Origin of the sequence: Streptomyces hygroscopicus subsp. hygroscopicus (assembly GCF_030269125.1) — a bacterium.
Taxonomy (GTDB): Bacteria; Actinomycetota; Actinomycetes; order Streptomycetales; family Streptomycetaceae; genus Streptomyces; species Streptomyces hygroscopicus_C.
The window spans coordinates 227,406-342,241 of sequence record NZ_BSSM01000008.1 but is presented as its reverse complement, the minus strand read 5'-3'; the positions used below and the strand labels follow the sequence as shown (position 1 = coordinate 342,241).

Annotated in this window: 101 protein-coding genes and 4 pseudogenes (2 of these 105 cut by a window edge); 51 read left to right on the top strand and 54 right to left on the bottom strand. The window is 73.3% G+C overall.

Annotated features, from left to right (window positions below; genetic code table 11):
- The 7 genes from modA to QSK45_RS20215 all read right to left on the bottom strand — a co-directional run.
- Positions 1-757: the 5' portion of a molybdate ABC transporter substrate-binding protein gene (gene modA / locus QSK45_RS20245; protein ID WP_285558836.1), read on the bottom strand. It extends 65 nt beyond the left edge of the window; only the first 757 of its 822 coding nucleotides appear in the window; the start codon lies at positions 755-757; its stop codon lies beyond the left edge, outside the window.
- A gap of 582 nt (positions 758-1,339) precedes the next feature.
- The gene (locus QSK45_RS20240; RefSeq protein ID WP_285558834.1) at positions 1,340-1,735 is read right to left on the bottom strand and encodes a TOBE domain-containing protein; all 396 of its coding nucleotides are present in this window, start codon (positions 1,733-1,735) and stop codon (positions 1,340-1,342) included.
- Positions 1,736-1,757: 22 nt separating this feature from the next.
- On the bottom strand, positions 1,758-3,716 hold the full coding sequence (locus tag QSK45_RS20235; RefSeq protein ID WP_285558832.1) for an APC family permease: 1,959 nt from the start codon (positions 3,714-3,716) through the stop codon (positions 1,758-1,760).
- 315 nt (positions 3,717-4,031) lie between these two features.
- Entirely contained in the window at positions 4,032-4,589 is a 558-nt protein-coding gene (locus tag QSK45_RS20230; protein ID WP_285558830.1) for a hypothetical protein, read from the bottom strand.
- 109 nt (positions 4,590-4,698) lie between these two features.
- On the bottom strand, positions 4,699-5,229 hold the full coding sequence (locus tag QSK45_RS20225) for a universal stress protein (protein ID WP_285558829.1): 531 nt from the start codon (positions 5,227-5,229) through the stop codon (positions 4,699-4,701).
- 155 nt (positions 5,230-5,384) lie between these two features.
- On the bottom strand, positions 5,385-5,591 hold the full coding sequence (locus QSK45_RS20220; RefSeq protein WP_285558884.1) for a DUF5999 family protein: 207 nt from the start codon (positions 5,589-5,591) through the stop codon (positions 5,385-5,387).
- Positions 5,592-5,809: 218 nt separating this feature from the next.
- The gene (locus tag QSK45_RS20215; RefSeq protein ID WP_285558827.1) at positions 5,810-6,397 is read right to left on the bottom strand and encodes a hypothetical protein; all 588 of its coding nucleotides are present in this window, start codon (positions 6,395-6,397) and stop codon (positions 5,810-5,812) included.
- Between the two features lie 568 nt (positions 6,398-6,965).
- On the opposite strand from QSK45_RS20215, the gene QSK45_RS20210 reads away from it, so the two are divergent.
- Both QSK45_RS20210 and QSK45_RS20205 read left to right on the top strand, forming a co-directional pair.
- Positions 6,966-8,483, top strand: a complete 1,518-nt coding sequence (locus QSK45_RS20210; protein ID WP_285558826.1) for a glutamate-cysteine ligase family protein — start codon at positions 6,966-6,968, stop codon at positions 8,481-8,483.
- Between the two features lie 422 nt (positions 8,484-8,905).
- Entirely contained in the window at positions 8,906-9,700 is a 795-nt protein-coding gene (locus tag QSK45_RS20205; RefSeq protein WP_285558824.1) for a CPBP family intramembrane glutamic endopeptidase, read from the top strand.
- Positions 9,701-9,776: 76 nt separating this feature from the next.
- On the opposite strand, the gene QSK45_RS20200 is transcribed toward QSK45_RS20205, so the two are convergent.
- Together QSK45_RS20200 and QSK45_RS20195 are read right to left on the bottom strand one after the other, a co-directional pair.
- Positions 9,777-10,589, bottom strand: a complete 813-nt coding sequence (locus QSK45_RS20200; RefSeq protein ID WP_285558822.1) for a PhzF family phenazine biosynthesis protein — start codon at positions 10,587-10,589, stop codon at positions 9,777-9,779.
- Between the two features lie 106 nt (positions 10,590-10,695).
- Positions 10,696-11,112: a DUF6193 family natural product biosynthesis protein gene (locus tag QSK45_RS20195; RefSeq protein ID WP_285558820.1), complete on the bottom strand. Its 417-nt coding sequence runs from the start codon at positions 11,110-11,112 to the stop codon at positions 10,696-10,698.
- Between the two features lie 137 nt (positions 11,113-11,249).
- On the opposite strand from QSK45_RS20195, the gene QSK45_RS20190 reads away from it, so the two are divergent.
- From QSK45_RS20190 to QSK45_RS20175, 4 genes are all read left to right on the top strand, one after another.
- Positions 11,250-11,882 (top strand): PadR family transcriptional regulator, encoded by a 633-nt coding sequence (locus tag QSK45_RS20190; RefSeq protein ID WP_285558818.1) that lies wholly within the window; start codon positions 11,250-11,252, stop codon positions 11,880-11,882.
- Positions 11,883-12,604: 722 nt separating this feature from the next.
- Positions 12,605-13,210 carry a Clp protease N-terminal domain-containing protein gene (locus tag QSK45_RS20185; RefSeq protein WP_285558816.1) on the top strand — a complete coding sequence of 202 codons (606 nt, stop codon included), beginning with the start codon at positions 12,605-12,607 and terminating at the stop codon, positions 13,208-13,210.
- Positions 13,211-13,256: 46 nt separating this feature from the next.
- Positions 13,257-14,258 carry an EamA family transporter gene (locus QSK45_RS20180; protein WP_285558814.1) on the top strand — a complete coding sequence of 334 codons (1,002 nt, stop codon included), beginning with the start codon at positions 13,257-13,259 and terminating at the stop codon, positions 14,256-14,258.
- Positions 14,259-14,449: 191 nt separating this feature from the next.
- Positions 14,450-15,445, top strand: coding sequence for a DMT family transporter (locus QSK45_RS20175; protein ID WP_285558812.1), 996 nt, complete (start codon positions 14,450-14,452; stop codon positions 15,443-15,445).
- Here QSK45_RS20175 and QSK45_RS20170 read toward each other — a convergent pair.
- Positions 15,427-16,107, bottom strand: coding sequence for a pyridoxamine 5'-phosphate oxidase family protein (locus tag QSK45_RS20170; protein WP_285558809.1), 681 nt, complete (start codon positions 16,105-16,107; stop codon positions 15,427-15,429). The two genes, QSK45_RS20175 and QSK45_RS20170, sit on opposite strands and share 19 nt — an antisense overlap.
- A 62-nt stretch (positions 16,108-16,169) precedes the next feature.
- On the opposite strand from QSK45_RS20170, the gene QSK45_RS20165 reads away from it, so the two are divergent.
- Complete coding sequence (locus tag QSK45_RS20165) at positions 16,170-17,501, top strand: aminotransferase class I/II-fold pyridoxal phosphate-dependent enzyme (protein WP_285558807.1); 1,332 nt, start codon at positions 16,170-16,172, stop codon at positions 17,499-17,501.
- Positions 17,502-17,551: 50 nt separating this feature from the next.
- Here QSK45_RS20165 and QSK45_RS20160 read toward each other — a convergent pair.
- Positions 17,552-18,497 (bottom strand): annotated as a pseudogene (locus QSK45_RS20160) (DMT family transporter).
- 74 nt (positions 18,498-18,571) lie between these two features.
- Between QSK45_RS20160 and QSK45_RS20155 the strand changes: the two are divergent.
- Positions 18,572-19,474 carry a LysR family transcriptional regulator gene (locus tag QSK45_RS20155; protein ID WP_285558803.1) on the top strand — a complete coding sequence of 301 codons (903 nt, stop codon included), beginning with the start codon at positions 18,572-18,574 and terminating at the stop codon, positions 19,472-19,474.
- A gap of 43 nt (positions 19,475-19,517) precedes the next feature.
- Here QSK45_RS20155 and QSK45_RS20150 read toward each other — a convergent pair whose 3' ends face one another.
- On the bottom strand, positions 19,518-19,988 hold the full coding sequence (locus QSK45_RS20150; RefSeq protein ID WP_285558801.1) for a pyridoxamine 5'-phosphate oxidase family protein: 471 nt from the start codon (positions 19,986-19,988) through the stop codon (positions 19,518-19,520).
- Between the two features lie 138 nt (positions 19,989-20,126).
- Between QSK45_RS20150 and QSK45_RS20145 the strand changes: the two genes are divergently transcribed.
- The 8 genes from QSK45_RS20145 (at position 20,127) to QSK45_RS20110 (ending at position 26,860) form a co-directional block, all read left to right on the top strand.
- Entirely contained in the window at positions 20,127-20,777 is a 651-nt protein-coding gene (locus QSK45_RS20145; protein WP_285558799.1) for a cysteine hydrolase family protein, read from the top strand.
- Between the two features lie 9 nt (positions 20,778-20,786).
- A complete protein-coding gene (locus QSK45_RS20140) occupies positions 20,787-21,551 on the top strand; it encodes a HipA family kinase (RefSeq protein ID WP_285558797.1) in 765 nt (254 codons plus the stop codon).
- Complete coding sequence (locus QSK45_RS20135) at positions 21,548-21,997, top strand: DUF3037 domain-containing protein (RefSeq protein WP_285558795.1); 450 nt, start codon at positions 21,548-21,550, stop codon at positions 21,995-21,997. Before QSK45_RS20140 ends, QSK45_RS20135 begins: the two co-directional genes overlap by 4 nt.
- Before the next feature lie 149 nt (positions 21,998-22,146).
- Positions 22,147-22,908 (top strand): 3-oxoacyl-ACP reductase FabG, encoded by a 762-nt coding sequence (gene fabG, locus QSK45_RS20130; protein ID WP_285558793.1) that lies wholly within the window; start codon positions 22,147-22,149, stop codon positions 22,906-22,908.
- A 12-nt stretch (positions 22,909-22,920) separates the two neighbouring features.
- Positions 22,921-23,685, top strand: coding sequence for an SDR family oxidoreductase (locus tag QSK45_RS20125; RefSeq protein WP_285558791.1), 765 nt, complete (start codon positions 22,921-22,923; stop codon positions 23,683-23,685).
- A gap of 185 nt (positions 23,686-23,870) precedes the next feature.
- Positions 23,871-25,451 (top strand): ABC transporter substrate-binding protein, encoded by a 1,581-nt coding sequence (locus tag QSK45_RS20120; RefSeq protein ID WP_285558789.1) that lies wholly within the window; start codon positions 23,871-23,873, stop codon positions 25,449-25,451.
- 121 nt (positions 25,452-25,572) lie between these two features.
- Positions 25,573-26,256: a uracil-DNA glycosylase gene (gene ung, locus QSK45_RS20115; RefSeq protein ID WP_285558787.1), complete on the top strand. Its 684-nt coding sequence runs from the start codon at positions 25,573-25,575 to the stop codon at positions 26,254-26,256.
- A 97-nt stretch (positions 26,257-26,353) separates the two neighbouring features.
- A complete protein-coding gene (locus QSK45_RS20110) occupies positions 26,354-26,860 on the top strand; it encodes a hypothetical protein (RefSeq protein WP_285558785.1) in 507 nt (168 codons plus the stop codon).
- A gap of 52 nt (positions 26,861-26,912) precedes the next feature.
- On the opposite strand, the gene QSK45_RS20105 is transcribed toward QSK45_RS20110, so the two are convergent.
- The 3 genes from QSK45_RS20105 to QSK45_RS20095 all read right to left on the bottom strand — a co-directional run bounded on the left by QSK45_RS20105 (position 26,913) and on the right by QSK45_RS20095 (position 28,622).
- Positions 26,913-27,359 (bottom strand): hypothetical protein, encoded by a 447-nt coding sequence (locus QSK45_RS20105; RefSeq protein WP_285558783.1) that lies wholly within the window; start codon positions 27,357-27,359, stop codon positions 26,913-26,915.
- A 115-nt stretch (positions 27,360-27,474) separates the two neighbouring features.
- On the bottom strand, positions 27,475-27,987 hold the full coding sequence (locus tag QSK45_RS20100; protein ID WP_285558781.1) for a DinB family protein: 513 nt from the start codon (positions 27,985-27,987) through the stop codon (positions 27,475-27,477).
- A gap of 44 nt (positions 27,988-28,031) precedes the next feature.
- Positions 28,032-28,622 (bottom strand): TetR/AcrR family transcriptional regulator, encoded by a 591-nt coding sequence (locus QSK45_RS20095; RefSeq protein WP_285558779.1) that lies wholly within the window; start codon positions 28,620-28,622, stop codon positions 28,032-28,034.
- A 77-nt stretch (positions 28,623-28,699) separates the two neighbouring features.
- Here QSK45_RS20095 and QSK45_RS20090 point away from each other — a divergent pair, with 77 nt between their 5' ends.
- Together QSK45_RS20090 and QSK45_RS20085 are read left to right on the top strand one after the other, a co-directional pair.
- Positions 28,700-29,950, top strand: a complete 1,251-nt coding sequence (locus QSK45_RS20090; RefSeq protein WP_285558777.1) for an FAD-dependent monooxygenase — start codon at positions 28,700-28,702, stop codon at positions 29,948-29,950.
- Positions 29,947-30,858 (top strand): Gfo/Idh/MocA family protein, encoded by a 912-nt coding sequence (locus QSK45_RS20085; protein WP_285558775.1) that lies wholly within the window; start codon positions 29,947-29,949, stop codon positions 30,856-30,858. Before QSK45_RS20090 ends, QSK45_RS20085 begins: the two co-directional genes overlap by 4 nt.
- On the opposite strand, the gene lnt is transcribed toward QSK45_RS20085, so the two are convergent.
- Together lnt and QSK45_RS20075 are read right to left on the bottom strand one after the other, a co-directional pair.
- Complete coding sequence (gene lnt, locus QSK45_RS20080; protein WP_285558773.1) at positions 30,776-32,350, bottom strand: apolipoprotein N-acyltransferase; 1,575 nt, start codon at positions 32,348-32,350, stop codon at positions 30,776-30,778. The two genes, QSK45_RS20085 and lnt, sit on opposite strands and share 83 nt — an antisense overlap.
- A 76-nt stretch (positions 32,351-32,426) precedes the next feature.
- Positions 32,427-32,891 carry a nuclear transport factor 2 family protein gene (locus QSK45_RS20075; protein WP_285558771.1) on the bottom strand — a complete coding sequence of 155 codons (465 nt, stop codon included), beginning with the start codon at positions 32,889-32,891 and terminating at the stop codon, positions 32,427-32,429.
- A 109-nt stretch (positions 32,892-33,000) separates the two neighbouring features.
- Here QSK45_RS20075 and QSK45_RS20070 point away from each other — a divergent pair, with 109 nt between their 5' ends.
- Together QSK45_RS20070 and QSK45_RS20065 are read left to right on the top strand one after the other, a co-directional pair.
- Entirely contained in the window at positions 33,001-33,798 is a 798-nt protein-coding gene (locus QSK45_RS20070; protein ID WP_285558769.1) for a hypothetical protein, read from the top strand.
- The gene (locus QSK45_RS20065) at positions 33,791-34,405 is read left to right on the top strand and encodes a hypothetical protein (RefSeq protein WP_285558767.1); all 615 of its coding nucleotides are present in this window, start codon (positions 33,791-33,793) and stop codon (positions 34,403-34,405) included. The genes QSK45_RS20070 and QSK45_RS20065 overlap by 8 nt, the downstream gene beginning before the upstream one ends.
- Before the next feature lie 5 nt (positions 34,406-34,410).
- On the opposite strand, the gene QSK45_RS20060 is transcribed toward QSK45_RS20065, so the two are convergent.
- Positions 34,411-34,590: a hypothetical protein gene (locus tag QSK45_RS20060; protein ID WP_285558765.1), complete on the bottom strand. Its 180-nt coding sequence runs from the start codon at positions 34,588-34,590 to the stop codon at positions 34,411-34,413.
- 220 nt (positions 34,591-34,810) lie between these two features.
- Positions 34,811-35,281, bottom strand: coding sequence for a winged helix-turn-helix transcriptional regulator (locus QSK45_RS20055; protein WP_285558764.1), 471 nt, complete (start codon positions 35,279-35,281; stop codon positions 34,811-34,813).
- A gap of 152 nt (positions 35,282-35,433) precedes the next feature.
- Here QSK45_RS20055 and QSK45_RS20050 point away from each other — a divergent pair, with 152 nt between their 5' ends.
- On the top strand, positions 35,434-36,603 hold the full coding sequence (locus QSK45_RS20050) for a thiolase family protein (RefSeq protein ID WP_285558761.1): 1,170 nt from the start codon (positions 35,434-35,436) through the stop codon (positions 36,601-36,603).
- 93 nt (positions 36,604-36,696) lie between these two features.
- On the opposite strand, the gene QSK45_RS20045 is transcribed toward QSK45_RS20050, so the two are convergent.
- Positions 36,697-37,416 carry a TVP38/TMEM64 family protein gene (locus tag QSK45_RS20045; protein ID WP_285558759.1) on the bottom strand — a complete coding sequence of 240 codons (720 nt, stop codon included), beginning with the start codon at positions 37,414-37,416 and terminating at the stop codon, positions 36,697-36,699.
- A 159-nt stretch (positions 37,417-37,575) separates the two neighbouring features.
- On the opposite strand from QSK45_RS20045, the gene QSK45_RS20040 reads away from it, so the two are divergent.
- The 3 genes from QSK45_RS20040 to QSK45_RS20030 all read left to right on the top strand — a co-directional run bounded on the left by QSK45_RS20040 (position 37,576) and on the right by QSK45_RS20030 (position 42,224).
- Positions 37,576-39,825, top strand: a complete 2,250-nt coding sequence (locus QSK45_RS20040; RefSeq protein ID WP_285558757.1) for a DUF7507 domain-containing protein — start codon at positions 37,576-37,578, stop codon at positions 39,823-39,825.
- A 326-nt stretch (positions 39,826-40,151) separates the two neighbouring features.
- Positions 40,152-41,327 (top strand): elongation factor Tu, encoded by a 1,176-nt coding sequence (tuf, locus tag QSK45_RS20035; RefSeq protein ID WP_285558755.1) that lies wholly within the window; start codon positions 40,152-40,154, stop codon positions 41,325-41,327.
- Between the two features lie 51 nt (positions 41,328-41,378).
- Positions 41,379-42,224 carry a spermidine synthase gene (locus tag QSK45_RS20030; protein ID WP_285558754.1) on the top strand — a complete coding sequence of 282 codons (846 nt, stop codon included), beginning with the start codon at positions 41,379-41,381 and terminating at the stop codon, positions 42,222-42,224.
- Positions 42,225-42,234: 10 nt separating this feature from the next.
- Here the strand turns inward: QSK45_RS20030 and QSK45_RS20025 are convergent, their stop codons facing one another.
- Positions 42,235-42,660 carry an SHOCT domain-containing protein gene (locus QSK45_RS20025; RefSeq protein WP_285558752.1) on the bottom strand — a complete coding sequence of 142 codons (426 nt, stop codon included), beginning with the start codon at positions 42,658-42,660 and terminating at the stop codon, positions 42,235-42,237.
- Positions 42,661-42,811: 151 nt separating this feature from the next.
- Positions 42,812-43,903: a DUF8017 domain-containing protein gene (locus QSK45_RS20020; RefSeq protein WP_285558751.1), complete on the bottom strand. Its 1,092-nt coding sequence runs from the start codon at positions 43,901-43,903 to the stop codon at positions 42,812-42,814.
- 422 nt (positions 43,904-44,325) lie between these two features.
- Between QSK45_RS20020 and QSK45_RS20015 the strand changes: the two genes are divergently transcribed.
- The 7 genes from QSK45_RS20015 (at position 44,326) to QSK45_RS19985 (ending at position 60,952) form a co-directional block, all read left to right on the top strand.
- Positions 44,326-45,480, top strand: a complete 1,155-nt coding sequence (locus QSK45_RS20015; RefSeq protein ID WP_285558750.1) for an endo-1,4-beta-xylanase — start codon at positions 44,326-44,328, stop codon at positions 45,478-45,480.
- Positions 45,481-45,945: 465 nt separating this feature from the next.
- Complete coding sequence (locus QSK45_RS20010) at positions 45,946-52,812, top strand: type I polyketide synthase (RefSeq protein ID WP_285558749.1); 6,867 nt, start codon at positions 45,946-45,948, stop codon at positions 52,810-52,812.
- A 1-nt stretch (position 52,813) separates the two neighbouring features.
- On the top strand, positions 52,814-57,580 hold the full coding sequence (locus QSK45_RS20005) for a type I polyketide synthase (RefSeq protein WP_285558748.1): 4,767 nt from the start codon (positions 52,814-52,816) through the stop codon (positions 57,578-57,580).
- Complete coding sequence (locus tag QSK45_RS20000; RefSeq protein WP_285558745.1) at positions 57,577-57,894, top strand: acyl carrier protein; 318 nt, start codon at positions 57,577-57,579, stop codon at positions 57,892-57,894. The genes QSK45_RS20005 and QSK45_RS20000 overlap by 4 nt, the downstream gene beginning before the upstream one ends.
- 3 nt (positions 57,895-57,897) lie before the next feature.
- Entirely contained in the window at positions 57,898-58,701 is an 804-nt protein-coding gene (locus QSK45_RS19995) for an alpha/beta fold hydrolase (protein WP_285558743.1), read from the top strand.
- Positions 58,698-59,879: a glycosyltransferase gene (locus QSK45_RS19990; RefSeq protein WP_285558741.1), complete on the top strand. Its 1,182-nt coding sequence runs from the start codon at positions 58,698-58,700 to the stop codon at positions 59,877-59,879. The genes QSK45_RS19995 and QSK45_RS19990 overlap by 4 nt, the downstream gene beginning before the upstream one ends.
- Positions 59,876-60,952: a class I SAM-dependent methyltransferase gene (locus QSK45_RS19985; RefSeq protein WP_285558739.1), complete on the top strand. Its 1,077-nt coding sequence runs from the start codon at positions 59,876-59,878 to the stop codon at positions 60,950-60,952. Before QSK45_RS19990 ends, QSK45_RS19985 begins: the two co-directional genes overlap by 4 nt.
- 18 nt (positions 60,953-60,970) lie before the next feature.
- On the opposite strand, the gene QSK45_RS19980 is transcribed toward QSK45_RS19985, so the two are convergent.
- Positions 60,971-61,984, bottom strand: coding sequence for a lysylphosphatidylglycerol synthase transmembrane domain-containing protein (locus QSK45_RS19980; RefSeq protein ID WP_285558737.1), 1,014 nt, complete (start codon positions 61,982-61,984; stop codon positions 60,971-60,973).
- A 232-nt stretch (positions 61,985-62,216) separates the two neighbouring features.
- On the opposite strand from QSK45_RS19980, the gene QSK45_RS19975 reads away from it, so the two are divergent.
- Positions 62,217-62,867: a DedA family protein gene (locus QSK45_RS19975; RefSeq protein ID WP_285558736.1), complete on the top strand. Its 651-nt coding sequence runs from the start codon at positions 62,217-62,219 to the stop codon at positions 62,865-62,867.
- A gap of 105 nt (positions 62,868-62,972) precedes the next feature.
- On the opposite strand, the gene QSK45_RS19970 is transcribed toward QSK45_RS19975, so the two are convergent.
- Positions 62,973-63,500: a gamma carbonic anhydrase family protein gene (locus tag QSK45_RS19970; RefSeq protein WP_285558734.1), complete on the bottom strand. Its 528-nt coding sequence runs from the start codon at positions 63,498-63,500 to the stop codon at positions 62,973-62,975.
- Between the two features lie 109 nt (positions 63,501-63,609).
- Here QSK45_RS19970 and QSK45_RS19965 point away from each other — a divergent pair, with 109 nt between their 5' ends.
- Positions 63,610-64,374, top strand: coding sequence for an acyltransferase (locus tag QSK45_RS19965; RefSeq protein ID WP_285558733.1), 765 nt, complete (start codon positions 63,610-63,612; stop codon positions 64,372-64,374).
- Between the two features lie 121 nt (positions 64,375-64,495).
- Here QSK45_RS19965 and QSK45_RS19960 read toward each other — a convergent pair whose 3' ends face one another.
- Positions 64,496-65,353: an EamA family transporter gene (locus QSK45_RS19960; protein ID WP_285558731.1), complete on the bottom strand. Its 858-nt coding sequence runs from the start codon at positions 65,351-65,353 to the stop codon at positions 64,496-64,498.
- 108 nt (positions 65,354-65,461) lie between these two features.
- Between QSK45_RS19960 and QSK45_RS19955 the strand changes: the two genes are divergently transcribed.
- Positions 65,462-66,037 (top strand): helix-turn-helix domain-containing protein, encoded by a 576-nt coding sequence (locus QSK45_RS19955; RefSeq protein WP_285558729.1) that lies wholly within the window; start codon positions 65,462-65,464, stop codon positions 66,035-66,037.
- A gap of 212 nt (positions 66,038-66,249) precedes the next feature.
- On the opposite strand, the gene QSK45_RS19950 is transcribed toward QSK45_RS19955, so the two are convergent.
- Together QSK45_RS19950 and QSK45_RS19945 are read right to left on the bottom strand one after the other, a co-directional pair.
- A complete protein-coding gene (locus QSK45_RS19950) occupies positions 66,250-67,893 on the bottom strand; it encodes an APC family permease (protein WP_285558727.1) in 1,644 nt (547 codons plus the stop codon).
- Positions 67,894-68,095: 202 nt separating this feature from the next.
- Positions 68,096-68,503, bottom strand: coding sequence for a CoA-binding protein (locus tag QSK45_RS19945; RefSeq protein ID WP_285558725.1), 408 nt, complete (start codon positions 68,501-68,503; stop codon positions 68,096-68,098).
- 146 nt (positions 68,504-68,649) lie between these two features.
- Between QSK45_RS19945 and QSK45_RS19940 the strand changes: the two genes are divergently transcribed.
- Both QSK45_RS19940 and QSK45_RS19935 read left to right on the top strand, forming a co-directional pair.
- A complete protein-coding gene (locus QSK45_RS19940; RefSeq protein ID WP_285558723.1) occupies positions 68,650-69,402 on the top strand; it encodes a hypothetical protein in 753 nt (250 codons plus the stop codon).
- A complete protein-coding gene (locus QSK45_RS19935; protein ID WP_285558721.1) occupies positions 69,399-69,944 on the top strand; it encodes a SixA phosphatase family protein in 546 nt (181 codons plus the stop codon). The genes QSK45_RS19940 and QSK45_RS19935 overlap by 4 nt, the downstream gene beginning before the upstream one ends.
- Before the next feature lie 23 nt (positions 69,945-69,967).
- Here QSK45_RS19935 and QSK45_RS19930 read toward each other — a convergent pair whose 3' ends face one another.
- The 6 genes from QSK45_RS19930 to QSK45_RS19905 all read right to left on the bottom strand — a co-directional run bounded on the left by QSK45_RS19930 (position 69,968) and on the right by QSK45_RS19905 (position 76,563).
- Positions 69,968-70,666, bottom strand: a complete 699-nt coding sequence (locus tag QSK45_RS19930) for an RBBP9/YdeN family alpha/beta hydrolase (protein ID WP_285558720.1) — start codon at positions 70,664-70,666, stop codon at positions 69,968-69,970.
- Positions 70,663-71,994 (bottom strand): MFS transporter, encoded by a 1,332-nt coding sequence (locus QSK45_RS19925; protein ID WP_285558718.1) that lies wholly within the window; start codon positions 71,992-71,994, stop codon positions 70,663-70,665. The genes QSK45_RS19930 and QSK45_RS19925 overlap by 4 nt, the downstream gene beginning before the upstream one ends.
- A 31-nt stretch (positions 71,995-72,025) precedes the next feature.
- Positions 72,026-72,943, bottom strand: a complete 918-nt coding sequence (locus QSK45_RS19920) for a TauD/TfdA dioxygenase family protein (protein ID WP_285558716.1) — start codon at positions 72,941-72,943, stop codon at positions 72,026-72,028.
- 44 nt (positions 72,944-72,987) lie between these two features.
- A complete protein-coding gene (locus QSK45_RS19915; RefSeq protein ID WP_285558714.1) occupies positions 72,988-73,959 on the bottom strand; it encodes a quinone oxidoreductase family protein in 972 nt (323 codons plus the stop codon).
- Between the two features lie 151 nt (positions 73,960-74,110).
- Entirely contained in the window at positions 74,111-75,169 is a 1,059-nt protein-coding gene (locus QSK45_RS19910) for a beta-keto acid cleavage family enzyme (protein ID WP_285558712.1), read from the bottom strand.
- Positions 75,170-75,540: 371 nt separating this feature from the next.
- A complete protein-coding gene (locus tag QSK45_RS19905; protein WP_285558711.1) occupies positions 75,541-76,563 on the bottom strand; it encodes an AraC family transcriptional regulator in 1,023 nt (340 codons plus the stop codon).
- A 338-nt stretch (positions 76,564-76,901) separates the two neighbouring features.
- Between QSK45_RS19905 and QSK45_RS19900 the strand changes: the two genes are divergently transcribed.
- The 4 genes from QSK45_RS19900 (at position 76,902) to QSK45_RS19885 (ending at position 82,447) form a co-directional block, all read left to right on the top strand.
- Entirely contained in the window at positions 76,902-77,528 is a 627-nt protein-coding gene (locus QSK45_RS19900; RefSeq protein ID WP_285558709.1) for a YigZ family protein, read from the top strand.
- Positions 77,529-77,709: 181 nt separating this feature from the next.
- Positions 77,710-78,873 (top strand): exonuclease SbcCD subunit D, encoded by a 1,164-nt coding sequence (locus QSK45_RS19895; protein WP_285558708.1) that lies wholly within the window; start codon positions 77,710-77,712, stop codon positions 78,871-78,873.
- Positions 78,870-81,869 (top strand): AAA family ATPase, encoded by a 3,000-nt coding sequence (locus QSK45_RS19890; protein ID WP_285558706.1) that lies wholly within the window; start codon positions 78,870-78,872, stop codon positions 81,867-81,869. Before QSK45_RS19895 ends, QSK45_RS19890 begins: the two co-directional genes overlap by 4 nt.
- Before the next feature lie 65 nt (positions 81,870-81,934).
- Positions 81,935-82,447 carry an immunity 21 family protein gene (locus tag QSK45_RS19885; RefSeq protein ID WP_285558701.1) on the top strand — a complete coding sequence of 171 codons (513 nt, stop codon included), beginning with the start codon at positions 81,935-81,937 and terminating at the stop codon, positions 82,445-82,447.
- A gap of 19 nt (positions 82,448-82,466) precedes the next feature.
- Here the strand turns inward: QSK45_RS19885 and QSK45_RS19880 are convergent, their stop codons facing one another.
- The 5 genes from QSK45_RS19880 to QSK45_RS19860 form a co-directional block, all read right to left on the bottom strand.
- Positions 82,467-83,708, bottom strand: coding sequence for a cytochrome P450 (locus QSK45_RS19880; protein ID WP_285558699.1), 1,242 nt, complete (start codon positions 83,706-83,708; stop codon positions 82,467-82,469).
- Between the two features lie 48 nt (positions 83,709-83,756).
- On the bottom strand, positions 83,757-85,148 hold the full coding sequence (locus QSK45_RS19875; RefSeq protein WP_285558697.1) for an NAD(P)/FAD-dependent oxidoreductase: 1,392 nt from the start codon (positions 85,146-85,148) through the stop codon (positions 83,757-83,759).
- Positions 85,138-85,374, bottom strand: coding sequence for a ferredoxin (locus QSK45_RS19870; protein ID WP_285558696.1), 237 nt, complete (start codon positions 85,372-85,374; stop codon positions 85,138-85,140). Before QSK45_RS19870 ends, QSK45_RS19875 begins: the two co-directional genes overlap by 11 nt.
- A 151-nt stretch (positions 85,375-85,525) precedes the next feature.
- Entirely contained in the window at positions 85,526-87,214 is a 1,689-nt protein-coding gene (locus tag QSK45_RS19865; protein WP_285558694.1) for a DUF885 domain-containing protein, read from the bottom strand.
- Between the two features lie 53 nt (positions 87,215-87,267).
- On the bottom strand, positions 87,268-87,753 hold the full coding sequence (locus tag QSK45_RS19860) for an Lrp/AsnC family transcriptional regulator (protein ID WP_285558692.1): 486 nt from the start codon (positions 87,751-87,753) through the stop codon (positions 87,268-87,270).
- 60 nt (positions 87,754-87,813) lie between these two features.
- On the opposite strand from QSK45_RS19860, the gene QSK45_RS19855 reads away from it, so the two are divergent.
- Positions 87,814-89,025, top strand: coding sequence for a trans-sulfuration enzyme family protein (locus tag QSK45_RS19855; RefSeq protein ID WP_285558690.1), 1,212 nt, complete (start codon positions 87,814-87,816; stop codon positions 89,023-89,025).
- Between the two features lie 70 nt (positions 89,026-89,095).
- On the opposite strand, the gene QSK45_RS19850 is transcribed toward QSK45_RS19855, so the two are convergent.
- From QSK45_RS19850 to QSK45_RS19835, 4 genes and pseudogenes are all read right to left on the bottom strand, one after another.
- The gene (locus QSK45_RS19850; protein ID WP_285558689.1) at positions 89,096-90,499 is read right to left on the bottom strand and encodes a GNAT family N-acetyltransferase; all 1,404 of its coding nucleotides are present in this window, start codon (positions 90,497-90,499) and stop codon (positions 89,096-89,098) included.
- A gap of 255 nt (positions 90,500-90,754) precedes the next feature.
- Positions 90,755-91,447, bottom strand: a pseudogene (locus QSK45_RS19845) (alkaline phosphatase D family protein); the annotation flags it as partial.
- Between the two features lie 28 nt (positions 91,448-91,475).
- Positions 91,476-92,309 carry an alpha/beta fold hydrolase gene (locus QSK45_RS19840; RefSeq protein WP_285558688.1) on the bottom strand — a complete coding sequence of 278 codons (834 nt, stop codon included), beginning with the start codon at positions 92,307-92,309 and terminating at the stop codon, positions 91,476-91,478.
- 103 nt (positions 92,310-92,412) lie between these two features.
- Positions 92,413-93,066 (bottom strand): NADPH-dependent F420 reductase, encoded by a 654-nt coding sequence (locus tag QSK45_RS19835; RefSeq protein WP_285558687.1) that lies wholly within the window; start codon positions 93,064-93,066, stop codon positions 92,413-92,415.
- Between the two features lie 123 nt (positions 93,067-93,189).
- Here QSK45_RS19835 and QSK45_RS19830 point away from each other — a divergent pair, with 123 nt between their 5' ends.
- The 4 genes and pseudogenes from QSK45_RS19830 to QSK45_RS19815 form a co-directional block, all read left to right on the top strand.
- Complete coding sequence (locus QSK45_RS19830; RefSeq protein WP_285558685.1) at positions 93,190-94,074, top strand: RNA polymerase sigma-70 factor; 885 nt, start codon at positions 93,190-93,192, stop codon at positions 94,072-94,074.
- A 239-nt stretch (positions 94,075-94,313) separates the two neighbouring features.
- Positions 94,314-95,075, top strand: a complete 762-nt coding sequence (locus tag QSK45_RS19825; RefSeq protein ID WP_285558683.1) for a GntR family transcriptional regulator — start codon at positions 94,314-94,316, stop codon at positions 95,073-95,075.
- 146 nt (positions 95,076-95,221) lie between these two features.
- Positions 95,222-96,142, top strand: coding sequence for an alpha/beta fold hydrolase (locus QSK45_RS19820; RefSeq protein ID WP_285558681.1), 921 nt, complete (start codon positions 95,222-95,224; stop codon positions 96,140-96,142).
- A 100-nt stretch (positions 96,143-96,242) separates the two neighbouring features.
- A pseudogene (locus tag QSK45_RS19815) lies at positions 96,243-97,241 on the top strand (extracellular catalytic domain type 1 short-chain-length polyhydroxyalkanoate depolymerase); the annotation flags it as partial.
- Positions 97,242-97,262: 21 nt separating this feature from the next.
- Here QSK45_RS19815 and QSK45_RS19810 read toward each other — a convergent pair.
- From QSK45_RS19810 to QSK45_RS19800, 3 genes are all read right to left on the bottom strand, one after another.
- Complete coding sequence (locus QSK45_RS19810; RefSeq protein WP_285558679.1) at positions 97,263-98,420, bottom strand: ROK family transcriptional regulator; 1,158 nt, start codon at positions 98,418-98,420, stop codon at positions 97,263-97,265.
- 96 nt (positions 98,421-98,516) lie between these two features.
- The gene (locus QSK45_RS19805) at positions 98,517-99,176 is read right to left on the bottom strand and encodes a response regulator transcription factor (RefSeq protein WP_285558677.1); all 660 of its coding nucleotides are present in this window, start codon (positions 99,174-99,176) and stop codon (positions 98,517-98,519) included.
- 87 nt (positions 99,177-99,263) lie between these two features.
- Positions 99,264-100,418 carry a sensor histidine kinase gene (locus QSK45_RS19800; RefSeq protein WP_285558676.1) on the bottom strand — a complete coding sequence of 385 codons (1,155 nt, stop codon included), beginning with the start codon at positions 100,416-100,418 and terminating at the stop codon, positions 99,264-99,266.
- A gap of 107 nt (positions 100,419-100,525) precedes the next feature.
- On the opposite strand from QSK45_RS19800, the gene QSK45_RS19795 reads away from it, so the two are divergent.
- Together QSK45_RS19795 and QSK45_RS19790 are read left to right on the top strand one after the other, a co-directional pair.
- Complete coding sequence (locus QSK45_RS19795) at positions 100,526-101,446, top strand: ABC transporter ATP-binding protein (RefSeq protein ID WP_285558675.1); 921 nt, start codon at positions 100,526-100,528, stop codon at positions 101,444-101,446.
- Between the two features lie 2 nt (positions 101,447-101,448).
- Entirely contained in the window at positions 101,449-102,165 is a 717-nt protein-coding gene (locus tag QSK45_RS19790) for an ABC transporter permease (protein WP_285558673.1), read from the top strand.
- A gap of 1 nt (position 102,166) precedes the next feature.
- Here QSK45_RS19790 and mug read toward each other — a convergent pair whose 3' ends face one another.
- The 8 genes from mug to QSK45_RS19750 form a co-directional block, all read right to left on the bottom strand.
- Complete coding sequence (mug, locus tag QSK45_RS19785; RefSeq protein ID WP_285558671.1) at positions 102,167-102,655, bottom strand: G/U mismatch-specific DNA glycosylase; 489 nt, start codon at positions 102,653-102,655, stop codon at positions 102,167-102,169.
- A gap of 56 nt (positions 102,656-102,711) precedes the next feature.
- A complete protein-coding gene (gene purB, locus QSK45_RS19780; protein WP_285558669.1) occupies positions 102,712-104,154 on the bottom strand; it encodes an adenylosuccinate lyase in 1,443 nt (480 codons plus the stop codon).
- 200 nt (positions 104,155-104,354) lie between these two features.
- The gene (locus QSK45_RS19775) at positions 104,355-105,413 is read right to left on the bottom strand and encodes a LacI family DNA-binding transcriptional regulator (protein ID WP_285558667.1); all 1,059 of its coding nucleotides are present in this window, start codon (positions 105,411-105,413) and stop codon (positions 104,355-104,357) included.
- Between the two features lie 200 nt (positions 105,414-105,613).
- Positions 105,614-107,149: a glycoside hydrolase family 43 protein gene (locus QSK45_RS19770; RefSeq protein WP_285558648.1), complete on the bottom strand. Its 1,536-nt coding sequence runs from the start codon at positions 107,147-107,149 to the stop codon at positions 105,614-105,616.
- Between the two features lie 97 nt (positions 107,150-107,246).
- A complete protein-coding gene (arfA, locus tag QSK45_RS19765) occupies positions 107,247-108,746 on the bottom strand; it encodes an arabinosylfuranosidase ArfA (RefSeq protein WP_285558646.1) in 1,500 nt (499 codons plus the stop codon).
- A gap of 132 nt (positions 108,747-108,878) precedes the next feature.
- A complete protein-coding gene (locus QSK45_RS19760) occupies positions 108,879-109,772 on the bottom strand; it encodes a carbohydrate ABC transporter permease (RefSeq protein WP_285558645.1) in 894 nt (297 codons plus the stop codon).
- Positions 109,772-110,794, bottom strand: a complete 1,023-nt coding sequence (locus QSK45_RS19755; protein WP_285558643.1) for a carbohydrate ABC transporter permease — start codon at positions 110,792-110,794, stop codon at positions 109,772-109,774. Before QSK45_RS19755 ends, QSK45_RS19760 begins: the two co-directional genes overlap by 1 nt.
- An 11-nt stretch (positions 110,795-110,805) precedes the next feature.
- Complete coding sequence (locus QSK45_RS19750; protein ID WP_285558642.1) at positions 110,806-112,101, bottom strand: ABC transporter substrate-binding protein; 1,296 nt, start codon at positions 112,099-112,101, stop codon at positions 110,806-110,808.
- A 429-nt stretch (positions 112,102-112,530) separates the two neighbouring features.
- On the opposite strand from QSK45_RS19750, the pseudogene QSK45_RS38565 reads away from it, so the two are divergent.
- The 4 genes and pseudogenes from QSK45_RS38565 to QSK45_RS19735 all read left to right on the top strand — a co-directional run.
- Positions 112,531-112,788: pseudogene (locus QSK45_RS38565) on the top strand (CocE/NonD family hydrolase C-terminal non-catalytic domain-containing protein); the annotation flags it as partial.
- A 154-nt stretch (positions 112,789-112,942) separates the two neighbouring features.
- A complete protein-coding gene (locus QSK45_RS19745) occupies positions 112,943-113,146 on the top strand; it encodes a hypothetical protein (protein ID WP_285558641.1) in 204 nt (67 codons plus the stop codon).
- 216 nt (positions 113,147-113,362) lie between these two features.
- Entirely contained in the window at positions 113,363-113,815 is a 453-nt protein-coding gene (locus tag QSK45_RS19740) for a hypothetical protein (protein WP_285558640.1), read from the top strand.
- Positions 113,816-113,869: 54 nt separating this feature from the next.
- Entirely contained in the window at positions 113,870-113,998 is a 129-nt protein-coding gene (locus tag QSK45_RS19735) for a hypothetical protein (protein WP_285558639.1), read from the top strand.
- A 179-nt stretch (positions 113,999-114,177) separates the two neighbouring features.
- Here QSK45_RS19735 and QSK45_RS19730 read toward each other — a convergent pair whose 3' ends face one another.
- Positions 114,178-114,836, bottom strand: the 3' portion of a protein-coding gene (locus tag QSK45_RS19730; RefSeq protein WP_285558638.1) for an SGNH/GDSL hydrolase family protein. 190 nt of this gene lie beyond the right edge of the window; 659 of the gene's 849 nt are visible here — the last part of the coding sequence; its start codon lies off the right edge, out of view — the gene reads right to left on this strand; its stop codon occupies positions 114,178-114,180.

Below are 114,836 nucleotides of genomic sequence, written 5' to 3'. Positions count from 1 at the left end.
TGAACGCCTTGGCGGTCTCGGCGTTGCGGGCGTTCTTCAGCAGGGCGATCGGGTAGTCGTTGACGGCCTCGGCGGACTCGGGGAACTCCACGCCCTCCACCTTGTCACCCGCCGCGCGCACATCGGTCCTGTACACCACCGCGGCGTCGGCCTCCTTCAGCTCCACCTTGGTCAGGGCACTCTTGACGTCCTGCTCGTAGGAGACCGGGGTCAGCCGGAGGTGGCCGGCGTCGAGGGCCTTTCGGGCGGCGGCGCCGCAGGGCACGGTCCTGTCGCACAGGACGACCTTCAGACCGGGCTTGGTGAGGTCCTTCAGGGAGGCGACCTTGTGGGGATTGCCGGGCAGGGTGGCGATCTCCAGCTGGTTGCGGACGAAGGTGACCGGGGTACCGGCCACGTCCTCGGCGTCCGTCACGGTCGCCATGGTCCTGGGGCTGGCGGCGGCGAAGACATCGGCCGGGGCACCGCCGGTGATGCTCGCGGCGAGGGTGTCGCTGCCGCCGAAGCCGAAGCTGATCCTGGTGCCCGGGTGCTGCCGCTCGAACTCCTTGCCCAGGGCGGTGAAGCTCTCCTGGAGCGAGGCGGCGGCGAACACGGTGACCGTGCCGGACGGCTTGGCGGACCCGGATGCCGAGCCGGCCGAGGCGTCCTTCGAGGAGGCGGGCGACGAGGAGCAGGCGCTGAGGGCCAGCAGCGCGGTGGCTCCCGCGCCGGCCACGCGCAGCATCCGCCGGGTCCGGCGCACGGAAGGGGTCATCACGGTTCTGCTCCTCGGTTGTGCGGAACGACTGTCGCGCCCTGGCACACGGCCGTACGAACCTGCCGTGCCGCGATGATACTGCCGCATCTGCAAGGTGGAAGCACCTGGTTTCATCGCATGAGCGGCGATCTTGCGCGTCAAGGCTCGCAGATGCGTTTGTGCGGCGCGAGGCCGGCGGTCGCGCTGAGAGCCTGCGCGGGGTGCCGGGTAGGGTCGGGTCGGGGGTGAAGCGCCGCGCCCAGGCTCTCGCCGTCTGGGTCCGACCGCCCCGGTGCCGGGGCCGGCGTGGCAGGTCCGGCACGGTCGGCCGGGAAGGCCGTACGGGGGCGCGACCGGCGTCGTGCGGCACCCTCGCTTCACGGGGCCGTGGCCGCACGACGTGCCCGCCGCCGCGGGACCCGGCTTCGACCCGGTAGGCCGCGACGCGGCTCTGGTCTCGGCCCGCAGGACCGCCGCGGGGCGCGTCGCAGCAGCCGGATCACGGCGATCCGGGTGGACGTGGACGCCGGTGCCGCGCACCGGGGCCGGCGGTTGCGCGGGACGGGGGAGGCGGGGCCAGGGCGGCGGGCGTGAGCCGGGTCAGACGCGGTCGATATGGACGTTCGTCGACTTCACCCGGGCCGTCGCCGCCACGCCGACCTCCAGGCCCAGTTCCTCGACCGCCTCGCGGGTCAGCAGGGAGACCAGCCGGTGCGGACCCGCCTGGATCTCCACCTGGGCGGCGACGTCGCCGAGCTTGATCGCGGTGACGATGCCGGGGAAGGCGTTGCGCACGGAGGTGTACGAGGACTCCTCCTCGCCGCTGCCGCCCTTGGCCAGCTCCACGGAGAAGGCGGCGAGGTCCCGGCCGTCGATGAGCCGCCGGCCCGCCTCGTCGCGATGGGTGGCCACCCGGCCCGCGTCGGCCCAGCGGCGGGCGGTGTCCGGGCTGACGCCGAGCAGCCGCGCCGCCTGGCCGATCGTGTAGGACTGCATGCCGAGAACGATAGGGCGCGGCTCAGCCCGTGTGCACACGCGGCCTGCGGGCCCGGTTCGGTTCCGCCTCGCGCAGTACCTCGCGGGTGACCGGGGCGACCTCGCCCTGGCCGAAGAGGAAGAAGCGGAGGAAGTTGGCGAACGGGCTGCCCTCGGTCCACTCGAAGTAGATGTGCGGGGTGCAGCCGGTGACGTCCCGCACGTGCAGCAGCAGGGCGGCCAGGGCGTTCGGGATGGAGGCGGACTCCAGCGTCAGCACCCGGTAGCGATCGTGCAGGACCTCGCCGCGCACGGTCAGGCCCGCCTCGAACTCCGACGGGTCGGTGACCGTGACCTCGACGAAGACGAAGTCCTCCTGCTCCGGCATCTCGTTGTCGGCGCGGATCTGCTCGATCTTGTCGCGGTACTCGGCCTTGTCGCGGTGGCCGGGCTCGTTGGCGATGAACCGCATCTTGCGGCTGGCCATGTCCCGGATGAAACGTTCCGCCAGCGGGTCGAGCGTCACGCTGGTCACGCGCAGCTCGAAGGCGCGGGCCAGCCGGGACAGCAGCGAGACCAGGATGATGCCGACGATGAAACAGGCACCGATCTTCACACCGTCGGGACGCTCGATGACGTTGACGACGGTGGTGTAGAGGAACACCACCGAGATGACGGCGAAGCCGATCGTCCAGCCGCGCTGTCCCGCCTTGCGGGCGGCGATGGTCACGGCGATCGCCGCGGAGCTGATCAGCACCAGCACGCCGGTGGCGTAGGCGCCGCCCTGCTTGTCGACGTTGGCGTCGAAGATCCAGGTCACCAGGAAGGCGACCAGCGTGAAGACGATGACCATCGGGCGCACCGCGCGCGCCCAGTGGGGTGCCATGCCGTACCGGGGCAGATAGCGCGGCATCAGGTTGAGCAGGCCCGCCATGGCGGACGCGCCGGCGAACCACAGGATCGCGATGGTCGAGACGTCGTAGACCGTGCCGAAGGCGCCGCCGAGGTACTGGTGCGCGAGGAAGGCGAGGGCGCGGCCGTTGGCGGAGCCGCCCGGCTGGAACTCCTTCTCCGGGATCAGCAGCGTGGTGATGAAGCTACTGGTGATCAGGAAGCAGCTCATGATGACGGCGGCGGTCGTCAGCAGCTTCTTGGCGTCCCTGATCCGGCCGGTGGGGTGCTCCTCGGTGTCGCCCGGGTCGCCCTTGACGTGCGGCATGACGGCGACGCCGGTCTCGAACCCGGACAGGCCGAGGGCGAGTTTCGGGAAGACGATCAGGGCCACGCCGATCATCACGAACACGTTCCCGTGCTGCACGGTCAGCGCGTTGGTCCAGTCGGTGACCACGTGCTCGGCGGTGAGCACGTGCCACAGGCCGACGATCACGACGACCAGGTTGAGCGTGAGATAGACGCCCACCAGGGCGACCGCGACCCCGATCGCCTCCAGGAAGCCCTTGAGGAACACCGCGCCGAGCAGCGCCACGAGCAGCAGCGTGATCAGCATCTGCTTGCCCTGGAGGGCGCTCGTCAGATGCGGGTTCTCCACCAGGTGGGTGGAGGCGTCGGCGGCGGACAGGGTGATGGTGATCAGGAAGTCGGTGGCCGCGAACCCGAGCAGGGTCAGCACGAACAGCTTGCCCTTCCAGAAGGACAGCAGCCGCTCCAGCATCGCGATGGAGCCCTCGCCGTGCGGGCTCTCCTCGGCCACGCGCCGGTAGACCGGCAGCGCGCCCGCCAGGGTGACGAGCACCAGCACGATGGTCGCGATGGGGGAGACCAGGCCGGCCGCGAGCGCGGCGATGCCCGGCTGGTAGCCGAGGGTGGAGAAGTAGTCGACACCGGTCAGGCACATCACCCGCCACCAGCGCTGGCCCTTGTGCGGAGGCTCGGGCTGGGCGTGCGGTCCGGTGTGGCCACCGCTCTTGCCCATGTCGGACAGGCCCTCCAGCATCCAGGCGCGCAGGCGGCCGGTACTGGGAGGGCGTTCGGTCGTGGCCATCGGTGTGCTCCTGATGTGGGGCTCAGCTCTTTTCGGCCATCACACGGACGGCGGCACCAGCGTATGCAGAGCGTGACGCCTGGGCCTCCGGATCCGGGGCGGGGAGGCGTCAATCTTGCGTTAAGAATGGCGCGGTGCCGTCAAGGCCGCATCAAGAAGCCGAGGCCGGAGGGGATCACCGGGAGCTGGGCCGGACGAGTGGCCGGGGGCACCTCCGAGGGACCAGCGGACACCGAGTGTCATCGCTCCTCGCGCGGGTGCGCGGTGAGGCGAGTCGCCCGCGTCCACCGGGAGCCGAGGTCGTCCCTCGCACGCTCACTCCAGGCCGGACGCCCGGAACACCGCGAGGGCCGTCTCGCGGTCGAGGCGGCGGGCCAGCTCGGCGAGAGCGGTGGTGCCGCAGCGCAGGGTGCCGCCCGCCAGGGCCGCACGGACGCCCTCGTCCAGCCGGCGCCACAGGACGGGGTTGCGGGCCAGTACCTCCGGGTCGATCTCCACCCGGTTCCCCAGCAGGTCGCACAGCACCAGGCGCCGGGCGACGCCGTCCAGCGGGCGGACCGCGACGAGCAGACCGGTGTGGACCCTGCGGGTGCGCAGCAGGCGCCTGCTGGCCAGCCAGCCGTCACCGGCGGACACCCTGGCCGGGTACAGGACGAGGAAGAGGAGCAGGGCCAGGGCGCACCACAGCAGGCCCCGCCACCAGGTGAGGGAGCCGGCCGCCCCGTCGACGCACAGCAGCAGCGCGAACAGCGCGGCGGCGCAGCGCACGGCGGTGCGCACCTCGCCGGCCCACTCGCCGTCGTGCGCGACGGCCCCGGCGGGTGGCGGATGCGGGCCCGTCACCCGGGGCCGTGTGTCGTCGCCGTGCTCCATGGCATCGACGGTAGACAGCCGCGGGCGGGGCGGCACGACGCCTTGACGGAGCCCTGACGGCGCGGCCCGCCTTCTTGACGCAACTCCTACGCGCCGCACCCGAAGGGGTTCACAGCCCCCGGGTGTCCATGGGCAGATGCCAGGCGTTGCGGCGGTGGACGGTGAGCAGCTGGGACTCCAGCGGGGAGGGCGGTACGGCGAGGACCGGGCAGCAGGCGTGGCCGAGGCAGTGCCGGCAGACCCGGCCGGAGAAGGCGCGCTGGAGGCCGCGCCGGCCCGCGCCCACCACCAGCAGATCGTTCTCCCGGTCCGCGACCGCCACCAGCGCCCGGCCCGGGGTGCCGCGGACGACCAGGGCGTGCATCGGCACGCCGGGCCCCCGCTCGCCGAAGACCTCCTCCAGGACAGCGACCAGCCGGCCCCCGGCCAGCCGCTGCCACTCCTCGGCGGGCACGGCCGCCGCGGGCGAGCGGCGCCCGGCCGGATCACCGCCCGGCGGCTCCCAGGCCAGCACCGGCCACAGCTCGGCCCCCAGCCGGCGGGCGAGCGCGCCGGCCCACCGCAGGGCCGCGACGCTGCCCAGGGAGCCGCTCACCCCCACCACCACACGTGCGACCACCGAGGCGTCGTAACCGGACATGACTCACCGTTCCTCACCGGTGTCCCGCGCCGTCTCCCTCCATCCCACCTCCGTGGCGGGGATACGACCAGCCGGAGACGCGTCGGGGCCGGTCGCGCACCGGGTGGGTGCGGCCGGCCCCTCGGGTCCTCGCCGTCCTCGCGGCGCCGCCGCGGTCAGGCGGCGGTCATCACCTCGTCCGCGCCGAGCGGGCGGTGCGGGGCGATGACGCGGCCGTCGGGCAGCAGCTCACCGGTGTCCTCGAAGAGCAGGACGCCGTTGCACAGCAGGCTCCATCCCTGTTCCGGGTGGTGCGCCACCAGGCGGGCGGACTCCCGGTCGGCGGACTCGGCTGGCGGGCACGGTGGCTGGTGCTGGCACATGGGTGGGATCTCTCGCTCTGTGGTGGTCATGGCATCCCCCGTCATGCAGTCGGTCGGAACCCAGTGTTGCCCCACGGGCGGTGTTCCGCAGGGATTTCGAGGCACCGCTCCCCACAGGTTGAGGACGCGTCACCCGGGCGGACGGTTCAGCCCAACTACCCTGTCAATTCGGGTGGTTCGACCTGGCCGGAGCGGACTAGTCCGTCGGTGGCCCGGGGTCAGGCCGCAGGTGACTCGAGCAGCGGCAGCCGGGTGGCGCGCAGGGTCAGTACCGGGAGCAGATCGGCGACCGGGTGCGGCAGATGCGCCGCGATGCCGGGCGGTGCCGGGGCGAGCGGCACCAGCAGATCGGTGGCGGCCGGATGCCCCTCCGCGCCGTCGGCGGTGGTGTCGCCGTGCAGCCACAGGGTGAGCATGTAGAGGCCCGGCACCGACAACAGCCGCGGCTGGTAAGGCTGTTGCAGCGACTCCGCCTGCTTCAGGGCCAGCTCGGTGGAGGCGACGTAGGGGCCCTCGAAGAAGTGCGAGAAGGCCCAGCCGTCGGGGGTGAGCATGGTCTCCGCCGCGGCCACCGCCCGGTCGCCGCAGCGGATCAGGAACCGCCAGCCGGCGAGCCTGGTGGCGGACAGCCCCTGCGGAGAGATCCGGTCCAACACATGGACCGGCAAAGGGAGTTCGGGTGTAGCGGGGCCCTGCGCGGCGCGCAGGGAGGGGGTGCGGGCCTCACGGACCGCGGTGGGCGAGCCCAGGGCGGCGAGGACGGAGCGCAGGGCGGGCGCGGGGGCAGGGGGAATGTGAAGCGGCATGGTGGGTCGCCTCTCGTTCGACAGGCGCGGGGCGCGAGGGAGGTGGGGCGGACGGCGCTGTCTGCTCACGGAAGGCCGGAGAGGTGAGGGCCGGGTCGGTGAAGAACGAGGGTGCGGCTCGCTCCGCCGCCCGTCAACCGGAGCGGCAGGAATGCGGCAGGACCAGGACCGAGGGCGCCACCCTTCCGCCTTGTGGACGAAGTTTATACGACGTGTGTTCAGGCGGTGTTTCATCTATCCCATTGCGGGGAGCGCCACAAGGCGGAAACAGGTCGCCGATTCGCGGAATTCCTCCCGGTTTCCGGGTGGTCACGCGGCGTTGACCTCGTCCTACACTCCGCGCGCGGACGGCCGAAAGTCATCGGCGTTTTTCACGACGCGTTCGGGGCACCCGAAGGTGCGCCCGCGGCATGCCCCGTGAATGTGCCGCCGGGAACATTCCGACAGCGTAGCGGGCGCTCGGGTGGCGCGGGACGTTATCGATCGCTTTCACTGGGCATTACTCCACCTGACCCGGGAGGCCCGGCGGCCGGAACGTCGGCCCGCCCATCCGAGGAGGGACACTTCGATGGGGGAGAAGGTCGTGGCAGGGCAGTTCGACCTGTCCGATCGACAGCGCTACCGCGAAAAGCTCCAGAAGTGTCTTACGGGGCTGGAGCGGCTGCTGGTCGAGAAGCGATTCGACCGCCCCAGGAACCTCATGGGCGTCGAGATCGAATTGAATCTCGCCGGTCCCGACGGCATGCCCAAAATGTTGAACGGCCAAGTGCTCGAACGCATCGCCAGCCGGGACTTCCAAACCGAACTCGCCATGTTCAATCTGGAGGTGAACATAGCCCCGCACCGGCTGGGCGGCCGGGTATTCGACCGGCTCGCCGAGGAGCTGCGGACCTCGCTCGCCTACGCGGACCGCAAGGCCGGTGAGGTCGAGGCGGGCATCGTGATGACCGGCATCCTGCCCACGCTCGACCGGGACCACCTGGTCTCCTCCAACCTCTCCGAGGTCGACCGCTACACGCTGCTCAACGACCAGATCGTGGCCGCGCGCGGGGAGGACTTCCGGCTCGACATCGAGGGCGTCGAGCACCTCGTCTGCACCGCCAAGTCCATCGTCCCGGAGGCCGCGTGCACCTCCGTGCAGCTGCATCTCCAGGTCACACCGGGGCGGTTCGCGGACGTGTGGAACGCGGCGCAGGTGGCGAGCGCGGCGCAGATCGCCGTGGGCGCGAACTCACCGTTCCTGTTCGGTCACGAGCTGTGGCGCGAATCGCGGCCGCCGCTGTTCCTCCAGTCCACCGACACCCGGCCGCCCGAACTCCAGGCCCAGGGCGTACGGCCGCGGACCTGGTTCGGCGAGCGGTGGGTCTCCTCGGCGTACGAGCTGTTCGAGGAGAACCTGCGCTACTTCCCGGCCCTGCTGCCGATCTGCGACGACGAGGAGCCGCTGGAGGTCATCGAGGCCGGCGGCACCCCGAAGCTCGCCGAACTCGTGCTGCACAACGGCACCATCTACCGCTGGAACCGGCCGGTGTACGGCATCGCGGACGGCATGCCGCACCTGCGGGTGGAGAACCGGGTGCTGCCGGCCGGACCGACCATCACCGACGTCATCGCCAACGCGGCCTTCTACTACGGCCTGGTGCGCGCCCTCGCCGAGGAGTCCCGGCCGGTGTGGGCCCGGCTGCCGTTCGCCGCGGCCGAGGCCAACTTCGACGCGGCGTGCCGGTACGGCATCGACGCGCGCTTCGTATGGCCCCGGCGGGGGCGGTACGGCGGCACGGGCGAGGTCGACGCGGTCACCCTGGTCCGCGACGAGTTGCTGCCGCTGGCCTCGGCGGGACTCGACGCGTGGGGCGTGGAGGCGGCCGATCGCGACCTCTACCTCGGCGTCGTCGAGGAGCGCTGCCGGCGGCGGGTCAACGGCGCGTCCTGGCAGGCCGCCACCTTCCACCGCATCCTTGAACAGGGCCTCTCCCGCGAGGCCGCGCTCGCCGCGACGACGCGGCGGTACGCCGAGCTGATGCATGTGGGGGAGCCGGTGCACATGTGGCCGGTGGGGCTGCCGGAGCCGGTGCCGATGGGGTGAGGCGGGGGAGCGTCCGGCGGGGGTGAGGCGGGGAGCGTCCGGCGGGGCCGGGGGTTCATCGGCCGCCGCCGTGCGGCTTGGCTGCGGATCGACGGTGGGTACCGGTGGCAGGGGTGGGCGTGTCGCGGCCGTGGTGACCCCGCTGGGTCGCGGCCCGGTGCCGGGTGGGGGCCGGTGGGTGCGGTCCGATCGCGCGCGGGGCGCTCCAGGTGCGGTGCGGTGGCGCGGGGCGTCCGGTGCCGCCGCTCCCGCGCGGTGTCGAGGGAGCCTCCCCGCGGCGTCGAGGGGAGACCTCCCCGTGTCGCCGCGGTCTCGTCGCGGCCCGGTGTCGGCCGCGGCGGCCCGGTGCGCGGTTCTTCCTGAGGCTTCTGCGATCCTTGCGGGCGACGTGGGACGTGGCTCGTGAGGCGTGGGAGGCAGGGGTGAAGGTGGAGGCGACCGGGCTGGGGGACGGACTGGAGCAGCCGACGCGGCGGGTCCTGCGGGACGAGACGATCCTCGTGCTCGCGCTGTCGTTGGGCGCGAGCGGGGTCTCCGCGCTGATCAGTTTCATCGGGTCGGTCACCAAGCCGGGCGGGCTGAAGGACCAGGCGGCCACGCTCAACGCCTCCGCGGCGCCGGGGCGGCCCTGGCTCGACCTCGCCTGGCAGTTGTTCGGCATCGCCACCGCCCTGGTACCCGTCGCCCTGGTCGCCCACTTCCTGCTCCGGGAGGGCAGGAGCCTGCGCACCCTGGGTTTCGACCGCACCCGGCCCTGGCCCGACCTCGGGCGGGGCGCGGCGATCGCGGCGGTGATCGGCAGTACCGGGATCGCCTTCTACCTGGCCGCTCGGGGCCTCGGCTTCAACCTCACCGTGGTGCCCGAGGCCCTGCCGGCCGTGTGGTGGAAGTACCCGGTGCTGATCCTCTCCGCCGTGCAGAACGCGGTCCTCGAAGAGGTCATCGTCGTCGGCTATCTGCTGCGCAGGCTCGGCCAGTTGGGCTGGGCCCCGGGGGCCGCGCTGGTGGCGAGCGCGGTCCTGCGCGGCTCGTACCACCTCTACCAGGGCATCGGCGGCTTCCTCGGCAACATGGTCATGGGCGTGGTCTTCGTCTGGCTGTACCGTCGCTGGGGGCGGGTCGGACCGCTGGTCGTCGCCCACTCGCTGCTCGACATCGGCGCGTTCGTCGGTTACGCGCTCCTCGCGGGCAGGGTGGGCTGGCTGCCGACGGCATGAGGGCGGCGGCCCACGCGTGCGGATCGCCCCCGGGGAGAGGTGGGCCGGTCAGGCGTGCGGCCCACCCCCGGAACGGTCAGGCGTGCAGTTCGCCCTCGATGACGGTGACCGCCCGGCCGGTGAGCAGCGTGCGTGCGCCGCGCAGCCCGGTGCGCACCAGGCCGGTGCGGCGGGAGGCCTGCAGGCCGGTGAGGTCGTCGCGGCCGAGGCGCGCGGACCAGTGCGGGGCGAGCGCGGTGTGGGCGCTGCCGGTGACGGGGTCCTCGTCGATGCCGACGTTCGGGAAGAAGCAGCGGGAGAGGTAGTCGTAGCCCCGTGACGGGTCGTCCGCGCGGGCGGTGGCGATGATCCCGCGCGTGGAGTACGCGGCGAGCGCCTTGTGGTCCGGGGCGAGCCCGCGGACGGTCTTCTCGTCCGCCAGCTCCACCAGCAGATCGCCGACGTTCTCCCCGGTGTCGAGGGCGGCGACCGGCTCCGCGCCCAGCGCCTCGGCGACGCCGTCCGGTACCTCGACGGGGGTGAGCGGCGCGGTGGGGAAGTCGAGGGTGATCGCACCGTCCTCGGCCGGTGTGGCGACCAGCACCCCGCTACGGGTCTCGAACCGGACGGGGCCCTCGTGGGCGCCGGTCGTGTGGAGCACGTGCGCCGTGGCCAGCGTGGCGTGCCCGCACATCGCCACCTCGGTGACCGGCGTGAACCAGCGCAGCGCCCAGTCCGCGTCACCGCCCCGGGGCAGCCGGTGCGCGAACGCCGTCTCGGCGTGCTGCACCTCCATGGCGACGTTCTGCATCCACTCGTCGGCGGGAAAGCCCTCGTCCAGGAGCAGCACCCCCGCGGGGTTCCCCGCGAAGGGCCGATCGGCGAAGGCGTCCACGATTCGAATCCGCATGCCGTGAAGCTAGCGGCTCTGCCGCCCCCTCGACCAAGGCCAATTCCCGACCGCCGGCCCGCTTCCGGGCTCGCGGCGCACGTCCCGCGGCACCGGGTGGCAGGGATCAGTCCGCGTGGTGGCCGGGGCCCGGGAAACCGGCGGTCGCGGTCGCGGCTTCGTGGGCCGCGAGTTCGTCGGGGGTCCCGACGAAAGCGGGTCCGGAGTTCGGCGGGAGGCGCTCGACGACCATCGCGACGGCCTCCCGCGCCGTCGCGGCCGGACCCACGGTCTCGCCGCGCAGCGGGCCGGAGACCCAGTAGGTTCCACCCGTCGCGGGCTGGATGTAGGGAATGTCCCAGGTCCACCGCCACTCCGTGCAGCGGCTGAAGTGCAGCTCTCCCATTCCCGTCCAGGGGAACAGTCGGCGTAGGCGCGGTTCGGCGTAGGCGGCTTCGAGCAGCTCGGGACGGACCCGCCCGTCGTCGCGGACCCGCTGCCAACCTGCTTCGACCAGGGCTCGGCCCGATGGTGTCGCGTCCATGGCGATCATCATCCCTGAACCGCGCTCCAGCCATCGGAAGGGGCTTGGCAGTCGATTGGTTCCGATATATCGTTGAAGCATCGCGAACGATACGCGATACAGGCGTGACACATCAGCGATGGAATGGAGTGATCGCCATGCGTGCGCACGGGTACGAGCACGGCGGGCACCGGCACGAGGGCTTCGGTCGGCGCGGCATGGGCGGCTTCGAGGCGCGGCGGGCCGCGTTCGGACCGTTCGGGCCCGGTGGACCGGGGGGTCCGGGTGGGCCGGGGTTCGGGCCCGGGTTCGGTCCCTGGGGGCATCGAGGACGGGGCGGTCCCAGGGGGCGGGCGCGGCGCGGGGACGTGCGGGCGTCGATCCTGGCCCTGCTGAAGGAACGGCCCATGCACGGCTACGAGATGATCCAGGAGATCGCCGAGCGCAGCGGCGGCGCGTGGAAGCCCAGCCCCGGCTCGGTGTACCCCACCCTCCAGATGCTGGAGGACGAGGGTCTGATCGTCAGCGAGAGCGAGGGCGGCAAGAAGCTGTTCTCCCTCACCGACAGCGGCCGCGGCGCGGCCGAGGAGGGTCCGGAGGCGCCCTGGGAGGAGGCCTCGCGCGGGGTCGACTGGGAGGCGCTGAGCGAGATCCGGCAGGCCGGGTTCGGGCTGATGGAGGCCTTCGGGCAGGTCTGGAAGACCGGCACCAAGGAGCAGCGCGAGAAGGCGCTGACCGTCATCAACGAAGCCCGCAGGAAGCTGTACCTCATCCTCGCCGACGAGGACTGAGCGTCGTACAGGTCATGCACGTCGTACGGTCGTACGGGCGCCCCGCGCGGCGAACGCGCGGGGCGCTTCCCGTGCCCGTCCCGGCTGACCAGGCCGCCCGGCCCGCGCGGCGACTGGTCCAGGGCCGTCGCCGCCGGGTCCGTCGGCCGGCCCGCCGTCGGCGTCGCCGCCGCGCCGGTGAACTCGCCGCCGGCGCGCACCGGCGTGGCGTCCCCGTCCGGGGTGAGCGGGTGGCGGGTGGGGAGGGCCACCGCCACGGACACTTGCCGCGGATCACGGGAAGTCGCGCGGCGTCCGGTTCCCCGATCGTCCGGTCGGCCTCCGCCGGGAACCCCGTCGACAGGGGCGCGAACGTTCCACGCCGATGAACCGTCGGGGACGCGCGCGGTGTCTCGTCCCGCGTGCCGGATCGCCGCCGCGTCGAACAGGTCCGGCGCCCGCGGCGACGCGCTCCGGTCATGGCGGTGCCCCGCCCGCCGGAGGAGGTCCGCGAGCGGCGCGTACCCGGCACGCGTCCTCCCTGCCGTCGACCGCCGGCGGCGTTGCGTGCCGGCACCCGCGCCTGCCCCCGTGCCCGGCGCACGCGCGCCCCCTCGTCGCGGATCGGCCGAGATCTCCTCCCCAAGGATGAGATCGGCCGCGGCGATGTCCACTCTGTGTGGGACGCGCAAATGGTTCCGCTCGGGGATGACTTGGCATGTTGTGGCTGATGGGGTGGGGTTGTGCAATCCCGTACCGCCTGTCCGACCGCCTCCGCGCCCGAGGGGCCGCGCCCGCACGCCGCGGGGCTCGGCGCCGAGCTCGCGACGGTGGTCGCCGGTGCCCGCCGCAGGGCCGTGCGGGACGGGGACCGGCACGTCGACACCGCCCATCTGCTGCACTCGCTCCTCGAACAGGACCCCGAGGTGCGCTCCGCCGTGGGGGGTCCGCACCGACTCGCCCGGCTCCTCGGCTATCTGGTGCAGCGCAGCATCGGGTACGGCCTGCGGTGGCAGGACAGCGTGGAGGACTCGGGCGCGATCGCCGTCGTACCCCGTCCGGTCACCGATGACGCGGGGGACTGGTCCCCGGCCGCGGCGGCCGCCCTGCACCGCGCCCGGGAACGGGCACGGCGCCGGGGCGGGCGCGGGGCCGAAGGGCCCGACCTGCTCGCCGCGCTCGTCGCCGACCCGGGCTCCCGGGCCGTCGAGGTCCTCGAACGCGCGGGCGTCGACGCGCGCGAGCTGTCCGCCCGGGTCGCGGCCGGTTCCGGGGACTTCCCGGGGGATGCGACCCGCTGGGAAGCGGGACCTCACGCCCCTGGAGCGGGCCCGGCGTCCACCTCCTGAGACAGGTGTCAACGAGGATGACGCTCCTGTCGTCGCCTGTCATCATGTGCCGGTGCATACGTCTGAGAGCAGTGCCGCCGGCGGCAGAGGCGTCGGGCTCGGTCTCGCGCTCGTCTCCGCGCTGGCCTTCGGCGGGTCCGGGGTCGCCGCCAAGCCGCTGATCGAGTCGGGACTCGACCCGCTGCACGTGGTCTGGCTGCGGGTGGCCGGCGCCGCCCTGGTCATGCTGCCGCTCGCCTGGCGCCACCGCGCCCTGCCGCGGCGCCGCCCCGCGCTGCTCCTCGGGTTCGGGCTGTTCGCCGTCGTCGGCGTCCAGGCGTGCTACTTCGCCGCCCTCTCGCGCATTCCCGTGGGCGTGGCGCTGCTCGTGGAGTACCTGGCACCCGCACTGGTGCTCGGCTGGGTACGGTTCGTGCAGCGGCGGCCGGTCACCCGTGCCGCGGTGTTCGGCGTCGTCCTCGCGGCCGGTGGGCTCGCCTGTGTGGTGGAGGTCTGGTCGGGGCTGGGCTTCGACGCGCTGGGCCTGGCGTTCGCGCTCGCCGCCGCCTGCTGCCAGGTCGGCTACTTCATCCTGTCCGACCCGGGCGGCGAAGCGGGCGGGAAGCCGCCGGACCCGCTCGGCGTCATCGCCCACGGCCTGCTCGTGGGCGCCGCCGTGCTCACCGTCGTCGCCCGCCCCTGGGAGATGCGCTGGGACGCGCTCACTGGTCCCGCGCGCATGAACCACACCGCCGTACCCGCTCTCGCGCTGCTCGCCTGGATCGTGCTCGTCGCCACGGTCGTCGCCTACGTCACCGGCGTGCTGTCGGTACGACGGCTGTCCCCCCAGGTCGCCGGGGTGGTGGCCTGTCTGGAGGCGGTGATCGCGACCGTGCTGGCCTGGGTGCTGCTCGGGGAGCACCTGTCCGCGCCGCAGGTCTTCGGCGGCGTCGTCGTCCTGGTCGGCGCGTTCACGGCCCAGTCCGCCACGCCCGCCCCGGCGCCGGTGGCACCGGTGGCCGCCGGCGGCCCGGAAAGAGAGTTGTCCGGGCGGCGCACCCGCGCCTAAAGTGCTGGTCATGCCGTCCACGCTCGTTCTTCCGCCCCCGGCCGCCTGAGGCGGGCCTCCGGGACACCCGCTCGGTGCGATGAGCGCCGGGCCGGACGGTGCTGCCCGCAGACGAAGTCCGCGCGACCCGATCGAACGGGTCGCCCTCGAACTTCCGCACCCCCGGGGTGCGTTCCTGCGGAGAGATTTCCTTGTCGAACACGAACATTTCCACCGGCCTGCCCGTACGGCGCGGCCTGCTCTACCTCGTCGTCACCGGTGCCGCCTGGGGCACCGCCGGCGCCGCCGCCTCGCTGGTCTACCGGACCAGCGACATGGGCTCCTTCGGCCTCTCCTTCTGGCGCTGCGCGCTGGGGCTCCTGCTGCTGCTCGCCGGACGCGGACTGCGCCCGCGAACCCGTCCCGTCACGGCCGAACCGCTGTCCCGGCGGGTGCTGAAGGCCGTCGCCACCGGCCTCGGCCTCGCGGTGTTCCAGACGGCCTACTTCGCGGCCGTGGCGGCCACCGGACTCGCCGTGGCCACGGTCGTCACCCTCGGCGCGGGCCCCGTCCTCATCGCGCTCGGCGCCCGGCTCCTGCTCGGCGAACGGCTCGGCACCGGCGGCGCGCTGTCGGTGGCCGGGGCCCTCGCCGGGCTCGCCGTGCTGACCTTCGGCGACTCGGCCGCGACCGTCCGCCCCGCGGGCGTGCTGCTCGCGCTGCTGTCGGCCGCGGGCTACGGTGCCATGACCCTGCTGACCCGCTGGTGGGGCCGGGACGGCGGGGCCGACGCCTCCGACACCACCGTGTGGGCCTTCGCGGTGACCACGGTGTGCCTGCTGCCGTTCGCCCTGCACGAGGGGCTGCTCCCGCACACCGGCCACCCGGCCCGGCTGCTGTGGCTCCTGTGCTACATCGCCGCCGTGCCCACGGCGCTCGCGTACGCCCTGTACTTCGCGGGCGCTGCCGTCGTACGGTCCGCCACGGTCTCCGTGATCATGCTCCTGGAGCCGGTGACCGCGGCCGTGCTCGCCGTCCTGCTGCTCGGTGAACGACTCACGGTCACCACGGTGGCCGGGACCCTGCTGATGCTCACGGCGGTCGCGGGCCTGACCGCCGGCGAGGCGGCGCAGCGCGGGGGGAGCCGCCCGGCGCACGCCCCGGTCGACGCGGAGCTGCCCGCGGAGACCTACCCCTCGGCGAGGTAGTCCGGCACCTCGATCCCGGACGCCAGGTCGGCGTTCGGGATCGGGGCGTCGTACCCCTTGCGGAGCGGGACGACGCCCGCCCAGTGGGGGAGGGCGAGGTCCTCGGGCTCGTCGTCGGCGCCGCCGGTGCGGATCTTCGCGGAGACCTCGTCCAGGTCGAGGCGGATCACCGCGGTGGCGGCCAGCTCCTTCTTGTTCGCGGGCCGGGAGTCGGCGGCCCGGCCCGGCACGACGTGGTCCACCAGAGCGTCCAGCGCGAGGCGCCGCTCCTCGGGATCGGTGACCTCGTGCGCGACGCCGTGCACCACGACCGAGCGGTAGTTGATCGTGTGGTGGAAGGCGGAGCGGGCCAGCACCAGACCGTCGACGTGGGTCACGGTCAGGCACACCGGCAGGCCCGGATCGGCCGCGCCGGTCATCCGGAGCGGACGCGAACCCGTCGAGCCGTGGACGTAGAGCCGCTCGCCCACCCGGCCGTACAGGGTGGGCAGCACCACGGGCGCGCCGTCGCGGACGAAGCCCAGGTGGCAGACGTACCCCTCGTCCAATATCGCGTGCACGACGTCCTTGTCGTACGACGCCTGGTCCGCGTCGCGCGTGGGCACGGTGCGGTCGGTCGGGGTGTAGGCGGTGGACTGGGTTTCCGCGGAAGTGCCCGGCATGACGGTCCCTCCAAGGCGAAGCCGTGTAACGCCCGCCTTTGTACTAGTGCATAATGTGTTTTGTGCTAGGAGAGTATCGGATCGAGGGGCGGGGCGCAGCAGAGATCGCGGCCGACGTCGAACGCGCCGTCGGCACCGGAAAGCTGACGCCGGGCCAACCGCTGCCCCCCATGCGGGAGTTGGCGGCCCGGCTGGGAGTGAATCCGAACACCGTGGCGGCCGCCTATCGCACCCTGCGCGAGCGCGGGGTGATCGAGACCGCCGGGCGGCGCGGCAGCCGGGTACGGCCCAAGCCCGTCACCACCGGACGCGACCAGTTGCGGGTGGAGGTGCCGCCGGGCGCCCGGGACCTGTCCACCGGCAACCCGGACCCGGCCCTGCTGCCCCGTCTCGCCCCGGCCCTGGCCGCCGCGGCCGAGGAGGGGGACCGCCGTCCCGTCCTGTACGGCGACGACCCCGTCGACCCGGATCTGGTCCGCGTCGCCCGTGCCGAACTCGACGCCGACGGCGTCCCGGAGGGCTCCCTCACCGTCACCTCGGGCTCCCTCGACGCCATCGAGCGCGTCCTCGCCGCCCATCTCCGGCCCGGGGACGCCGTCGCCGTGGAGGACCCCGGCTGGGGCAGCGTCCTCGATCTGATGCCGGCGCTCGGCCTGCGCGCCGTACCGGTGGCCGTGGACGACGACGGCCCGTCCCCGGAGGGCCTCGCCCGCGCCCTGGCCGCCGGGGCCCGCGCGCTGATCGTCACCGTCCGCGCCCAGAACCCGACCGGCGCCGCGGTGACCGCCTCCCGCGCGCGGGCCCTGCGCGCGGTGCTGCGGGAGCATCCGAACGCCCTGCTGATCGAGGACGACCACGGTCACGGGATCGTGGACCTTCCCCCGCACCCCCTCGCGGGTGCCACCCGGCACTGGGCCTTCCTGCGCTCCGCCGCCAAGACCTACGGTCCCGACCTGCGCCTCGCCGTGCTCGCCGGCGACCCGGTGACCGTCGACCGGGTCCGCGGCCGCCTGCGCCTCGGCCCCGGCTGGGTCAGCCTCCTGCTCCAGCGCGCGGTGGCCCATCTGTGGGCCGGGGGCGCGGTGGACCGGGCGGCGGTGGCGGAGTCGTACCGCTCCCGGCGGCAGCCCCTGATCGACGCCCTCGCCGTCCGCGGCGTCCGGGCCCAGGGGCGCAGCGGCATGAACCTCTGGATCCCGGTCCCCGACGAGACCACCGCGGTGGCCCGTCTCCTCCAGTCCGGCTGGGGCGTCGCCCCGGGCGCCCGCTTCCGCCTGACCAGCCCCCCGGCCATCCGTGTCACGGTGTCCCCGCTGGCCCCCGCGGACATCGAGCCGGTGGCGGAGGCGATCGCGACGGCGGTACGGCCGTCACCGTCGCGCGTCTACGGGTAGCCGCACCGAAGGCGGCCGGCGCACGCGCGCGCACCCGGCGCTCCGCCCGATCAGGCGCCCCTCTTCCCCCGTACCTGCGTGAGCGCCGCCCCCCGCGAGCACGATCACCGCCCCCACCGGCGTGTTCCAGCGCAGCGACTCCCCGAGGATCACGACGCCCGCCGCGGTCGCGATCACCGGAATGAAGTACGTGACCATCTGCGCCGTCGTGGGCCCGACTTCGGCGACCAGTCCGTACTGGAGGAGCACGGCGAGTCCCGTCCCGAGCGCCCCCAGCGCGGCGACCGCCAGCAGCGGAACAAGGGCGAAGTGCTTCGGCATGCCGGTGAACAGCGGTGTGACGAAGGCCAGTTGGACCGTCGCCAGCAGCAGCTGTCCGCCCGTCATCGACAGATGAGAGTTCCCCGTCCCCGCCAGCGTCCGCCTGACGTAGATCCAGCCCACCGGATAGCTCAGCGAGGCGAGCAGCGCCATCGCCGTGCCCGTGGCGTCGAGGCCGTGGAAGCCCTGCCACGCGCCGAGCACCGTCAGCACCCCGAGGAAGCCGAGCCCGAGCCCGGCCACCCGCACCCGCGTGGGCCGGTCCTCGGAGAGCGCGACGACGGACAGCACCATGCCCCACAGCGGCGACGTGGCGTTGCAGATGCCGGCCAGTGTGGAGGGGATGGTCAGCTCGGAGTAGGCGAAGAGGGAGAACGGCAGGGCGTTCAGGAAGAACGCGGCGACCGCCATGTGCGCCCACAGCCGCCCCCCGCGCGGCAGCCGCTCCCGCTTGACGGCCATCGCCGCCATCAGCACCGCCGTACCGAACACCAGTCGGCCCAGGGTGACCTGGAACGGCGCGTACCCGCTCGTCCCCACCTTGATCAGCAGAAAGCTGAAACCCCAGATCAGGGAGAGGGCGCCGAAGCGCAGCCGCCAGTCGAGACGGGGGCGGGGAGAGGAAGGGCCCGGGGTGGTGGGGGAGTGCGTACGGGATGTGGTGACCGTGCTCATGACGTCCACCATGCTGGACCAGAACTCTTAGCACAATCGAGAAATCACACGGGGTATCTCGTAGGATCTCTTATATGTTGAACCTGGAGCGCCTGCGTACTCTGGACGCCCTGGCCCGGCACGGCTCGGTCAGCGCCGCCGCCGACGCGCTGCACGTCACCACGTCCGCGGTCTCCCAGCAGCTGGGCAAGCTGGAACGCGAGATCGGCCAGCAACTGCTCGCCAAGAACGGCCGCGGCGTACGGCTCACGGACGCCGGCCGGCTGCTCTCGGAGCACGCGTCGCGCATCCTGTCGCAGGTCGAGCTGGCCGAGTCGGACCTGGAGGCGCACCGGGGACAGGTCGTCGGCGAGCTGCGGCTGTCGGCGTTCCCGACCGCCGCCCGGGGGCTGTTCCCCGTGGCGCTGCGGGCGCTGCGCGCCGAGCACCCGGGACTGCGGGTGCGCTCCAGCGAGCTGGAACCGGAGCAGGGCATCGCCTCCGTGGTGCGCGGCGACCTCGATCTCGCGGTGGTCCTGGACTGGTACAACAAGCCGATGCCGGTGCCCGACGGACTGGTCAAGGCGCCGCTCCTGGACGACCCGGCCGAGGTCGCGATGCCCGCCGGACACCGGCTCGCCGGCCGCGACGAGGTGGACCTCGCGGAGTTCGCCGAGGACGAGTGGATCACCTGGGGCGAGGGCGAGTTCTGCCACGAGTGGCTGATGTTCACCCTGCGCTCCAAGGGCGTCGAACCGATCGTCGGCCATCGCGCGGGCGAGACCCACACCCAGCTCCAGCTGGTGGCCGCCGGTCTGGGCGTGTGCATCGCCCCGCTGCTGGGCCGCCACCCGGTGCCCGACGGAGTGGTCCTCGTCCCCCTCACCCAGCGCGTGCGCCGGCACGTCTACGTCATCTGGCGCGCCGACGCCGACCGCCGTCCCTCCATCCGCGCCGCGGTCGAGGCCCTGCGCGCGGCGGCGCAGAAGGTCGGCTGACCCGCCCGGAGGCCGGACGCGCCGACGGGGCGTCCCGGCGGCCTCAGGGCGAACCGAGTTTGCGGAAGTCCCAGGACACGATCCGCTCCGGGACGAGCCGCGCCCAGGCATGCCGGCCGTCGTGCGGCATCTCGTCGATACCGAAGTACTTGCGGGCGAACAGCGGCTCCACCGGGACGAGTTCGGGGCACGGCCCACCCGTGCGGGGCACCTCGCCGACGAACTCCACCCGGCCCGCCAGTTCGGCCCCGCGCAACTCGCCGTACTCCTCGCCGGAGTCGACCACGACCGCCGCCCGGGGATCACGGCCGAGCTGGGCCCAACGGCGGCTGCGCACCACCGAGTACAGCCACAGCGCGCCGCCGTCCCAGGCGAACCAGAGCGCGCTCACGTGCGGGGCGCCGCCGGCCGAGACGGTCGCCACCCGGCACGTGCGCTGTGCGGCCAGGAACGCGTCCAGCTCGCCGGGCGTCATCATGATCCTGCGGCCCCGGCGCTGCGGTGCGACGGACATGCGGCCCCCTCGTCGTCGTACGGGAAAACCCTTCCCCGCCGATCCTCTGACATCGCGTCAGGGAAGGGAACGGGTCGTCTTCCCTCTCCCGCGGGCGGCCGCTACTCTCACCGCCCCGGACCCGGCGAAAGGCGCGTGATGGCGGCGTACCAGCGAGTGGGCGACCTCCTCGACCCGGCGAGCACCGTGCTGCTGACCGTGGAGTGCCAGCGGGGCGTGGTCGGCCCGGACGCCGCCCTGCCCGAACTCGCCCGCGCCGCCCGCTCCTCGGGGGCCCTCGGCAACGTCGCCCGGCTGGTCGCCGCCGCGCACCGGGGCGGCGTGCAGGTGATCCACGCGGTGGCCGAACGCCGCCCGGACGGCCGGGGCGCCAGCCGCAACGCCCGGCTGTTCCGCGCCGCCGAACGACTCCCCGTGCGGCAGCTGTCCGGCAGCACCGCGGTCCGGATCGCGCCCCCGGTCGAGGTCGCCGAGGAGGATCTCGTCGTACGACGGCTGCACGGGCTGTCGCCGCTCGGCGCCACCGGCATGGACGCCCTGCTGCGCAACCTCGGCTGCCGCACCCTGGTCGTCACCGGGGTCTCGGCCAACGTGGCGATCCCCAACACGGTGTTCGACGCGGTCAACCTCGGCTACACCGCGGTCGTCCCGGCCGACGCCATCGCCGGGGTGCCCGCCGCCTACACCGCCGCGGTGATCCGGCACACCCTCTCCCTCGTCGCCACCATCACCACCACCGACGAGATGCTCGGCCTCCTCGCGCCCCCGCGCCGCGGCCGTCCACAGTAACCTGGGGCGATGCTCAAGGAAGTCACCGCGACCCGCTTCATCACGCCCCTGCGTGAGGGCGGCTCGCTGCCGGGGCTCGTCGAGGCCGACGACTTCGGGACCTACGTCATGAAGTTCACCGGAGCCGGGCAGGGCCGCAAGACCCTGGTCGCCGAGGTGGTGTGCGGCGAACTCGCCCGGCGCCTCGGCTTCCGGACGCCCCGCCTGGTCACCGTCGAACTGGACGCCGTGCTGGGGCTCGGCGAGCCGGAGCAGCAGGTGCAGGAACTGCTGCGGGCCAGCGGCGGCACCAACCTCGGCATGGACTTCCTCTCCGGCGCCCTCGGCTACGACCCGCTCGCCTTCGAGGTGAGCCCCGAGGAGGCCGGGCGGATCGTCTGGTTCGACGCGCTGATCAACAACGTGGACCGCTCCTGGCGCAACCCCAACCTCCTGGTGCACCGCGGCGAGCTGTGGCTCATCGACCACGGCGCCACGATGATCTGGCACCACAACTGGCCCTCCGCCGAGGCCTCCGCGGCCCGCCCCTACGACGCCGGCGACCACGCCCTCGCCTGCTTCGCCCCCGACCTCGCCGCGGCCGCGGCCGACCTCGCGCCCCGCGTCACCGAGGACCTGCTCGCCGAGGTCACCGCCGAGATCCCGGACGCCTGGCTCGCCGGCGAACCCGGCTTCGACACCCCGGACGAACTGCGCCGGGCCTACGCGCGCCCGCTGCTCGCCCGCGCCGCCGTCATCGCCGGGCGCGTCACCGGCATCCAGGAGGACAAGTGAGCGAGACCCACATCCACATGGCCGGCCATGTGACCGAGCGCCACATCACCCGGGCCGGTCAGGGCGGCGACCGGGACGTCTTCGAGTACGCGCTGATCAGGGTCGTGCCCCGGATCGAGCGCGGCGAGTGCGTCAACGCGGGCGTGGCCGTCTACTGCCGCGCCCAGGGCTACGTCGGCGCCCGCACCCATCTGGACGAGGCGCGGCTGCGCGCCCTGGACCCGGAGGCCGACGTGGCCGGGATCCGGGCCGCTCTCGGCGCGATCGAGCGGCACTGCGCGGGTGGCGCGGCGGCCGGGCAGGCGGCCGGGGACGACGCCGGGCGCCGCTTCCGCTGGCTGATCGCGCCCCGCTCCACCGTCGTCCAGCCGGGTCCCGTGCACACCGGTCTGACCACCGACCCGGCCGCCGAGACGGAGCGGTTGCTGGACCTCCTGGTGAGGTAATGGATCACAACGTCGGGATGTGCCGTTGACACCGGGTGCCAGGGCTTCTAGCGTCGGGTGAGCCGAAGATACTAAGCGGTCGCTCACCGCACCGGAAGGCCCTCCCGAAGGGTCGTACGGGTTCTCTCAAGGGCGAGGAGAAACAGTCAATGTCCACCACTGAACAGCGGGTCGCGGTCGTCACCGGCGCCGCGCGCGGCATCGGTGCCGCCACCGCCGTGCGGCTGGCCGCCGAGGGCCGCGCGGTCGCCGTGATCGACCTGGACGAGGCCGCCTGCAAGGACACCGTCGACAAGATCACCGCGGCGGGCGGCAAGGCCATCGCGGTCGGCGCCGACGTCTCCGACGAGGCGCAGGTCGAGGCGGCCGTCGCCCGGATCGTCGCGGAGCTGGGCGCGCCGACGATCCTCGTCAACAACGCGGGCGTGCTGCGCGACAACCTGCTGTTCAAGATGAGCGTCTCCGACTGGGACACCGTCCTGAACGTGCACCTGCGCGGCTCCTTCCTGATGACCAAGGCCGTGCAGAAGCACATGGTCGACGCCGGCTTCGGCCGTGTCGTCAACCTGTCCTCCTCCTCGGCGCTCGGCAACCGCGGCCAGGCCAACTACTCGGCCGCCAAGGCGGGGCTCCAGGGCTTCACCAAGACCCTCGCCATCGAGCTGGGCAAGTTCGGCATCACCGCGAACGCCGTCGCCCCCGGTTTCATCGCCACCGAGATGACCAAGGCCACCGCCGACCGCGTCGGCATGGGCTTCGACGACTTCAAGAAGGCCGCCGCGAGCGCGATCCCGGTGCAGCGCGTCGGTGAGCCCGAGGACATCGCCAACGCCATCGCCTTCTTCACCGGCGAGGCGGCCGGATTCGTCTCCGGCCAGGTGCTGTACGTCGCCGGCGGACCGCTCGACTAGGGGATACGGGACATGACTTCCGCAGAACTTCCGCCGCTGTCGGGCGAGGTCGCCCTCGTCACCGGGGCCAGCCGCGGCATCGGCTACGGCGTCGCCGAGGCCCTCGTGGCACGCGGCGACCGGGTGTGCATCACCGGCCGCAACGAGGACGCGCTCAAGGAGGCCGTCGAGAAGCTCGGCGCCGAGCGGGTCATCGGCGTGGCCGGCAAGGCGCACGACCTCGACCACCAGAGCGAGGCCGTCGAGCGCACCATGGAGGCCTTCGGCCGCCTCGACCACCTGGTCAACAACGCGGGTACCAACCCGGTCTTCGGGCCCATCGCGGACCTGGACCTGGACGTCGCCCGCAAGGTCTTCGAGACCAACGTGATCTCGGCGCTCGGTTTCGCCCAGAAGACCTGGCACGCCTGGCAGAAGGACAACGGCGGCACGATCGTCAACATCGCCTCGATCGCGGGTCTCGCGCCCTCGCCGTTCATCGGCGCCTACGGCGTCAGCAAGGCCGCGATGATCAACCTGACCCAGCAGCTGGCGCACGAGTTCGCGCCCCGGGTGCGGGTCAACGCGATCGCCCCGGCCGTGGTCAAGACGAAGTTCGCCCAGGCCCTGTACGAGGGCCGTGAGGAGGAGGCGGCCGCCTCCTACCCGCTGGGCCGGCTCGGCGTGCCGTCCGACATCGGCGGCGCCGCGGCCTTCCTCACCTCCGGGCAGTCCGCCTGGGTCACCGGCCAGACCCTCGTCGTGGACGGTGGACTCTTCCTCAACGCCGGGGTGTGAAACCACCTCCCGGGCGCCGGATTCCGGACGGACCGGCGCCCGGGGCACCGCACAGCGGACGCCCGGCCGAATGACAACGTGGTCATGTTCTTTGCGATCAACCAGCCCCGATCCGGGGGAGGTTGGCCGTCTGACGCTGCGGTAAGGTCTGCCGACCTTGGTAGGCGGATCGAGGAGCGTGCGCGTTGTACAACCGGAACCGATTCCTGCGGAGAGTCGCGGCGATCGCGTCCGTGTCGCTGGTGGCGAGCGGCTGCGGCCTGCTGTCCGACGGAGGCCCGGCCGACGAGGGCCCGATCGTGGTCGGCACCACCAGCGCGCCCAGCACCCTGGATCCGGCCGGCGCCTGGGACGGGTCCTGGGAGCTGTACCGGAACATCTTCCAGACGCTCCTCGCCTACCCGAACGGCGCGACGGCCCCCCAGCCCGACGCGGCCGAGCACTGCTCCTTCGCCGACTCCTCCAGCCGCACCTACCGCTGCACCCTGCGCGCGGGCCTGAAGTTCGCCGACGGCGACCCGCTGAACGCCGAGGCCGTCAAGTACTCGGTCGACCGCATCCGCGCCGTCAACGCCCCCGGCGGCCCCGCCGGACTGCTCGGCAGCCTCGAAAGCGTGGACACCTCGGGCGACCGCGAGGTCGTCTTCCACCTCGGCAAGTCCGACGCCACCTTCCCCTTCGTGCTGGCCACCCCGGCCCTGTCGATCGTCGACCCGAAGGACTACCCGGCCCGCGCCCTGCGCAAGGACTCCGGCGCCGACGGCTCGGGGCCGTACAAGCTCCAGTCCTACCAGGAGGACCGGCAGGCCGTCCTCACCAGCAACGGCAACTACCACGGCTTCGCCCAGCGGCAGAACGACGCGGTGACCATCCGCTACTTCCAGGACTCCGCCGGGATGGTCAAGGCGCTGCGCGACAAGCAGATCGACGTCACCTACCGCGGTCTCGCCGCCGACGACATCCTCGCCCTCCAGCAGCAGGGAAACTCCGACCTCCAGCTCGTGGACGGCGCCGGCACGGACATCAGCTACCTGGTGTTCGACCCGAAGGACCCCTGGGCCGGGCGGCCCGCCGTGCGCAAGGCCGTCGCCCAGCTCCTGGACCGGGGCGCGATCGCGCACAAGGTCTACAAGGACACCGTCGACCCGCTGTACTCGATGGTCCCCAAGGGCCTCGTGGGCCACACCACCGCCTTCTTCGACGACTACGGGGACCCGAGCGACGCCAAGGCCCGGACGATCCTCCGGGACGCGGGCATCGACCAGAAGGTGCCGCTCACCCTCTGGTACACCACCGACCGCTACGGCTCCGAGACCGCCCTGATGTTCCAGGAGCTGAAGCGGCAGCTGGAGGGCTCCGGGCTGTTCACCGTCACCCTCAAGAGCCGTCCCTGGAAGACCTACGTCGTCGGCTACCAGAAGGGGGAGTACCCGGTGTTCGGCCGCGGCTGGTCCCCGGACTTCCCCGACGCGGACAACTTCATCGCCCCCTTCACCGGCGAGCAGAACGCGCTCGGCACGCCGTACCCGGCGAAGGAGATCACCGACCGGCTGCTGCCGCACTCGCGCGCGCAGAGCGACCGCGCCCAGACGGTCAAGGACATGGAGCAGGCCCAGCGCATCATCGCGAGCGACGTACAGCTGCTCCCGCTGTGGCAGGGCCGGCAGTACGTGGCGGCCAGCGACGACATATCCGGCGGAGAGCAGGCCCTCGACCCCTCCACGATCATGATGATGTGGACGCTGCACCGTAAGACCAGCTGGTGAGCGGCGGGACGCGGACCCCCGGGCGGACCCTTCGGGCGCCCGTTGTCAGTGGTCGCCTGTAGGTTCTGCATCCTGGAAGTGACCGCACGCGGTAATTGATCGACATCGTGAGGACGTTGACGTGACCGACATCGCCATGCTGCCCGAGTCCTGGCGCGGGGTTCTGGGCGACGAACTTCAGCAGCCCTACTTCAAGGAGCTGACCGAGTTCGTCGAGGAGGAGCGGGCGAAGGGCCCCGTCTACCCGCCGCGCGACGAGGTCTTCGCGGCGCTGGACGCCACGCCGTACGACAAGGTCAAGGTCCTCGTCCTCGGACAGGACCCGTACCACGGCGAGGGCCAGGGCCACGGTCTGTGCTTCTCGGTCCGTCCCGGCGTGAAGACCCCGCCCTCGCTGCGCAACATCTACAAGGAGATGCAGGCGGAACTGGGCCTCCCGATCCCGGACAACGGCTATCTGATGCCCTGGGCCCGCCAGGGTGTGCTGCTGCTCAACGCGGTCCTCACCGTCCGGGGCGGCGAGGCCAACTCGCACAAGAACAAGGGCTGGGAGAAGTTCACCGACGCCGTGATCCGCGCGGTGGACGCCCGCCCCGACCCGGCGGTGTTCGTGCTGTGGGGCAACTACGCGCAGAAGAAGCTCCCGCTGATCGACGAGGAGCGGCACGTGGTGGTCAAGGGCGCGCACCCCTCCCCGCTGTCCGCGAAGAAGTTCTTCGGCTCGCGTCCCTTCACCCAGATCAACGAGGCGATCGCCCGCCAGGGCCACGAGGCGGTCGACTGGCGCATCCCCGACCTGGGCTGACGGCGGCGCGCGACGGCGTCGGCGCCGCCTGACCGGGAATCCCGGCGGCGCCGGTTAGCGTCGGGGGCACGACAGCGGACGATCGCCGGAGGACGCGGTGGCGGAGCGACGGGAACAGACGGCCCGGGACGAGGTGCTGACGCGGATCGGCCAGGTCGTGATGCTGCACCACGGCGGCGACCGCGAGGAGGCCCGCAGCCGCTTCCTCGACCTGTGGGCGGAGATCGGCGAGGACGGCGACCCGCTGCACCGCTGCACCCTCGCGCACTACCTCGCCGACACCCAGGACGACCCCGCCGACGAACTCGCCTGGGACCTGAGGGCGTTGGCGGCGGCGCGGGAGCTGCCCGAGGGACATCCCCGGAGCGTGCCGGGATTCTTCCCCTCGCTCCACCTCAACCTGGCCGCGGACTACGCGAAGCTGGGCCGTACCGAGGCCGCCCGCACCCAGCTCGGCCACGCCCGCGCCGCCGCGGACGTCCTTCCGGACGACGGCTACGGCGCGGGCGTCCGGGCCGCGATCGGGCGCCTGGAGCTGCGGCTTGGGCAGGACGGTCCGCCGGGCGGCGGGGCCTGGGGGCCGCCGAGGCAGCGGCCCAGCTGAGGGGCGGCGTGCGGGCGGGACCGGCTGCGGGAGGCGCCGGTCACCGGCCGGTTCAGCGCCGCCCGTACGTCCGCTCGCAGATCTCCGACTCCGGGCTGTTGCCGCGCCAGCCGCCGTACTCGCGGCCCAGGTCGCACACGTTCGCGGGCACCTGCCGGGAGGTGCCCGGCGGTGGCTGCGCGGGGCGGTGCGCGGGGGGCCGGGCGCGCGGGGGAGCGGGCGGGCGCGCGGCGGGCGGGGCGGCCGGGCTCCCGTGCGGGGCGGCCTTGGCGGCGGGCGCCGGGTCGCCGGACGGGCCGACCATCTCCAGCGCCTCCCGGGCCGGTGCCTGCACCACCCGCGGGGACGCGCTGCCGTCCGCGCGGGGTGCCGCGGGGCGGGAGGGCGCGGCACTCGGGGGCGGTCCCGGTGCCGCCGTGTGCCGTACCGTCACGCACCCCGCGAGGGCCGAGGCGGCGACGGTGACCAGAAGCGCCGCGCTGATCGTCGTTCGATGCACCCGCGCAACGATGCTGGTTCGGCGCCCGGTTGGCATCGAGGAGTCGGGCCCGGTGCCGCCGCCCGGGTGAACTCCCGCACCGAACGAGGGGTTTCCGGGCGCCGGGGATGACGCCTCAGACGCCGACCGCGCCGTCGATCCGCTCCCGGAGCAGATCGGCGTGACCGTTGTGCCGGGCGTACTCCTCGATCATGTGGGTGTAGATCCAGCGGAGGCTGAACGCCTCACCGCTCGACCGGCTGGTGCGCCGGGAGAGGACGTCGAGCGACCGCCCCGCGGCATCGCGCCGGGCCGCGGCCACCTCGGCCTGCCAGGTGGCGTACGCCTCCTGCCAGGTGTCCGCCTCGGTGACGTGGAAGTCGCCGTCCGCGTCGTCCTCGGAGCAGTACAGGACGCCCTGGTCCTCGCCGAGCAGCACCTCGTGGAACCAGAACCGCTCCACCTCGGCCATGTGCCGCACCAGCCCCATCAGGGTCAGCCCGGACGGCGGCACCGACGCGGTGCGCAGCTGTTCGTCGGTCAGGCCCTCGCACTTCGCGATCAGGGTCCCGCGGTGGTAGTCCAGCCAGCCCTCCAGCATCTCGCGTTCGCCTGCGTTCAGGGCGGGTTCGTCGCGTTCGCTCGTCATGCCGCCCATCCTCGCCCGCCGGGTGCCGACGGTTCCAGGGGATTTCAGCGCCCCAGCATGCCCGCCAGCAACTCCCGTACATCTGCCTGGATCTCGGCGAGTTCCGGCACCTCCGTGCTGAACGACCCCGCCGCGCACGTGAACATCAGACCGTCCGCCCAGGCGACCAGCGACAGCACGTGCCGGTCCGGGTCGGGGGAGCCGGCGGCCCGGAGCATCGCGCCCAGTCGCTCCTTGAAGACGGCGCCGGCGCGGTCGTAGTAGGCGCGCAGTTCGGGGCGGCGGGTGGCCTCCAGGGCGAGTTCGTAGCGGGCGATCAGCAGGGCGCGGCCCTGGGTCAGGGAACGGTGCACCGCGCGGGCGAGTCCGTCGGCCAGCGGGTCGAGGCCGTCGGCCGGGTCGGGCAGTTCGGCCGGGGCGAGGATCCGGGCCTCGCGCTCGGCGTGCCGTCGTACCGCGAGTTCCAGCAGTGCCTGCCGGGTGCGGGCCACGTTCGAGGTCGAGCCCGGCGGGAGCCCGGCCGCCTCGTCCACGGCCCGGTGGGTCAGTCCGCGCATCCCGCGCTCGGCGAGCAGGGCGAGGGCGGTGTCGGCGACGAGGTCGGCGCGGGAGGGACCGGTGGTGCGTACGGACATGGGGAGACCCTATCCACCGCACTACGGGTGTAGTAGCGTGGACGTGTACTACAGTTGTAGTGAGGAAGGGGAGAGTCATGGCGGGATCGGCGCGCGCGGTCGTCATCGGCGGCGGGATCGGAGGGCTGGCGGCTGCCGCGGCCCTCCACGGGCGCGGCTGGGAGGTGACCGTGCTGGAGCGGGCCGGCTCCCTGGCCCCGGTCGGCGCCGGCATCTCACTCGCCCCCAACGCGCTGCGCGCCCTGGACGTCCTCGGCATCGGCGACGAGATCCGCGCCCTGGCCGCCTGGCAGGGCGACGGCGGACTGCGCACCCCCGCCGGGCGCTGGCTGTCGCGCAGCAGCGCCGAGGCCGTGACCGCGCGCTTCGGCGACCCTGTGGTGCTGCTGCCCCGGGCCACCCTGGTCGACCGCCTCGCCGCGCTGCTCCCACCCGGCGGCATCCGCACCGGGACCACGGCGACCGTCGCCGACCCGGGTGACCGCACACGGCCCGCGCGTGTGCGCACCGGCCCCACCACGCCCGCCGGTCCCGGTGACCCGGCCGCCCCCTCCACCGGCCACGAAGAGCTGGAGGCCGAACTGGTCGTCGGAGCGGACGGCATCAACTCCCGTGTCCGGGCCGCCCTGTTCCCCGGCCACCCGGGGCCGGTGTACTCCGGGTTCACCACCTGGCGGCTCCTGATCCCCGTGCCCGGTGCCGAGTTCGCGTCGCACGAGACCTGGGGCCGCGGCCACCTGTGGGGCACGCACCCGCTCAAGGACGGCCGGGTCTACGCCTACGCGGCGGCCGTCACCCCGGCGGGCGGCCGTGCCCCCGACGACGAGCTGGCCGAACTGCTGCGCCGGTACGGGAGCTGGCACCACCCCGTGCCCGCCGTGCTCGCCGCCGCCCGTCCCGAGGACGTCCTGCGGCACGACGTCCGCCACATCGCCACCCCGCTGCCCGCCTACCACTCGGGCCGGGTCGCCCTCCTCGGCGACGCCGCCCACGCCATGCCGCCCACCCTCGGACAGGGCGGCAACCAGGCCCTTGAGGACGCGGTCGTGCTCGCGCACCACGCCTGCGCGCCCGCCGGCGACCTCGCCGCCTACACCGCCGCCCGGCTCCCGCGTACGACGGCCATCGCCCGCCAGGCCGTCAGGACCGCGCGCGTCAACCTGGCGAGCGGCCGCGCCGCCGTCGCCGTGCGCGACACCGCGATGGCCGCCCTGTCCACGTTCGACCCCGCCCTCTTCCTGCGCGGCTTCGACGGCATCGCCGGCTGGCGGCCCCCGTATGCTGCCGGGGAGGTACACGCGGGCGAGCGCCAGGGGAGAGACACGTGAAGGTCGGTTGCATCGGACTCGGGGACATCGCGCAGAAGGCGTACCTGCCGGTGCTGGGCGCGCTGCCCGGGATCGACCTCCATCTGCACACCCGCACCCCCGCCACCCTCGTCCGGGTCGCCGACGGCCTGCACCTGCCACCCGGGCGGCGGCACGGGGACCTGGACGCGCTGCTCGCCGCCGGGCTCGACGCGGCCTTCGTGCACGCGCCCACGGCCGCCCACCCCGAGATCGTCACCCGGCTGCTGGAGGCGGGGGTGCCGACCTACGTGGACAAGCCGCTCGCCTTCGAACTCGGCGACTCCGAGCGACTGGTGGCGCTGGCCGAGGAGCGCGGCGTCTCCCTGTTCGTCGGCTTCAACCGGCGCTACGCACCCGGGTACGCGCAGTGCCTGGAGCACCCGCGCGAGCTGATCCTGCTCCAGAAGAACCGCGTCGGGCTGCCCGAGGAGCCCCGCTCGATGATCCTGGACGACTTCGTCCACGTGGTCGACACGCTGCGCTTCCTCGCGCCGGGCCCGATCGACGACGTCACGGTCCGCGCCCGCGTCCAGGACGGGCTGCTGCACCATGTGGTGCTCCAGCTCGGCGGCGACGGCTTCACCGCGCTCGGCGTGATGAACCGGCTCAGCGGCTCCGCCGAGGAGATACTCGAGGTCTCCGGGCAGGACACCAAGCGCCAGGTGCTCAACCTCGCCGAGGTGATCGACCACAAGGGCCAGCCGACCGTGCGCCGGCGCGGCGACTGGGTGCCGGTGGCCCGTCAGCGCGGCATCGAGCAGGCGGTGCACGCCTTCCTGGACGCGGTGCGCGCCGGGCAGGTGCTCAGCGCCCGGGACGCGCTGGCGACCCATGAGCTGTGCGAGCGGGTGGTGCGAGCGGTTCAGGACCACCCCGGCGCGGCCTGAGCACCCGTACCCCCTCGCCGGCGCACAGCGCGGCCAGCACCAGCAGCGCGACCTGCGCCGGCCAGTCGCCGTAGCGCACGTACGGGGTGCTGCCGTGCGCGAGCGGGACGTCGTACACCTGTGCGGTGCTGGCGCCGGTGCCCAGCCAGGGTCCGAGCCGCTGCCCGCTCGGGCCGTACACGGCGGAGACGCCGGTGAGGGTCGCGTGCACCATCGGGCGGCCGGTCTCGGCGGCGCGCAGCGCGGCCAGCGAGGCGTGCTGCCCAGGGGCCCAGCTGTGCTGGAAGGTCGAGGTGGAGGACTGCCCGAGCAGCACGTCCGCGCCGTCCTCGGCGAGGTGCCGGCTCATGTCGGGGAACGCGGTCTCGAAGCAGATCAGCGGGCCGATCCGCAGCCCGTGCCCCACGTTCATCACGACCTGCTCGGTGCCGCGCCTGCGGTCCTCCCCGGCCGCCTTGCCCACCGAGGTGGCCCAGCCGAGCAGGGAGCGGGCGGGTATGTACTCGCCGAAGGGGACGAGGCGCATCTTGTCGTACCGGTCACCGGTCGGGCCGTCGGGACCGACGAGCACCGAACTCTTGTAGATCCCGGGCCGGTCGGAGCGGCGGGCGTCCACGTCGACCAGCACATCGGCGCCGGTCGCGCGGGACAGCGCGGCGATCCGCCGGGCCAGGTCGGGCCGGTCGGCGAGGTCGTAGCCGACGCTGGACTCGCCCCACACCACCAGGTCGACGTCCTGCCCGACGAGCCGCCGGGTCAGCCGCTCCTCCCGGTCGAAACGCAGCCGCGCGCTGTCCCGCCCGGCCACGACGCCCGGCTGTACGACGGCGATCCGCGTCCTCCCGTCGATCTGCGGCCGGGGCGCCCAGGTCCACGCGGCCGTGGTCGCGGCGGCGGTGGCGACCACCGTGGCCACCGCCGGCATCCGCGCCCCGCGCACCGAGACCAGCACGGCCGCCGCCACGTTCACGGCCACCACCAGGAAGCTCAGCAGCCAGACCCCGCCGACCGAGGCCAGCCGCAGCGCCGGTGCCACCTGCCACTGGCTGGCGCCCAGGATGCCCCAGGGCCCGCCGAGTCCCTGCCAGGAGCGGACCAGCTCCACCAGCAGCCAGCCCGAGGGCAGCACCAGGAGCGCGACGGCGCACCGGCCGGGGGAGGGGGCGCCGCCCAGATAGCGGCGCACCAGCCATCCCCAGGGCATCCAGAGCAGGCCGAGCAGCGCGCCGATCAGGAAGATGAACACGTGCAGGCTCGGCAGCAGCCAGTGGTGCACGGCGACCAGGTAGCCGAAGCCGCCGCACCAGCCGTCGTACGCCGCCCGCCGGCCGGTGGGCGCGGAGCGGGCCAGCAGCAGCCAGGGGACCAGGGCGACGTAGGCGAACCACCACAGCGACGGCGCCGGGAAGGCCAGCACGGGCAGGGCGCCCGCGAGGGCGACGACGGCGGAGCGCCGCCAGGGGGAGGCCAGCCAGCGGTCGATCGTCGTCATGCGGAGCCTCCCTACACCCCAGGGCTCCAGTGTGCGCGCCGCAAGCGATCTACGACAGGGGGCCTTCGGCCCCTGGTCACCGGTGCGGGGTCGTCCGCCGCCACTTCTCGGTGACCACCACCTCGCCGATCCGCCAGCCCTCCGGCGTGCGCAGCAGCCCGAAGTCGTACCGCCCGCCGCTCTCCAGGTCCGGCGCGGCCGGGCCGCCCCCGTCCGTGAGGCGCATCGGATTGACGTAGTCGGCCCGCACCCGCGCGGTGTCCCCGGTGTCGTGCTCCAGCACCCCGAAGCGCACCCGCCGGTTGACGATCAGGTGCTGGCGCACGGCGAACCGCCCCAGGTTCTCGGCGAGCCACCCGGCGATCTCCCCCGCCCCGCCCTCGATCCCTCCGGACGAACGGTAATCGGCCCTGCCCCCGGGCGTGAACAGGCTCCGGTACGCCGCCCAGTCGCCGTCGTCCACCGTCACCGCGTACGCGGTGACCAGTTCGTCCACGGCCAGCCGGTCCAGCACGGTCGCGAGTTCCGCACGCTGCGTCATCGCCTCAGTCTTGGCCACGGCGGGAACGGAGCCAAGAGGCGTGCGGGGGAATTCGGTGGTTCGGGGGAGCGGGGGACCTGTACGGCACCCCTCGCTATGCTCTGGCACCGTGTCCGATCTCCCAGACCTTCACAGCGCGACCATAGACGCGATCGTAAGTAACGCCGGCCGCGCGACGCTGCCTTTCCAGCGGCTGCACCGGGAGGATCGGCACGCGACCGCCTTCTGGTTCAACGAGCTGGTGGGGACCACCGCCGAGGGCGAGGTCATCCGGCAGTACCTCGTGACCGCCAGTGAGCCGGCGAGGGTCGAGAACGCCGAGTTCACGCTGCGGCCGGAGCTGTGCGCTCCCGCGATGAGCGCCGGGAAACTGCTGATGACCGACTTCGCCGAGGGGTGGATCCACCTCGACGGCCTGGGCGTGGCGGTCATGTCCACCGCCGGGCTGCACGCGCACGGCGCGCGCAAGGGGTGGCGCTGGACGACCGACGAGATCACCGACGGCATCGCGGCCGGGGAGGAGGACGTGGCCGGCCTCGGCGCGGAGCCGGTCGCGGCCTATGTGCTGGGCCACGACGTGGGGGCCGGTGACGGCGCCCGGGAGCAGGCTGTCGTGGTCGGCGGGGTCACGCGCACCGCCGACGGCGACGTCCGCTGGGTCGGGGATCTGCCGCGGGGGTGTGTCGGCGCGCCCGTCTTCGTCAGCGCCCCCGTCGGCGGGAACAGCTTCAAGCTGGTCTGTGCGGGGGTGGTGCTGCCCGGCGACGACCACCACCCGATCGCCACCTTCGACCGCATCCGCACCGCCCTGCGCGCCCTCGCCCCGGACACGGCGTCGGCTCGCGGGGCGGCCGGACCGGACACCCGCCCACGGGAACCGAAGCGGCGCTGGTGGCGGCGTGGCTGACACCGAGCCGGAGCCTTCGCCGTACCAGCGGGCCCTGCGGCAACGGCTCCTCGCCGCCCCGGTGGTACCGGCGCCCCAGCCCTGGCAGCGCGTCGCGTACGCCCCGGTCGGCGGACTTCTCGGGATCGGCTTCGCCCCGCACCCCGCGACCGGCCGGGACCTGGTGATGGTGGTCTCGGGCGACGGCCACGGCCTGTTCGACGGGGTCACGGGAGAGAAGATCGCCCGGGACCGCGACCCCGACCCCGAGGACAGCACCCCCGACGCGGACCCCGACCTGTCGTGTCCCGGACTGGGACCGGTCGCCGGCAGCAGGGTGCGTATCGCCGGGCTCTTCGGCGGCGGTCTCCACACCACCACCGGGGACGGCTGGGGACTGGACGTCGTGGTCCCGGCCTGGCCGCACGAGCGCGTCCTGCTGTCCGACGGCGGCGGGTTCCCCTACTCCGGTCCGCACGGCGAGCGTTGGTGGCACGTCTTCCACTGCGCCTACTCCGAGTTCCGCGCCGCCGGCTTCTCCCCCTCCGGGCAGACCCTCGCCGTCGCGACGAGCAGCGATCTGTCCCTGTGGACACGCGCGACGGGCCGCAGCGGCGCGGGGAGCTGACCGGGTCAGGCCGCCTCGATGATCTCCTCGCGGATCGCCTCGGCCCACTCCACGACCAGGAGTTCGTACTCCGCGCGTTCCTGGGCGGAGAGGGAGCCGCCCGTGCGCAGCCACAGGGCGCGGATCTGCTCGTTCACCTCGGCGGCAGACCGTGTGGAACCAGGGGGCGGGACATGGGGGGACATGCGGAACAGCCTAGGGGCATGGGCTGACACTGCGCTACCGCGCGGCTACGCAGAACGTATGCCGTTGGTCACCGGTGCGCTCGGGTGTGACCCGCGGTCGGCCCAGTTCAGGTGGCATATGCCCGGCTGAGTTGACGCCGGGCGGCGGCGGGGAGATGGCCGAAACGGGGGCGGCGGGGCGCCGGGAGCCCGGGTGGACCACCTTGTCGCGCACGGGTGTTCAGGTGGACACGGGGCCCTTGACCGTCCAGCCCGGGGTCTGCGGGTGGGCGGTCAGGTCGTCGTGGTGGACGGGGGCGCCGCAGGCGCGGCAGGTGACGACCGGGACGAGGTCGTGGCCGCAGCTGTGCTCCATGGTCATGGGCAGGTCGGTGTTGTCGCGCAGATGGCGGTCGCCCCACTCCTTGAGGGCCATCAGGACCGGCTCCAGCTCCAGGCCCGCCGCGGTCGGCCGGTAGTCGAAGCGCCGGGGGTGCTCGCTGTAGGCGCGCTTGGTGAGGACCCCGGCGTCCACGAGCCGGCGCAGCCGGGTGGCGAGGATGTCGCGCGGGGCGCCGATGTTGCGCACCAGCTGGTCGAACCGGCCGTTGCCCAGGCACACCTCCCGCAGCACGAGCAGGGAGTACTTCTCGCCCACCACCGCGAGGGTGTCGGCGATGGAGCAGGGGCGCGGGTCCTTCGGTGCGGCCATGGCGCCCAGTTTAGTTGAGGGTTTGGTTTTCCAACCCTGGCGAGCGACGTGGGTTTGATTTTCCAACTCACGGAGCTATGGTGAGTCCGGGTTTCCTACCCACCGGTAACCATGCTCGTGAACGAGCCCGCTCCGCCGCAGGAGGCCGCACCATGCGAGACGCAGTGATCGTCGAGGCCGTACGCACCCCGATCGGCAAGGGCAAGCCCACCGGCGCCCTCGCGGACGTCCACCCCGTCCAGCTGCTCGCCCACACGCTGAAGACCCTGGTCGAGCGCTCAGGCGTCGACCCGGCGCTGATCGACGACGTCATCGGCGGCACCGTCGACCAGGTCGGCGAGCAGGCCATGAACACCACCCGGTACGCCGTGCTCGCCGCGGGCCTGCCCGAGACGGTCCCGGCCACCACGGTCGACCGCCAGTGCGGCTCCTCCCAGCAGGCCGTGCACTTCGCCGCCCAGGGCGTCATCGCCGGCGCCTACGACATGGTCGTCGCCTGCGGTGTCGAGTCGATGAGCCGCGTGCCGATGTGGTCCAACGTGCCCGCGGGCAAGGACCCCTTCGGGCCCGGCGTCGCCGCGCGCTACCCCGAGGGTCTGCTCCCGCAGGGCATCAGCGCCGAACTCATCTCCGCCAAGTGGTCGCTGACCCGCGCGGAGATGGACGCCTTCGCGGTCTCCTCGCACCGCAAGGCCGCCGCGGCCTGGGAGGCCGGGCTCTTCGACGCCGAGACCGCGCCCCTGGAAGGCGTCACCCGCGACGAGTGCGTACGACCCGACAGCACCCCGGAGATCCTCGCCGGACTCCGGCCCGCCTACCACGACCCGCACTTCGCCGAGCGCTTCCCCCAGATCGAGTGGAACATCACCGCGGGCAACACCAGCCCGCTCAACGACGGTGCCTCCGCCGTCCTGATCACCTCCAGCGAGACCGCCGCCCGGCTCGGCCTGCGCCCGCTCGCCCGGCTGCACAGCTTCGCCGTCACCGGCTCCGACCCGCTGCTGATGCTCACCGGGGTCATCCCGGCGACCGAGAAGGTGCTGAGCCGCGCGGGCCTCTCCCTCGCCGACATCGACCTGTTCGAGGTCAACGAGGCGTTCGCCAGCGTGGTCCTCGCCTGGCAGCAGGAGACCGGCGCCGACCTGGACAAGGTCAACGTGAAGGGCGGCGCCATCGCCATCGGCCACCCGCTCGGCGCCAGCGGCACACGGCTGACCACCACCCTGGTGCACGCGATGCGCGAACGGGGCGCCCGCTACGGCCTCCAGACGATGTGCGAGGCGGGCGGCCTCGCCAACGCGATGATCCTGGAAGCCGTCTGACCGCTGGTGAGATACCGGCCGACCGCCGCCGGGGGACCGTCCGGCCCCGAGGCGCCGGCCGGCTGGGGCGCCGTCACCGGCCGCGTCCCCTCGTCACCTTCCGCGCAGCCGGTGCCGGTGCCGCCACGCCACCACCGTGCCCGCCAGCGCCGGGGCGCCGATACAGGCCATCGCCAAGAGGAACACGGGGGACGTCGGCGCCGAGGCGCGGGCGCCGGCGACCGCGTAGGCGGCGGTGTTCGGGACCGAACCGAGCGCCGTCGCCAGCAGGAACGGCAGCCAGCCCATCCGAGAGACGGCCGCGCAGTAGTTCGCCGCCCAGAACGGCACCCCCGGGAAGAGCCGCGCCGCCAGCATGGACCGGAACCCGTGCCGGCTCAGCTGCCCGTCCGCGGCCCGCAACCACCGCCCGCGCAGCAACGGGCGCAGCGCGTCCTGCCCCAGCAGCCGCCCGAGCCCGAAGGCCACGCCCGCCCCCAGCACCGTTCCCGCCAGCGCGGTACCGAGCCCCAACCGGGAGCCGAACAGCGCGCCCGCCGCGAGGTTCAGCAGCGGCCGCGGCACGAACGCCACGGTGCACAGCCCGTATCCCGCACCGAACACCAGCGCCGCCACCAGCCCGCCCGCCTGCGGCGGCCAGCCCCGGGTCAGCAGCCGCTGCGGTTCGAACAGCAGCACCAGCGCGCCCGCGCCCACCAGCAGCACCAGCAGCAGGGACAACCGCGCCCACGGGGACAGCAGCGCTCGGGCGCAGCGAGCCGCGAACCCCGCCCGGGGCACGGGCGGCGCGGGGACGGTGGTGGCATCGAGCACGTGACCCCCTGGAAGACATCGACGGCCGCCGCCGATGATAGAGGGCTCCCCGGACGGGCCGTCGCAGGCACCGGATCGGTGCGGCTGACCGGGTAGTCGACCGGGGCACGCGGCTTGCCTGCAAGTGCCTACGGAGCGTGACTGCTACCAATGCTGTGCATGAAGCGAAAACAACGCTCATCGCCGCTCGGCGGCCACGCACGGACCTCCCGGGTCGCCGCGGCGGCACTGACCCTCGCCTTCGGCGTCGGTGGCTCGCTGGCGCTGGACACCGGCGAACTCGCCCACGCGCAGCCGCGCCAGGGCGGATCGACCCTGCTCGACGAGACGTTCACGCAGGCGACGGCCCCGGAGTTCACGGGTGTCGGTTCGGCGTGCCTCACCGGTGCGCCCCAGGTCGGCGCCCTGCCGGGGCCGGGCGACCATCCGCTCGGCGGCTGTACGGCGGGCACCGGCCCGGTGCCGCCCGACAACGCCGCCCCGCACGGCTACCTCCGGCTGACGGACTCCTCGACCGACCAGGCCGGCGCCGTCCTCTACAACCACGCGCTGCCCGCCAACGAGGGCCTCGACGTCACCTTCGACCAGTGGCAGTACGGCACCACCACCGGCCAGATCGCCCCGGCCGACGGCATCTCGTTCTTCCTGGTCAACGGCGACACGCAGCTGACCCACCCCGGCGCCTTCGGCGGCAGCCTCGGCTATGCGCAGAAGCTGCCCGACGACGACCCGAACGCCGCGTTCCAGCCCGGTGTGGACCGCGGCTACCTGGGCGTCGGGCTCGACGTCCTCGGGAACTACTTCGGCGACTGGGAACACCGCGGCAACGGCTGCCCGCCCGGCCGGCGCTCGCCCGCGGGCACGTCCTTCCGCGTACCCGCGCCCGGTCCCAACATGGTCACGCTGCGCGGTCCCGGTGACGGCATCGAGGGCTACTGCTTCCTCACCGCCACGACGAGCAACTTCTCGACCACCGGACCCTGGCCCTCGACCCTTCCGGGACAGCTCCAGGGTCCCACCACCGAGGTGTCGAGCGACCCCGTCCAGGCCGAACGGGACCTGGAGCCGTCGCGCCGCCGGGTGCACGTGGTGATCACCCCGGCGCCCGACCCGCAGGTCACCGTGTCCATCGACTTCAACGACGGCAACGGTTTCCGGCAGGTGCTCCAGACGGCCGCCCCGACCCCCGTGCCGCCCACCTACAAGTTCGGGTTCGCGGGCTCCACCGGTCTGTTCACGGACACCCACCTCATCCGCAACGTGGTCGTCCGCAGCGAGCGGCCGCTCCCCGAGCTGAACCTGGTGAAGCAGGTCCGGCAGCCGCTGCCCGGCGACCTGACGGTCGGTTCGCAGGTGCCGTACGACTTCGTGGTCACCAACTCGGGCGGGACGACCATCAACGGCCTGGCCGTCGACGACCCGAAGGTCGGCCCGGTCTCGTGCCCCGTGACCAGCCTCGCGCCCGGTCAGACGGTCACGTGTACGGCGACGTACACGGTGACGGCCGCGGACGCGGCGCACGGCTCGATCGACAACACCGCCACCGCCACCGGCACGTCCGACGGGGAGACGGTCACCTCGCCGCCCTCCTCGGAGAGCGTGCCGGTCGAGCGGGTGCCGGGCGTCGAGGTCGAGAAGCAGGTGGAGACGCCCGGCCCGTACTCCGTCGGGCAGACGGTCACCTACCACTACACCGTCCGCAATACCGGCGGTGTCGAGCTGACCGATGTCGCGGTGCACGACGACCACGTGCGGGACGTCACCTGCGAGTCGACCACCCTCGCCCCGGCGCGGGAGACCGGTGACAGCACCACCTGCACCGGCACCTACACCATCACCGAGGCGGACGGCACGGCCGGTTCCGTGACCAACACCGCCACGGCGACCGGTACCGCGAACGGACGGACCGTCACCTCGCCGGAGACCTATCAGACCCTCCCCGTCGGGCAGCCGCACCTCACCCTGCGCAAGCGGGTGGTCTCCAGCGGTCCGTACCAGGTCGGGTCCACGGTCCGGTACGAGTACACCGTCACCAACACCGGCACCACCCAGCTGCACGCCGTGCACGTCGCGGACGACCGCGTCGCCACGGTGACCTGCGACGCGACCACACTCGCGCCCGGGGCGAGCACCACCTGCCACGGCTCGTACCAGATCACCCAGGCCGACGTCGACGTCTGCCCGCAGACCGGTACCCGCGGTGGCGGCGGTGACGACGGCACCGTCGAGTGCCGGATCACCAACGTGGCACAGGCCGCCGGCACCGACCCGCAGGGCCGGGAGATCGCCGGCGAGCCCGCCTCGGCCACCGTCATCGTCACCGTCACGCCGTGCCCCCCGAAGCCGGAGTACGGCAAGCCGGGGCACGACCAGGGCTGCGAGAAGCGGAAGCGCCGCGGCAGCGTCTGAGTCACCCCGCACCGCGCCGGCGCCGCCCCAGCCAGGGGCGGCGCCGGCCGTCTGTGCGCACCCCCCGCCCCGGAAGCGGCGGAAAACCATTCGACGCCGGACATCCCGTCGGGGATGATCGACGTCATGTTCCGGTACGCCTTCCACCTCGCAGCATCCGCGGTCGCGGATGTGCCGAAGGCTGCCGTTCCCACGCTCGCGGCCGCTGTCGACGGCGCCCGAAGCTGACCCTCCCCGGATCGTCCGGCGGACCCCGCAGGGGGAGGGTCGGCCACTCCTGGGGGTCCTCAACTTCCTTACGACCGCGAAGGCTTCGAGGTACAGCCATGTCCAAAACGGCATACGTGCGCACCAAGCCGCACCTGAACATCGGCACCATGGGTCACGTCGACCACGGCAAGACCACCCTGACCGCCGCCATCACCAAGGTCCTCGCCGAGCGCGGCACCGGCACCTTCGTGCCCTTCGACCGCATCGACCGCGCCCCCGAGGAGGCCGCGCGCGGCATCACCATCAACATCGCGCACGTCGAGTACGAGACCGACACCCGTCACTACGCCCACGTCGACATGCCCGGCCATGCCGACTACGTCAAGAACATGGTCACCGGCGCCGCGCAGCTCGACGGGGCGATCCTCGTCGTCTCCGCGCTCGACGGGATCATGCCGCAGACCGCCGAGCACGTCCTGCTCGCCCGCCAGGTCGGGGTCGACCACATCGTCGTCGCCCTCAACAAGGCGGACGGCGCGGGCGACGAGGAACTGGTCGACCTGGTCGAGCTGGAGGTCCGCGACCTGCTCACCGCGCAGGGCTACCCGGGCGACGCGGTGCCCGTCGTACGGGTCTCCGGGCTGAGGGCCCTCGCGGGCGACCCGCGCTGGACGGCGTCGATCGAGGCGCTGCTCGACGCGGTGGACACGTACGTGCCGATGCCCGAGCGGTATCTGGACGCGCCGTTCCTGATGCCGGTGGAGAACGTCCTCACGATCACCGGGCGCGGCACGGTCGTCACCGGTGCCGTGGAGCGCGGCACGCTGCGGCTCGGCGACCGGGTGGCGGTGCTCGGCGCGGACGGCGTCGAGACCGTCGTCACCGGCCTGGAGACCTTCGGCAAGCCCATGGACGAGGCGCAGGCCGGGGACAACGTGGCCGTGCTGCTGCGGGGGGTGCCCCGGGACGCGGTGCGGCGCGGGCATGTCGTGGCGGCGCCGGGGAGCGTGGTGCCGGCACGGCGGTTCACGGCGCGGGTGTACGTGCTGTCCGGGCGCGAGGGGGGCCGTACCACGCCCCTCACCACGGGGTACCGGCCGCAGTTCTACATCCGGACCGCGGACGTGGTCGGGGACGTCGACCTCGGCGCGGCGGCCGTCGTCCGGCCCGGCGAGACGGCGGAGATGACCGTCGAGCTGGGGCGGGAGGTGCCGCTGGAGCCGGGGCTCGGGTTCGCCGTCCGGGAGGGCGGCAGGACGGTCGGCGCGGGTACGGTCACCGCCGTGCTGTGAGCCCGCCACGGCGACCGCACCCCTCGGGGTGCGGTCGCCGACAATGGACGGGTGAACGAATCGATACCCGTCTTCCGCGCCACCGACCACGGTGAGGCCAGGCTCATGCCCGATGTCGACCGGGAGCGGGCCTGGCTGCTGACGGTGGACGGGGCGCCGCAGTCGTACGTCGATCTGGACGAGCCGACGTACCTGGAGTTCGAGTACGCGCGCCGCCTCGGGCACGCGCTGGACACGGTGGCCCCCGAGGGGCGGGCGCTGGACGTGCTGCACCTGGGCGGGGGAGCGCTGACCCTGCCCCGGTACGTCGCGGCGACCCGGCCCGGTTCGCGGCAGGACGTCGTGGAGGCGGACCGGGGGCTGCTGGAGCTGGTCGCCGAGTACCTGCCGCTGCCCGAGGGCGCGGGCGTCACGGTGCACGCCGCCGACGCCCGCGCCTGGCTGGAGGCCGCGCCGGACGACAGCGCCGACGTCCTGATCGCGGACGTCTTCGGCGGCTCCCGGGTCCCGGCCCACCTGACCACCCTCGCCTACGCCCGCGAGGCCGAGCGGGTGCTGCGGCCCGGCGGGACCTATCTCGCCAACCTCGCGGACGCGGCGCCGTTCGCCTTCCTGCGCTCCCAACTGGCCACGTTCGCCGCGGTCTTCGAGGAACTGGCGCTGATCGCCGAGCCGGGGGTGCTGCGCGGGCGGCGGTTCGGCAACGCGGTGCTCATCGCCTCGCACCGGCCGCCGGACGTCGCCGTGCTGGCCCGCCGGGTGGCGGCGGACGCCTTCCCCGCACGGGTCGAACACGGCCTGGCCGTACGGGAGTTCATCGGCAATGCGCGGCCGGTCGAGGACGCGGACGCGGTGCCGTCGCCGGTGCCCCCGGGCGGGTCCTTCGGCATCGGATGACGCCGGGGGTTCAGGAACCGGGACGGTGGCCGCTGAGGACGAGTTCCTTGGCGCGGGCGAACTCCTCCTCGGAGATGGTGCCCTGCCCGCGCATCTCCGAGAGCCTGGCCAGTTCGTCGGTGCTGCTGTGCCCGCCCGCCGTCTCACGGACGTACGCGTCGAACTCCCGCTTGCGCCGCTGCGCCTGCTCCACCTCCCGCCGGCCCATCCCGGCGCCGCGGGCGATCAGGTAGACCAGGACGCCGAGGTACGGCAGCACGACCACGAAGGCCAGCCAGCCGGCCTTGGCCCAGCCGCCGAGGCCGTCGTCGCGGAAGATGTCGAAGACGACCCTGAAGAGCAGGAAGAACCACAGGATCCACAGCGCGAACCACAGCATCGTGAGGAAGGCGCCGAGCACCGGATAGTCGTACGCCAGATACAGCCGTGTGCCCATCTGCCTCGTCCCTCCGTCCTGGGCCGCCCCGGGGGCCGGACCCTCGCTGCTGCCAGCTTGGGCGCGGCGGGGCCCCGGGCGCCTCACCCGGCACGGGTGAGCGGGTGAGGCCGCCGGGGACGACGGACGGCGACGCGGGGGTCGCGCCGGGTCAGTTCGAGGTCGGGGTGCCGTGCAGCCGGACCGAGCCGAGGATCTTCATGATCGTGGCCTGCGGGACCTCGCCCTGGACACCCTTGGCGCCGTAGAAGTTGAACGACACGTAGTCGTGCGCCGAGTTCTGGAAGCCGAAGGTCAGCGCCTTGCCGTCGCTCGCGCACTTGCCCTTCTGCGGGGTGCCGCTGGAGCGCGCCCACGCGTAGCTGCCCTTGATGCCGGACGTCGTGGTGAAGGGCGTGGCCTTCTTGTCGAAGGTGATGCTCTTCTTGTCGGGCTGGGTGTAGCCGCCGTAGACCCACCAGGCCGGGGTGTTGACGGCGATCTGGTCGGTGTTCTTGGCGCCGCTGGCACCCTTGGAGCCCACGACCGCGAGCGGGGTGTCGTCGGTGCGCCCGTCCTTGTCGTCGTCGGACGTGCACCACTTGGGCTGGTCCTCCGCGGTGCCCGACATCACGATCAGGGGCTTGCCGTCGGTGGACTTCCGGTCCTCGAAGCCGACCTCCATGTCGGGCGCCTGCGCCTGCCAGTCCGAGGGCACGTCGTACGCGATGCCCCACTTGGGGTTCACCACGACCTTCCAGCCCGGCACGGTCGGCTTCTCGCTCTCCGCGGCGCGCGGGTTGTCGGTCGAGGCGGGGGAGGACGACGCCCCGGTCGGCGAGGGGCTGGTGCCGCCGCCGTGCCCGCCGTCCGCCTTGTCGTCCTTGGAACCGCCGAGGACCAGCGCGCCGGTCACACAGGCGGCGACCACGACGGCCGCGGCCGCGACGATCGCGACCAGCTTCGTGCGGTTGCCGCCGCCGTTCCCGCCGCCCTGCGGGGGCGGCTGTATCGGCACCGTGGGCGGCTGCCCGCCCCACGGGGGCTGCTGCGGCCCGTAGGGACCGGCGGCCCCCGGGTACTGCCCCGCCCCCGGCTGACCCTGCTGCGGGTACTGCCCCGCTCCCGGCTGCTGACCCTGCTGCGGGTACTGCTGGTACCCGGGCTGCTGGTACGGATTCGGCTGCTGCTGGTAACCCGGCTGCTGGTACGGGTTCTGCTGCGGGTTCTGCGCGCCCCCGGGCGGCTGCTGATCTGGCCACATGGCCGACAACCCTAGTGCGGCGGCGGCACGGTTCGGTCACGGGATCTCGTCAGCGCCGTAGCGAAGCCGCGCGGTGCGCGGGGAGGCGTGCTGTTCGGCGGCTCCTGCTCGTTGTGGCGGCGGGTGGGCCGGGACCGACCACGAGAAGCCGGCCGCGGGGGCCGGTACCGACCACGAGAAGCCGGCCGCGGGGGCCGGGACCGGACACGGCGGCCCTGGGACCGGAGCCCTTGGCCGTTCCGGCGGGCGCACGACGCCGGGCGCGAGGCTCGAAAGTTTCGCCCTCCCGTGTGGGTCCGAGCCCGATGTGGATCAGCGGATGCAGCCCCATTGACTCCGTGAGAGCGCGAGGTCTAGCTTGCCACCTCCGATCGGACGTTGCCCCGAAACTTTCGAGGCCCACTCACTCCCGGGAGCCTGCCGTGAAGCAGCTTCGACGCAGATCCACGCTCGTCGCCACCGGTGCCGCCGCCGCTCTCCTGCTCATCCCCGCCGCCGTCGCGTTCGCCAACGGGAGCGGCGGCTCGGACACCTCCCTGCGGGCGCTGGGCTCGAAGCAGGGACTGCGCATCGGCACCGCGGTCGACGCGGCCCGGCTGGGCGGCGACAAGGGATACACCGACATCGTCGCGGGCCAGTTCTCCACGGTCACGGCCGAGAACGCCATGAAGTGGGAGAGTGTGGAGCCCAGCCGCGGGGTCTACGACTGGACGGCGGCGGACCAGCTGGTCCGGTTCGCCCGGCAGCACGGGCAGGCGGTCCGCGGCCACACCCTCATGTGGCACAACCAGCTGCCGAGCTGGCTGACCACCGGGGTCGCGAACGGCTCCATCAGCGACGCGCAGCTGCGCGACATCCTCCACCGGCACGTCACCGACGAGGTCACGCACTTCAAGGGCAAGGTGTGGCAGTGGGACGTGGTCAACGAGGTCTTCGCCAACTCGTGGGAGACCCCGCAGGCCGACGGCCTGAACGCCGACGACTTCTGGATCAAGCACCTCGGCTCGGGCATCGTCGGCGACGTGTTCCGCTGGGCGCACAAGGCGGACCCGAAGGCCCTGCTGATGTACAACGACTACAACATCACCGGCGAGGACGGGACCAACGTCAAGTTCCAGGCCGTCTACGACTTCGTCAGGAACCTGCGCGAGCAGGGCGTTCCGATCGACGGCATCGGCGAGCAGGGCCACCTCGACACCCAGTACGGCTTCGACGCCCAGCGCTACCAGGCCGATCTCCAGGCCTTCGGCGACCTGGGCCTCAAGGTCGCCGTCACCGAGGCCGACGTGCGCACCTTCGTCGACAACCCGACCGACCAGGTGCCCACCGACTCGCTCGCCCAGTACGCGCAGCCCTACGAGTTCTCCGAGCTGCTCAAGGGCTGCGAGCTGGTCAAGCAGTGCGTCTCCTTCACGGTCTGGGGCGTCTACGACGGCGACTCCTGGATCCCGGGCACGTTCGGCGGTGAGGGCTACGGCCTGCTCTACGACGTGAACCTGAAGCCGAAGACGGCGTACTCCACGCTCCAGCAGGACCTGCGGCTCGCGGCCGACGCCCCGCGCCACACCAACGGCTGAACCCCGTCCGGGAGGAGAGGGCCCCCGTCGTGGGGCCCTTCTTCCTTTCCCGGTCCTGAGCCCTGTCCGTCCCCTGGCGTTTTCTGGTCTTCTGGCGCTTTCCGACCGGCACGGATCCTCGCCAGGGGCCGGAGGTCACGCGGAATTTACAGACACGGTCCCGCTGACACGGCGGGTTGCGGCCGGGTGAGTGAACGGTGAAGCGGGTGCCTGCTTTGTCAGGCTCATGGCGATGTGGTGCGCGGGCTCCGGTGGGCGCGGGCTCGCGCCGATGACCCGGAAGCACCGTTTTCCCGGCGCTTGCGGGGAATTCGGCGGCCTGGCCGGATCACGGCCACGGCGGGGGCGAAGGGGCCGTCGTTGTTGACCCGTGAGTAGCCCCTCGCTAGTTTCCGGTGCCCTCGCACCAGAGAGTTCCGCCGCACAACCCCCCACCGTGCTTTTCGCCGATTGTGTCGGAGTCTCATGACCTCCCCTGTGCGCTCTCCTGATCTGATCCTTTGCCTCACCCCGTTCGGAGAACCCGACGCGGGTCTCGCCGCGGCCGCCACCGGCGCCGGCGGGCTCGGCGTCCTCGATCTCGGCAACGGCGACCGACGATGCCGGGAGGAGCTGTCCCGGCTGAGACGAACCGCACCGGGCCCTTACGGCGTCCGGGTCTCCGCGCGTTGCGCCCTCACCCCGGCCGACCTGTCCGGCGGCCCCGACCTCGTCGTCCTCGCGCCGGACCCGACGGGCCCGGACCCGGTCTGGAACATCACCGAACTGGCCCGGGAACACCGGGTGCTGGCCGAGGTCACCGATCTCGCGCGGGCCCGAGCCGCCGTCCGGGCCGGTGCCCGGGGACTGGTAGCCCGGGGCGCGGAGAGCGGCGGCCGTACCGGTGCGCTGAGCACCTTCGTGCTGCTCCAGCAGCTGCTCGCCGACGAGGAGCTGGCCGGCTTCCCCGTCTGGGCGTGCGGTGGCGTCGGGCCGCATACGGCGGCCGCCGCCGTCGCGGGCGGCGCCGCCGGGGTCGTCCTCGACAGCCAGCTCGCCCTGCTGCCCGAGTCCCGGCTCCCGGAGGCGGTCCGCGCGGTGCTGCGAACCCTGGACGGCGCGGAGACGGCGGTCGTCGGCGGACACCGGGTACTGCGCCGCCGCGGCCCCGACGCGCCCCCGCCCCCCGCCGACGACCCCGTGGCGGTCGCCGCCCTCCTCGGCGCCCGCGACCCGGCCCGGCAGCTGCTTCCCCTCGGCCAGGACGGCTTCCTCGCCGCCCGGTTCGCCGAGCGGTGGGGCGATGTGCGGGGCGTGGTGCGGGGGATGACGGCGCGGATGCGGTCGGTGCTCGACGGCCGTCCCACGGGCGCCCCCGAACCGGGTCCCGGACAGGCGTTGCGGCCGGGTTCGGCGATGAGCCGGGCCCTCGGGACGCGGCTGCCGGTGGCGCAGGGGCCGATGACGCGGGTCAGCGACCAGGCCGGATTCGCCGCCGCCGTCGCCGCGGAAGGGGCGCTGCCCTTCCTCGCGCTGGCACTGGCCGACGGCGCGCGGACCCGGGCGATGCTGACCGAGGCAGGGGCCGTGCTGGACGGGCGGCCCTGGGGTGTGGGCGTGCTCGGCTTCGCGCCCGAGGAGATCAGGAACGCCCAACTGGAGGCCGTACGGCGATCACGGCCCACGCACGCGATCATCGCGGGCGGGCGGCCCGCCCAGGCGGAGGCGCTGGAGCGGGCCGGGATCCGCACCTTCCTGCACGCGCCGTCGCCGGGGCTGCTGCGGCAGTTCCTGGAGGCGGGTGCGCGCAGGTTCGTCTTCGAGGGCTCGGAGTGCGGCGGGCATGTCGGGCCCCGGGCGTCCTTCCCGCTGTGGGAGGCCCAGCTCGCCGTCGTCGAGGACTTCCTGGCCGACGCCGAGCCCGGCACGGCGGCCGGGGTGGAGGTGTTCTTCGCGGGCGGCGTCCACGACGAGCGGTCCGCCGCGATGGTCGCCGCGCTGGCCGCGCCGCTCACCGCGCGGGGCGCCGCGATCGGCGTCCTCATGGGCACCGCCTACCTGTTCACCGAGGAGGCCGTCACCCACGGCGCCATCCAGCCGCTCTTCCAGGAGCAGGTCCGCGCCGCCACCGCCACCACCCTGCTGGAGACCGCGCCCGGCCATGCCACCCGGTGCGTGCCCAGCCCGTTCACCGACCACTACCGGGAACGCGAAGCGGCGCTGCGCGCCGACGGTCTGCCCGACCGTGAGGTGTGGGAGACGCTGGAGCGGCTCAACGTGGGGCGGCTGCGGATCGCCAGCAAGGGCGTGGAACGCCCACCCGAGGGCGGGTTGCGGGCGGTCGGTGAGCAACGGCAGCTCACCGACGGGATGTTCATGGCGGGCGACGTCGCCGTCCTGCGGTCGGCGACGACCACGATGGCGGACCTGCACCGCGCGGTGACCGACGGCGCGGCCGACTTCCTCGCCGCCCGCACCCGAACCCGCGCGGAAGAGGCCGGTCCGACGCCGCCGCCCGCACCCCTCGACATCGCGATCGTCGGCATGGCCTGCGTGTTCCCGCAGGCGCCCGACCTCGCCGCCTTCTGGGCGAACATCGTCGCCGGGCGCGACGCCGTGACCGAGGTGCCGACCGACCGCTGGGACCCGCGGGTGCACCACGCGCAGGGGCACACCGCCTCGAAATGGGGCGGCTTCCTGCCGCCCGTCCCCTTCGACCCGCTGGGCTACGGCATCCCGCCCGCCTCCCTCGGCAGCATCGAGCCCGTTCAGCTGCTGTCCCTCGAAGTGGCCCGCCGTGCCCTGGAGGACGCCGGATACGGGGAGCGGGGACGGGAGTTCGACCGTTCGCGCACCGCCGTGGTCTTCGGGGCGGAGGCGGGCAGCGACCTGTCCAACGCGGTGACCCTGCGGGCCGTGCTCCCGTCGTACTACGGCAGGGTCCCCGAGGGGCTCGACGGCCAACTGCCCCGGCTGACCGAGGATTCCTTCCCCGGCATGCTCGCCAACGTCATCTCGGGACGGATCGCCAACCGCCTCGACCTCGGCGGCGCCAACTTCACCGTGGACGCCGCCTGCGCCTCCTCCCTGGCCGCGCTCGACGTGGCCTGCAAGGAACTCGTCTCCGGCACCAGCGACGTGGTGCTGTGCGGCGGCGCCGACCTGCACAACGGCATCAACGACTACGTCCTGTTCTCCTCCGTCCACGCCCTCTCCCCGACCGGGCGTTCCCGTGCCTTCGACGCCGGGGCCGACGGCATCGCGCTCGGCGAGGGCGTGGCCTGCGTGGTGCTCAAGCGGCTCGCGGACGCCGAGCGCGACGGAGACCGGATCTACGGCGTGGTCAAGGGCCTCGGATCCGCCAGCGACGGCCGCTCCCTCGGCCTGACCGCGCCCCGGCCCGAGGGCCAGCGGGCCGCGCTGGAGCGGGCGTACCGCAACGCCGGTGTCTCGCCCGCGCAGGTGGGCCTGGTGGAGGCGCACGGCACCGGCACCGTCGTCGGCGACCGCACCGAACTCGGCATCCTCGACGAGGTGTTCGCCGAGGCGGGCGCCCGCACCGGCGGCTGCGCGCTCGGCTCGGTGAAGTCCCAGATCGGGCACACCAAGTGCGCCGCCGGACTCGCCGGACTGATCAAGGCGACCCTCGCGCTCCACACCGGTGTCACCCCGCCCACCCTGCACCTGGAGCGTCCCAACCCGGCCTGGTCGCAGGACGACAGCCCCTTCGTCTTCCACACCGGTGCCCGGCCCTGGGTGCAGCCGGCGGGCGAACGCTTCGCCGGAGTCAGCGCGTTCGGCTTCGGCGGCACCAACTTCCACGCCGTGCTGGCCGCACACGGGGACGCCGTGCCCCCGCGGCAGACCATGGACGAGTGGCCCGCCGAACTGTTCCTGTTCCGGGCCCGGGACGAGGCGGCCGCGCACCGGCAGGCCGGGGAACTGCTGCGAGCCGCCGAGGCGGAGGGCCGGCCCTGGCGGCTGCGCGACCTCGCCCTCGCCGCCGCCCGTCGCGCCGACACGTCGCGCGAACCGGTGCGACTGGCCTTCGTGGCCCGGGACGTGGAACAGCTGGCCGAGCGGCTGCGGGGCATCCTCGCCGGGGAGCGGCGGGAAGCGGGCACCGGGGTCCACGCCGCCGACCCGGTGGGCGGCAAGGTCGCCTTCCTCTTCCCCGGACAGGGCAGCCAGCGTACCGGCATGCTCGCCGACCTCCTCGTCGCGCTGCCCGAGTTGCGCGACCACCTGCACCCGGACCACGCCGATGTCGTCTATCCGCCGGCGGCCTTCGACGACACCGCCCGCGAACGCCGCCGGGCCGCGCTGACCGACACCCGGGCCGCCCAGCCCGCGCTCGGCGCCACCGGCCTGGCCGCCCACGCGTTCCTCGGCGCCGCGGGCGTGCAGCCGGACCTGGCCGCCGGACACAGCTACGGCGAACTGGTCGCCCTCGCCGCGGCCGGTGCCCTCGACCCGGAGAGCCTGCCCCGGCTCAGCGCCGAGCGGGCCGCCGCGATCCTGGCGGCGGCGGGCGACGAACCGGGCTCCATGGCCGCCGTGGGCGCGGCGGCCGAGGACGTCCGATCGGCGCTGCGCGATGCCGGGGTACCCGAGTCGGTCGTCGTGGCCAACCTCAACTCCCCTCGGCAAACCGTGATTTCGGGACCCACGGCCGATGTCGGCACCGCCGTACGCCGGCTGCGCGCGGCCGGTCTCGGCGCGAAGCGGATCCCCGTGGCCTGTGCCTTCCACAGCCCGGTCGTGGGCGGGGCGGGGGAGCGGTTCGCCGAGACCCTCGCGGCCGAGCCGGTGCGGACACCCGAGTTCCCCGTCTGGGCCAACCGCACCGCCGCGCCGTACCCGCCGGACCCCGAGGGGGTGCGTGCCGAACTCGCCGCCCAGATCGGGGCGCCGGTCGCCTTCGCCGCGCAGATCGAGGCGATGTACGAGGCAGGCGCGCGGATCTTCGTCGAGGCCGGCCCCGGTACGGTCCTCACCCGGCTCGTCGGGCAGATCCTCGGCGACCGCCCGCACCGCACGATCGCCCCCGAGCCCGAGCCGGAGGGCGGACTGCCCGGCTGGCTCGACGCCCTCGCCCGGCTCGCCGCCGCGGGCGCCCCGGTGCGCGCCGCCTGGCTCTTCCAGGGCCGTGACGCCGTCGACGCGCTGCGCGCCCCGGCCCCCGCCCGACCCGGCTGGACGGTCGACGGACACCTCGTCCGCACCGCCGACGGAGCCCTGCTCGCCGGTGCCCTCGCACCGGCCCGACGCGTCGTGGAGACGACTGTGACCACCGACCAGCCCAACGGCGCACCCGCCGACCGGGACGCGCTGATCACCGAATTCCTGCGCAGCGGGCGCGAGATGATCGCCGCGCAGCGGGATGTGCTGCTCACGTACTTCGGGGGGACGGGGACGCCGGTGGCGCCGCCGGCTCCGGTCGCCGCGGTGGCGGTCGCACCCCAGGAGCCGTCCGCCGAGCCGGCCCCGGTGGCCGCGGCGGTCGTTCCCGTGGCCCCGGAGGAAGCGGTCACCGCGTCCGCTGACGACGTGGGACGGGTCGTGCTGGAGATCATCAGCGAACGCACCGGCTATCCCGTCGACATGATCGAGCCCGACCTCGATCTGGAGGCGGACCTGAGCATCGACTCGATCAAGCGGGCCGAGATCGCGGGCGAGCTGGCCAAGCGGCTGGGCATCGCCGGGGGCGCGGAGCTGCTGGACGACGCCGAGCTGGAGGAGCTGACCAAGGCGCGTACGGCGGCGGCGGTGACGGCGTGGCTGGGGGCGCGGGTCGGCACCGGTGCGGGCCCCGCCCACCTCGGGGAAGAGGTCCCGGAGCCGGACGCGGCGCCCCTCGGGGTGGCACCCCGGCGGTTCGAGGTGCGGGCGCTGCCGCTGCCCGACGCCGAGCCGGAGCCCGCCGCCCTCGCCGGGGAGCGGTACTTCCTGCTGGGTGACGGCGCAGGAGCGGCGGCGGAGGTGGCGGCGCGGCTCGATGCGCGGGGCGCGGAGGTCGTCCTGCTCGACCAGGGGCACGTCCTCGGGGCGGCCGACGGCGCCGTGGACGGGGTGGTCTACCTGGGCGCGCTGCCCGGCCCGGACCTGCCGGTGCTGCCGGACGCCTTCCCGGTGCTCAAGGCGGCGCTGACGCGCGGTGTCCGCCGGCTGCTGGCCGTGCGTGCCGCGGAGGGTGCCGCGGCGGCGCGGGCGGCCGGGCTGGACGGGCTGTTCCGTACCGTCGGCCGGGAGTTCCCCGACGTCGTGGCGCGGGTCGTCGCCGTCGGGGACACAGGCCCGGCGGCGGTGGCCGAGGCGGTGCTCGCGGAGTTGTGCGCACCGGCCCACGAGACGGCGGTTCCGGCCCCGCTCCCCGTCGTCCTGCGCTCCGCCGACGGAACCCGTCGGCGCCCGGAGCTGCTCCCCGCGCCACTCGGCGCCCTCGGCAGCACCGGGGCCGGTCCCGCCGGCACCGGGGCCGCCGAGGCCGCGGCGCTCGGGCTCGACCGGGACTCCGTCGTGCTGCTGGTCGGCGGCGCACGGGGCATCACCGCCCGGTTCGCGGCGACACTGGCCGGGGCCTGCGGATGCCGGATCGAACTCCTCGGCCGCACCCCCGCGCTCACCGCTCCCGAATCCCCGCGGACCGCCGCCGCCCGCACCCCCGTCGAACTGCGCGCGGCGCTCGCGGCCGGTCCCGAGGCGCCGACGCCCGCCGAGATCAACCGGGCGGCCGAACTCCTGCTCGCCCAACGGGAGATCACGGCGACGCTCGACGAACTCACCGCGCTCGGGAGCACGGCCCGCTACCGCTCGGTGGACTTCCGGGACCGCGACGCGGTGCTCCAGGCGGTCAAGGAGACCCACGCCGAACACGGCCGCCTCGACGGGGTCGTGTTCGCGGCCGGGGTGATCGAGGACCGGCTGATCGCCGAGAAGTCCCCCGACTCCTTCCAGCGGGTCTACGGCACCAAGACGGCCGGCGCCGCCGCCCTGTTCGCCGCGTTGGACGAGCTGCCCTCGGCGCCCGCGTTCACCGTGCTGTTCGGCAGCATCGCCGCCGTCCTCGGCAACCGCGGCCAGTGCGACTACGCCGCCGCCAACGACGCCCTCGAAGCGCTCGGCGCCGAGTGGGCCGCCCGCGGCGGACACCGCGCGCTCACCGTGCACTGGGGACCCTGGGCGCCCTCCGGCAGCCACACCGGCATGGTGGGCGCGGAACTCGGCCGCGAGTACGCCCGCCGAGGCGTGCAGATGATCGACCCGGAGGAGGGCACCGCGGCCCTGCTCGGGGAACTGGCCTGGGGCGACCCCGCGACCCGTGCCGTCGTCTACACCGCGTCGGGCTGGTGACATGACGAACCGTCAACTCCCCGTCGCCATCGTCGGGATGTCGGTGCTGATGCCGGGCGCGCGCGGACTCGACGCCTACTGGCGCAATCTGCGGGACGGTGTCGACGCGATCGGCGAGGTGCCCGCGGGCCGCTGGGACGCCGACTACTACCGCCCGGGGGTGTCGGCCGCCGGACCCGCCGCGCCCGACCAGGTCTACTGCCGGCGCGGCGGCTTCGTGGACGGCCTGGCCGAGGTGGAGGTCACGCGGTACGGGATCATGCCCGCGGCCGTCCCGGGCACCGAGCCCGACCAGCTGATCGCCCTCGACGTGGCCGCCGCCGCGCTCGCCGACGCGGGCGGCGAGCGTGGGCTCCCGGCACGGGACCGGATCGGCGTGGTGCTGGGCCGGGGCGGCTACCTCACCCCCGGCCTGGCCCGGCTGGACCAGCGTGTGCGTACGGCGCACCAACTCGTCCGGACCCTCGGCGAGCTGGTACCCGACCTGGCACCGGCCCAACTCGACCGGGTCCGGGCGGCGTTCACCGAGCGGCTGGGCCCGGACCGCCCCGAGTCCGCGATCGGCCTCGTGCCCAACCTCGCCGCCTCCCGCATCGCCAACCGGCTCGACCTGCGCGGCCCCGCCTACACCGTCGACGCGGCCTGCGCCTCCTCGCTGGTCGCCGTCGACCAGGCGGTCGCCGAACTCGTCTCCGGGCGCTGTGACCTGATGCTCGCCGGGGGAGTGCACCACTGCCACGACATCACCCTCTGGAGCGTCTTCTCCCAGCTGCGCGCGCTGTCCCCGACCGAGCGCATCCGGCCCTTCCACCGGGACGCCGACGGCCTCCTCATCGGGGAGGGCACGGGGGTCGTCGTGCTGAAACGACTCACGGACGCCGAGCGCGACGGGGACCGCGTCTACGCCGTGATCCGTGGCACGGGCGTCGCCGGCGACGGTCGTACCGCGGGCCTCGTCAGCCCCGACCCGGGCGGGCAGACCCGAGCCGTGCGCCAGGCCTGGCGGGCCGCCGGGCTCGACCCCGCCGCGCCCCGCTCCCTCGGCCTTCTGGAAGCCCACGGCACGGCGACCCCGGCGGGCGACGGCGCCGAACTCACCACGCTGGCGACGGTGTTCGGGCCCGGATCGGATCTCGCGGACGAGGAGCGCCCGGTGCTCGGCTCCGTGAAGTCCATGATCGGCCACACGATGCCGGCCGCCGGGGTGGCGGGGCTGGTCAAGGCCGCCCTCGCCCTCCATCACGCCACCCTCCTGCCCACCCTGCACTGCGACGACCCCCATCCCCGTCTCCGAGCCACCCGCTTCCGCACCCTGTCCGAAGCCCGGCCCTGGGACCCCGATCCCGGTCGGCCGACCCGCCGGGCCGCCGTCAACGCCTTCGGCTTCGGCGGGATCAACGCGCACGTGGTGCTGGAGGAGGCACCGGCCGCACGGCGCACCGCGGCCCCCGGGCACCCGCCCGCCCCCGCCCCGGTCGCCCACGTCACCGAGCCGGAGCCCGTCCTCCTTCTCGCGGCCGACTCCGTCGATCGCCTCGCCGCCCTCCTGGACGCCGATGACCCGGACGTCCTGGCCGCCGGGCTCGACCCGGCCCGGACACATTCCGGGGCGGGGCGGGTACGGCTCGGGATCGTGGCGCCGGACGCCAAACGGCTCGCGCTCGCGCGCCGGGCCGTCGCGAAGGGACGGCCCTGGCAGGGGCGCAGCGATGTCTGGCTGCGGCCGACCCCGCTGCTGGGCGGGCCCGGGGACCGGCTGGCGTTCGTCTTCCCCGGTCTGGAGGGCGAGTTCACGCCGCCGCGCACCGACGACGTCGCGGCCCGCTTCGGACTGCCGCCACTGCGCGGCACGCGGGGGGAAACCCGGGTCGAGGACGTCGGACGGCACGGCCTCGACGTCGTCGGTGTGGGCCGGCTGCTGGACCGGGCGCTGCGCGCGATGGGCGTCGTGCCCGACGCGGTCGCCGGGCACAGCGTCGGCGAGTGGACGGCGATGGCGGCTGCCGGGATCTATTCACCCGACCAGGTCGACGCCTTCATGGCGGAGTTCGACCCGGACGCGCTCACCGTCCCCGGGCTCGTCTTCGCCGCGCTCGGCACCTCCGCCGCGCAGGTGCGGACGGCCCTCGCCGACGCCTGGGCGGGCTCCGGGATCGTGCTCTCCCACGACAACGCGCCTCGCCAGTCGATGGTGTGCGGGCCGGACGCGGCGGTCGGAGAGCTCGTGCGGTCCTTCCGCGCGCAGGGCGTGATCTGCCAGGTGCTGCCCTTCCGCTCCGGCTTCCACACGCCGATGCTCGAACCGTACCTCGCCCCCATCGAGGAGGCCGCCGACCGCCTCCGGCTCCATCGGCCGGCCGTGCCGGTGTGGTCCGGTACGACCGCCGCACCGTTCCCTCAGGCCGAGGCGGCCGTGCGTGCCCTGTTCGTACGGCACCTGCTGGAACCGGTCCGCTTCCGCGAACTGACCGAGGCCCTGTACGCCGCCGGACACCGCGTCTTCGTCCAACCCGGTCCGGGCCGCCTCACCTCGCTGATCGACGACACGCTGGGGGACCGCGACCATCTCGCGGTCCCCGCGTGCTCGCCCCACCAGGGCGGACTGCCACAACTGCGTCGCGTGGCGACGGCGCTGTGGACAGCGGGAGCGACGGTGACACCGGCCCTGCCGCGGCGCACCGCGGGGGCCACGCGCGACGGGTCCGCCCCCGCGATCCCCGGCATCCTGGTGAACCCCGCGGGGGCCGGCCGCCCGCCCGTTCGGCTCGACCTCGGCGGCGCGCTGGTGTCGCTGGACGGCGGCGTACGGGAGCAACTGCGCGGGGAGTTGCGGCGCGGCGGGCCCTCGGCGACCCGCCCCGCGGCCCCGGGCGCGCCCGTCCTCGACGATCTCGCCGCCCGGTTCCCGGTCGCCGCCGAGCTGTCCGCCCTGTTGCGGGACACCGCGGACACGGCGGCCGAGGTGATGGCGGCGGCGCGGGGGCGCACCCCGGCCGCGCACCGCCGGACGCCCCTCACGACGACGCCCGCGGCGGGGACCGCGCCGACCGCCTCCGCGCGCCTGGCACCCGGGACCGCGCCGACCGCCTCCGAGCCCGCGCCCGCGACCCCGACGGCCGCCCCCGTCCTGGCGGCACCCGCGGTCCCCGTACCCGCCGCACCGCGAACCCCGGCCCCGGTGACCCCGTCCGCCACGACCACCACCCTCCACGTCTCCCCCCACTCCATGCCCCACCTCCTCGACCACTGCTTCTTCCCCCAGCGCCCCGGCTGGCCCGACGTCGAGGACCGCTGGCCCGTCGTGCCCGCCACCACGATCGTGCGGCACATGATGGACGCGGCGGAGGCGGCCGCGCCCGGGATGCGGGCGGTGGCCGTGCACGGGGCCCGGTTCGACCGCTGGCTCACCGCCGTGCCCGCCGTGGACGTACCGATCACGGTCACCCCCGACCCCGGACGTCCGCACCACCTGACCGTCGCCTTCGGCCCCACCGCCCGCGCCGTGCTCGAACTCGCCCCCCACCACCCGGCGCCACCCCCGCCGGGCCCCCGCCCGGACGCCCCCGAGCGCCGCCCCGAGCACACCGCGTCCCAGATCTACGACGAGCGCTGGATGTTCCACGGCCCCGGGTTCCAGGGCCTGACCGAGCTGTCCGCGATCGGCGAGCGGCACGTGCGCGGGGTGATCACCGCGCCCGCCGCCCCCGGCGCCCTGCTGGACAACGTGGGCCAGCTGCTCGGCTACTGGATCATGGCGACCCGCACCCGGCGGACCGTCGTCTTCCCCGTGCAGATGCGGCGGATGACGTTCTACGGGCCGCATCCGGCCCCCGGCACCGAGGTCGACTGCCTGGTGCGGATCACCTCCCTCTCCGACACCCTCCTGGAGGCGGACGCCGAACTCGCCGTCGGCGGCCGGGTGTGGGCCGTCCTCGACGGCTGGCAGGACCGCCGCTTCGACAACGACCCGACGACCCGCCCCGTCGAACGCTTCCCCGAGCGCCACACCCTCTCCGCCGTCCGGCCCGGCGGCTGGACGCTGCTGCACGAGCGCTGGCCCGACCTCGCCTCGCGCGAGCTGATCATGCGCAACGCGCTGGGCGGTACGGAGCGTTCGGAGTACGCCGCCCACCCGCCCCGCGGCCGCCGTCAGTGGCTGCTCGGCCGGATCGCCGTCAAGGACGCGGTACGGCGGTGGCTCTGGGAGCACGGCGAGGGGCCCGTCTTCCCGGCCGAGATCCGGGTGCGCAACGACGCGAGCGGCCGCCCCCGCGTCACCGGCGTGCACGGGCGGACCCTGCCCCCGCTGGACGTCTCGCTCGCCCACCGGGCCGAGGCGGGCGTGGCGATCGTACGGCCGCACGGCCCGCGCCCCGGGCCCGGCATCGACATCGAAGAGGTCACCGAGCGCGATCCGGCGACCCTGGCGACGGCGCTCGCTCCGGACGAACTCCGGCTCCTGCGAACGCGGTCCGGCTCGCGGGCGGAGTGGTTCGCCCGCTTCTGGGCGGCCAAGGAGGCCGTCGCCAAGGCCGAGGGCACCGGATTCGGCGGACGGCCGAGGGACTTCAGAATCCTGGAGGCCGCCCCCGACGGCACCCGGCTCCTGGTCCGCGGCCGCCTCGCCCCCGCCTACCCCGTCCACTGCGCCCCCGTGGCCAACCCGCCCGCCCTGACGCCCCGCGCCTACGTGGTGGCCTGGACCACCGGGCCCGCCACCGCCGACGCCGCATCCCACGATCCCGCAGTCGAGGAGATCCCCCGATGAACCCCCCAGCGATCCCCACCCAGCCGGCCCCCGACGCCGTCCTCGCCGACATCACCGGCATGCTCCGCGAGGTCCTGGCGGAGTACGGCGACGACGACACGGCCATCGGCATGTCCACCACCTTCAACCGCGACCTGGAACTGGAGAGCATCGACCTGGTCACCCTGGCCGGGATGCTGGAGGAGCGGTACGGCGGGCGGGTCAACCTCGCCGAGTTCCTGGCCGGGATGGATTTCGAGGAGATCATCGAACTGACCGTCGGCAGGCTCGTGGAGTACGTGGTGTGGAGCCTGCGAAGCGCGCAGGCGGGCTGAGCCATGGCGATGGTCGACGCCGGCGGCATCCGGCTGCACGTCCAGCGCATGGCCCCCGCCGGGGGCGGCACTCCCGGCGGCACGGTCGTGCTGGTGCACGGGCTGCTCACCGACAGCCTGGCCAGCTACTACTTCACCGTCGCCCCCGCCTTCGCCGCGGCCGGTCTGGACGTGGTCATGTACGACCTGCGCGGCCACGGCCGCAGCGAACGCCCGCCCCTGGGCTACACGTTGGAACACAACATCGACGACCTCACCGCGCTCCTCGACCGCCTCGGCGTCACCGGCCCGGTGCATCTGGTCGGCAACTCCTACGGCGGGACCATCGCGTTCGGCTACGCGGTGCGCCGTCCGGAGCGCGTCGCCACCCTCACCCTCGTGGAGTCCGAACCCGCGACCCCCGCGTGGGCGCGCAAACTCGGCGGCATCCTGCACCGCGTCGTGACCCAACTCGCCTGCAACGAGCGGGACGCCATCGCCTGGATCACCGCCCACCGGGGCCACAACACCGCCCGCCTCGCCAAGGGCGCGGCCCGGCTCGCCCGGGAGACCAGCCTCGGCCGGGACATCCCGGCCAGCCGGGTGCACACCGAGGCCGAGATCGCCGCCGTGCGCTGCCCGGTCCTCGGGATCTACGGCGGGGACTCCGACCTCGCGGACCTGGTGCCGCTGCACGAGGCCCGGCTGCCGGACTTCCGGTCGGTGGTGCTGCCGGGACACGAGCACTCGGTGCTGGTCGAGGCGCCCGGCGCGGTCGGCGGGCACGTCCTGGACCTGATCCGGGCCGGGGCGGGCGTGGTCCGGTGAGCGGCTTCCTCTTCGTCGTGCCGCCGTTGACCGGGCACATCAACCCGGCCGTCGGGGTGGCCGCCCACCTCGCCGCGCGCGGCCACCGGGTGGCCTGGACCTGCGCCGACCCGGGGCTGGTGCGGCGGCTCGCGGGCCCCGACGCCCCGGTGTTCGGCTGCGCGGGCCCGGTGCCGGGCGCCGACGGCGCCGTACGGCCCCCGGACCTGCGCGGTGCCGAAGCGCTGAAGTTCCTGTGGGAGTGGTACCTGCTGCCGCTCGCCGACGCGATGGCACCCGGAGTGCGGGCCGCCGTCGAGGAGTTCGGCCCGGACGTGGTCGTCGCCGACCAGCAGGCCTTCGCCGGCGCCCTGGTGGCCGAACGACTCGGCCTGCCCTGGGCTACCTCAGCGACCACCACGGCCGAATTCGGCGGTGCCTACGACGGGTTGCCCAAGGTCGCCGACTGGCTGCGGCAGCGGCTGGCCGAGCTGCGCGGCCGCGTCGGCGACCCCTCCGGCACCGCCGACCCGCGCTCCTCGCCCCACCTCCTGCTGGTCTTCAGCAGCCCCGAACTCGTCGGCCCCAGGGCCCCGTCGGCCCCGCACATCCATTACGTCGGCCCCTCCCTCGCGGGCCGGCCCGGACACCCCGGCTTCCCCTGGGAGTGGCTGGATCCGGGCCGGGCGAAGGTCCTGGTCACCCTGGGCACCGCCAACGCCGACGCCGGGGCCCGCTTCCTCGCCGTCTGCCACGACGCGCTGCGCGAACGCGCCGACCGGGTGCAGGCGGTGCTCGCCGACCCCGGCGGTGTGCTCCCCGCCGAGGAGGGCGACAAGGACGTGCTGATCCTGCCCTCCGTGCCCCAACTCGCCCTGCTGGAACGGCTGGACGCGGTGGTCTGCCACGCGGGCCACAACACCGTGTGCGAGGCGCTGTGGCACGGCGTCCCGCTCGTCGTCGCCCCCATCCGCGATGACCAGCCCGTGATCGCCGCGCAGGTCGTGGACGCGGGGGCCGGGCTCCGGGTGAAGTTCGGCCGGGTCGGCGCCGACCGGCTCGGCACGGCCCTCGACACCGTGCTGCACGACCCCGCCCACCGGGCCGCCGCCGCCCGCGTCCGCGCCGCCTTCCGCGCGGCCGGCGGCGCACCCGCGGCCGCCACCCACCTGGAACGACTGGCAAGGGAGAGCCGATGACCGAGCCCCGTGAGAAGAAGGCGAAGGCCGAGCGCGTCGCCGCCCTGCGCCCCGCCTACCGGGCCGACCTCGCCGCCGGTACCGAGCGCTTCCTCGCCCCCCGCCGCACCACCTGCCCCTGGTGCGGCTCCGGCCGGCTGGACCACCGGCTGCGCACCACCGACCTGCTCCAGCACAAGCCCGGCCGCTTCACCCTCGACCGCTGCGCCGACTGCGGCCACGTCTTCCAGAACCCCCGACTGACCGAAGCGGGCCTGGAGTTCTACTACCGGGACTTCTACGACGGCCTCGGCGAACAGCGGATGAGCGGTACCTTCGGCGGCCGCGGCGCCATGTACGAGGGCCGCGCCCGGTCGATCCTGCCGTACGACCCCGCCCCGAAGAGCTGGCTGGACGTCGGCACCGGGCACGGGCACTTCTGCGCGAGCGCCCGCACCGTGCTGCCCGGCACCTCCTTCGACGGGCTCGACTTCACCGACGGCGTCGAACTCGCCGCCCGGGAGGGGCGCGTCGAGCACGCCCACCGGGGCGCCTTCCCGGACCTCGCCCCCGAACTCGCCGCACGCTACGACGTGGTGAGCATGTTCCACTACCTGGAGCACAGCACCGACCCCGACCGCGAACTCCGCGCCGCCCACGAGGCCGTACGCCCCGGCGGCCACCTCCTTGTCGAGGTGCCCGACCCGGACAGCCGCTACGCCCGCCTCCTCGGCCGCTGGTGGCTGCCCTGGCTCCAGCCGCAGCACCTGCACCTCATGCCGGTCGGCAATCTGCGCCGCCGGCTCACCGAACACGGCTTCACGGTCCTCGCCGAACAGCACGCCGAACCGCACGACCCGGTCGATCTGCTCGCCGCCGTCTGGCTGGCCCTGGACCACACGGCACCGCGCGAGGACGCGCCCTGGCTGCCCGAGCCGCCCGGCGCCCCGCGCCGCGCCCTGCGCGCCGCCCTTCTGCTCGCCGGGGTCCCCGCCCTGCTCACGGCCACCCTCCTCGACCGGCTCGCGCTGCGCCCCCTCGCCCACCGCCTCCGCCTGGCCAACGCCTACCGCCTGGTGGCCCGCCGGGAATGAGGCACCCCCCGGAACGCGTCACAGCACCTTGGCCCGGATCAGCGCCGACAGCACCAGCGCGCCCGGCAGCAGCGGCAGCCAGTCCGTCACCACCCGGTGGCCGATCACGGTCGCCGTCGCGGGGGCGGGCTCCGCGCCGAAGGCGACCAGCGTCCACACCAGCGCCGCGTCCACCGCGATCCCGCCGGGCACCGGGGCGCCACCCATCGCCGTGCCGGCCGCCAGGAACGCCAGCGCCACCTCCGGCCAGGGCAGTTCGAGCCCGAGCGCGGCCCCGACACAGCCGAGCGAGCCCGCCTGCACCAGGGGCATCGCCACCGCCCCGCCCCACAGCGCCAGGGCCCGGCACGGCAGCGCGTGCACCACCCGGGCGTCGGCGAGCGCGGTGCGCACCAGTGCGGTCACCGGCCGCCGCAACGGCCGTACGGCGGTCAGCAGTACTCCCACCCCGGTGACCACGCCGCCCGCGACCGCCGCGGCCGGCACCAGCTCCGTCCCGTCCGGCAGCAGACCGCCCAGGCGCCGCCAGGCCGGCGAGACCGTGAGGAGGACCAGCAGGACGAGCGTCTTCGCGGCGGCTTTGACCAGCGAGTACAGGCCGATCGAGGCGGTCGCCCGGTCCAGCGGCACCCCGCGCGCCCGCAGGAAGCGCACCGTGACGGCGTGCGCGCCGAGCCCGCCGGGCAGCGCGTGGTTCGCGGCGCCCGCGGCGACCTGCGACGCCAGCAGCAGCCCCGCCGGCAGCCGGTCGGGCAGCGCGCCCTGCCGGACGCAGGAGGCCGCCACCCAGGTCAGACACGTACAGCCGAACCCGGCCAGCAGCCACCGGGGATCGGCCGCGACGAGCCGCCGCGCCCCCTCGTACAGCACGGGGCGGTCGGCGACGGCCCAGCAGCCCGCGAACAGCAGCGGGGCCAGACAGAGGGCCAGCCGCAGGGACCGGCCGGACGGCGACGGCGACGGGACCGGCCGGGACGGGGCCTCGGGCACGGGACTGCCGGGGGGTGGGGCGAGGGGGGACGGTGCGGACACGGGACGTCGTCCTTCCGCGGCGGGACCCTGGGAGGCGGTGCGGGCGAACCGGGGGGAGCCTTCCCCCGCCGAGTGACGCCGGGATGGCGGACAACCCAATGTCCAAAGGCGCGTCGGTGCCGCCGGGAAGGCGTACGCCGAGCGGCCGTTCGCCGCCGACCGGGTAGCCTTCTTTGGGGAGCGCTTTACCCGGTGCTCCCGGGCAAGGTCAGTGACAGGGGAGGACTCCGCGGTGCACGTCCAGGAATGGCTCGACTCGGTGCCGGCGGTCGCCGTCTACGCCGTGGTGGCCCTGGTGATCGGCGTCGAAAGCCTCGGCATTCCGCTGCCGGGCGAGATCGTCCTCGTCTCGGCGGCGCTCATGTCCTCCCAGCACTCCCACATCAACCCGCTGATCCTCGGCGCCTGCGCGACCGCGGGCGCGGTCATCGGCGACTCCATCGGCTACGCCATCGGCCGCAAGGGCGGGCGCCCGCTGCTGGCCTGGCTGGGCAGGAAGTTCCCCCGGCACTTCGGCGAGGCCCATGTGGCCACCGCCGAGCGCTCCTTCCAGAAGTGGGGCATGTGGGCCGTCTTCTTCGGTCGCTTCATCGCCCTCCTGCGCATCTTCGCCGGCCCCCTCGCCGGCGTGCTCCACATGCCCTACTGGAAGTTCCTGATCGCCAACGTCCTGGGCGGCGTCTGCTGGGCCGGCGGCACTACCGCCGCCGTCTACTACGTGGGCGTCGTCGCCGAGGGCTGGCTGAAGAAGTTCTCCTACGTGGGCCTGGCCGCCGCGGTCGTCCTGGGCCTGGCCACCATGCTGATCGTGAAGCGCAGGACGAAGAAGGCCCAGCAGGAGCTGTCCCGGCGAGAGGTGGAACCCGTCGGCGCGGGCGAGTGACCCGCCCCTCGGGGGCGGTTCCCCGTCCCGCGCGGGTGAGCGGCCCGCCCCCGAGGGGCGGGGAACCGCGCGAACGACGGCCCCCGCCCGCACCCGCGGAACGACCTACTCGTGCACCTCGCGATGCGCCTGGGCCAAATCGGCGTACAGCGTGCCGTTGAGGGTGACCCCCTCCTTCTCCTCCGCCGAGAGCTCACGCCGCACCTTCGCCGGCACCCCCGCCACCAGGGACCCCGGCGGCACCACCATCCCCTGCGGCACCAGCGCCTGGGCAGCCACCAACGACCCCGCCCCGATCACGGCCCCGTTGAGCACGGTCGCCCCCATCCCGATCAGGCAGTCGTCCTCGACCGTCGCCCCGTGCACCACCGCGTTGTGCCCGATGGACACCCGCTCCCCGATGCTCACCGGGAAATTGGGGTCCGCGTGCAGGGTCACGTTGTCCTGCACGTTCGCCCGCGCCCCCACGGTGATCGTCTCGACGTCACCGCGCACCACCGCGCCGTACCAGACACTCGCCCCCGCGTGCAGCGTCACGTCCCCGATCACCGAAGCCGTCGGGGCCACGAACGCCTCCGCGTCGACCCGCGGCTCCTTCCCGCCGATGCCCACGATCAGTGCCCGCTGCGTCATCACCGTCTCCTCGCGTCCGTCGGTACCCCGCACGGTACGACAGGGGGTGGGGCAAAGATCACAGCGGTCCGGACTCTCGCGGGAGGCAACCCGTGAGTAACGTGAGCCCGTGCCGAAGCGCAAGAACACGTTCTCATCATGGCGCCGTGGCCTCGCCCAGCGTGCCGTCCACCGGGCCTGGGCCTGGGTCCAGCGGACCGGCTCCGTCACGGCGGAGCACCCGGGACGCCTCCGCTTCGGCGCCATCGGCGAGGCCACCCGGCTCGCCTTCCCGCTCGGCACGGTCTTCGGCGAGCCCTGGATCCGGCTCGGCTCCCACTGCATCATCGCCGAACAGGTCACCCTGACCGCCGGTCTGATGCCCGACCTGGACCTCGGTCCCGACCCGATCCTGCGCATCGGTGACGGCGTGGTGCTCGGCCGCGGCAGCCACGTCATCGCGGACACCACGGTGACCATCGGCCGTGACTGCTACTTCGGCCCGTACGTCTACGTCACCTCGACCAACCACTCCTACGACGACCCGCACGAGCCCATCGGCCGGCAGTGGCCCCGGATGGAGCCCGTGGAGATCGGCCCCGGCTGCTGGATCGGTACCGGGGCGGTGATCCTGCCGGGCGCGCGGATCGGCCGGAACGTCGTGGTCGCGGCCGGTGCCGTGGTGCGCGGCACGGTGCCCGACCACGCCGTGGTGGCCGGCGCGCCCGCCAAGGTCGTACGGCGCTGGACCCCCGAGGACGGCTGGCAGCCGCCGCTGCGCACCCCGGCCCCGGTGCCGATCCCGGACGGGACGACCCCGGCACAACTGCGGGCCCTGGCCGACCTGGACGAGTCCGCGGTGGCCCGGCTCGCCGAACTGGAGACCGAGGGCTGAGGCCCGGGACGGAGACCGGGAGCGGAAACTCGCCCCCGATGCCCGATGCCCGATGCCCGATGCCCGATGCCCGATGCCCGATGCCCGATGTCGGGTGCGGGTGGCGGGTGGCCGGCGGCCCTCAGCCGGTCGCCAGCAGTACCGTGCCGAGCAGGGCGAGGCCCGCGCCCGCCGCTTGGACGGCGCGCAGCCGTTCGCTGAGGAAACCGCGGGCGGCCAGCGCGGTCACCACCGGATAGAGCGAGGCGAGGACGGCGGCCACGGTGACCGGGCCGTACTGGGCGGCGACGGCGTACGTGCCGTTCGCCGCCACATCGGCCAGGCCGACGAAGGCCAGCGCGGGCAGTGAGCGGTAGGGGAAGCCGTCCTGCGGCAGCGCGGTGCCACCGCGCCGCAGGGAGACGGCGAGCACGGCCCCGCCCACCGCGACATTGGTCAGCCGCTGCACGAACAGCGAGAGGTACAGGCCGGTGATCGTCGTGGACGCCTCGGCGATCAGGGCGAACACCGTGCCGAAGCCGAGCGCCGCGACCAGCGTCAGCAGGACCGTGCGCCGCTCCACCGGCGCGCCCCGCAGCTGGGGCCCACCCGCGAGCACGACCCCGCCGACCGCGACCGCGATGCCCGCGAGCTGGAGCAGCCCCGGGCGCTCGCCCAGGAACAGGCCCACGCCGACCGGCACCACGACGCTGAGGGTGGCGAGCGGCGAGACGACGCCCATCGGGCCGGACGCGAGGGCCTTGTAGAAGGCGAGCAGGGCGATCGGGCCGACCAGGCCGGCGGCGAACGCGAACCACAGCCGGGGCTCGGCCTCGCCCAGGGCGCCCGTGGCGACGACGATCGCGCCCAGCACGGCCGCCGCGATGGACTGCGAGACGACGACCACGGTCAGCGCGGGCGTACGGCGTGTCAGCAGTCCGCCGCCGAAGTCGGCCAGCCCCCACAACAGGCTGGTGGTCAGGGCGAAGAAGGCCGTCACGATGCCTCGCAGTACAGTTTCTTGAACGAACGGGTGCGCTCCACCGTAGTTCAGTAAGTTGAACTACGTCATCCACGTCAGTGAACCATCTCGGATATCGGACGGAACGTGTCGGACCTCGAATTGCTGACCCAGTCCCTGGCGCGCAACGTAAGGCACTGGCGCTCGGTGCGCGGTTTCACCCTGGACGTGCTCGCCGCCCGCGCCGGTGTCAGCCGGGGCATGCTGATCCAGATCGAGCAGGCCCGCACCAACCCGAGCATCGGCACCATCGTCAAGATCGGCGACGCGCTCGGCATCAGCGTCACCACCCTGCTCGACTACGAGCGCGGCCCCCGGGTCCGCATCGTCCCGGCCGAACGGGCGGTACGGCTGTGGCACACCGAGGCCGGCAGCTACAACCGGCTGCTCGCGGGCACGGAGGCCCCCGGCCCGCTGGAGATCTGGGACTGGGTGCTGATGCCCGGGGACGAGAGTCCGGGGGAGCCGCACCCGGCCGGCACCGTGGAACTGGTCCATGTCACGGCGGGCGAGCTGACCCTCGTCGTCGACGGCGAGGAGCACCGCGTCCCGACCGGCGCCAGCGCCACCTTCGAGGCGAACGTCCCGCACGTCTACGCCAACCGCGGTGACGTTCCGATGGAGATGATGATGGCCGTCTCCGTGCCGCCGCCCGTGCAGTGAGACGTCCAGGCGTGTGGCCCCCGCGCCTTGTCGGCGTGCGGCCACGCGCGCACCCGTCGGAGACTTCGAGACGACGCCGGCCCCGGACTGCCTGGACGAACTGACCGCCCCGGTGCGGGTGATCCTCGCCGAGAGCGAGCACGGCCCCGCATGACGACGGTGCCCCGCCGGCCGTGGAACGGCCGGCGGGGCACCGGGGGCGGAGCGGTGGCTCAGTGCGCGGGCGCGTCGGTGACGACGACCTCGTCGATGCTGCGCTCGATCGCCTCCGTCTTGGAGGCGGTGGCCTTCGCCCAGTAGTAGACGCCGAGCGAGAAGGCCGCGATGACCAGGATGTCCCAGTACAGCGGGATGTTGCCCTGGCTGCCGTCACCGAAGCCGCCCTGCCAGGAGATCAGGCCGATGCCCAGCAGGTAGGCGGGCAGCCACTGCGCGGCCTTGAAGTCCATCCGGGGCGCGTCCGGCTTGCCCTTGAGGTTGGCCCACACGGCGTAGGAGCCCATCAGCAGGTAGCCGAGCAGGATGGCGAAGGCCAGCCGCCACAGGGTGTTCCAGCCGCTCCAGTAGATGATCAGGTTGGCGACCACGAAGGACAGCGGCGAGATGACCTTGCCGGCGGGCAGCCGGTAGGGGCGCTCGAAGTGCGGCAGACGGTCGCTGAAGGCGCCGTAGGCCAGCGGGGCACCCGCGTACATCAGCACGCTCGCCGAGGTGATGAAGCCGACCAGCTCCTGCCAGCTCGGGAACGGCAGGAAGCAGAGGATGCCGGTGACGAAGGTCACGATGAGACCGATCCACGGCACACCGCGCTTGTCGGTCTTGGTGAGCGCCTTCGGGGCGTAGCCGTTCTTGGCCAGGCCGTAGGAGACGCGGGAGGTGGCGGTGGTGTAGATCAGGCCGGTGCCGCCGGGGGAGATGATCGCGTCGACGTAGAGCACCCAGCCCAGCCAGCCGAGGCCCACCAGGGTCGCGAGACCCGCCCAGGGGCCGCTGATGCCGGCGTACGCCAGCTTGGCCCAGCCGTGCGCGAAGGAGGCGTGCGGCAGCGCGGCGATGAAGACGATCTGGAGCAGGATGTAGATGCCGGCGCCGATGGCGACCGAGCCGAGGGTGGCGCGGGGCAGGTCGCGCTGCGGGTTGCGGCTCTCGCCGGCCAGCTGGATCGCCTGCTCGAAGCCCAGCAGCGCGAAGATGATGCCGCTGGAGCTGACGGCGCCCAGCACGCCCTTGGCGCCGAAGGGGGCGAAGCCCTCCGAGGTGAAGTTGCCGACGTGGAAGTTGCCCACCGCGATGATGAAGATGGCCGCGAGCGGGATGGCGATCTTCCACCAGGTGGCGGCGCTGTTGGTGTGCGCCAGGGCGCGCACGCCGAAGAAGTTGACGCCGACGAAGACGGCCATGAGGACGATTGCAGTAACGATTCCGCTGGTGGTCAGCGTCTGGTCGGCGTTCTGCAGGCCCTGGGCGAACTTCCAGTGACCGGCGTAGCCGATCATCGCCTCGACCTCGATGGGGGCCACCGTGGCGGCCTGGAGCCAGGAGAACCAGCCGAAGGACATGCCGGCCAGGCCGCCGAAGGCGTAGTGCGGGTAGCGCGCCGTGCCGCCGGCCACCGGGAACATGCCGCCCAGCTCGGCGTGCACCAGCGCCAGAAGGACGATGGCCACCGTGCCGATCACCCACGAGATGATCGCCGCGGGGCCGGCCACGACGACGGCCTTCTCGGCGCCGTAGAGCCAACCGGAGCCGATGATGGAGCCCACGGAGGCCCACATCAGGCCGATGAGTCCGACGTCGCGGCGCAGACCCCCGGTGTCGCTCGTGGCTACCGGTGCAGCCTGGTCGACTTTCGTCATGTCAAGTGGCCTCTCAGATCGTAAACGCAGCTTTAACGAAGAAGGAGGCCACAGGCTAGGAACGGTTTCCCTGTCGGCAAAAGAGTGCTTACCAAATCTTGACTCAGGATCTTGTCCTTCTTGGGGACAGGGTTTGCACAGCTCAGCCGCCACGCGCGAATGTCAATATTCACCCGCTTATTGTGATGAAGAAGTTCTGACACTAGGTCAAGCGAGGAATTTCGATCGCCGGGCATCGATTCATGACCATGTCAAGTCCGGCCTCGCGAGTGCGATTGCAAGCGGCCTCGTCGACGACGCCGAGCTGGAACCAGACCGCCTTCGCGCCCTTCGCCACCGCCTCGTCGGCCACCGCGCCCGCCGACGAACTGTTGACGAAGACGTCCACCACGTCGACGTCGAACGGGATCTCCGCGAGGGAGGCGTAGCCCGGCTCGCCGTGCACCGTCTCGGCCTTCGGGTGCACCGGAACGATCCGCTTGCCGAACCGCTGGAGCACCTGCGCCACGCGGTACGCGGGACGGGCGGAATTGCCGGACAGGCCGACCACCGCCCAGGTATCGCCCCGTTCGGTCAGAATCCTGCGAATCGCCGCCTCTTCGTCGTACACGTCCGCCTCCTGTGGGGTGTGTGCTGCTTTCCGATGCCCTCAACAGGCCCCCGAAAGCGCTGATTCCCGCCCCTTCACCCGCCACGGTGCCCGAAATCGGCGCGCGGTGCCTGCGCGCGGGCGTCCGCGCGCCTACGCTCGGGCCCGTGCTGCGCATCCTCGACGCCCGAACCGGTGAGCCCGTCGCCGCCGCGCCCGCCCGGCGCGGCCTGACCCGTATCGAGGCCCGCGCGGGCGGCCTCGACCTCACGTCCCTGCGGGTGCTCCTGACCGCCGATGTCCTCGCCCGCGCCCTGGAACTGACCGGCGCCCAGTCCTGGACGACCGCGCCCCGCCAGCCGGCCGAACTGCGCACCGCGGCGAACGCCCTCGCCGTGCGCCCCTTCGAGGAGGCTCACGGGCCGGGCGCGGGGGCGGCGCAGGTGGTGCGGGTGGTGGCAGGGCAGGACGGGGAGGACGGGGAGGCCGGGGGAGAGGGCCCGGTGATCGCGGTCGCCCCGGTCGTGTGGACGGGGCCGGGATCCGGCGAGCACTCGCCGGCCGCGTCCTCTCTCCTCGCCGACCCCACCGCCCTCCGTCTCGCCCTCCTGTCCATCCCCTACGGGCGGAGCGCGACGCTGGACGAGGGGACGATGACACAGGCCGCCGAGCGGCTCGCCGGGTGGCGGCGGGACGTGGCCCGGTGGGCGCGGCAGCCCTCGCGGCCCGTGCCGGAGGCGGTGCGGGCGAGGCTCGCCGAGGCGTGGGACGAGGATCTCGACGTGCCGGGGGTGCTGCGGGTGCTGGAAGCCGTCGCGGCCGATCCCGGCGTCGCCGACGGCGCCCGGTTCGAGACGTTCGCCTACGCCGACCGGCTGCTCGCCCTCGAACTCGCCCGGGACCTCGGGACCCTCGCGTGAGCAGGCGCGCGGGCACCGGTCCGCTGCGCCGCCTCGTGGTGCTCAGACACGCGAAGTCCGCCCGCCCCGAGGGCGTGCCCGACTCCCGCCGGCCCCTCGCACCTCGCGGCCTGCGCGACGCCCCGGCGGCCGGCCGCGCCCTCGCCGAGGCCGACCTGCTGCCCGACCTCGCCCTGTGCTCCACCGCCGTACGCGCCCGGCAGACCTGGCAGCTCGCCTCCGGCGAATGGGGCACCCCGCCCCCGGTGCGCTACGAACCCCGCTTGTACGGGGCCGACGTACCCACCCTGCTGGACGTCGTACGGGAGACACCGCCCGAGGTGGAGACCCTCCTCCTCGTCGGGCACAACCCGGGCCTGGAGGACCTGATCCTGGCACTGGCCGGGGACGGCCTGGACGACACCCTGGAGCGGCTGCGCACCAAGTTCCCCACCTCCGCCGTCGCCGTCCTCGCCTGGCACGGCACCGGCTGGCCCGCCCTCGCCCCGGGCGTCGCCCTGCTGACGTCGTTCACCGTGCCCAGGGGCGGGACCGGCACCTAGACGTGCTCTCCCGGGCCGGCGGATCACGCGCTCGGACGCTCCTGCGGCGGGCTTGGCACGAGGGCCGACCCGGCCGGTGCCGGCCGGGCGCGGCCTGTGTCGATCCGGGAGAGGGGGCGGGGAACCGGCGCCGTGTCCCGGGCGGGCGTGTGGGGCGAGGTTCGGCCGAGGTCGCGGACGAACTCCTCGGCTCGCGGCCATTCGCCGTACCCCGAGGCGGGGTTGAGGTGCCCGACCCGGCCCAGATTCTCGAGGCGGCTGCCCCACGCGGCGGCGAGTGCGGCTACGCGGTCGAAGTCGGCGAGGGGGTCGTTCGTGCTCGCCGCGACGATGCTCGGGAAGGGCAACGGTGTCCGCGGTGCGGGCTTCCAGCCGTTCTCGGCCAGCGTCTCGAGGGTGGGGTAGCCCTCCGGGAGCGGAGTCTCGAAGTCGGGCGGCGCGGCCAGCAGGGCACCCCCGACCGGACGCCGGTGGCGTCGCGCCCAGTGCACGGTGGTCATCACCCCGGCGCTGTGGGCGACCGGTACGACCGGCCCGGAGACGTCCGACAGCACCTGGTCCAGGGCGCTGACCTGGGCATCGCAGCTGAGTCGGTCGTTGGTCAGCGGTGGAACGGTACGGGCGTCGGCGATGTTGTCGGCGAGGATGGTCTGCCAGTGGCCCGGCACGTGGTCGCGCAGTCCGGGAACGATCACGACCGTCGGTGGTACGGAGCGGTTCATGGCTGCGGCTCCAGGTTCTTGAGCGGCACGTCCGGGAGCGGGCCCAGGCGACGCAGATCCTTTTCGTAGGAACGCCTGCCGACGGTGAACACGGCACCGGCCGCGAGCGCGGCGAGCGGGACCAGCCGCAGTGCTCCGAGCAGGCCGTGGCGGTCCGCGAGCATGCCCGTCACGGCGGGCCCGGGGGCGAGCCCGAGCAGGCTGTTGGCCAGGGTGAGCGTGGCCATGGCCGTCGCGGCGACGGACGCGGGCGTCAGGTTCGCCACCATGGCCGCCGCGGGTCCGGCCGTCGCATTGCACAGGAGGGCCCCAGCGCCGATCAGAACGAGTTGCGGCACGCCGGCCGGCAGCAGGAATCCGGTCATGAGGAACACGAGCGATCCGAGGCTGCACGTGATCGCGACGGTCCACTTTCGGGCCGCGCTCCTACGGCTGAGGCGATCGGAGACCACCCCGCCGACGATCATGCCGACACCGGTGATCAGTGCGAACGCCCCGGCAGCCACTCCCGCCCCGGCAGGGGCCATGGAGTAGTAGCGACTGAAGAAACTGGGTGTCCAGGCCATCAGGGCCATCGCGACGAACATCTGAAGTCCACTGCCGACGTAGGCGCAGACCACGGAGACCGAGGAGAACAGCCCCGGCAGCAGGCTCCGGACGGCCGTGCGACGATCCGGTGTTTTGCCCAGGGCCCCCGGGGACGGAGCGAGCCTCCTCTCCCTGACCACGAGGGCATAGATCGCGGCCAGCGCCAGCCCGAAGATCCCCATGATGCCGAAAGCCCAGCGCCAGCCCAGCTGCTGGGCCGCCACACCGCTGATCGACACGCCCAGCACCGATCCGAAGGCACCTCCTCCGATGAACGCCCCGGAGAGAGTGGCCCGCAGGGTGACCGGGAAGACGCTGAGGACCACCGCGATGCCGACGCTCCCGTAGGCCGCCTCACCGACACCGACCATGAACCGGCCCAGGAACATCTCGCCGTAGTCCGCGGACACCGCGCAGCCCAAGGTCGCCAGACTCCACACCACCGCGGCGATCACCAGACTTCTGACCCGGCCCCAGCGGTCCGCCAGGAGCGACAAGGGGAAGGTGAGCACACCCACCATCAGCGCCACGATGCCGCTGAGGGAACCCAGCTGGGCGTCGGACAACAGCCACTCCGCCTTCAGCAGCGGGAAAACGGCATTGAGGACCTGCCGTGACATGTAGTCGGACAGCAGAAGCCCGAAACTCAGCGCGAACACCAGCCAGGCGTACCCGCGGGGTACGGCCGGCTCGGCAGGAGACGTCTCCGGCACGTTCCCGCCGGTGGTGCGTAGTCCCATCGGCCTCACCTTTCTCGACTCCGGTGGGGGCTCAGAAGGTCCGGTCACCGACGATTCCGGCGCGTTCCATCTTGCGTACGGCGGGCCAGTAGTCCTGGACGGCGTAGTGCTGCGTGGAGCGGTTGTCCCAGATGGCCACGCTGTTCTTCTGCCAGCGCCAGCGCACCTGGTACTCGGGGACGGCTGCTTGACTGGTCAGGTAGTTGAGGAGGTTGGCGGCGCCGGGCGCGTGGTCCTGGCCGAATCGCACGTTCTCCGGCCTGTGGTGGTTGACGAAGTGAGTGGTGAAGGAGTTCACGAAGAGGATCTGCTCGCCGGTCTCGGGGTGGGTGCGCACCACGGGGTGCTCCGCGTCCTCGTACCGAGCCTTCAGCTGGTGCCGCTGCTCCATCGGCATGACGGCACCGAAGCTCGCCTCGATGCTGTGCCGTGCGCGCAGACCCGCGATCTGCGCCTTGATGTGCTCGGGCAGCCTGCGGTACGCCTCGACCATGTTGATCCAGATCGTGTCACCGCCCACCTCGGGCGTCTCCACGCAGCGCAGTACGGCGCCCATGGGCGGGCACTCGCGCCAGGTGCCGTCGCAGTGGAGCGCGTTCTCGTAGTGCTCGGGCTTGCTGTCGAGGTCCTTGTAGATGCGGACCAAGCCCGGGTGGTCCGGGTCGCTGCCGAGCACCGGGTGGTCCTCCAGCGAGCCGAAGCGTGAGGCGAAGGCGACGTGCTCGGCCCGGGTGATGTCCTGGTCCCGCAGGAAGAGGACCTTGTACTGCAACAGCAGCCGCTTGACCTCGGCGAACAGATCGGCGTCGCGTGCGGCGTCGCCGAGATTCACACCGGACAGTTCGGCACCGATGGTGCAGGTCAGCGGCTCGACATTGATCGAGGCACGGAGGACGTCCGGGCGCACCAGGGCAGGCGTGTCTTCCCTCGGATGGGCGGTCTGGGGCATGGTACTCACTCCTGGGTGGACGTGTGGTGCGGGTCACGGTGGGCTCAGAGGACGAAGACCGAGGATCCGGTGGTCCGTCCTGCCTCCAGATCGCGGTGTGCCTGCTCCGCGTCCTTGAGCGCGTAACGCTGATTGATCTCGATCCTGATGCGTCCGGACGCGACGTGCCCGAACAGCTCACCGGCCAGGGCGTCCCGTTCCGCCGGTTCGGCGATGTAGTCGGCGAGCGCGGGCCGGGTCACGAACAGCGAGCCGTGAACGGCTAGTTGCATGGCGTCGAGCGGCGGCACTCCGGACGCGGTGCCGAAGCACACCAGCAGGCCGCGGCGCTGCAGCGAGGCCATCGAGCCGGCGACGGTGTCCTTGCCCACGCTGTCGAAGACGACCGGGACACCCTTCCCGTCGGTCAGCTCGCGCACCCGCGCGGCGACGTCTTCGCGCCGGTAGTGAATGATGTGCTCGCAACCGTGGGCGCGGGCGATCCCGGCCTTCTCCTCGCTGGAGACCGTGCCGATCACGGTGATGCCGAGCAGCTTCGCCCATTGGGCGAGGATGAGGCCGACGCCGCCCGCGGCCGCGTGGAGCAGCACGGTGTCGCCGGACCTCAGCGGGTGGATCCGGCGCAGCAGATAGGCTGAGGTGAGGCCGCGCATGGTCATCGCCGCGGCGGCCTCGCAACCGATCTCCCCCGGCAGCCCGATCAGCGAATCGGCGGGCATGACCCGTTCCGTGCTGTAGGCACCCAGAGGGCTGCCGGTGTAGGTCACGCGGTCGCCCTCGACCACATGCGTGACGCCCTCGCCCACCGCCTCGATCACACCCGAGGCCTCGACCCCGAGCCCCGCGGGCAGCGCGGCCGGGTACAGGCCGGTGCGGAAATAGGTGTCGGCGAAGTTGAGCCCGACGGCGACGTGCCGGATCCGTACCTCGCCCGGCCCCGGGTGACCGACATCGACCTCTTCCCACCGCATGACGTCGGGGCCACCGGTCTCATGGAAGCGGATGGCGTGTGCCATGACGTGCTCCGTTCGCTCGTGTGCGTGTGCGTGTGCGTGTGCGTGTGCGTGTGCGTGTGCCTGTGCGTGTGTGGGGTGGCGGTCGCGGAACGGCCACGATCGCGCGGGGAGGGTGCTGTCCACGTCCCGCGACCGCCGATGGTGGGCCGCATCAGCCCTTGACGTCGCGCAGCATGAAGCCGCGCCTGCCGGGACGGCGGTTGGGTACCATGCCGAGCCGAGCCAGGGTCTCGTCGGCGTCCGCGTACCATTCGCCGATCTTGTAGATCTCCTTCGCCTCCTGCCCGGTGGCGACCTCACGGCCGAGCGTGTCTGCGATCCGGACCATCTGCTCGACCTGCTGCACCGAGGACATCCGCTCGCCCTTGAGCCGCCACAGGTTGTCCTCGTTGCCCACCCGGACATGCGCGCCCAGGGCGATGCCCATCGCGTTCATCGGCGCCACGGCGCGCATCGAGGCCTCGATGGTGAGCACGGCGCCGTCCGGGACACGACGGACGAACTCGATCAGGTCAGCCGGGTGCCGGCCGGCGAACCCGCCGCCGATGGCGACGTAGTTGAGCACCAGCGGGCCGCTGTAGACACCCTTGCGGATCAGCCGCTCCACGGTCTCCAACTGCGCCATGTTGGCGAGTTGGAAGTGCGGCTGGATGTCATGAGCGCGAAGTCGCTCCAGGTGCTCCAGGTAGAAGTCCGGTCCCGCCTCGACGACCATGTCCCGGTAGGCCTGGTGGTACGCCGGCTTGGCGAGGGACGTGCCCTCGACGTCCTCGTCGTCGAAGAGCTCGACGATGTTCATCTGGTTGGTGTTGATCGCGATCGTCACCTGGTCCGGCCGGGGAGAGATCTCGGCCAGCATGTGGCGGGTGTCGTAGCTGAGCCACTTGGCGTCGGCGCCCTCGTCCTCGGGGGCGAAGGAGATCGACCCGCCGATCTGCAGGACCATGTCCGGCACGGCTTCGCGCAGCCGGCCCATCAGCTCGTTGAACATGGACATGCGCTTGGAACCGTGACCGTCCAGTTCGCGCACATGGATGTGGAGAACGGCGGCTCCGGCGTTGTGGCAGTCGACCGCCGCCTGCACGTGCTCGTCCATGGTGAGCGGCAGGTCGTCGGCGTCACCGGGCAGCCACTCCGGCCCGTAGGGCGCGGCCTGGATGACCAGCTTCTCCTGGTTCTCCGGATACAGGGAGTCGTCGAAGAAATGCACGATCCATCTCCTTCGGGAAGGGGTCTTCACTCCGCGCGCGCATCGCTGCGGGCGGTGCGGATGGGGGCGGCGAGGGGCGGAGTGAGACTGCGGACGGGATTCCGGGGCACGAGGGCAGCCGGAGATGATCAACGGGTCCTGGGAGGGCTTCGGCCGGGAGCGGGGTCCCCGCTCTCGCGCTCATTCGGCCGGTGGTCTCCCTTTCGGTGAGGCAAAGCTAGGGCGGAGTCACGCCCGGCGCTTTACCTGAGGTGACACCCGACTTATCACTTGGGGACCCGCCCCTCGCCGTCCGGCGGCCCCGGTCCCGGACCCGCGTCGTACAGGCGTCAGCCGTTGGGGATGCGGCGACGGCGAGTGGCTGCTGACCGTCATTCCCCGGGGAAGGGCGGCTGCTCGGCCCTCCGAAGGCGCCACTGCCGGGGGCTGCAACCGAAACGCTCGCCGAACCAGCGGGAGAAGGCGCTCGGTGCGGAGAAACCGAGCAGTCCGGAGATCTCCGTCAGGGAGCGGCCCGGGTTGGCCACAAGCTGCTCCGCGATCTGGACGCGCGTCGCGCTGAGCAGGGAGGAGAACGTCTCGCCCGAGGCCGCCAGGCGCCGGTGGACGGTTCGCCGGTCGACTCCGAGGCTGTCCGCGATCTGTTCGATCGAACAGCGTCCGGTGGGCAGCAGGACTTCGATCAGGTCACGCACGCGGTCCAGTTCGGTCGCGCCCCTCGAGACGGCGATGGACTCGAAGTACTGCCGCGCGTACGTCCGCAACAGGGGGTCGGACATCGGATTGGGAGTGCTGAGATCGTCGGCGTAGAGGACGATCCCGTTGAACTCCCGGTCGAACTCCACGACGGGGCCGAAGACGCGTCGGTGGGTTCCGGTGTCCACCGGAGCGCTGTGGGTGAAGAACACGGACACCGGCTGCCACCGCGCACCGAGGAAAGTGCGGAAGAACTGGTGGAAGGCGCCCACAGCCAGCTCTATGGACTGACGGGCCGCCAGGACTTCCCCCGGCGCGAGGCCGAGCTTGAGGGTGGCCAGGCCGTTCGCCTCGGAGAGGCGGCTGCGGAGCATCTCGTTGTACATGTACTCGTGCCGGACGAGGAGATCGAGCGCGCTGCGTACGTCGGGCTCCTCGCGGATGACCAAGCTGATGGGGCCGAGGTTGGAGAAACGGCGGCGCTCGGCGAGGAGCAGGCCGAAGTCCTCGCGGCGCGAGGCCGCCGCCGAGAGTTCGAGCAGTTGGGTCACAGCCACGCCGGATATCCATCTGTCCTGGACTGCGAGACCGACGGGGTCCAGGCCCACGCGCTTCATCAGCGCCCGGGGGTCGGTGCCGAGAGACTTGCTGACCTCGACGTAGCTGTTCAGCGCGGCGTTGCGGACAAGGGGCTTCATGGGCGCACTCCAGGCTCTGTCCCCAATGGGTAAGTAAGACGTCACGCCAGGTCAAGCGGTGAGGGAGGTCGTGACCTAGCGTTGCAGCACTGTGACTGGGTTCGGCGCCTGGATCCTGGTGTCCCCGCCGACCGGACACCCGACGGAGGACACCATGGCAAATCGCGTGACCGTTGACCAGCCCCGACGGAGCGGTGGCGACCGGGCCCGGCCGGCGTGGTGAAGCGCGTCGCCGCCGGGTCTTCCGGCGTGAGATCGTCGTCGCGCGAGACCCGGCGCCGGCCGGGGGCGCAGAACCCGGGGCGGGGCGGCCGCGCGTTTCCGCATAGGCTGGCGGGATGCAGGACGAGTACCGCACAGTGGCCCGCGCGGGCGTGCACGAGACCGAGATCAACCGTTCCCGCTTCCTGTGCGCCCTCGCCCCGGCCGCGACCGAGCAGGAGGCGCAGGACTTCATCGCGGCCGTCCGCAAGGAGCACGCCGACGCCACCCACAACTGCTGGGCCTACGTCATCGGCGCCGACGCCCGCGTGCAGAAGGCCAGTGACGACGGCGAACCGGGCGGCACGGCCGGCGTCCCCATGCTCCAGATGCTGCTGCGCCGCGACATGCGGTACGTCGTCGCCGTCGTCACCCGCTACTACGGCGGCGTCAAGCTCGGCGCCGGCGGACTCATCCGGGCCTACGGCGGCGCCGTCGGAGAGGCTCTGGACGCCGTCGGCTCCCGCACCCGGCGCCGCTTCCGGCTGGCCACGGTCACCGTCGACCACCAGCGCGCGGGCAAGCTCCAGAACGATCTGCGCGCCACCGGCCGCGAGGTCCGCGACGTCGGCTACGGCGAGGCCGTCACCATCGAGATCGGCCTGCCGGACGCCGACGTGGACGCCTTCCGGGGGTGGCTCGCGGACGTGACGGCGGGCACGGCGACGTTCGAGCTGGGCGGCGAGGCGTACGGGGACGCCTGAGCGGACGCGGTGAGAACGAAGGCGTGACGAGCGGAAGCGCGGGGAACAGAGGCACAAGGAGCGGACGCGCAAGAGCAGAAGTGACGAAACGGGCATAAGTCACTTATGGCGCGTCGGGTATGGCGGGTGGTACGGCAGTGACCAACCGTGTTGTCGGACCCTGCCGTTAGTCTCGGGAGTCATGAGACTCCTGCACACGTCCGACTGGCATCTCGGCAGGGCCTTCCACCGGGTGAGCATGCTCGGGGCCCAGGCCGGGTTCATCGGTCACCTCGTCGCCACCGTGCGCGAGCGCGAGGTGGACGCGGTGGTCGTGTCGGGCGACGTGTACGACCGTGCGGTGCCCCCGCTGGCCGCCGTCGAGCTGTTCGACGACGCCCTGCACCGCCTCGCCGAACTGGGCGTGCCCACGGTGATGATCTCGGGCAACCACGACTCGGCCCGTCGCCTCGGCGTCGGCGCCGGGCTCATCGACCGCGCCGGCATCCATCTGCGCACCGAGCCGGCCGCCGTCGCCACCCCGGTGGTGCTCGCAGACGCCCACGGGGACGTCGCCTTCTACGGCCTGCCGTACCTCGAACCCGCCCTGGTGAGGGACGAGTTCAAGGTGGACAAGGCCGGGCACGAGGCCGTTCTCGCCGCCGCCATGGACCGGGTCCGCGCCGACCTGGCCACCCGCCCGGAGGGCACCCGGTGCGTCGTCCTCGCCCATGCCTTCGTCACCGGCGGTCAGCCCAGCGACAGCGAGCGGGACATCACCGTCGGCGGGGTGGCCGCCGTACCGGCCGGAGTCTTCGACGGCGCCGACTACGTGGCCCTCGGGCACCTCCACGGCTGCCAGACCCTGACCGAGCGCGTGCGCTACTCCGGCTCCCCGCTCGCCTACTCCTTCTCCGAGGCCGACCACCGCAAGAGCATGTGGCTCATCGACCTCGCCGCCGACGGCGCCGTCACCGCCGAGCGCCTCGACTGCCCGGTGCCCCGGCCGCTGGCCCGCATCCGCGGCACCCTGGAGGAGCTGCTCGCCGACCCGGACCTCGACCGCCACGCGGACGCCTGGGTCGAGGCCACCCTCACCGACGCCGTCCGCCCGCCCGAACCGATGGCCCGGCTCACCGAGCGCTTCCCGCACACGCTGAGCCTGGTCTTCGCCCCCGAGCGCGCTCCGGACGATTCCCGGGTCTCCTACGCCCGGCGCCTGGCGGGCCGCAGCGACCAGCAGATCGCCCAGGACTTCGTCGCCCACGTCCGGGGCGCCGGACCCGACGAGCGGGAGGCGGCCGTGCTGCGCGAGGCGTTCGACGCCGTCCGCGCCGACGCCGTCGCGCGGGAGGTGGCCAAGTGAGGCTCCACCGGCTCGACATCACCGCCTTCGGACCCTTCGGCACCACCCAGAGCGTCGACTTCGACGCCCTGTCCGCCGCCGGGCTCTTCCTGCTGCACGGCCCCACCGGCGCGGGCAAGACCTCCGTCCTGGACGCCGTCTGCTACGCGTTGTACGGCTCCGTGCCCGGCGCCCGCCAGAGCGGCGCGGGCCAGGGCATGAACCTGCGCAGCGACCACGCGGAGCCCCGTACCCGCACCGAGATCCGTCTCGAACTCACCATCGCCCAACGCCGGTTGGAGGTCACCCGGCAGCCGCCCTGGGAGCGGCCCAAGCTGCGCGGCAAGGGCACCACCGTCGACAAGGCCCAGACCTGGCTGCGCGAGTACGACGCGACGGCGGGCGCCTGGCGGGACCTCAGCCGCTCCCACCAGGAGATCGGCGTCGAGTTCGAGCAGCTGCTCGGTATGAGCCGCGAGCAGTTCTGCCAGGTCGTGCTGCTGCCCCAGGGCGACTTCGCCCGCTTCCTGCGCGCCGACGCCGAGGCCCGCGGCCGGCTGCTGGGCCGCCTCTTCGACACCCAGCGCTTCGCCGACGTGGAGAAGCGCCTCGCCGAGCGGCGCCGGGCCGCCGAGACCCGGGTGCGCGAGGGCGACGCGGCCCTGCTCGCCGACGCCCACCGCATGCAGCAGGAGGCCGGCGGCGCCATGGAGCTGCCCGAGCTGGCGCCGGGCGACCCGGGCCTGGCGGAGACCGTGCTCGGCGCCGCCGCCGTCGCCCGCAGCACCGCCCGCGAACGCCTCGCCGTCGCCCACAGCCGCCTCACCGCCGCCGAGTCCGTCCACGCCGTCGCCCGCCGAGCCCTCGACGGCGTACGCGAACTCACCCGGTTGCAGAGCCGCTTCGCCGAGGCGCGCCGTCGCGCCGAACGCCTCCGGGAGCGGGCCGACGAGCACCACGCCGACCGGGAGCGCATGGAGCGCTCCCGCAGGGCGGAGGCGGTCGCCCCCGCGCTGGCGTTGCGGGAGGAGGCCGAGCGGGAGCACCGCGGGGCCGACGCCGCCGAGGCCCGCGCCCGCGGCGCCCTGCCCACACCCCTCGCCGACGCCGACGCGAGCGGGCTCGCCGCCGCCGCGCGCCGCGCCGCCGAGGAGCTGGGCGGGCTGGACGCCGCCCGGCGTGCCGAGCACCGCCTGGCCGGACTCACCTCGCAACGGGCCGATCTGGACCGGCAGGAGCGCGCCGACGAGGACGTGCTGCGCGAGGCCGAAGCCTGGCTGGAGGGCTGGGACGAGACCCGCACGGCCCTCCAGGCGCGGATCGACGCCGCCCACGAGGCCGCCACCCGCGCCGAACAGCTCGACGTCCAGCGCGAGCCGATGCGAAGGCGCCTGGCGGCGGCCCGCACCCGCGACGCGCTCACCGCCGACCTGGAGGCGGCCGGACAGCAGGCGCGGGACGCCGAGCAGCGCGCCCTCGACGCCCGCGCCCACTGGCTCGACCTCAAGGAACAGCGGCTGGACGGCATCGCCGCCGAACTCGCCGCCCGTCTCACCGCCGGCGAACCCTGCGCCGTCTGCGGCGCCACCGAACACCCCGCGCCCGCCCGCAAGGTCGCCGGTCACGTGGACCGCGCCGCCGAGGAGCGGGCCCACGCCGCCTCCCAGGAGGCCGACCGGCACCGCGCCGAGGCCGAGCGGCACCTGGCCGCCGTCCGCGCGGACCTCGCCGCCGCCACCGCCGAGGCCGGCGACACCTCCACCGGCCGACTGGTCGCCGAAGCCGACGCGCTGGAGCGGGAGTACGCCCACTCCCGCCGGGCCGCCTCCGCCCTGCACGCCGCCCACGAGGAGTTGCGGGGCGCCGAGCAGGAGCGCGAACGGCGCCTCGCCGACCGGCAGCAGGCCGCGGTACGGGCCGCCTCCAGGCTCACCCGGCGCGAGGCCCTGGAACGCGAACAGGCCCAGCTGGAGGCGGAGTTGGCCCAGGCGCGCGGCGGCGCCGACAGCGTGGCCGCGCGCGCCGCCCAGCTGGAGCGGCGGGCCGCGCTGCTCACCGGGGCCGCCGAAGCCGTACGCGCCGCCGAGGACACCGCACAGCGCCTCAAGGCCGCCGACGCCCGCCTCGCCGACGCCGCCTACCGCGCCGGCTTCGCCACCCCGCAGGAGGCGGCCGCCGCCCTGCTCACCGACGCGGCCCACCGCGAGCTGCAACACCGACTGGACGCCCGGCAGTCGGAGGAGGCCGCCGTGCGGGCCGTGCTGGCCGAGGCCGACACGGCGGCCGCCGCCCAGCTCCCGCCCGCCGACCCGGCCGCCGCCGAACGGGCCGCGGCCGAGGCCGAGCGCCGGCTGCGCGAGGCCGCCTCCGCCCGCGACGCCGCCGCCCGCTGCTGCGCCGAACTGGACCGCCTCTCCGCCCGCGCCACCGAGGCGGTGCGCGGGCTCGCCCCGCTGCGCGCGGAGTACGACCGGGTCGCCCGGCTCGCCGCCCTCACCGCGGGCACCTCCGCCGACAACGAGCGCAAGATGCGCCTGGAGTCGTACGTGCTCGCCGCCCGCCTGGAACAGGTCGCCGCCGCCGCGACCGCCCGCCTCCAGCGCATGTCCTCAGGCCGTTACACCCTCGTGCACTCCGACGACCGCAGCGGACGCGGCCGCAGCGGGCTCGGGCTGCACGTCGTGGACGCCTGGACCGGCCGCGAGCGGGACACCGCCACCCTCTCGGGCGGTGAGACCTTCTTCGCCTCCCTGGCGCTCGCCCTCGGTCTCGCCGACGTCGTCACCGACGAGGCGGGCGGGGTGCGCCTGGACACCCTCTTCATCGACGAGGGCTTCGGCAGCCTGGACGACCAGACCCTGGACGAGGTCCTCGACGTCCTCGACGGCCTGCGCGAACGCGACCGCAGCGTCGGCATCGTCAGCCACGTCGCCGACCTGCGCCGCCGCGTCCACGCCCAACTGGAGGTCGTCAAGGGCCGATCCGGCTCCACGCTGCGGCAACGGGGCACCGGCTGACCTCCGTCGGCGCCGGTGCCGGGCGGGTTCTGCCGCCGTTTCGCGGACGTGTAGGTTCTTCGCCCATGGCTCGGTTTGAAGATCGCGGAGTGCTGGAGTGGGTGGAGTCGGGCGGCGGCCCCCTGATCGCCGTTCCGGAGGTGGTCCTGCCGTTCTGGGCGGGCGCCGACAGCGAGGAACTCGACACGGACTACGACCGGGCCTGCGAGGTCCCGGGATACGCCGGGCTGCTCCCGGTCGGCGACAGCGCGGCCCTCGTCCTCGGTGACGAACCGGCCGCCACCACCTATCTGCCCGAGCACGGCACCTTCGTACGCTGGTCCGCCGCGGACTCCGAGCGCGAACTGCTGGCCGGTGTCCCCGCCGCGCTGGAGGGCGCGGTGTGGGAGCAGGAGCTGCGCTGGGAGGTGCCGGGGCCCGTGGTGCTGTTCGACTCGGCCTGGCCGGGCGGTGAGGCGGACCGGCAGGAGCACCTGCGCGTGCCGCTCCCCGCGGGGTCGTACAGCGTGCACGCCGCCTACGCCCAGCCCGGCCCGGAGACCTGGGTGGGGCTGGTACGGCTCAGCAGGCTCGCCTAGCCGGCCGTTCACGCGCGGGTCAGGGCCGTACGCCGTCGAAGGCGATCTCCAGGTGCCGGGGGCCGCGCAGCACCGCGTTCTCCCGGTACGGCGGCGGGTCCTGCACCAGGCGCGGGTTCTCCAGCCGCCGGGCCAGCTCGGTCAGCGCGATCTGCGTCTCCAGGCGGGCCAGCGGCGCGCCGAAGCAGATGTGGATGCCGCTGCCGAAGCCGAGGTGCTGGATGTCCTCGCGGTCCGGGTCGAACCGCTCGGGGTCCGTGAACCGCTCCGGGTCCCGGTTGCCCGCGGCCAGTACCAGCCAGATCCGCGAGCCCTTCGGGATCGTCACGCCGCGCACCTCGATGTCGGTGATGCAGGTGCGCTGCGGCACCAGTTGCACCGGCGGTTCGTAGCGCAGCAGTTCCTCCACGAGCCGGGGCGCGAGGTGCGGGTCGTGGCGCAGCCGCTCCAGCACGTCCGGGTGGCGCAGCAGCGTGAGCATGCCGTTGGTGATCAGGTTGACGGTCGTCTCGTGGCCCGCGATGAGCAGCAGGACGGACGTGCTGAGCACCTCCATCATCGTCATGGCGCCGTCCGGGCCACCGCCGCGCACCAGGTCGGACAGCAGATCGTCGCGGGGCTCCCCGGCGCGCTCCTCGACCAGCCCGGCCAGGTACATGCCGAGCTGCATCCGGGCCTCCCGCGCCGCCTTGACGAAGTCCTCGTCCGCGTCCCGCCGGGTGCTCGGGTCGAGGCTCGCGACCAGGGGATCGACCCAGGCGCGAAAGCGCGGCTCGTCCTCCCGGGGCACCCCGAGGAGCCGGCAGATCACCGTCACCGGGAAGGGATACGCGAACTGGTCGACCAGGTCGATCCGCCGCGCCTCCCCGATGCCGTCGATCAGCCCGGTGACGATCTCCCGCAGCTCGCCCCGCATGCCGTCGATCCGGTGCGGCCGGTGCGGGGGTCCGAAGGCGCTGTTGGCGATGCGCCGCAGCCGGTCGTGCTCGGGCGGGTCGAGGCGCAGGAACGACGGCGGAAGCCCGCCCGTCTCCTCCGACTGGAGCAGCACGTCCTCCCCGGCGGCCGCCAGGTTGGCCGCGTCGGAGCTGATCCGCGGGTCGTGCAGCAACGCCTCGATGTCCCAGTAGGAGCTGATGACGTAGGGGCCGCCGTCCTCCTCGTGCAGCACCGGTGTCCTGCGGAGTTCCTGGTACACCGGGTACGGGTCGGCGCGGTTGGCGAAGTCGGTGATCCGGCGCACGAGCGAGTCTTGCGTCATGACGGGTCCTTGGGGCGTGTCCGGGGGTGGGGCAGTCGGTGCGGGGGCTCAGTGGCGGGCGGGGTGGAAGACGAGCTGGGTGTCGGACGGCGAGTAGCCGCCGAGGGTCACCATCGGGCCGTGGGTCGGCAGGGACGGGTCGGGGAAGTCGGCCGGCACCGGGCGCCGGTGCTCGGGGCGCCGGTCCAGCGTCGGGTACTCCACCGGGAACGGCGCCCCCCGCTCGATCGCCCGCTGGTAGAACTCCAGCCACCGCGTGTTGTCGAAACTCACCGCGGCCACCACCCGGCCCTTGTGGCCGTAGACCCCGACGAACCGGCGCTCCGCCGTCGAGCCCTGCGTGATCATCAGCTCCTCGCCCATCGGGGGCACTCCGACGGACTTGATGTTCACTCCGAACTGCGAGGACCAGAACGCCGGCATCCACAGGTGCGGGCGCCGGTCGGCGCCGCCGCAGATCATGTTGTGCGCGGCCGTCTCCGCCTGCGCCACCGCGTTGCCCCAGTGTTCGAGGGACAGGAACTGGTATTCGAACAAGGCGTGCGGGGAGCGCGCCACATCGCCCGCCACGAACACGTCGTCGGTGACGATGCCCCGGAAGTCGAAGGCCCGGCAGCCCGCGTCACAGGCGATGCCCCGGGGCCCCGCGCCGAGCCCCGAACCGGCCAGCCACTCGGTGTTGCGCAGCGAACCCAGCGAGACCACGACCACGTCCGCCTCGACCACGCTCTCGTCGGACAGATGGACCGCCCGCACCCGTCCGGCCGGATCGCCCTCCAGCGCGGTCACCGTCACCCGGGTGCGCAGATCGACACCTTGCTCGCGCATCAGCTCCGCGGCGACCGCGCCGACCACCCCGCCGAGCGCGCCCACCAGCGGCGCGCCCGCCCGCTCCGCCACCGTGACCTCGATGCCCTGCTCCCGGCACGCGGAGGCGACCTCGCAGCCCGCGAACCCGGCACCGATCACGAACACCCGGCGCGGCCCCGAACGCAGCCGCTGGTGCAGCCCGGCCGCGTCGTCCCGGGTGCGCAGCAGGAAGACGCCGTCCAGCCCCGCCTCCGACTCCTTCGGCCAGGGCCGGGCACGCACCCCGGTGGCGATGAGCAACCGGTCGTACTCCACCTCGTCCCCGTCGGCCAGCCGCACCCGCCTGGCCGTCAGGTCCAGCCCGGTGGCCGCCACGCCGAGCCGCCATTTCGCGTCGATCTCCCGGCGCCGGGGCAGCTCGGTGCGATGCGGGGCCGCCCGGCCCAGCAGGACCGCCTTGGACAGCGGCGGGCGGTCGTACGGCTCGTAGGGCTCGTCGCCGATCAGGGTCAGCTCCCCGGCGAAGCCCTCGGCGCGCAGCGTCTCGGCCGCCCGCAGCCCGGCCAGCGAGGCCCCCACGATCGCGATCCGGCCCTCGCGCCGGAGCCGGTCCATGTGGTCAGCGGCCATCGGGGACCTCCGGGCCCCGGGAGGCCCCGTCCGGGTCCACCCCGTCGGCCGTGATCGCCTGCACCGGGCAGGCGGCCACGGCCCGCGCCAGCCGCTCGCGCTGCTCGTGGTCGGGCTGCGGGTCGTAGACCAGCGACTCCTCGCCGTGCATGGCGAAGACGTCCGGCGCGAGGAACGCGCACTGCGCGTACCCCTGACACTTGTTGAGATCGACGACGAGCCTCATCGACGCCCTTCCGGTGGCCAGGTCCGCGGCGCGCCACGCGGCTGGCGCGGCGGGCCCGGACAGCGGTCGTCCCCCGTTCGCCAGCATGGGAGCCGAGCCGGGGGACCCGCGCGCCGGGCACGCCGATCGAGTGAGGCCCAGGACCCGGTGGTCAGAGCCGGGACAGCTCGTCCACCAGGTCGTCCAGGCCCAGGGAGCCCTGGGAGAGGGCCGCCATGTGCCAGGACTTCAGATCGAACGACGCGCCGTGCCGCTCCCGCGCCCGCTCCCGGCCCAGCAGCCAGGCCCGCTCGCCCAGCTTGTAGCCGATGGCCTGGCCCGGGATGGTCAGGTAGCGGGTCAGCTCGCTCTCCACGAAGTCCGCGGGACGGCTGGTGTGCGCGCCGAAGAACTCCTGCGCCAGCTCCGGCGTCCAGCGCCCACCGGGGTGGAACGGGGAGTCCGCCGGGATCTCCAGCTCCAGGTGCATGCCGATGTCCACGATCACCCGGGTCGCGCGCATCATCTGCGCGTCCAGGTAGCCGAGGCGCTCCTCCGGGTCGGCGAGGTAACCCAGCTCGTCCATCAGCCGCTCCGCGTACAGCGCCCACCCCTCGGCGTTGGCACTGACGATGCCGACCGTCGCCTGGTAACGGGAGAGGTTCTCGGCCACGTGCGCCCACTGCGCGAGCTGGAGGTGGTGGCCGGGGACGCCCTCGTGGTACCAGGTGGAGACCAGGTCGTAGACCGGGAAGCGGTCCAGGCCCATGGTGGGCAGCCAGGTGCGGCCGGGCCGGGAGAAGTCCTCCGAGGGGCCCGTGTAGTACGGGGCCGCCGCGCCGCCGGGCGGGGCGATGCGCGACTCCACCCGCCGGACCCGCTCGGCGAGTTCGAAGTGCGTGCCGTCCAGGTCCGAGATCGCCCGGTCCATCAGGCCCTGCAGCCAGTCGCGGACCTCGTCGACGCCGATGTGCCGGCCGTGCTCGTCCAGGTGCGCCAGCGCCACCCAGGGGGTCTCGGCGCCGGGCAGGATCTTCTCGGCCTCGCGCTTCATCTCGCCGAGGATGCGGTGGAACTCCGACCAGCCGTACGCGTACGCCTCGTCCAGGTCCAGGTCGGTGCCGTTGAAGTAGCGCGCCCAGCGCGCGTACCGCTCCCGGCCCACGACGTTCGGGGCGCCCTCGACGGCCGGCGCGTACACCGCCCGGAGCCAGTCGCGCAGTTCGGTCAGGGCGGCGGTGGCACCGCGGGCCGCCTCGTCCAGCTCGGTGCGCAGCGTGTCGGGGCCGGCGGCGGCGAACTCCTCGTACCAGCCACGGCCCTCGCCGTCCGTGTCGATCCACTCGGTGAGCTGCCCGATGAAGGTCTCGGTCGGTCGCGGCGCCGCGAACAGCTTGCGGTCCAGGCCCAGTTGGAGCGACTCGCGGTAACCGGCGAGCGCGCCCGGCACCGCGCGCAGCCGCTCGGCGATCGCCGCCCAGTCCTCCTCGGTCTCCGCCGGCATCACCGTGAAGATGTCCCGCACCGAGTGGCCGGGGGTGTGCATGTTGCCGACCGCGCGCAGGTGTTCGTCCGCCTCGTGCACGGCCAGTTCGGCGGTCAGCCGCTCCCGCAGCAGCCGCCCGCAGCGCCGCTCCGCGTCGCTGTCCGCGCCGGGCCGGCGCTCCGCCTCGTCCAGCTTCGCGAGGGTGGTCCGGGACAGCTCCGCGAGCGCCTCCTGACCCGCGGGCGAGTAGTCGGGCAGCGTACGCGAACTCTCCTGCACACCGAGGTAGGTGCCGGTCACCGGGTCGAGGGCGATGAGATCGTCGACGTACGCGTCGGCGACCTGGCGGGGCAGCGGGGTGTTGATCTCAGACATGCCGCCCATCCTCGTACGAGAGGGATCGCCGCGTCACCCGTGCGAGCGGGGATTCAGCTGTCGGCGTGCCGGGGCGGCAGCAGCGGCCCGCACTCCCACTGCTGGAAGATCAACCGGGTCTCCACGCGGGCGACTTCGCGGTGGGCCGTGAACTCGTCCAGGACCAGCCGCTGAAGATCGGCCATGTCCGCGACGGCCACATGCACCAGGTAGTCGTCCGGCCCGGTCAGATGGAACACCGAACGGGCCTCCGGCAGCGCCCGCACCCGCTCCACGAACGGCCCCACCAGCTCCCTGCGGTGCGGCCTGACCTGAACCGACAGCAGCGCTTGCAACCCGCGCCCGAGCTTGGCCGGATCCAGCCGCAGCCGATGGCCGAGGATCACGCCGCAGCGGCGCAGCCGGGTCACCCGGTCCAGACAGGTCGACGGCGCCACACCGACCTGGGCGGCGAGGTCGCGGTAGGTGATCCGGGCGTCGTTCTGCAGCAGCCGCAGCAGCTGGAGATCCACCGGATCAAGTACGACGGATTCGGACATTGGCCGAACATAGCACGGGGTCCTGCCCTCGGATACCGGTCGTTGTTCACCCTTCCCGTCATGGACACAGCGACCACGGGTGCCTACGACGACGTACGCCCCGCACCGAGAGCCCTCGACACCGAGGCCGTGCACGCCGGCCGCGACGATCTCGCCCGCCAGGGGCTGCACGCCGCGCCGATCGACCTGTCCACCACGTATCCCTCCTACGACAGCCGGGGCGAGGCCGCGCGCATCGACGCCTTCGCCGCCGACGGGGCCGACCCGGTGGGACCGCCGGTCTACGGCCGGCTCGGCAACCCGACCGTCGCCCGCTTCGAGACCGCCCTGGCCCGGCTGGAGGGCACGGAGTCCGCGGTCGCGTTCGCCAGCGGGATGGCGGCCCTCAGCGCGGTGCTGCTCGCGCGGTCCGCCATGGGTCTGCGCCACGTCGTCGCGGTACGGCCGCTGTACGGATGCAGCGACCACCTGCTGACCGCCGGGCTCCTCGGCACGGAGGTGACCTGGACCGACCCGGCCGGCGTCACCGACGCGCTGCGCCCGGACACCGGCCTGGTGATGGTCGAGTCCCCGGCCAACCCGACCCTCGCCGAGCTGGACCTACGGGCCATCGCGCACGCGTGCGGTTCGGTGCCGCTGCTGGCCGACAACACCTTCGCCACGCCGGTGCTCCAGCGGCCGGCCGAGCAGGGGGCGCGGCTGGTGCTGCACAGCGCCACGAAGTATCTCGGCGGGCACGGGGACGTGCTGGCCGGGGTCGTGGCCTGCGACGAGGAGACCGCCGGCCGGCTCCGCCAGATCCGCTTCGCCACGGGCGGCGTCCTGTACCCGCTGGCCGGCTACCTCCTCCTGCGCGGCCTGTCCACCCTGCCGGTCCGTGTCCGGGCGGCCTCCGCGAGTGCCGCGGAACTGGCCCGCCGCCTCGCCGCCGACCCGCGCGTGTCCCGCGTCCACTACCCGCGCATCGGCGGCGCGATGATCGCCTTCGAGGTCCAGGGCGATCCGCACGAGCTGATCTCCCGGGTCCGTCTGGTCACCCCCGCGGTGAGCCTGGGCAGCGTCGACACGCTGATCCAGCACCCCGCGTCCATCAGCCATCGCATCGTGGACGCGGACGACCGCCGGGGCGCGGGGGTCAGCGACAAGCTGCTGCGGTTGTCGGTGGGGCTGGAGGACGTGGACGACCTCTGGGCCGACCTGGACCACGCCCTCGGGGAGCCGGCCCGGGTGCCGGCGGGAGTGACGGAGGCGGTGGCGGAGGCGGTGGGCTGACGGGCCCCCGACTCCACCGGTGGGGTCCCGCTGCCGTCAGCGGCATCCCACCGGCGCCCCCGGATGACCCTCAGTCCCGGTGAGCCGCGTCGTACCGCGGGAGGGAGGACGCCTCCGCGGCCAGCCGCGCCGTGATCACCACCGTGCCCTCCTCCACCTGGTAGTCCAGCGGCAGCCCGAGGCCCCGCATCGTCGCGACCATCCCCGTGTTGGAGGCCTGCGTGACGGCGTACACGCTGTCGCAGTGGGCCTCCCGGGCCAGCCCCACCAGCCGCCGCAGCAACTCCGCGCCGACGCCCCGCCGCTGCCAGTCGTCCTCGATCAGCAGCGCGACCTCCGTCTCGTCGCCGTCCCACAGCAGATGCCCGAGGCCGACGATCCGCCCGGAGGACGTCTGTGCGGCGAGGGTCCGCCCGAAGCGGGGACTGAGGAGGTGGTTGAGATAGCGGTCGGCGTCGCCGACGGGACCGTGGTAACGCAGCGACAGCGTGCGGGCCGAGCACCGCTCGTGCATCGCCTTCGCCGCCGCCAGCTCACCGGTGTCGATCCGCCGTACGGCGATGTCGTCGCCCTCGGGCAGCGTCAGCACGTCCTGCCCCTCCGGGATCCGCGGCCCGAGCCGCGCGTCCAGCTCCACCAGCGCGCGGGCCCGCGCGAACTCGGTGGGCGTGAACGGCAGATACGGCCGCTCCACACTGAGCACGCCGCCCTCCGGCGCCCGCAACCGCATGACCGTGTCCTCCAACACTCCTTCGGCCGGCACCGATTCCTGCTCGCGGCCCCGTCCGGGCAGCGAGCGGATCGTGCACCGGCCGAGCAACTGCCTCAGGGCCAGCGGAAGTTCCGCCGCGTCCAACGCCGTACGGGTGGCCAGGCCCAGCACCCGGGTCGGCGCGTCGACCAGGTCGTGGGCGTCCGCCCGCTCGATGTACGTGGACGCACCCCCCGCCGCCGCCACCGCACGCGTCAGTTCCGCCGCGCCCAGCGTCTCGGGCGCCCGCAGCAGGAACTCGTCCACGGTGCCGTCGGCCAGCGGATGCGTCTGGAGGCTGAGGATGTCCACCCGGCGCTCGGCCAGCGCCGTGCAGAGCGCGGCCAGTGAGCCGGGCTCGTCCTTCACGGTCGTCCGCATCCGCCACAGCGTGCTGGTCCCGGCCATCCCGGCGGCGCCGTCGTGCTGCCCGGCGGGCCCGGCCGACCGCGTCTCGGCGGCCTGCCGGGCACCGGTATCACCGGCCGTGGCCGCCGGCGGTGCGTGGCCGTGGCGCCGCGCCCACCAGGTATGGAAGCCCGCCGTGGCGGCGAGCGCGAGCGCGGAGGCCACCAGCAGGGCGGGGCCGTCGGGGCCGTGCCCGATCAGGTTCGCCACCCCGTCGGCCACGGCGACGGCCGTGAAGAGAGCGGCGAGTTCCACCAGGTCCCGCCGCCAGTGGTGCACGGGCCGGCCGTGCCGGGCGCGGGTCACATCAGACATATCCGGAGTCATGCATCCACTGTGAAGGAGGCGTGTTGCCTGATCACGAACTGTTTGTGACCTACAGGTAAAGCATGCTCCGTCCTGTTTGTCCCGTCTTGTACGATCGGTCGCCACCGGCGTCCCGTCCGGGAATCCCGGCGAAGGGGAGAATCCGCGCACCCGTGCCCGAGCCGGGGTTGCCGCGCGCCGGGGGATGACGCCGGCGCGCGACGTGGCTCGAAAGCGTACGGGAACCGGTCGGGCCACCGTCGATTACTGGCCGACCCGGCCGGGTCGCAGGGTCCGGGTGAACAGCACCGTGCCGTCGTACTCCCGCAGCCGTACCGTCAGTTCACCGCTCGCGCCGTCGATGTCGACCTCGCCGAAGAACTGGTAGCCCTCGGCCGGGGAGACGTTGGCGACGGCCGGCGCCTTGACGAACACGCGGTCCGGACCGAACGTGCCGTCGAGGGCGCTGGCCGGGAAGGCGCCGGCGTTGAGCGGACCCGAGACGAACTCCCAGAACGGCTCGAAGTCCTTGAACGCGGCCCGCGCGGGGTCGTAGTGCTGCGCGGAGGTGTGGTGCACGTCCGCGGTCAGCCACACCGTGCCGGTGATCCGCCGGTGCTTGATGAACCGCAGCAGCTCGGCGATCTGGAGTTCACGGCCGAGCGGCGCGCCCGGGTCGCCCTGGGCGACGGCCTCGAAGTCGGGCCTGCCCTCGACCGGATCCGGCACGACCAGGCCGAGCGGCATGTCGGCTGCGATCACCTTCCACACCGCGCGGGACGCGGACAGCTCACGCTTGTCCGGAGCGGTACGGAAGGTGCCGGTCACGGGCTCGCCGGTACGGCGCGGGTCGTCCGGGTCGGCGAGCGTCACCCGGTAGTGGATCTGCTCGCCGGCGGGCAGGCCGCGCAGCCGGGTGGTGCCGGTGAAGTCGGTGCCCGCGCCGAGCAGCGGGCCCTGGCGGTGGGCCCCGGGGCTGGTCCGCCTACCCCCTGCTGCCGTCCAGGATCACCCGCGCCACCAGCGCCGGGTCGTCGTTCATCGGGCAGTGGCCGCAGCCGGGGAGGCGGATCAGGCGGGCGTGGGGGATGGTCTGCTTGGCGCGGATGCCCTGGCGGCGCAGGAGGAGGCGGTCCCTGGTGCCCCAGGCGACCGTGACCGGCAGGTCGGGGAGGGGGTCGGTGAAGCGGACGGCGTTGCCGGCGCGCAGGGTCGCCTCGAAGCCGGTGGCCTCCACCAGCGCCCGGGTCTCGGCCACCACGGCCTCGGGGTGCCGGCGGGCGGGGCGGGCGTAGATCGTGCTCATCAGCGCGGTACGGCCCGCCGTGCTGCGGCTGAGCCGTCGTACCAGGGGCACCGGCAGCCGCCGGGCGATCCCCCGCATCGCGAGCAGCGTCGCGAAGGCGTACCGCCGCTCGGCCTCGGTCCAGAACCCGGCGGGGGAGAGGGCCGTGACGGACCGTACGAGCTTCTCGCGGCCCAGTTCCAGGGCGAGCAGCCCGCCCAGCGAATTGCCGGCGACGTGCGGACGGTCCAGCTCCAGCGTCTCGAACAGGGCACCCAGCACGGCGTTGGTCGTGGGCAGGTCGTAGGCGAGGGCGGACGGCAGCCCCGGGGACGCGCCGAAGCCGGGCAGGTCGACCGCGATCACCTCGCGCTCGGTGGCGAGGATGTCCACCACCGGGTCCCAGGCCTGCCGGTGGTGCCCGATGCCGTGCAGCAGCACCAGCGGTTCGCCGCGCCCCACGCGCGCGTAGGACACGGCGACGTCCTCGGGGCCGCGCGGGGTCGGGACGGTGAAGGAGACGGTGGCGGACATGGGTGCTCCTCGGCTCGGCTGCTGACAGACGCCGTAGACAGCTTGTCAGCAATCGCTACCGACGGGTAGCCCCGGGTCGCGGACCACGACCGGACCCCGGGGCTCAACGCGCCCGCCGCACCTCGACGTTGAAGTCCCCGTGCCCGAACACCCGCGACATCTGCAACCACAGGGGGAGGTACATCTCCATCGCCCGCGCCGCCCCGATACCCCCCAGATCCAGCACCCGCTCCGCCGGCCACCCGAACTCGCCCAGCAGCCCCGTCACTCGTTCCTTGGCCGGCGCGTCCTCCCCGCACACGAACAGGTGGTGCTCGCCCGGCACCCGCCCGGGATCGACCATCACCTTGAAATTGACGGTGTTCAGCGTCTTGACCACCCGTGCGCCGGGGAACGCCCGCTGGATCTGCTCGCCCACGCTGTCCGACTCCACCGGGTCGAGCCGCGGCAGCCCGTCCACGAAGGCCAGCGGGTTGCAGACGTCCACCAGGACCTTGCCTTCCAGGCGCGCCGCGCCGGCCGCCCGCAGCGCGTCCAGGGCCACCCGCCCGCTCACCGCGTTGACCACCACCTCCCCGGCCTCCGCCGCCTCCGCGAACGTCCCCGCGTGCGCCCGGCCCGCCGCCGCGGTCGCCCACTCCCGCGCCACCGGGTTGTCCGCGGTGCGCGACCCCAGCGTCACCTCGTGCCCCAGCTCCACCAACCGCCCGGCCAGCGTCCGCCCGACCTCGCCCGTGCCCAGCACCCCGTACCGCATCGCACACCTCCGGCTCCCGGCCGCCGGCCCCCGGCGGTCCGCGCGGTCATTGTGGTCCGGCACGATCACACCCCGCCGGATTCCGGGTGGACAGCGCCGGGGCGTGTCGGATGGGATGAGGGCATGACCGCCGACCCCGCGACCGACGTCTTCGAAGAGCACCGGACCCTGCTCACGGGCGTCGCCTACCGCATGCTCGGCCGCGTCGCCGACGCCGAGGACGTGGTCCAGGACGCCTGGCTGCGCTGGTCCCGCGCCGACCGCGCGGAGGTCCGGGAACCGCGCGCCTACCTGGTGCGCATCACCACCCGGCTGGCCATCGACCGGCTGCGCCAGGTGCAGTCGCGCGCCGAGTCGTACGTCGGACCGTGGCTGCCCGAGCCGTACCTCACCGAGTACGGCGAGGCCGCCCCCGACGCCGCGGACCGGGCGGTCCTCGCCGACACCGTCTCCCTGGCCGTCCTGGTCGTCCTGGAGTCGCTGTCCCCGTTGGAACGCGCCGTGTTCGTGCTGCGCGAGGCGTTCGGCTTCCCGTTCGCCGAGATCGCCGCCCTGCTCGACCGCGGCGAACCGGCGGTACGGCAACTCGCCGGGCGCGCCCGCCGGCACGTGGAGGAGCGGCGGCCCCGGTACGACGTCGACCCGGACCAGCGCCGCGAGCTGACGGAGCGTTTCCTGCTCGCCGCGTCCGGGGGCGACCTGGACGGGCTGGTGTCGGTGCTCGCCCCGGACGTCCGCCTGGTCTCCGACGGCGGCGGCAAGGTCAAGGCGGCCCTGCGGATCATGCACAGCGCCGACAAGGTGGCCCGCTTCATAGCGGCCGTCACGCCCACCGCGGCACCCGACCTCTCCGTCCGGCTGCTGGAGGCCAACGGCGGGCCGGCCCTCCTGGTCCTGTCCGGCGACAAGCCCGACAGCCTCTTCCAACTGGACGTCGACGGGGGCCGCGTGACGTCCGTGTACATCCAGCGCAACCCCGACAAGCTGCGCCACCTGGCCGGCCACTGAACCCCACCCGCCGACGAGCCCCCGTCCCGCGACGGGGGCTTTGCCGTGACGTCACCCGGATCACCGCTTACGAACGCCTCGTGAACGCCGCGCTGCGGCCCTCCTCCGCGTGCGCCCGGGGATCGAGGATTGGTCTTGACCAAGGGTGTCGGCCGCCCTATGGTCGCAGAGAAGTGCAACAACCTTTAATAAACAAGGGCGCTAAATACCGCCGGACCACGGCTCTTGCGGAGGACAGGGTGGGGACCACGCAGCTGGATTCGGTGCAGGAACCGAAGTACTGGCATCTGAAGACCGTGCTCAGCGAGGCACTGGACTCCGAGTTCTCCGTCGGCGAGATCCTGCCCAACGAGCGTGACCTGGCCGCCCGCTTCGGCGTGGCCCGCGCGACGCTTCGCCAGGCCCTCGAACAGCTGGAGCTGGAAGGCCGGTTGCAGCGCCGCCGGGGCGTCGGCACGACCGTCGCGCCGCCGCGCGTGGGCGTGGCCGTCGGCGGCGCACAGCACGCCTGGCCCGGTACCGCCGGAGACGCCTGGCAGGCCGTCGACTGCGTCCAGGAGACGCCGTCCGCCGCCGTCGCCACCGCCCTGGAGACCGGCGCCGACGAGCCCGTGCACACCGTGCGCCGCTCCCGGATGTCGGGCGGCCAGCGGGTCGCCACCGAACTCCTCCACATCCCGGCCGCCTCGGTTCCGGGCCTCACCGCGATCGACGCGCCCTCCGGCACGGCCCGCGCGCGTGCGGTGCTGCGGGAGCTGCACCGCATGGACCTGGAAGGCCAGGAGCGATCCGTCGAACTGGGCTCGGCCCGCGCGGACGACGCCCGGGAACTGGACCGGCTGCCCGGCTCGCCCGTCCTCGTCGTCACCACCCGCTTCACCGCCCAGGGCCGCACCGCCGCCCTCTCGGTGGCGACCTACCGCGCCGACACCTGCCGGCTGACCTTCGGCGAGACGCCGGGCGTGGAGATCCACCACGACCCCGCCCGGCGGGCCTCCTGACCGACCCCGCGCCCCGGACGCCACCGGGGCGCATGTCGGTCGGAACCAGGAACGGGCCCGAAGGAGTGGGGTACGGCACCATGCCGTCGGCGGTATGACGCTCCTATCATTCCGGCAACCACGCACCGCGAGGAGGCCGTCCCGTCATGAGCCGCATCCAGCCCTCGGCAGAGGTACCGGCGTACGAGGAACTCCGTGTCCCCGTGCACGGCGGTGAACTGGCCGTGCTGCGCTGGCCCGCCGTCGACCCCGGCGCCCCCGTGGTGCTGGCCCTGCACGGCATCACCGCCAACGGCCTGTCCTGGGGCCGGGTCGCCCACCACCTCGCCGGCCGCGTCACCCTGCTGGCCCCCGACCTGCGCGGCCGGGGCCGCAGCGGGGAGCTGCCCGGCCCGTACGGCCTCGCGGCGCACGCGGACGACATGGCCGCCGTGGTCAAGGAGCTGGCGCCGGGACCGGTGGTGCTGACCGGGCACTCCATGGGCGCCTTCACCGCCGCCCTGACCGCCGTGCGCCACCCCCAGCTGCCCTCCGCCCTGCTGCTGGTCGACGGCGGTGTGGCCTTCCCCGTGCCGACCGACCTGGAGCCCGACGAGCTGATCGCCGCCGTGCTCGGCCCGGCCATGAGCCGGCTGTCGATGACCTTCGAGGACCGCGACGCCTACCGGGCCTTCTGGCAGAAGCACCCGGGCTTCGCCGACGCCTGGTCGCCCTGGGTGGACGCCTACATCCAGCGCGATCTCGTGGGCGAGGAACCCGAGTTGCGCTCCTCCTGCGCGATCGAGGCGGTCCGCGTCGACGGCATCGACCAGCTCGGCGGGGAGGTGGCGCAGGCCGTCCACCGGCTGCCCCTGACCGCCCTCCTGCTCCGGGCGGAGCGCGGCCTGATGAACGAGCCGCAGGGCCTGTACGACGAGCAGCGCCTCGCCGCCGCGAAGCTCGACCCCGACAAGGTCCGCACCCGGTACGTCCCCGGCACCAACCACTACACGCTCCTCGTCGGCGACGCCGGCGCCCGGCTCGTGGCGGACCAGCTGCTGGCCGCGGCGGGCATCGCGGCCCCGTAGCCCACCGACGCACACCAAGCGGAGACGCGCGCCGAGACCGCGGGCCCGGCGAAGAGGGTCGTGATCTGCTCAATCCCCGCCCACCTCACAGGAGTTGCCCATGCGTCTCCTCGCCCTGCGCCGCTTCCTCCGGCGGACCGCTCTGGCCGCCGCGCTCGGGCTCCTGGCCACCGGGGCGACCCTGGCCGGCCCGCTCGCCCCGCCGGCCGAGGCCGTCGGCGCCCTCCAGCAGATCACCGACTTCGGGTCCAACCCGGGCAACCTGGCGATGTACGCGTACACGCCGGCGAACCTCCCCGCCGGCGCCCCCCTGGTCGTCGCCCTGCACGGCTGCGGCCAGACGGCCGGTGACTACCACGCCCACTCCGGCTGGCAGAAGTTCGCCGACGCGTGGGGCTTCGCCGTGGTCTACCCGCAGACCAGCACGGCCAACAACGCGCTGTCCTGCTTCAGCTGGTTCGACGCGACCAAGGACACGCGCGGCCGGGGGGAGGCGGCCTCGGTCGTGCAGATGGTCGACACCGCGGTGGCGCGGTACGGCTCCGACCGCGGCCGGATCTACGTCACCGGCCTGTCCGGCGGCGGCGGCCTGACCGCCGACCTGCTCGCCGACTACCCGGACGTGTTCGCCGGGGGCGCCGTCGACTCCGGACTGCCCGCGCAGTGCGCCACCACGGTGAGCGCCTCCCTCGGCTGCCAGTACGGCCCCGTGCCCCTGACCCCGGGGCAGTGGGGCGACAAGGTCCGCGGTTCCTACCCCGGTTACCCCGGCCCGTGGCCGCGGGTCGCGATCTGGCAGGGGACCCTGGACACCACCGTCAACCCCGTCAACGCCCTGGAACTGCGCGACCAGTGGACCGACGCCTGGGGCATCGGCCAGTCGGCCTCGGAGACCCGGGTGCTGACCGGCGGCACCACCGAGAGCCTGTACGACGACGCCACGGGCACACCCGCCGTCGCCCTGTTCGCCGTCCCCGGCATGGGCCACGGCCTCGCCGTGCACCCCGGCACCGGCGCGGACCAGTGCGGCGGCGTCGGGCTCTACTTCCTCGACACCATCTGCTCCAGCTACCACACCGCGAAGTTCTGGGGCCTGGACACCCCCTGACCCGCGATACCGTCAGCGGCGCGCCGTCACCGTGCCCTCCACCGCGAACAACTGCTCCTCCACGTGGTCCAGGGCCAGTCGCAGCGCCCCCGTGGCCACGGCCGCCCCGCCCAGCGCGGACAACGCCACCCGGGGCGGCCGCAGGCAGTAGCGGGCGAGTTCGCGGCGCAGCGGTTCCAGGACGCCGTCCAGTCCGGCCGCCCAGCCGCCGATCACGACCAGCTCCGGATCGAGCGCCAGCACCAGCGCGGCCACGTCGTGCACCAGCCGCTGGATGAACCGCTCCACGGCCGCCCGCGCCCGCAGATCGCCCTCCCGCGCCAGCGCGAACACCTGGGCCACCGCCTGCTCGTCCAGCGGATGCAACGGCTCGTCGGTGGTGGACAGCAGCGTCTCCGGGGTGGCCTCCCGGCCCAGCAGGTGCAGCGCCCCGATCTCCCCGGCCGCCCCGCCGAAGCCCCGGTGCAGCCGCCCGCCGATCAGCGCGCCGGCTCCCGGACTCAGCCCGGCCAGTACGAACACCACGTCGTCGGTCTCCTGCGCCGCGCCCTTCCAGTGCTCGGCGACCGCCGCCGCGTTGGCGTCGTTCTCCACCAGCACCGGGCACTCGAAGGAACGGCTCAGCCGTTCACCGAGGTCGAGCCCCGTCCACTGGGGCAGTGCCGTGCTCAACCGCACCGTGCCGTCGGCCGCCACGATGCCCGGGGTGCCCACACCCACCGCGCGCAGCGAGTCACGCGGGACCCCGCAGCGCCGCAGCAGCTCGGCGACCGCGCCCCGCAGCCGGTCCAGGCGCTCGTCCGCGGACGCCGTCTCGGCGACCTCCCTGGCCTGCCGGCCCAGCACCCGCCCGTCCAGGTCGGACAGCAGTGCCGCGACCCGGTGCGCGCCGACCTCCAGGCCCAGCAGATGGCCCGCCTCGGCCCGGAACCGGAACCGGCGGGCCGGGCGCCCCTGCCGGCGCGCGATCCCCTCGTCGGCGGCCCGCTCCACCACGAGCCCCGCCCCGATCAGCCCCTCGACCACGCCCTCGACCGTCGGCCGGGACAAGCCGGTGACCCGGGCGATCTCGGTGAGCGTCGCGCAGTCCGTGGCCCGCAGGGCGTGCAGCACCACCGCGGAGTTGATCCTTCGCAGCAGCGAGGGATCGCCGCCGGTCAGCTGCCCCACCGTCCGTCCTCCCAGCTCGCGGGCGTGTTGGCCGGATCGTACTCGGCCCGCTCCGCCCCGGCGAGCGCCGGGCCCGACCCGGACGGAGCACGGGGCTCAGCGCGGCTCCACGAACCCCGACTCGTAAGCGGCGATCACCGCCTGCGTCCGGTCGCGCGCCCCGAGTTTGGCCAGGACGGCGCTCACATGCGTCTTGACCGTCTCCGTGCCCACCACCAGCCGGTCGGCGATCTCCGCGTTGGACAGCCCCCGGGTCATCAGCCGCAGCACCTCCGCCTCCCGCTCGGTCAGCCGCGCCCGCCGGAGGACGGCACGCGCGGGCCGGTCGACGCCGTCGCCGTACCGCTCGGCGAGCCGTCGTACCGAGGCGGGGAACAGCAGCGACCCGCCCTCGGCGACCAGCCGTACCGCGTGCACGATCTCGGCGGGCCGGGCGCGCTTCAGCAGGAACCCGTCGGCGCCGGCGCGCAGCGCCTCGTACACGTACTCGTCGTCCTCGAAGGTGGTCACCACGAGGATCTTCGGCGGGTCGGCGACCGTACGCAGCACCGCGCGCGTGGCCTCGATGCCGTCCAGGAGCGGCATCCGGACGTCCATCGCCACGACGTCGGGGCGCAGTTGCCGCACCAGCGGGATCACCGCGGCCCCGTCCGCCGCCTCGCCCACCACCTCGATGTCGGGCTGCGCCTCCAGCACGGCCCGCAGCCCCGTGCGGACCAGCGGTTCGTCGTCGACGAGGAGTACGGTGACCGGCATCCGGCCAGCCTAGATCAACCCAACAGCCGCCGGGCACCGGCCCGCTCCCCCTCGGCGGCCCCGCCATCCCCGCCGGAGCCGGCCGGCTCACCCCAGCGGCAGCTCCACCCGCACCGTCCACTCGCCGTCCTCCGGACCGGTGCGCGCGCTGCCGCCGAGCAGCGCCGCCCGCTCCCGTATGCCCCGCAGCCCGCTGCCCCGACCGGTGCCGGGCACCGGCTCCGGCATCGCGTTGCGCACCCGGAGCAGCAGCCGGTCGTCCGTGACCGCGACGCGGACCCGCACGGGCATGGCGCCCGCGTGCCGCAGCACGTTGGTCAGCGCCTCCTGGAGGATGCGGTAGCCCTCCCGGGACACCGGCCCCGGTACCGCCGCGACCGGGCCCGTCACCTCCGCGTCCACCGTCGCCCCCGACGCCCGCGCCGACTCCAGCAGCCGGCCCGCGTCCGCCAGCGTGGGCCGGGCACTGGCCGGCCGCCCGGTCTCGCGCAGTACGCCCAGAACCCGCTCCAGATCGGCGAGCGCGGCCCGGCCGGTCTCCTCGATCGCGCCGAGCGCCCGGTCGGTGAACCCCGGATCGCCCGCCGCGCGCGCCGCTCCCGCCTGCACCACCGCGACCGTCAGGGCGTGCCCGATCGAGTCGTGCAACTCCCGGGCGATCCGCGTGCGTTCGAGCAGCTGCTCGGTGCGCTCCTCCAGGGCGGCCAGCCGCTCGGCCGCCGACGGTCCGAGCAGCCGGCGCGCGCACACCGTGACCAGCGCGCCCAGGCCGACGACCGCGCCGTACAGGACGAGCAGCGGAACGGGTGCCAGCAGGGCCCAGCCGGGGGACGGCGGCAGCCGGTCGAGCGGCGGCGTCCCGGACGGCACGCGCCCCCACGCGCACCGCGCCAGCTCCACGCAGGTGACGAGCAGCCGCACCGAGACGAGACAGGTCACCCAGCCGAGCACCCAGCGCAGCTCCAGCCACACCACCGTACGCAGCCGGTCCCGCCAGGTCGCCGCGGGTGCCTCGGATATGCCGGACTCCCGCGCTCCCGGCGTCAGCAGCAGCCGCGCCTGCACCCCCTCGCCCAGCCGCACGGCCGGCAGCAGTCCGAGCGGGACGAGTACCAGGGCGGGCACCCAGGGGCGCGCCGGATCGATGAAGAGCCACAGGCTCTCCACCAGCATGGGCACCCACAGATGCAGCAGCCGTGTGTACGTCGTCCCGCGCAGCAACGGGCGCAGGAGGCGGACCATGCGGACATCGTCGCACCCGCCACCGACAACCGGCCTCCCCCGCACGGGGGAGGGGCTCTCCACCGGCGGGGGAGGCGCCAACTCCCGCACCCCACCAGGCTGAAGCCATGACCAGCATCGACGTACGCGACCTCACCAAGGAGTACGGCGCCCGGCGGGCCGTGGACCACCTGACCTTCACCGTCCGCCCCGGCCGCGTCACCGGGTTCCTCGGACCCAACGGCGCGGGCAAGTCCACCACCATGCGCCTCGTCCTCGGCCTCGACCGCCCCACCTCGGGCACCGCCACCGTCGGCGGCCGGGCGTACGCCGAACTCCCCGAGCCGCTGCGCCGGGTGGGCGCCCTGCTGGACGCCGGGGCCGCGCACGGCTCCCGCACCGCCCGCGACCATCTGCGGGCCCTCGCGGCGAGCAACCGCATCCCTCCCACCCGGGTCGACGCGGTCCTCGAACAGACGGGACTGGCCGAGGTGGCCCGGCGCCGGGTGGGCACCTACTCGCTCGGCATGCGCCAGCGGCTCGGCATCGCGGTGGCCCTGCTGGGCGATCCCGAGGTGATCCTCCTGGACGAGCCCGCCAACGGCCTCGACCCCGAGGGCATCGTCTGGATCCGCAGCCTGCTGCGCGGCCTCGCCGCCGACGGCCGCACCGTCCTCGTCTCCAGCCATCTGATGAACGAGACCGCCGCCCTCGCCGACCATCTGGTGATCCTCGGCCGCGGCCGCCTCCTCGCCGACACCCCCGTCCAGGAGTTCATCGACGCCCGCGTCCAGCCCGAGGTCAGGGTCCGCAGCTCCGACGCCGGCGCGCTCGGTGACCTGCTCGCCCGGCACGGCCACGACGCCACCCGGCACGAGGACGGCGCCTGGACGGTACGGCACACCCGCGCCGAGGACCTCGGGCGCCTGCTGTCCGAGGCGGGCGTCCCCGTGCTCGAACTGGCCGCCAGGGAAGGCACCCTGGAGCAGGCCTACCTCGATCTGACCGCCGCCGAGGCGGAGTTCACCGCCCAGCCCCAGGAGGTCTGACCATGCCGTTCATCCCGGTCCTGCACGCCGAGCTGATCAAGATCCGCACCCTGCGCTCGCTCGTCGGCTCCCTGGCCGCGGTCGTCCTCGTCACGGCCGCCTTCTCCGCGCTCGCCTCCGCGTCCCCCGACCGGAACGACCCCGACCCGCTGTTCTCGGCGTTCTTCGGAGTCAGCTTCGGACAGATCGCCGCCATCGCCTTCGGCGCGACGGCCGTGGCGGCGGAGTTCCGGGGCGGCGCGCTGCGGCTGACCCTGGCGGCCACCCCGGACCGGCCGCGCTGGTTCGCCGCCAAGGCCACCGCCATCGCCCTGCCCGCGCTCGCCGTCGGACTGCTCACGGGAGCGGTGACCCTCCTGGCCGGCAAGGCCGTCCTCGGCGCCGAGGGACCGAGCTGGGCCCAGGGGCTGCGCGGCGCCGTCGGCTGCGGCCTTCAGCTCACGCTGATGGCGCTGTTCTCGGCGGGCCTCACCGCCGTGCTCCGCAGCGGCGTCGCGACCCTGTCGATCCTGGTCCCGTTCCTGCTGATCGTGTCCTTCGTGATCGGCGACATGTCCTCGGGCATCGCCGACTTCCTGCCCGACCGCGCGGGCCAGGTCGTCCTGCACAGCACCTGGGACGGCCCGCTCGGCCCCTGGAGCGGCCTCGCGGTCTGCGCCCTGTGGACGGCGGCGGCCCTCCTCGCGGGCGCCTGGACGGTCACCCGCAGGGACGCGTGAGCTATCTCTCCGCGGCCAGCCGCAGCCGCTCGAACTCCTGAGCCATCGTCGCCGTCGTCCAATGCGCGTTCAGCCCACTGGGGTTGGGCAGGACCCAGATCCGGGTGTCCCCGATGGTCCGCTCCTGCGGCCCCACTCGGGCGCTGCGGTCGGCGAAGGCGGCGCGGTAGGCGGTCACCCCGACCACCGCGAGCCAACGCGGCGCGAGGTCCCGTACCTTCGCGGTCAGCAGCCGGCCGCCCTCGGCGTACTCCTCGGCGGTCAGCTCGTCCGCCCGCGCGGTCGCGCGGGCCACGACGTTGGTGATGCCGAGGCCGTACGACAGCAGGTCCGCCTGCTCGGCCGGCTCCAGCAGCCTCGGGGTGAAGCCGGACAGGTGCAGCACCGGCCAGAACCGGTTGCCGGGGCGGGCGAAGTGATGGCCGGTGGCGGCCGTCATCAGACCGGGGTTGATGCCGCAGAAGAGCACGCGGAGGCCGCCAGCGACCACGTCCGGGACGAGACGGTCGCGGGCGGCCTCCAGGTCCGCCTTGGTGGGACGCGGGGTCAGAGGATCGCCCCGGGGGTGTAGCCGGCGGCCTCCGGGCGCTGCTTGACGATCTCCTCGATCCGGCCGACCACCACGGCGACCTGGTCGGCGGCGGCGCCCGTGAAGGACAGCTTGTCGGCCATCAGCGCGGCCAGCTGCTCGCGGTCCAGCGGGAGGCGCTCGTCGGCGGCGAGCTTGTCCAGCAGGTCGTTGCGCTCGGCGCCCTGCTCGCGCATGGCGAGCGCGGTGGCGACGGCGTTCTCCTTGATCGCCTCGTGCGCGACCTCGCGGCCGACCCCGGCGCGCACGGCGCCCATCAGCACCTTGGTGGTGGCGAGGAACGGCAGGTAGCGGTCCAGTTCGCGGGCGATGACGGCCGGGAAGGCGCCGAACTCGTCCAGCACGGTCAGGAAGGTCTCCAGCAGGCCGTCCAGCGCGAAGAAGGCGTCCGGGAGCGCGACGCGGCGCACCACGGAGCAGGACACGTCTCCCTCGTTCCACTGGTCGCCCGCCAGCTCGCCGGTCATCGAGGCGTAGCCGCGCAGGATCACCATCAGGCCGTTGACGCGCTCGCAGGAGCGGGTGTTCATCTTGTGCGGCATCGCCGAGGAGCCGACCTGGCCGGGCTTGAAGCCCTCGGTGACCAGCTCGTTGCCGGCCATCAGCCGGATCGTCTTGGCCAGCGAGGACGGCGCCGCCGCCAGCTGCACCAGCGCGGTGACGGCCTCGTAGTCCAGCGAGCGCGGGTAGACCTGGCCGACGGAGGTGAACGCCTGGGAGAAGCCCAGGTGGGAGGCGATCCGCTGCTCCAGCTCGGCGAGCTTGGCGGCGTCGCCGCCCAGCAGGTCCAGCATGTCCTGCGCGGTGCCGACCGGGCCCTTGATGCCGCGCAGCGGGTAGCGGGCGAGCAGCTCCTCGACGCGGCCGTAGGCCACGAGCAGCTCGTCGGCGGCGGTCGCGAAGCGCTTGCCCAGGGTGGTGGCCTGCGCGGCCACGTTGTGGGAGCGGCCGGCCATGACCAGCTCGGCGTACTCGCCGGCCAGCTTGCCCAGGCGGGCGAGGACGGCCACGGTGCGGTCGCGCATCAGCTCCAGGGACAGCCGGATCTGGAGCTGCTCGACGTTCTCCGTGAGGTCACGGGAGGTCATGCCCTTGTGCACGTGCTCGTGCCCGGCGAGGGCGTTGAACTCCTCGATCCGCGCCTTCACGTCGTGCCGGGTGACCTTCTCGCGCTCGGCGATCGAGGCCAGGTCCACGGTGTCGAGGACGCGCTCGTAGTCGGCGATCGCCTCGTCCGGCACCTCGATGCCGAGGTCCTTCTGGGCCCGCAGCACGGCGAGCCAGAGCTGCCGCTCCAGCTTCACCTTCTGCTCGGGCGACCAGAGCGTGGCGAGCTCGGTGGAGGCGTAGCGTCCGGCGAGGACGTTCGGGATGCGGGGCTTGGCGGGCGCTGAAGTCACGTAACCGGATTCTACTGGCGATTCGTGCAGCTCAGCGCCACCGGGGTGTTCGTCGGAAGCTACGAGAGCCCACGTGCCCTGTTATGCCTGCCCCTCGTATGCCTCGTATGCCTCGCCTCGTCCGCCTCGTCCGCCTCGTCGGCCGCCGCGAAGGGCTGAGCGACCGCCGACGACGCGCACCGGCCCCGGACCCGCGTGCGTCATCGGCGTAGCTCTGCGCCCCCCGGGGCGGGCCCGGTGGAGGCGCGGACGACCAGCTCGGTGGCCAACTCCATGCGGGCGGGGCGCCGGGTGCCGCCCTCCTCGCTCCTGGAGAGATCGATCAGGAGCCTGACCGCCGCCGCACCCAGTTCGGTGCTGGGCTGTCTGACGGTCGTCAGCCCTGGGCTGACGCAGTACGCCTCGGGCAGGTCGTCGAAGCCGATGACGCTGACGTCCTCGGGAACGCGCAGGCCGCGAGCGCCAAGCGCGTCGTAGATGCCGAGCGCCATGGGGTCCGAGCAGGCGAAGATGCCCGTGATCCCCGGGTCCTTGTCGAGCAGGGTGTGGGTGGCGGTCGCCGCCTTGGCGCGATTCCACCCGCCATAGGCCACGGACACCGTGGCACCGCCGGCGGGTGCTGTGTCGGCTGCCGCACGGAAACCGTCGACGCGTGCGCGGCTGTAGAGGTGACGGGCATGGCCGGCGACGACCCCCATCCGCTCGTGGCCGAGAGACAGGAGATGCTCGCCGGCCATGCGGCCACCGTCCCAGTTCGCCACGCCGATGCTCGCCACCCCTGGTGGCGGCGTGCTCATCGGGTCGATCAGCACCACGGGCACGCCTGCGGCGAAGAGCGCGTTGAACTGCCGCGACGTGGGATCGACCAGCGTCCCGATGGTGCCGACGCCGCGCCTCCTCAGGACCCGCGACACCCAGTCGCCGTGCGGCTCGGCGAGCGTCAGTACGACGTCCAGTCCCGCCGCTGCCGCCTCGCGCCCCACCCCGGCTATCACCAGGTTCGCCCACGACCCCTCGAAGTGGGTGACCACGAGTGTGAGTACGTGGGACAAGCCGCTCTCGTCCCGGACGCTTTCGATCTTGGCCCCGCCCCGGCGGGTGTAGCCGACGGTTCGCACGGCTTCCATGACCTTCGCGCGCGTCTCGGCCGAGACGTCGGTTCCGCCTCGCAGCACCTTGGACACGGTGGGCACGCTCGTGCCAGCGGTCTCGGCGACCAATGACAATGTCGGGCGTGATCCGACGGGTCGGGGGGACATGAGGACAGGCTATCCAGCGAGGGGGCGTTTCAGGACGGCGGGTGGGACGCGGCCGGCACCCGAGCAGGCCGCGGACGAGGGCTTCCGAGCGGTTCGCCGGCGGTCCGGACATGCCGCACGACGCCCCGGCGGCGCGGTCGCGGAATGCCGCGTGCGACCCCGCACGGACGCAGGTGTCGCACGTGGCCGAACGCCGAGCCTCACGCCGAGGGCGCCTGGGCCGGGGCGTACTCGAACCAGTCGAAGGCGACCACGCCCTCGGTGGCGTACATGCCGATGACGCGGCCGGTGAAACCGCAGGCGACCTCGGTGGACAGGTAGCGCCCGTCCAGTTCGGCGAGGGGGTGGGCGTCCGCGGCGTCGGGATCGCCGAGCCAGAAGGCGATGGTGTCGGGGCCGGTGGTCCCGCCATCGGTGAGTTCGGGCGACGCGGGTACGAGGTCCGACGTCCGGATCGCGACGGTGAGGGTGAGCGTCCCGTACGGAACCGGTCGGCTGGCCACGGTCTGGCGCAGCGGGCCGATCCGGGCGATGACGCCGACCTCTCCGGCCCCTGCCTCCAGTTCGAAGTGATGGGCCTCGTCCAGGCGCACGCTGAGGCCGCCGCGTCCCGTACCCGGGTCGATCGCCGCGGTGACGCGGCAGTCGTGGTGCTGCTGGCGGCGGCCTACGAAGGTGTACCCGGGGCGGTCGAGGGTGGCGCCGGTGGCGCTGAGGGACAGCCAGCCAGGGCGCTCGGTGAGCGACCAGGAGTCCTCGGGGCGGGTGAACGGCGAGATCCAGTGCGGGGCGAGGGCCGACTCGTCGAAGTCGTCGCGGGCGGGCGGGGCCGGAACGGGGTGCCAGGCACCGCCCGGCGCCGGGTGGCTCTCGGGAACGGGCGCGACGACGGGCCAGCCGTCTTCGTCCCACTCCACGGGGGTCAGGAACGTCTCGCGGCCGAGCACGTGCACGTCGGGCGTGAAGCCGCGGGGCCGGACGCCGAGCAGCACCATCCACCAACTCCCGTCGGGAGCCTCCACCAGGTCGGCGTGGCCGGTGTTCTGGATGGAGCGGGCGGTACCGCTGTGGGACAGCAGGGGGTTGGCGGGCGCGCCTTCCCAGGGGCCGCGCGGCGAACGGCCGCGGGCCATGGACACGCTGTGGCCGCGCTCGGTGCCGCCTTCCGCGATCAGCAGGTACCACCAGTCGCCGATGCGGTAGAGATGGGGTGCCTCGGGGAACTTGAGGCCGCTGCCCGACCAGGTGGCGAACGGACCCTCCAGCACCTTCCCCTCGACCGGGTCGATCCTGGCCATGTTGACGCCGCCCGCGGTGCCGGAGAAGGCGCACCAGCAGGTGCCGTCCTCCTCCCACGCCAGATCGGGGTCGATCCCGTGCAGGTCGATCCACACCGGGTCGCTCCACGGTCCCTCGGGCCGCTCGGCCGAGACGACGAAGTTGCCGCCGCCGTCGATGTTGGTGCCGATGACCCAGTAGCGTCCGTCGTGGTGGCGGATCGTGGGGGCGTAGAGGCCGCCGGACGCCTTGGCGCCGGGGAGGGGCAGCGGCAGTTGCTCGGGCCGGTCGAGCACGTTGCCGATGAGCTCCCAGTGCACGAGGTCCTTGCTGTGGAAGAGCGGCAGCCCGGGGAAGTACTCGAAGCTGGAGCACACCAGGTAGTAGTCGTCACCGACTCGGCACACGCTCGGATCGGGGTGGAATCCGCTGATCACGGGGTTGTCGTACGTACGCACAGAATGTGTCCCTTCGAACCGTCGAGCACCTTGGCGGGTTTCGGGCCGAGCGCGGCGCCGGGTCTGCTTCGTGTCGTCGTCCGCTTCGTGCCGTCGCTCAGCGGAGGGCGATCGCCGTCCACGACACCGGTGGCAGCTCGATCGTGAGCACACCGTCGGCGAGTGTCGCGCTCTTGTTCGCGGACGGGGCCACCCGTTGCTGCTCGACGAGCGTGTTCTTCGCGTACACGTCGGAGTCGGCGAGCGTGACCGCCTCGCCGACGCGCGACGACCCGAGGCCGCGGACGTCGATCGTCACCTGCGCGGCCTCCCGGAGGTCGCGGTTGACGAGGAAGACCGCCGCCCGGTCCTCGTCGACGGTCGCGACGGCGTCGATGACGGATACCTCGCCATGGCGCGCCGTCGTGTACGCCGGCGCCTCGATCACGGGCCGGATCACCTCGCCGGAAGCGAGCCGGCTCGTGATCGAGAAGGGGTAGAAGGTCGTCTGCCGCCAGGCCGGGCCGCCGGGCTCGGTCATGATCGGCGCGATCACGTTGACGAGCTGCGCGAGCGATGCCGAGGTGACGCGGTCGCTGCGCTTGAGGAGGGTCATCAGGAGGTTGCCGACGACGACGGCGTCCGCCACCGTGTACACGTCCTCGAGTTGCCGAGGGGCGTGCCGCCATTCGCCGTTGACCTCCTGGGACTCCTGATGCTCCTTGAGGTACCAGACGTTCCACTCGTCGAAGGAGATGTTGATCTTCTTGTTCGAGCGTCTCTTGTTCCCCACGTGGTCGGCGGTCGCGACGACGGTGTCGATGAAGTAGTCCATGTCCGTCGCCGAGGCGAGAAAGGAGCCGAGGTCGCCGTCGTGCTCCTGGTAGTACGCGTGGCACGAGACGTAGTCGACATGGTCGTAACTGTGCTCGAGCACCGTCCGTTCCCAGTCGCCGAACGTCGGCATGCCGGACCCGGAGGAGCCGCAGACGACGAGTTCGAGGTCCTTGTCGGCCGTCTTCATCGCGGCGGCGGTGCGGGCGGCGATCTTGCCGTAGTCGTCCGCCGTCATGAAGCCGGTCTGCCACGGCCCGTCCATTTCGTTGCCGAGGCACCACATGCGCACGTTGTGCGGCTCCGGTGTGCCGTTGGCGATGCGCAGGTCGGAAAGTGCCGTGCCGGACGGGTGGTTGGCGTACTCGAGCAGGTCCAGGGCGGGCAGGATGCCTCGCGTGGCGACGTTGACCGCCAGCATCAGCTCGGAGTCGGTGAGCTTGAGCCACTTGGCGAACTCGTCGAGGCCGACCTGGTTCGATTCGAGCGAATGCCAGGCGAGGTCCCGGCGCACCGGACGCTTCTCGCGCGGGCCGACCGAGTCCTCCCAGCGGAAGCCGGAGACGAAGTTGCCACCCGGATAGCGGATGGTCGTGCTGCCGAGCTCCCTGACGAGTTCGACGACGTCCATGCGGAACCCGTCGTCGTTCGCGCCGGGGTGCTCCGGCTCGTAGAGCCCCGTGTACACGCAACGGCCGAGGTGCTCGACGAACGAGCCGAAGGTGCGGCGTCGGACAGGAGCGATGACGGCGAGCTTGTCCAGCTCGATACGGGCGCGGGGCAATGCGTGGGTCCTTTCCAAGGGGTGGCGCGGGACGTGCCGCGGCCTGAGCGGTGCCACCCGTCAGCGGTCTGCCCCTGCCGGAGGCACGGCAGGGGCAGGCGTGAGACGGCCGGTGCGGTCCTGGTGCCGGTTTCAGCCCTTCACAGCGCCGGTGAGTCCGCCGACGATCCGTTTTTCGAAGATCGAGAAGAAGACGAGCGCGGGCAGCATGGCCAGGGAGGTGAACGCGAGAACCTTCGCGGTGTCCTGGGAGTACTGCGAGGAGAACGCCTGGACGCCGAGCGGCAGGGTGTAGTTCGCGTCCGAGTTGAGGATGTACAGGGGCAGGACGTAGTTGTTCCAGCTGCCGATGAACGCGAGGACACCGACGGTCACCACGCCGGGCAGGGACAGCGGGATCATCATGCGGAAGAAGAACCCGAGCCGGCTCGTTCCGTCGATCGTGGCGGCCTCCTCGATCTCGTGGGGAACGGCTCGCAGGAACGGCACCAGGATGATGACGGTCGTCGGGAGGCCGAAGGCGATCTGCGGGACGATGATGCCGAACAGGTTGTCGACGAGGCCGATGTTCTTGATGACGATGTACAGCGGGGTGATCGCGATGACCATCGGGAACATCAGGCCGGCGGCGAACAGCGAGTACATCGCGCCCTTGAGCTTGAAGTCGTAGCGCGCGATCACGAAGCTGACCATGAGGCCGAGGACGACGATGCCGATGGTGCTCACGAGGGCGACGATGACGGAGTTGGCGAACTCGCCCCAGAACCTCCTCGACCCCAGGACGTCGGCGTAGTTGGTGAGGACCCAGGGGTGCGGCAGGGCGGCCGGATCCGTGGTGATCTGCGAGTTGGTCCGGAATCCGCCGAGCACCATGTAGAGCACGGGTGCGACGCAGACCCCGATGAAGAGCAGCGCGACGAAGTAGGTGAGGGGACTGCCCCACTTCTGCGGCTTGTCGCGGCGGTCGGTGGGTGCGTTCGGCCGGGTGGCTGAGGAGGACCAGGATTCGGCGGTCGTCGCGCTCATCAGGCGGCTCCTCCGGTGACGGCGCCCTGGAGGTCGCGGCGCAGGACGAAGCGCTGGTAGACGAGCGCGACGAAGAGCGAGATGAGGAACATCACGACCGCGATGGCGCTGCCGTAGCCGAAGTTGCCCGCATTGCGGCCCTGGGCGACCATGTAGATCGCCATGCTCGAGGTGCCCGCGGTGGCCGAGACGTACGGGCCCCAGATGATGTAGACGAGATCGAACAACTGCAGCGAGCCGATGATCGACAAGAACGCCCAGATGCGGATCGTCGGCCCCAGCAGCGGCAGCGTGATGCGGCGCTGGATCTGCCAGTAGGAGGCGCCGTCGATCTGGGCGGCCTCGAAGAGCTCGTCGGGTATCGACTGAAGGCCGGCGAGCATCAGGATCACCGCGAAGCCGATGTACTTCCAGGAGATGATGCCCATCAGCGTCCAGATGGCCAGCTTCGGGTCGGAGAGCCAGTCCGCCTGCATCGAGCCCAGGCCGATGTGCTCCAGGAGGTCGTTGAGGGCGCCGTTGGTCTGGAGCATCAGGCTCCAGCCGATTCCGACGATGACCTCGGAGACCACGTAGGGCACGAAGATCAGGACGCGGATGACCGAGCGGCCGCGGATCTTCTGGTTGAGCAGGAGCGCGAGGCCGATCGCCAGCGGGCCCTGGACGACCAGGGAGAGCACCAGGATCAGGAAGTTGTGCTGCAGAACCTCCTGGAACGCCGGGTCGGTGAGGATCAGCTTGTAGTTGTCCAGGCCGACCCAGTCGGTGGGCGCCCCGTAGCCCTTCCACCGGTAGAAGCCGTAGAACGCGGCGAGTACCACCGGGAAGATCACGAACGTCAGGAACATGATGATCGCCGGTCCGGACAGGACCGCGATCTCGAGTCGCTTCTTGGCACGGCCGCGGCGGCGCGCGGCCGCTCGCAGCGAAGCCGGCGACGCGGACACGGCCGTCTCCCCGGCTCCGAGCGTGCCCTGCGACTGGCGGCCGGTGGCCGTGTCAGTGCCCAGGGTCTTGCTCATGGTCTGCTTACTCAGCCCTTCGCGGCGGCGGCGTCGGTGTCCTTGGCGATGTCCGCGGCGGTGCCCTTGCCGGCCAGCAGGTTCACGACGGCGGTGTTCATGGCGTTGCCGACGTTCTGGCCGTACATGGTGTCGAGGAACTGCATGGAGTAGGCGGCCTTGTTGAAGGCCCGCAGCGCCGAGACGTTGTAGGAGTCGGTGACGACCTCCTGGGCGTCCTTGTTCACCGGGATCGTGTAGAATGCCTTGGCGTAGGCCTTCTGCTGGTCCTTCGTCACCAGGAACTCAAGGAAGCCGAGGGCCTCCTTCGGCGCGTTCTTGGACAGCGAGTATCCGTCGAGACCACCCATGATCGCCGTCGGACTGCCCTTGCCACCGGTCACGGCGGGGAAGGGGAACCAGCCCAGGTCGGGAAGCTGTTTCTTGTCCGGGGTCAGGCTGGCGAACACCCCCGGCTGCCAGTTGCCCATCAGTTCCATGGCCGCCTTGTGGTTCGCGACCATGCCGGCCGACGACCCGGCACCCTGCTGCGACGAGGTCGTCAGGAAGCCCTTCTGGAAGGGGTCGGCCCTGAGGAAGGACGCCAGGTCCTCGCCGGCCTTGGTCCAGCACGGATCGGTGAACCGGAGCTCTTTGCCGGCCTTCGTCATGGTGTCCTGGCTGCACTCGCGCAGGGCGAAGTTGTAGTACCAGTGCGCGGCGGGCCAGGCGTCCTTGGCCCCGACCGCGATCGGCGCGACGCCGGTCTTCCTCAGTTTCGCGACATCGGCCTCGAGCTCGGCCATCGTCGTCGGCGGCGCGGCGATGCCGGCCTTCTCGAACAGGTCCTTGCTGTAGTAGACGCCCTCGGGCTGCGTGTCGACCGGCATGGCGTAGACCCTGCCGTCGATGGAATAGCCGGCGACAGCCGCCGCGCCCGCGTTGGCCTTGTCGGTGGCGGTCAGGTTCAGCGCCTGGACCTGGCCGGCGTCGACCATGGCCTGCATCTTGCCGCCACCGCGCTGGAGGAAGATGTCCGGCGCCGCGCCCGAGTTGAGCGCCGTCTGCAACTTGCCGTCGAAGTCCTCGTTCTGGATCGCCTGGATCTTGATCGTGACGCTCGGATGCAGCGAGTGGTACTCCTTCGCCGCGGCCTTCCAGTACTCCTCACCGGGCCCAGGCTGCGCGTTCTCCCAGACGGTCAACGTGACCTTGCCGCCGGACGAACCGCCGTTGCCCGTGCCGCCGCTGCCGGCGCAACCGGTGGCGGCCAGTGCGATGCCCAAGCCGATCGCGACAGCCGTCGCGCCGCGTGTGTTCCTCGTCATCTGGGGACTTCCTGATCTTTCGTCATAGACACAATGCGAAAAGTTGCGCAAACTAATGGCCTGTTGACCGTCGAAGGCCCTGCGTGTGCGCCGATCCGGGTGCGGCGGGCCGACCGCGGCGGCAGCGAGAGTCGGACACGCGCACACGCGTCCGCGGCGATCACTGCAACCTGTTTTTCCCGGCTCCAGGCATGCTCGTGTGGACGTGCCAGGGGGACGGGTGTAACCATACGGAGTCGTATCCGTTACGGGGAGGTGCGGGTCGATCGAGAGTATGCGCTCCGTCGAGAACGGCAGTCAACGAATAGTTTTCGAAAGTTCACCGAAACTTGTGAAGGGCTGTCAGGGCCGGCTCCCGAGCGAATCCGAGGGCCCGACCGATCCGCCCGTACGGCTGCGCCGCGCGCTGATGCGATCTCCTGAGGCCGTGTGGCACGCCTGTTCGTCCGTGTCTGCGACGTGCACCCCGACGGCCGTTCCCTGACCGTCCGCGACGGCGTCATGGGAGGCGTCGGCGCGGCAGCGACCGACCCACGGCCCGGCGGGGACGGCTTCACCGGGGTGGAAGTGCCGTTGTGGCCGGCCTTCCACCGGTTCGCGGCCGGTCACCGTATCGGCGTCCAGGTCGGCTCGGGCGCGCGTCCGCGTTACGCCCGCGACCCCGGCACCGGCGAACCCGCCGTCACGGCCACGGCCACCGTCCGTGCCGGGCAGGATCTCCCGCGACACCGCCCATCCCTCCCGGATCGACCTGCCGGTGTGGGCCTCATGACCGCCGTCCTTCCGGCCGCTTCGGGTCCACGGCCCGGCACGGGTGCCGCTGCCGGTCGCCGTGCCCGTGATGTCCGGGCACGGCCCGGACCGGACACCGGTGACGGTGCCGTCCGGGTCGGGCCTCCACCGCTGGTCGGCACCGCTGGTCGGCGTGCGGGCCGAGTCGCCGGGCTCGCCGGCGGGTACGGCCGTGCCGGAGCTGTGGCCCGACCGGGTCGCGGTGGCTCCCAGCGACCCCGCGTCCCCGGCACGCGTGTTCGGGGCGCGGTGAGCGAGGCGACACCGGGTGGCCGGAGCGGCTGCTGACAGCACTGCTCGTGGGCGCCTCCACCAGGATCTGGAACATCCGTGCGCGACGGCTGTGTGCCGCCTCGACCCGGGGCTTCGTTTGCTTCCGTTGGAGTGAAGAACGCGACGAGCCGCTGCCGTCGACGCCTCGACACGTCATGGTTCTTTCGAAGCGATCAGGACCGAAGGGAGCAGGGTCGTGAAGACGAGGCATGCGGGGACAGTCCTGGGCATGGCGGCGCTCGCCATGCTGACCGTTCCGGCGAACGCTCACGCCGCGGCGGTCGCCTGCGGCGGTGGCGTGTCGACCGGCCGGGTCGCCGTCAACGGCTGCATCAGCGCCCAGCGCGGAAAGGAAGGCAAGGTCTACACCCGGGAGATCACGGCGCACGTGAAACTGCGCAACACGGGACCAAGGGCGGCGAACGTCTCCTACGAGGCGTTCTTCCGGGTCGTCTCCGGTGGTCACTGGGTGAAGTTGGGCAGCGGTCGCACCTATGTCCCGGCGGGTGAGACGGTCGGGCCCACGGAGGTGGGAAGCTCGACCCGGGTGTGCGGCCCCGTGAGGGTCGAGATCCGCGTACACGCCCGTGCCGCCGGGAGTGGCTGGAGCGGCTGGTCCACCGCCGGCACGGCGCAGTGCCAGACCTGAGCGGCTGGACACCGGGGCGCCCGGCGTGCGCGGGCCCGTGACCGCAACGTCACCTTGTCCTCCGGCGACGCCGTCGAGCTGATCCGTCTCGCCGGCCGCGGCCTGCCCCGCTCGGTCGGCAGCGTCGCCCGGAGGTCCCTCGTCGCCGCCCTCGTCGAGGACAGGGGCATCGTCCGCTGGTGACCGCGTCCTCGGCGACCGGCACCCGGCGTCCCTCGACGCCGGCGCCTGCCGTCTCGCCGTTACCCGTGTGCCGGCCGAGCGCGGTCACCACCGGGGATGCCGTCGATCTCCGGCCCGGCCAGGACCTCGGTGCCGGAGACGCCCTGAGCACCGGGGTGGGGTAGCCGGGCGGTTCCGGGTCAGGGCTCCACCGGCCGCCAGTCCGTCACCGGGCCGGGGTTCGCGTGGTCCGCAGGGGTGACCCAGAAGGGTTTGCCCGACTCGGCGCTGACCTGGGCGCCCGTCCGGCCGTCCCCGGAGGACCGGCCGGTCAGCCGCCTGCCTATCCAGGGCAGCAGGTGCTGCCGGGCGAACCGGGCGTCCGCCACCCGGCGGTCCAGCCAGGCCGGCGGCGCGGTGGCCGGCATCGGCACCCGCCACTCGGGGTCCTCGGGCTCGTAGCCGAGCGTCTGCCAGACCGCCTCGGCCACCCGGCGGTGCCCCTCGGCCGTCAGATGCAGCCGGTCCACGTCCCACAGCCGGGGGTCGCCGAGGGCGGGGGCGCCGTAGAGGTCGACCACCAGCGCGTCGTGCCGGGCGGCCAGCTCGTCCACCGTGGCGAACAGCTCCTCCATGCGCGGCCGGAACCGCTCCAGGACCGGGCCCCGGCGGCCGGGGCTGCGCATCAGCACCAGGCGCTTGCAGGAGGGGGCCAGCCGCTCCACCGCCTCGGTCAGCAGTCCGCGCACCCGGCCCATGTCGCAGTTGGGCCGCAGGGTGTCGTTGAGGCCGCCGACCAGGGTCACCACGTCGGCGTTCATGGCGGCCGCCATGTCGATCTGCTCGTCGACGATCTGTC

Coding starts and splice junctions, on each gene's coding strand:
- QSK45_RS20150 (WP_285558801.1), bottom strand. CDS start 19,988: ATGTCCGTCGCACCGCAGCGCCGGGGCCGCAGGATCATGATGACGCCC.
- QSK45_RS19805 (WP_285558677.1), bottom strand. CDS start 99,176: ATGCCGGTCACCGTACTCCTCGTCGACGACGAACCGCTGGTCCGCACG.
- QSK45_RS20095 (WP_285558779.1), bottom strand. CDS start 28,622: ATGTCCGTACGCACCACCGGTCCCTCCCGCGCCGACCTCGTCGCCGAC.
- QSK45_RS20090 (WP_285558777.1), top strand. CDS start 28,700: ATGGCGGGATCGGCGCGCGCGGTCGTCATCGGCGGCGGGATCGGAGGG.
- QSK45_RS19895 (WP_285558708.1), top strand. CDS start 77,710: ATGAGACTCCTGCACACGTCCGACTGGCATCTCGGCAGGGCCTTCCAC.
- QSK45_RS20200 (WP_285558822.1), bottom strand. CDS start 10,589: ATGCGGATTCGAATCGTGGACGCCTTCGCCGATCGGCCCTTCGCGGGG.
- QSK45_RS19875 (WP_285558697.1), bottom strand. CDS start 85,148: ATGGCCGCTGACCACATGGACCGGCTCCGGCGCGAGGGCCGGATCGCG.
- QSK45_RS20140 (WP_285558797.1), top strand. CDS start 20,787: ATGCTCAAGGAAGTCACCGCGACCCGCTTCATCACGCCCCTGCGTGAG.
- tuf (WP_285558755.1), top strand. CDS start 40,152: ATGTCCAAAACGGCATACGTGCGCACCAAGCCGCACCTGAACATCGGC.
- QSK45_RS19745 (WP_285558641.1), top strand. CDS start 112,943: ATGTCCGGGCACGGCCCGGACCGGACACCGGTGACGGTGCCGTCCGGG.
- QSK45_RS20170 (WP_285558809.1), bottom strand. CDS start 16,107: ATGCCGGGCACTTCCGCGGAAACCCAGTCCACCGCCTACACCCCGACC.
- QSK45_RS20235 (WP_285558832.1), bottom strand. CDS start 3,716: ATGGCCACGACCGAACGCCCTCCCAGTACCGGCCGCCTGCGCGCCTGG.
- QSK45_RS19760 (WP_285558645.1), bottom strand. CDS start 109,772: ATGAGCGCGACGACCGCCGAATCCTGGTCCTCCTCAGCCACCCGGCCG.
- QSK45_RS20000 (WP_285558745.1), top strand. CDS start 57,577: ATGAACCCCCCAGCGATCCCCACCCAGCCGGCCCCCGACGCCGTCCTC.
- QSK45_RS19755 (WP_285558643.1), bottom strand. CDS start 110,794: ATGAGCAAGACCCTGGGCACTGACACGGCCACCGGCCGCCAGTCGCAG.
- QSK45_RS19925 (WP_285558718.1), bottom strand. CDS start 71,994: ATGGGACTACGCACCACCGGCGGGAACGTGCCGGAGACGTCTCCTGCC.
- QSK45_RS20050 (WP_285558761.1), top strand. CDS start 35,434: ATGCGAGACGCAGTGATCGTCGAGGCCGTACGCACCCCGATCGGCAAG.
- QSK45_RS19920 (WP_285558716.1), bottom strand. CDS start 72,943: ATGCCCCAGACCGCCCATCCGAGGGAAGACACGCCTGCCCTGGTGCGC.
- QSK45_RS20225 (WP_285558829.1), bottom strand. CDS start 5,229: ATGTCCGGTTACGACGCCTCGGTGGTCGCACGTGTGGTGGTGGGGGTG.
- QSK45_RS19860 (WP_285558692.1), bottom strand. CDS start 87,753: ATGTCCGAATCCGTCGTACTTGATCCGGTGGATCTCCAGCTGCTGCGG.
- QSK45_RS19865 (WP_285558694.1), bottom strand. CDS start 87,214: ATGTCTGAGATCAACACCCCGCTGCCCCGCCAGGTCGCCGACGCGTAC.
- fabG (WP_285558793.1), top strand. CDS start 22,147: ATGTCCACCACTGAACAGCGGGTCGCGGTCGTCACCGGCGCCGCGCGC.
- QSK45_RS20220 (WP_285558884.1), bottom strand. CDS start 5,591: ATGTGCCAGCACCAGCCACCGTGCCCGCCAGCCGAGTCCGCCGACCGG.
- QSK45_RS19800 (WP_285558676.1), bottom strand. CDS start 100,418: ATGGTCCGCCTCCTGCGCCCGTTGCTGCGCGGGACGACGTACACACGG.
- QSK45_RS19795 (WP_285558675.1), top strand. CDS start 100,526: ATGACCAGCATCGACGTACGCGACCTCACCAAGGAGTACGGCGCCCGG.
- QSK45_RS19950 (WP_285558727.1), bottom strand. CDS start 67,893: ATGACGAAAGTCGACCAGGCTGCACCGGTAGCCACGAGCGACACCGGG.
- QSK45_RS19820 (WP_285558681.1), top strand. CDS start 95,222: ATGAGCCGCATCCAGCCCTCGGCAGAGGTACCGGCGTACGAGGAACTC.
- QSK45_RS19880 (WP_285558699.1), bottom strand. CDS start 83,708: ATGACGCAAGACTCGCTCGTGCGCCGGATCACCGACTTCGCCAACCGC.
- QSK45_RS19885 (WP_285558701.1), top strand. CDS start 81,935: ATGGCTCGGTTTGAAGATCGCGGAGTGCTGGAGTGGGTGGAGTCGGGC.
- QSK45_RS19775 (WP_285558667.1), bottom strand. CDS start 105,413: ATGTCCCCCCGACCCGTCGGATCACGCCCGACATTGTCATTGGTCGCC.
- QSK45_RS19830 (WP_285558685.1), top strand. CDS start 93,190: ATGACCGCCGACCCCGCGACCGACGTCTTCGAAGAGCACCGGACCCTG.
- QSK45_RS20195 (WP_285558820.1), bottom strand. CDS start 11,112: ATGGACGCGACACCATCGGGCCGAGCCCTGGTCGAAGCAGGTTGGCAG.
- QSK45_RS20215 (WP_285558827.1), bottom strand. CDS start 6,397: ATGCCGCTTCACATTCCCCCTGCCCCCGCGCCCGCCCTGCGCTCCGTC.
- QSK45_RS19835 (WP_285558687.1), bottom strand. CDS start 93,066: ATGCGGTACGGGGTGCTGGGCACGGGCGAGGTCGGGCGGACGCTGGCC.
- QSK45_RS19930 (WP_285558720.1), bottom strand. CDS start 70,666: ATGAACCGCTCCGTACCACCGACGGTCGTGATCGTTCCCGGACTGCGC.
- QSK45_RS19850 (WP_285558689.1), bottom strand. CDS start 90,499: ATGTCTGATGTGACCCGCGCCCGGCACGGCCGGCCCGTGCACCACTGG.
- QSK45_RS20190 (WP_285558818.1), top strand. CDS start 11,250: ATGCGTGCGCACGGGTACGAGCACGGCGGGCACCGGCACGAGGGCTTC.
- QSK45_RS20100 (WP_285558781.1), bottom strand. CDS start 27,987: ATGACGAGCGAACGCGACGAACCCGCCCTGAACGCAGGCGAACGCGAG.
- QSK45_RS20125 (WP_285558791.1), top strand. CDS start 22,921: ATGACTTCCGCAGAACTTCCGCCGCTGTCGGGCGAGGTCGCCCTCGTC.
- QSK45_RS20040 (WP_285558757.1), top strand. CDS start 37,576: ATGAAGCGAAAACAACGCTCATCGCCGCTCGGCGGCCACGCACGGACC.
- QSK45_RS20210 (WP_285558826.1), top strand. CDS start 6,966: ATGGGGGAGAAGGTCGTGGCAGGGCAGTTCGACCTGTCCGATCGACAG.
- QSK45_RS20020 (WP_285558751.1), bottom strand. CDS start 43,903: ATGTGGCCAGATCAGCAGCCGCCCGGGGGCGCGCAGAACCCGCAGCAG.
- lnt (WP_285558773.1), bottom strand. CDS start 32,350: ATGACGACGATCGACCGCTGGCTGGCCTCCCCCTGGCGGCGCTCCGCC.
- QSK45_RS20240 (WP_285558834.1), bottom strand. CDS start 1,735: ATGCAGTCCTACACGATCGGCCAGGCGGCGCGGCTGCTCGGCGTCAGC.
- QSK45_RS20230 (WP_285558830.1), bottom strand. CDS start 4,589: ATGGAGCACGGCGACGACACACGGCCCCGGGTGACGGGCCCGCATCCG.
- QSK45_RS19870 (WP_285558696.1), bottom strand. CDS start 85,374: ATGAGGCTCGTCGTCGATCTCAACAAGTGTCAGGGGTACGCGCAGTGC.
- QSK45_RS20055 (WP_285558764.1), bottom strand. CDS start 35,281: ATGGCCGCACCGAAGGACCCGCGCCCCTGCTCCATCGCCGACACCCTC.
- QSK45_RS19790 (WP_285558673.1), top strand. CDS start 101,449: ATGCCGTTCATCCCGGTCCTGCACGCCGAGCTGATCAAGATCCGCACC.
- QSK45_RS20010 (WP_285558749.1), top strand. CDS start 45,946: ATGACCTCCCCTGTGCGCTCTCCTGATCTGATCCTTTGCCTCACCCCG.
- QSK45_RS20155 (WP_285558803.1), top strand. CDS start 18,572: ATGTTGAACCTGGAGCGCCTGCGTACTCTGGACGCCCTGGCCCGGCAC.
- QSK45_RS19985 (WP_285558739.1), top strand. CDS start 59,876: ATGACCGAGCCCCGTGAGAAGAAGGCGAAGGCCGAGCGCGTCGCCGCC.
- QSK45_RS20025 (WP_285558752.1), bottom strand. CDS start 42,660: ATGGGCACACGGCTGTATCTGGCGTACGACTATCCGGTGCTCGGCGCC.
- QSK45_RS20060 (WP_285558765.1), bottom strand. CDS start 34,590: ATGTCCCCCCATGTCCCGCCCCCTGGTTCCACACGGTCTGCCGCCGAG.
- QSK45_RS20145 (WP_285558799.1), top strand. CDS start 20,127: ATGGCGGCGTACCAGCGAGTGGGCGACCTCCTCGACCCGGCGAGCACC.
- QSK45_RS20075 (WP_285558771.1), bottom strand. CDS start 32,891: ATGACGCAGCGTGCGGAACTCGCGACCGTGCTGGACCGGCTGGCCGTG.
- QSK45_RS19750 (WP_285558642.1), bottom strand. CDS start 112,101: ATGACGAGGAACACACGCGGCGCGACGGCTGTCGCGATCGGCTTGGGC.
- QSK45_RS19855 (WP_285558690.1), top strand. CDS start 87,814: ATGGACACAGCGACCACGGGTGCCTACGACGACGTACGCCCCGCACCG.
- QSK45_RS20005 (WP_285558748.1), top strand. CDS start 52,814: ATGACGAACCGTCAACTCCCCGTCGCCATCGTCGGGATGTCGGTGCTG.
- QSK45_RS19995 (WP_285558743.1), top strand. CDS start 57,898: ATGGCGATGGTCGACGCCGGCGGCATCCGGCTGCACGTCCAGCGCATG.
- QSK45_RS19900 (WP_285558709.1), top strand. CDS start 76,902: ATGCAGGACGAGTACCGCACAGTGGCCCGCGCGGGCGTGCACGAGACC.
- QSK45_RS19905 (WP_285558711.1), bottom strand. CDS start 76,563: ATGAAGCCCCTTGTCCGCAACGCCGCGCTGAACAGCTACGTCGAGGTC.
- QSK45_RS19840 (WP_285558688.1), bottom strand. CDS start 92,309: ATGTCCGCCACCGTCTCCTTCACCGTCCCGACCCCGCGCGGCCCCGAG.
- QSK45_RS19915 (WP_285558714.1), bottom strand. CDS start 73,959: ATGGCACACGCCATCCGCTTCCATGAGACCGGTGGCCCCGACGTCATG.
- QSK45_RS19970 (WP_285558734.1), bottom strand. CDS start 63,500: ATGACGCAGCGGGCACTGATCGTGGGCATCGGCGGGAAGGAGCCGCGG.